Origin of the sequence: Bacillus cereus group sp. RP37 (genome assembly GCF_040459695.1) — a bacterium.
Taxonomy (GTDB): domain Bacteria; phylum Bacillota; class Bacilli; order Bacillales; family Bacillaceae_G; genus Bacillus_A.
In genome coordinates this window covers 4642501-4757843 of record NZ_JARVHP010000001.1, presented here as the reverse complement: position 1 = coordinate 4757843, position 115343 = coordinate 4642501, and the positions used below count along the sequence as shown (strand labels likewise).

Genomic DNA, 115343 nt, shown 5'->3' with positions numbered 1-115343 from the left:
CGCTTTTTAATCCGATTACTGTATCCTCTTCTTTTCGATCATCCCAAAAGTGACTAATGACAACCTTTTTTTCAATTTCGTCGTAGTATGCTTTAAAGCCATACTCAAGGTAGGCATCGTCTTCTTTTAGAAGAGCATACATTAAGTTTTCCATTTGTAGAAACAGCGACGCATCAATTTTTTTGTCACTAAAAATTTGTCTCATGAATTATCCCTCAAAGAAATAACTTTCTGCTAATTCACGGACAGTCATTTGTTCTGTTTCATCGTTTAATTTTGCGATAATGCTACGTTCAATTGCGCGCATAACAGGAATATATACGCCTAAATCACATGCGTCGATAATACCACGAATACTTGCTGCCTCTTCACTTACACGTCCATCACGAGCTAAAGGCATAAGGTCGCTTGCAAATGCAACGAACTTTTCAATTGTCGCAGTATCTTTTAATTTTGATTCAGCTAATAATAGTTCTTTTAATGTATCACCTTGAATGTACGGAACTTCAATAATAACAAAACGGTTTTTTAACGCTTCGTTTAGTTCACTTGTACCAACGTAGCCTTCATTAATTGCAGCGATTACACGATATTCATCATCACCGTATACAACTTCTTGTGTAAACGGGTTTGTAATCATTTTACGGTAATCTAATGCGCCGTGAAGAAGTGGTAACGTTTCAGGTTTTGCCATATTGATTTCATCAATATATAGGAAATGGCCGTTCTTCATAGCTTTCATAAGAGGACCGTTAACGAATGTAACTTCAGATGCGCCTTCTTTCGTTTGTAGTGTGTTGTATCCTAAAATACCTTCTACATCTAGGTCAACAGAACAGTTAATGCTATGCATTGGCTTTTGGAATAAAGAAGAAAGAGTTTCCGCTAGTACCGTTTTACCACTACCAGTCGGTCCTTTTAATAGAATATTTTTGCCAAGAAGAAGTGCTGTAATGGCATCTTCAATAATGCTGTTATCAGATGCTTTATATATTTTCTTTCCAATTAAATGTGCATTTTCACCAGCTTCTTGCTTATTCTTTTCGTGAATTGTAGAAAGCTGCTGTTTTAAATCAGCATGTATATGAAATTGTTCTAACATGTATTTCCCACCTAACATTATTTTCATAAAGTAATATACCTTATGATAACTTGTTTTAATATGGTATGCAAAGAAAAGGAGAGAGGACAAATATAAAAGAAAAAGCAATCAATAGTACATTGATTGCTTATAGTAAAGGAGAAATGAGTCGCATAAAAGACTCCAATATTCGTTTTTTTATACTTCTTTTTTGGAAAGAGTTCCATTTAATTTCAGTGGAATGCTTAAAGTCTTCTTCAAAATCATGTTTAATATCATGAACTGTTTCAGATTCATACAATACACTAATAATTTCGTAATTCAATTCAAAGCTTCGTACATCCATATTTGCTGTTCCAATGGTTGCAATTTTATCGTCAACGAGTACAATTTTTGCGTGCATAAATCCATCTTTATAACTGTAAATAGAAGCACCAGCTTTTAAAAGTGGAGTGAAATAGGATTGAGATGCTTGATCGCTAATAATACTGTCACTCTTACCAGGATATAAAATGCGTACATCTATGCCAGATATTGCACTTAAACGTAATAATGTTAAAGTTTCTTGATCTGGAATAAAGTATGGTGTAGCGATCCAAATAGATTTTTTGGCAGATGCCATAACAGCTAGTAAGGTATTACGAATACTTTTATCATCTGAGCTTGGTCCACTTGCTACAATTTGAACAGCACCTTCTGCACTTGAAATTTCTTTACCTGGGAAGTATTGTCTATTCATAAATTGATCCCAAGAATAAGTATTCAACCCGCTAGAGGCATAGAGCCAATCTTCTAGAAAGATTGCTTGTAATTTATATAACGCTTTTCCTTCTATTTTTAAATGACTATCACGCCAAACGGGAAATTTTTTTGAACGGCCAAGATATTCATCACCGACGTTGAGTCCCCCAGTAAAACCAATTTCTCCATCTACAATGACGATTTTACGGTGGTTCCGATAATTAACTGTTTCAAGTAACCAAGCTGAAAAAATAGGGTCAAATTCAACAATTTCAATCCCAGCTTCTTTCATAGGTTTTAAAAAGCGTCTTCTTAGCGTATTACTTCCTAATCCATCATAAAGGAAGCGGACAATAACACCAGCTTTTGCTTTTTTTATTAACACATCCCGAACTTTTGTACCAATCTCATCAGATTTATAAATATAGTATTGAATATGTATGTGATGTTTTGCTTGCTCGATAGCTTGCAAAATTTCTGAGAATGTTTGATCTCCGTTTGTTAAAAGCTTTGTAGTTGTTCTATCTGCAGCAGGCCCGCCTCCAAATTTTTGTACGACTTCTGTTAAATGGGCAGAGCGTTCACTTAATGGGACCTTGAGTGATAACTCTAGTCGCCTTCCTTCTAATATTTCACGGAATAATTTTCTTTGTTCTTCTGAACGATGAAGATGCTTTTTTCTTCTCCAACGGCTACGCCCGAAAATAGAGTATAAAAGCACACCTATAACGGGAAGAAGTGCTAATACTAAAAACCACGCTAAGGTACTTTGAGGAGACCTATTTTCGATAAAAATAACAAATGAAATTCCTACAATTGTGATGGACCAGAGAACGCCGACAAATGTATATAACGAAATATACGATGTATTTAATAGGAAAAGAACGATAGATACAATTGTAAATATTAATAGTAATTGGACGATAGGTTTCTTCATTTCTATATAATTCCTCTAATCTTTCTTCAATATAGACTTCCTAAATAGCAGATGTACTGTGACATTTTTATTATAAAGTGTTTTCTATTTTTTACAAAATGTAGGTATATCCCCATACTTTCCGCATTTGTCCTACATACAGTGTATTGTTACGTTTTTAAAGAGAAAAGGAGGATGGATAAAATGTATGGTCGTCCAATTGGTGGTTTCGGTCACGGAGGTTTTCATGGTGGTTTTGGACATACACCATTTTTTGGTGGAGGTTTCTTCCCAGGTTTTGTAGCAGGTGCATTACTCAGCCCTGGGTTTGGTTATGGCGGATATGGTTATCCGTATTACTCGGATTATTCTTATTATACAGGTTACCAACAAGATCCGTATTATTCATACAATACCTATTAAGATGAGAAGATGGAAAAGGAGAGGGAAAATATGAATTATATAGAAAATAACGGATTGTATTATCGTAATCATCATCCTCATGGGGGGCACAACCATAACGGTGGACATCACCACCATGGAGGGCATAATCACTATGATCATCACCACCATCACGGAGGCGGATGGGGCTGGGGTGGCGGCTCATGGGGCGGTGGATTCTTTCCTGGAAGTTTTGCTGGAGGTGTGTTAGGTGGGCTTACGGCTGGCGCATTAACGGGTGCAGCAAGTGGAGGCTACTATCCAGCACCGTACCCAGTAACATATCCGGCACCATACCCAGCACCATACCCAACGCCATATCCGGGTTATCAGCAAATATCATATCCGTATTAAACTAAAAAAGAGGCTTTCCTCTTTTTTTAGTTTAATAAAGTAATTATTTATAAAATATTTCCAAAATAAAGGTGTAAATATGTTAATATTTTATTATTGTAATTCAGAAACGTATATACTAATTTTAATTTTTATATTATTATCCGTGAATAGTTGTATAGTGTGCTCGAACTTCTATTTCGCTAGTAAAGTAAAGAGGGTTAGATGTGAGCGGGATTAATAGGAAACAGTGGTTGTATAGAGCTAGTTATAAAGGAATGTAAGAGAATGAATAAGGTATAATAAAGTAAGATCAATATAGCGATAAGAAACTACTATTTATAATTGAAACGGTATTATATTGCTTTTTATTACAAATAATATTATGTTATTTTAATCGGCATATTTCAAAATATGATGAATGCAAATAGCTATTATTAAGAAATGAAATATCTCTATTTCTATGAAGAGAAACAAGTTGTGTTTTAGTCAGATAGGAAGCAAGGAGAGATGCGCATGCTAGAACAAAGAGGTCATGCATTATATGACTCTTCATTGCGAGATTTAAAGTTAGCATTAGATGAGTCTTCAATTGTTGCGATTACAGACCGAAAGGGTCTTATTACATATGTAAATGATAAGTTTTGTGAAATCTCCAAATATACACGAGAAGAGTTAATAGGGAAAGATCACCGTATTTTAAATTCAGGATATCACCCGAAAACATTTTTTCAAATTCTATGGAAGCGCATTTTGAGCGGAAAAGTATGGAGAGGTGAGATTCGAAATCAAGCAAAAGATGGTACATATTATTGGGTTAAAACAACAATTGTTCCATTTTTAAATGAAAAAGGAGAGCCATATCAATTTATTGCGATCCGAAATGATATTAGTAGTAGGAAAGAAGCAGAACGGAGGTTGCGGGTAAGCGAAAGTCGTTATAGGGAGCTTGCGTATCATGATGCTTTAACGAGTTTACCGAACCGATTGCAGTTAATAACGACTGTAAACGAGATGATTGCAGACAAAAAAGAATTTGGTATGATTTACTTTGATTTGGATCGTTTTAAATTAGTAAACGATACGCTAGGTCATATGATAGGAGATCTACTTTTAAGCGAAGTTGCTTCACGGTTGCATTATGTGCTAGGAGAGAAAGATGTTCTGGCTAGGCTGGGTGGCGACGAATTTGTGCTGTTAACAAAAAATCATACACAAGATGAGATGAGGCAGTTAGCGACATCTGTGTTGTCATGCTTTCAGGCACCATTCATGCTTGAAGGTCATGAAGTATACATTTCAGCTAGTCTAGGACTGTGCTCATATCCGCAAGACGGACAAGATGTAGAAACACTATTGAAAAATTCGGATTTAGCCATGTACAGTGCGAAAGAACAAGGTAGAAATGCCGCGTGTTTCTTTACAGATGAGTTACGTGCGAAAATAAATCGTAGAATGAAAATTGAATTCGCTTTGCAAAAGGCAATTCGTGATGAAGAATTAGATGTGGTACTGCAGCCTATTATTGATTTGAAAACGAAGAAATATACTGGTATTGAAGCTTTAGCACGTTGTTCGACAGAAGAAGGGCCTATTTCGCCAGGCGAATTTATTCCAGTAGCTGAAGAATCTGGACTTATTATAAAATTAGGAGACTGGGTATTAGAAAAGTCATGTCGCTTGTTTAAAACATTGCCAGATTACGAAGAAGGACTAAGGTTATCTGTTAATTTATCCATACAACAATTAATGCAAAAGCGTTTTATTTTATCTGTACGTAGCATTTTAAGGAGAACTGGCTTTCCACCGAATCGTTTAATTTTGGAAGTAACGGAAAGTATCGCTGTTCGCCATTTTGATTATATTATTGCTACATTACAAGAATTAAGAAATATGGGTATTTTAATTGCTTTAGATGACTTTGGAACGGGTTATTCTTCCTTATACTATTTAAAGCAACTGCCACTGGATATAGTGAAAATTGATCGTAACTTTATTCGTGAATTTCATTATGATCACGCACAGCCAGAGCGAACGATTGTAAAATCTGTTATTGAAATTGCCCATAGCTTAAATTTAGCAGTAGTTGCTGAAGGGGTAGAAACAGTAGAGCAAGAAAGTTTATTACAATCTATGGGCTGTGATTACGTACAAGGATTTTATTATGCGAGACCTTTATCTATAGGAGAGTTAAAAGAAAAGTTAATTACAAATTTTTAATAAAAAAGAGAAGCCAGTAGCTTCTCTTTTTTTAATTCATTTTTTTTGAGTCTTTCATTAATACTGGATAAAGAATAAGACCTAATACAAACAATCCGATTCCTAAGAAGAACGTTTTTAAATCAGCAGTTCCTGTTTTGATAACCCAAATAGAGTAGACAAATGCTAGTGTAGTAATGATTCCATCCTTTATTCGAGAGCCAGGCATTATATCATACGTTTCTCCTGTAATAACCAATTTGAATTGGTACAGCGTGGAAACAAGGTATGGGATTAAATAAGCTAATGTTGCTACAACGATAGCGAAATTATAGGCTTCTGACACAGTGCCAGAAATCGTTGAGAATAAGAAAATTTGCGTCATCACATTTGTAATAAATAATGATTTTGAAGGACTACCTTTTTTATTTGTTTTCGCGAAAAACTTAGGGAAAAGTCCATTCTTGGCTGCCTGGTAAGGTACTTCTGAACTAACAACGATCCAGCCAACGGTAGATCCAAATAAAGATACAAGTGCAAGTAAAGCCATGATATAGGCACCTTTATTGCCAATTGCTAAATTTAATGCGTCTACTAATGGTTTTTGAGACTCTTTTAAAGCATCTTGTGGAAGAGCTCCCATTGTAAGTAAAGTAATTGACATGTAAATAAGAAGAGCGATAATTAATCCAAAAATGGTAGCTTTTTTTACATCGCGCTGAGATTTAGCACGGTTAGAAAGCATTACAGCAGATTCAATACCGATAAATGCCCAAAGTGTTGCGATAGCAGCTGAATTGATTTGTCCACCTAACGAAATTGATTGTCCTGCCTCATTCATAAATGTTTGACCGTCTCCAAAATTAGAGGCATTGAAAATGAATAATGTGATTACAATAAACATTGTAAATCCGATAATTTTTGCAATGGTAGCAAGAAGATTCATATTTCCAGCTCGATCAATATTTTGAGAAAGAATATATTGAATTCCCCATAGCATAAGGCTACATACGAGGAAAGTTAGTCCTTTTCCGAGTTCTAGTGAAAATCCGTTGAGTGAAAAGAGAATTTGCTTACTTTGTAAAACTGGAAAGAATGTTGATAAATATCCAGCAAAGGAAATAATAACAGATGCCGTTGCAGCCCAGTTCGCAGCCCAATATCCCCATGCCATACTATATCCTGCAACTTTCCCTGCTTTTTTTGAAGGAAACATCGCTTGAGCGTAACTTTGTGGTCCTGCTTTTAATTCTGGTTTCCGAATTGCTAAATTTCCAAATACGAGTGCAATCATAAATACGCCAAGACCTGTAATACTCCATGCGAGTGTAGAACCCATTGGACCTGATACTTGTGCTAAATTTGATGGGAGCATAAATACGCCACCGCCAACCATATTTCCGATCACAAAAGCTGTTAAAATCCATAATCCCCATTTTTTCGTTTCCATTTTTGTTAACTCCTTTGTAGTAAGTTTTGCTTAAACATCATTTTTTACTAGCTTTTTGGCAATAAAAAAAGAGCCATGTAGATAAAAAATACCTACATGGCTCTTTGCCTCACGTAGGTACAACGGGAATAACCCTTGTACCTACGCGTAATTTTTCCGCTAGGTTTCAAGGGTTACGTATGATGATGATGTTTTTGTGCAAATGTAACTACAGTTGTATAAGTAAGCATAGTTCTTTGCTCCCTTTCTCCTCTGATTTTGAAGTTAGTATACTACATGTTTTTTTGAATGAAAAGAAAAATATAAAAATTTTTATAAAAATACGTTTTAGAGATTAAATATTTACCTGTATTTTTCCTATACTGGAAAATAAGTGAGAGATTGGCAGAAGAGTGTAGCATGGTATAATACATATAGAATTAGAAGGTGACAAGGGGCTATTGTAGATGATGAGTAAGTATGAACAAATTTATACAGAAATCAGTAAGTCTATTGATAATAAACAATTAAAAGAGGGGTGCAAAATCCCATCAGAAACAGAATTAATGAAGCAATATGAAGCAAGTCGAGGTACGGTCAGAAAAGCAGTAGATTTATTGCAAGAGCGTGGATATGTTCAAAAAATACATGGAAAAGGTGTTTTTGTTTTAAAGCGAAAAAACATTGAATTCAACTTTGGTGGTATTGTAAGTTTCCAAGAAGAAAATGAACGTTTAGGACGCCATTGTATTACAAAAGTCGTGGAAATAGAGAAAGTAAAAGCGACAAAAGAGGTTGCAAAGCTATTAAATGTGAAAGAGAAAACAGAAATAGATCATATTAAGCGCGTACGAAATATTGATGGAGAAAAAGTAATTTTGGATATCAATCATTTTGTATCGGAATATATTCCTGGATTAACGAGTGAAATTGCAGCGGAGTCCATTTATAAATACATTGAGAAAGAACTAGGGCTTCATATTAGTTACTCACAAAGGGTAATTGAAGTGCAGCCATGTACAGAGGACGATAGAAAGTATTTAGATTTAAATGGAACAGACTATGTTGTTGTTGTGAAAAACTTTACGCATTTCTATGATGGAAGTCAGTTCGAATATACAGAATCACGCCACCGCTTAGATATTTTTCATTTTTCGGATGTGGCGCGGAGAAAATAAGGAGATGGAACGAAATAACGTTTCATCTCTTTTTTTATAAAAAAATCACAAACTCGTATATACGAGTGTTGACTAACTTATATATACGAGTTAATATGTAATTGTAAACGGTATCAAATAAAGAAAAGAGGGACGGGAATATGGGGAAAGACTATCGTAAAACAGCAGAGGAAGTGTTGCAGTATATTGGTGGGAAAGACAATATTGAACAAGCTGCGCACTGTGTAACGAGGCTCCGTATCGCTTTAAAAGATGAAAGTAAAATAGATAATGATAAATTACAGTCTGTTTCATTAGTGAAAGGAGCGTTTCATAACGCTGGGATATTTCAAGTTGTAATTGGCCCTGGGGACGTAGATCGTGTATACGCTGAATTGATAACGCTTGCAGGTATGAAGGAAGCGACAGTAGCTGACGTGAAAGACTCTGGAAACCAAAAGTTAAATCCAGCTCAAAAGTTTGTAAAAGTATTTTCAGATGTATTTATGCCGATATTACCAGCGATCGTAACAGCTGGTTTACTAATGGGGATTAATAATCTATTAGGGGCAAAGGACTTATTTTTTGAAGGTAAAAATTTATTAGATGTGTATCCAAACTTAGGTGGGCTTTGGGATTTAATTAATATGATGGCGAATACAGCATTCGTATTCTTACCAGCACTTGTCGGTTGGTCAGCAACGAAGCGTTTTGGTGGTAGTCCGATATTAGGGATCGTTATGGGATTAATGCTTGTTCATCCGGCCTTATTAAACGCGTGGGATTATGGAAAAGCCGCGACTGGTTTAGAGGGACAAAAGATTGAGTACTTCGATATTTTAGGATTATTTCAAATTGAAAAGGTAGGGTATCAAGGTCAAATCTTACCGGTTTTAGTAGCAGCATTTGTATTAAGTAAAGTGGAAATTTTCTTAAAGAAACATGTGCCAAATGCAATTCAATTATTAGTTGTACCAATTACAACGATTGTCGTAACAGGTGTGTTAGCATTAGGGATTATTGGTCCGGTTACACGTCATATTGGAGATTTATTAACAGTTGGATTAGTAGGTATATATGAAACAGTACCAGTAGTTGGAGCGGTATTGTTTGGAGCATTATATGCACCGCTCGTAATTACAGGTATGCATCATATGTTTATTGCAATTGACTTACAATTAATTGCACAGCACGGTGGTACATTCATTTGGCCAATGATTGCTCTTTCTAACGTTGCGCAAGGTAGTGCGGCACTTGCGATGTTCTGGATTTCTAAAAATCAAAATGATAAAAGTATGGCATCGACATCAGCAATTTCAGCATATTTCGGTATTACAGAGCCAGCTATGTTTGGTGTAAACTTACGAAATAAATTCCCGTTCTATGCAGCGATTATAGGATCGGCTGTGGCAGCGATATTCATTACGTTAAATGGTGTATTAGCACCTGCTATCGGAATTGGTGGATTACCAGCATTTATTTCTATCATTCCGAAATCGATTCCAATATTTATTGTAGGAATGATTATCGCAGTTGTAATCCCATTTACGTTAACATGGTTATTTGCAAAACGAGTAAAACAGAAGTAGGAGGAAGTTAAACATGAAGGATTGGCATAAAAGTGTAGTTTATCAAATTTATCCGAAGAGCTTTAATAGCTATTACAATAAAGAAACCGGTGATATAAAAGGGGTTACAGAGAAACTAGATTACTTAAAAGAACTCGGAGTAGATTATATTTGGTTAACACCGATATACCAATCACCACAAAATGATAATGGATACGATGTAAGTGATTACTACAGCATTGATCCATCTTACGGAACGATGGAAGAGTTTGAAGAGCTTTTAGAAGAAGCAAAGGCACGTAATATTGAAATTATGCTTGATATCGTTGTCAATCATAGTTCGACGGAGCATAAGTGGTTTAAAGAAGCGAAGGAAGATAAAAATAGTCCATATCGTAATTACTATATTTGGCGTGATGAAAAAAATAATTGGCAATCTAAGTTTGGCGGGTCTGCTTGGAAATATGATGAGAAGACAGAGCAATATTATTTACATTTATTTGATGAAACACAAGCTGATTTAAATTGGGAAAATGAAAAACTTCGTGAAGAAGTATATGATATGATGCGTTTTTGGCTTGATAAAGGGGTAACTGGATTCCGATTAGATGTTATTAATTTAATTTCAAAAGATCAACAGTTCTTAAATGATGACGGAAGTACGGCGACAAGTGATGGGCGTAAATATTATACAGATGGCCCGCGCGTTCATGAATATTTACAAGAGATGAACCGAAATGTTTTTGAAGGGAAAGATGTAATTACAGTTGGAGAAATGTCATCTACGACAATTGATAATTGTATCAAATATTCAAACCCTGAGCGTAATGAATTAAGTATGACGTTTAGTTTCCATCATTTAAAAGTAGATTATCCGAATGGAGATAAGTGGACGCAAGCTAATTTTGATTTCATTAAATTAAAAGAGATTATGTCTAATTGGCAAATTGAAATGCAAAAGGGTCGAGGATGGAATGCGTTATTCTGGTGTAATCATGACCAACCTCGCATAGTGTCACGCTTTGGTGATGATAGAAAGTACCGAAATGAATCTGCGAAAATGTTAGCGACTGCTATGCATATGTTGCAAGGAACTCCTTACATTTATCAAGGCGAAGAAATCGGTATGACGAATCCTAAATTCGAGTCCATTGAGCAATATCGCGATGTGGAATCGTTAAATATATACGATATAAAGCGAGAAGAAGGATTATCAAAAGAAGAGATTATAGGGATTTTAAAACAAAAATCTCGTGACAACTCTCGTACTCCGATGCAGTGGAATGAAAAGGTGAACAGTGGTTTTACAACAAGTACACCTTGGATTTCAGTGGCTGAAAACTTTACAGAAATAAACGTAGAGAAGGCATTAGAAGATAAAGAGTCTGTATTTTATCATTATAAAAAGTTAATAGAACTTAGAAAAACGTATGATGTAATTACAGAAGGGGAATATGCTATTTTAGATGGAAATCATCCTAAGATTTGGGCATATACACGTACTGTAGAGAATGAAGTACTACTTGTTATCAATAACTTCTACGGAGAAGAAATAACGTATGCTGTACCAGCTCATGTTCCATTAGGTGGAATGAAACAAGAAATACTACTGTCGAATTATAAAGATTTCAGCAAGGATATTACAAAACTGAACTTAAGACCATATGAATCAATTGTCTATCGATATACGAAATAAAAAGGTTGTATGCCCGCGTGGCATACAACCTTTTATTTTAAGACACCACTATACAAAATGTTTACTTCTACTTCAGGTTTGAATTTTACTTTTGCATAATCTTTATTCCAATTTTTTTTCTTCCATAACTCAGGATGATATGCGATAAGGTGTCTGCCGATACCGAAAGCATCACAATTTGCTTTTTGTAACCTGTTCGTTATTTGTTTTGCTTCTTTTGTAAGTTGTTTAGATAATTTTTCGTTTAATTTTTTCCTTTCTTCCATTTTGTAAATATTATCTCTTGGAGCCTCAAGGGCTATAACTTTTAGTTGAAGCTTAATGTGAGCATATACATTTCCTTTTTTATCTGTCGTTATTTGTAAGTCTCGTTTTAACTTTCGATTACTAACTTCCATTGTTAAATAATCAGATGTCTTCTCTGATTCATCGCTAGTAAGTTTTTGGGTTATACGGGCACTTGTTCCCATTTTTCCGGTTAATAACACGAATAAAACAGCTTGTTTCAGGGGGAGATGTCCAGTTAATTTGTCTTTATTAAATAAAGCTAATCCATTTGTAATAACCTCTGTTCCTTTTATTTTTATAGAAGGAAGGGTGAAATCTTTACCCGGATCTAACATTTTTGTAGCAGCTGTTTCTAAAGTTTCTTTTGGAAACACACTCATATCTTCTAAGCTTCTCACTTTCTTCTTTAGGAAATCTCCAATCAGTAAATTCCCTATTTTCTTTTTTTTGAGTATCTCGGATGTGTCACCATCTACTGAAATAAGTTTTACTAAAGCAGTTGGATTTGTTGGGTCCCGAAAGCTGACATCTAAATAGGGAAGTATACCTTTTTTTTGAATTTTTGTTCCTAATAATTGAACGCCATATTTAAAATATCGAATGTTTCCAGTTACATTTTTTTTTAGGGCATCGCTTGAATCCCTTATGTTAAGTCCGATTGCAGAATGTACTTCATTCGCAAACGAAGACTGCTCGCTACTGGAACTTTTTACGATTTCAAGTGTTTGCTGAAGTTTATTCTCTTCTGTAATATCATATCCAATACTATAAGCTAATCTTGCTTCTCTTAATGGTTCTTGATCCCAACAGCCAGAAAGGAGGGAACTAGTACATAATATAAAAAGTAATTTAACTCTTTTTTTGAACATACTGTTCTCCTTTCTTCTTTCTTATTACTGAATAAAGTAGAAATAAAAGAGGGAGGACAACGATGAAAATATAGGTGAACTTATCAGTGAAAGTTGCAATTACTTTTAATTCTTCAGGTGTATCTATAAATAGGGCTACGCTAAAGGCAATAATACCAACGATTGGAACAGCTTTTTTATAATTAGCGAGGTTGAATATATGTCCAATTCCGATTGAAGCAGCATAATAATAACTAGCAATAGAAGCGACAACTGTTATCATCCATATTGGTATGAATAGTAAATCAGTTCGGTCTATAATCCCGATATGTAAGGAGCGTAATAAGTAAGCAACTGGCTCTGGAATAAGCTCAACTTGTTTTGGGCTAAATACGATAAAGCAAATCCAAACAGTAAAAGTATAAAAAAGAGTTACAAATCCATTAGCGATAGAAATTGCTTTCAGTTTTGCCACAGAACTCCCGTTTACTTTTGGGAAAGCGATAAGAATAATCTCAAAACCATACATAGCTGTAATGGTTTCTTTTGATGCTTGAATAATATTCCACCATCCGGCTTCTGTAATTGGAAAAATGTAAGAAAAATCAGCTCGTGTAAGCCCTAGGGCAATTAAAAGAGTCATTGGTAAAATGAGAATAGAAGCCATGACGTAAAACCGTACGATGACTTTGAACGTATTATAAGCTATGTAACAACAAGCTATTGTAAATAGCATGAGGGTGGCATACCAAGGAGTTGCTTGTAATATCCAAACTTTAATGACATTACAAGCATTTAACATAACCGTCATACCGATAAGGGTAAAATAAAAAACATAAGCAAAACCTAATAGTTTTCCAAACTTATTCCCAAATAGTATACAAATACTTTCATACATATCTGCATCAGGAAATCGTTTTAAGAAAAGCCACATAAGTAAAATAATAAGTTGAATTGCAAGACCAGCGATGAGAGCAGAAATCCATCCGCCACCTTTCGCTATTGGGTGAAGACGGTTTGGTAGAGAAAGTATACCAACTCCGATTTGGCATTGAATAACGAAAAAGGTAAATTGAACAAGTGAAATTTTACTTTGCGTGTTTGTCACCGTTCTCATCCTCTCTCGTTACATGTTGTCGTTGCATTTTTTTCGGTTTTGAATCATGTGGTCGTTCCCAAAACGACCAAATTGGTAGTCGTACAAAAGAGTCTTTCATATCTTTTATCCGCATCGGAGCAACAGGAGAAAGATATGGGGTATGAAATGAATGTAACTGGCATAAATGAACGAAAGTTATAATGAGACCGAATGATATTCCTACATAACCGAATATGGCAGCAAGGAGCATTAACGGAAAACGAAGAATCCGAACTGCGGAACTCATATCATTTGATGGAACAAGAAAAGATGAGATTGCAGTTAAAGCTACAACGATAATCATTGTATAAGAAACGAGACCGGCTTTTACAATTGCATCACCAATTACTAAACCACCTACAATACCGATTGTTTGTCCAACTCGGCTTGGCAAGCGAATACCAGCTTCCCGTAATAATTCAAAGATTAATTCCATTAAGAGAGCTTCAAAAATAGGAGGAAGTGGCACTTTTTCTAATGAAGCTTTAATCGTATAAACAAGTTCGAGCGGCAACACATCAGGATGAAAAGCAACTGTTGCGATATATATAGCGGGCAAGAGAAAGGCAATCAAGAAACTGACTAAGCGAATCATTCGGATGAAAGAACCGACAATCCAGCGGTTATTATAATCATCTGGTGATTGATAGAAAGCAAATAACGTAACAGGAACGATAAGTGCAGTTGGATCTCCATCAGATAAAATAGCAACTCGTCCTTCCATTAAATTTGCTGCGACTCTATCTGGACGCTCTGTATTTAATTGTTGCGGAAAGGGTGAGAAAGACGTATCCTCTATAAATTCTTGTATATATCCTGGAGGCATAAGTGCATCTGTCTTAATCGTTTCTAACCTTCTTTTTACTTCTGTAACTAGATCGTCATTAGCTATGTTTTGCATATAAGCAATGGCCACTTTCGTATGCATTTCTTCACCGAGTGTGAAATATTTAACGACGACATGTGGACTTTTTATGAGTTTACGAATAGAAGCTAAATTGGTTGCTAAATCTTCTACTAAACCAGTATGCGGTCCACGGACAATCCCTTCATTATCAGGTTCTGTTATATCTCTCTTTAAAGATAGAGCTGTTTCGAAAATACAAAAACTGTCGACGTGTTCATGAAAATATAAAGATTTACCTTGTAATAAAAGCTGCACACCATAATTTAAATTTGTTTCTTTTTTCATATTTAATGTGGCAAAAGCTTTATCTAAAGACAAATCTGACCGAGTTAATAAAGGCTCAAGAGCTAATTGATGAATTAAATTTGGGTCGGCTAAAGATTCGATATATAAGATTGTTCCTTTTCCATTTTGAAAAGGGAGATCTAATTTTTTTATATCATCAGAATGAGAAAGTTTATTTTCAATGTAATTAATGTTCTCCGGAAGTGATGGGAACATATGCTTTTTGTTATTATCTTGTTGTGAGCTCTTCTGTTCGGCCATACTTTCCATCTCCTTTACATTGAAATTATTTCTGTTAATTTTTGTTTTTTTTGAGGAAATTATGCTTGGATTATTTAGAAAAGTAGGGGGGATGGAAAGAACGTATATATTTGCGATATTAATATATATCTTTTGTACTATAAGGGGGTAAACCTAGCGGTATGCATAATTACATCATTCGATGAATAGGAAATTTAAGAAAAGCGATTTATAATACTAGTATTGTGTCTTGCCTTTTTAGGTACAGTACACAGCCGGTGATTGGCTAGTGGAGGTTCTTCCATTTTGCCAGTGCCGGTTTTTTATTGGATAATAGAGAAAATGAAGTTTTATAAAGAAAGAAGGGGTTGTTTTGAAGGAGGTAAATTCTATCTTTATGAGAGAAAAGATTGCTAGTACTTATCTTTATTTTATTTCTTTACTTGGTTTGGTTACTATAACTATATCTTTACTTGAAATTAAAATCCCTTCTCATCCAACAATACTAATATTGTTGTTACTATTTATGGGGATTGCAGAGTATTTTCCTGTAAGATTTTGGAGAGGGACTAGCTCGCTTACCTTTCCGATCATTTATGCTATGAGTTGGCAGTTTGGAATTCATATAACTATTGTTGCTATTGTACTCATAACGCTAATTATTCACCTGCATCGTCGTTCACCGATACAAAGAATGTTATTTAATAGTACTCAGCATGCACTTAGTTTGATCTTGGCCGAATGGTTTTCAAACAAATGTATGTCCTTATTAATTAACGAGATAGATATATCAGTTCTGTATGGAAATTTAATATCTTTGTTATTATTTTGCGTGTTTTTTGGTTTTTTCAACAATCGTTTTTACGATTTGTTAATGATACTCCTTCCGCAGCCATATTCAATCTATCAGTGGTATAAAAAAACTGTAACGGTATTTCTTTGCGAAACTTTTGGTTTCTCTTATGCGGCACTGATGCACGTATTAATTGGTACATATAGTGTGGAGGTAAACGAGATTACAGTACTGTTTTTCTTTTTTCCACTTGTAGCAACTTCCGTTATTAGTTCTTTTTCTGTACGGATAAGGATGGAGAAAGAACGATTATATGAGTTATTTCTTATTACGACCGAAATTAGTCGAGGATTAACCGGAGGAAACTTGAAACATATTAAACAAGCACTTAAAGGTTTTTTTGGCATACAAGCATATGTAATATGGACAAAAGATGATGGGAACTGGAATATTCTATTAAAAGATGGGAAAGTGCGCTCTGATATATCTGATGATTCAGAAAAGTTCAGGGCTTTTGAGGAACTTTCTAAAAATCTTGTATTTAATGATTGGAAAATTGGTACAGCTCCTGGAGATGAAATATTTGATAGTGTTATACGCTCACTTGTATATTTTCCTCTTATAGTAAATGGTGAATTAGTCGGAATGTTTGTTGCAGGGAAAAGTAGAAATGCGGGTTTCTTTCCGGAAGATGTACAGTCGTTAGCTACATTTTCTAACCAATTAGCTAACGTTGTTAAAACAAGGATATTGATTTCTGAGCAGGAAAAAAGAATGATCTTAGAAGAAAGAAATAGAATCGCACGAGAAATTCACGATGGTATTGCACAAACATTAGCTGGGGTGATATTCCAGCTAGAATCCGCGCAGAAAAAATACCGTGATAAACCAATAGATATGCAGCAAGTAGTAGAGAAAAGTATAAAAGATTTAAGAGGGAGCCTAGGAGAAGTTCGCTATTCTATTTATGCTTTAAAACCATATCCGACACAACAATTAGGGCTTAAGCAGGCGATAGCAAGTAAAATAAAATCTTTAAAACAAGAATATGAACTAGATATTACATATCATGAAAGAGGTCATGCACGTGCGCTTAGTTTTTCAAAAGAAAGAGTTATTTTTGATACATTACAAGAGAGTTTGCAAAACATCGTAAAACATGCACAAGCAGAAAAGACTGATGTTTTACTCAGCTATCAAAGTGAACACGTGCTTTTAAGGGTTAAGGATAATGGAGTTGGCTTTTCACTATTTGAGTCTATGGTTAAAACGAAGAATGAGCCACATTATGGTATATTACATATGAATGAACAAGCTGACCAACTAGGGGCTACTTTACAGATTGATAGTTCTGTAGGAAAAGGGACAGAAATTACACTGTTAATTCCAGATTCACAAACAAGGGGTGCGTAAAATGATTAAAATATTAGTAGTAGATGATCATGCTTTTTTACGGGACGCAATTCGGAGCATACTAGAGGATGAATCTGATATGAAAGTGGTTGGAGAAGCTAGCTCTGGGGATGAAGTATTGGGGAAATTCGAAGAATGCGGACCAGATTGTATTTTGATGGATATTAATCTTCCAGGGAAAAATGGAATTGAAGCTACAGAGTTAGTGAAAAAAAAATATCCGAATTGCCGAGTACTTGTGTTTACAATGTATGAGCATGATGAGTATTTAATGGATGCACTTCAGGCCGGTGCTGATGGTTATTTATTGAAGGATTCATCATCGGAGCAGGTAGTAGCAGCAATTCGAATGTTATATCGAGGCGATTCAGTTATTCATCCACGTATGACTAAAAAATTGATTACATATCATCAGCAAAAAATGAAAGTAGAATCAAATGAAAATGAACTGACGGAACGTGAAAAGGAAATTCTTTTTGAATTAGTAAAAGGGCTTAGTAATAAAGAAATTGCTGAAGTTCTATATATTAGTGATAAAACAGTTAAAATTCACATCAATAAAATTTTTAAAAAACTAAATGTGAAAAGTCGATCGCAAGCAGTGATTTATGCAGTTCGAAATCAATTGGTTCCGCTAGATTAAATAAGAAATCTATCAAAGAACTATCGTGTTGCTTTATTCTGTATCACAAAGAATAAAGGACAAGATAGTTCTTTTGTACTATGTAGGCATAGAATCCTTAGAGAAAAGATACTCCTTTTGGTTAATTTTCGGAATAATCAAAATGTGTAACAATAAAAATAGAATTACATTTTAATCCTATTAATAATTCATTTCATGAAAATCTTTTGTTGAAAATAAATGATGGGGGGCTCCTATAGAAAGAGTAAAGTGAGTGAGTAGCTATATGAGGCATGGGGATGGTAGTAGTGTTGGAAAGCTTTCATGATACAAAAGATTAAGATTGATAGAGTTTCCAATGCTAAGTAGGAATGTAAGAATCAATTTGTTTCAAAAAATAATATTAATAATGGGGAGATGCAATATGAAACGAGGGAAATTTGGAAAGATTCTTATTGGAACGTTAACAGTTGGAATGTTATTGTCTCAAGGAATTCCATATAACGTATTAGCGGAAGAGGTAAATACGTCTACTTTAACTGGAATTGATGATGCAAATGCTATCTTAAAAGGCCTTACAAAGGAACAACGTAATGCCTTAAAAACGTTAGATACTAAACCAGGTTTTGTTATTTCGCCAGGTATCAATACAGCAAGTCCTAATAATGTGAATGTGATTATAGAATTTAAGCAAGCACCTAGCAAAATTGAGGTATTAAAACAAGCGGCTAAAGGGAAAAAGGTAGCTCTTTCAAATGCGGAACAAAAGGTAGAGGCATCACATAAAGGATTTAAAGCAGAGCTTGAACAGCTTCAAAAGAATAAAGAGAAAGGGACAAATTTAAAATCTGCAAAAATAACAAGAGAATATAAGAATGCTTTTAATGGTGTAGCGATTTCTTTACCAGCGAATATGATTGAAGACTTAGTTCGTACTGGTATCGTTAAGCGCGTATGGGAAGATCATGAGGTTAAAATTGATTTACCGAAAGACACAGCTAAGACTGCTGTCGAACCAAAAATGGCAGATAGTGTACCACAAATTGGTGTGGACAAGCTGCACGATGAAAAAATAACAGGTAAAGGAATTAAGGTAGGTGTACTGGACACCGGTATTGATTACAACCACCCGGATTTGAAAGATGCATATAAAGGATATCGTGCAAAACAAGGTGAGGATCCAAGCAAAATAGATCCAAACTCAATAAAAGGATGGGACTTTGTTAATAATGATGCTGATCCAATGGAGACAACGTATAAGGATTGGCAAAATTCTGGGGGATATCCTGAGATTTATGATGGAAGTGCATATTATACATCCCATGGTACGCATGTAGCTGGGACAATTGCTGCAGACAAACAGAATAGTGTGGATTATGCAGTGAAGGGCGTTGCTCCAGATGTAGATTTATATTCATATCGCGTATTAGGTCCATATGGAAGTGGACAAACAAGCGGTATTCTTGCTGCAATTGATAAAGCAGTGAAAGACGATATGGATGTTATCAATTTATCACTAGGAGCATCTATTAATGATCCTTTATATCCTACCTCTGTCGCAGTGAACAATGCGATGTTAGCTGGTGTTGTTACAGTAGTAGCAGCAGGTAATAGTGGTCCGGGAGAAGGTACCATTGGATCACCTAGTGCAGCAGCACTTCCAATTACAGTTGGAGCAAGTGACGCTGCAATGACTATCCCAACGTTTTCCGCCGATGCAGGTGATGTACATGTAGATAAAATGATGCTACTTGGAAAAAGCTTTACTGATAAGATTGAAGATTTGAAAGGGCAATCCTTATCGGTTGTATATGCAGGGCTTGGGAAAACAGATGATTTTACAGGGAAAGATGTAAAAGGAAAGTTAGCTCTTATTCAACGCGGTGAGCTTACATTTGATGAAAAAATTAAAAATGCTAAGGAAGCAGGCGCAAAGGCGGTAATTGTATACAACAATGTAGATGGAGAAATTACAAGTTATCTTGGGGAAAGTACTTCATCTATTCCATCGTTCCGCTTAACAAAAGTAGATGGTGAGAAATTGCAAGCAAAAGCTGTACATGGAGATGTGTCGTTAGCATTTGGAGAACTTAGTAATATAAAAACAGAGGGAGATCACTTAGCTGATTTCAGCTCCCGTGGTCCTGCAACTAAGACAGATGATATTAAGCCGGATATTGTAGCACCAGGTGTGTCTATTTTCTCAACTGTTCCTGAATATATTAATGATCCAAAAGATGGAGAAAATTATCCGGTAGCGTATGGACGTATGTCAGGTACATCTATGGCAACTCCTCATACTGCAGGAGTAGCGGCACTTATTTTACAAGAACATCCAAACTATAGTCCATTTGAAGTAAAAGAAGCACTTATGAATACCGCAGTTGACCTAAAAGAAGAGCGTTCTGTATTTGAGGTGGGCTCAGGACGAATTGATGCATATCGTGCAGTTCATGCAGATACATCTATCGAGGTTATCGATAAAACATCAAATGTTGTAGATGATGAAGAAGTAGAAATTGAAGAAAAAACAGGCTCTATTGCGTTTGGGTATAAAAATCAAATTGAAAATGGGCCTATTAAAGATAGTCGAAAAGTCTCAATTAAGAACAGCAGTAAAACAGATGGGAAAGAATTTAAATTAGAGGTAGAATATTCACCTACAAGTGTAGGGGTACAAGATGCAGCAAAGAATGGTGTGAAGCTAAACGTACCAGATTCTATTAAAGTAGCTCCTGGTACATCAGAGGAAATTAGCCCTGAAATTATCATTCCAGAAAACGCTGAATTTGGTAGATATGAGGGATATATTCATATTTCAAATAAAAACAATGAAAAAGAAGTATATCAAGTACCATTTGCAGTTAAATTCACAGAAAAAGGGATTGCGTCTGTAGATTTACTGAGAGATGCAATGGCAACAGATACATCTAAATTCCATCCATTTATGGAAAGACCAAGTTCGCCGTTGGCATTTAAATTAAATAGCCCTCTTGAAACTATTGATGCAGTTGTGAAGGACCGAAAGACAGGGAAGGCATTAGGAGTCGTTGGTACACTTAATGCAAGTAGTCTAACACCGAATGTTGAATATATGATGTTTTCTGGTATGGGAGGGTATGTATTTCCATTCACAGGGGATCCAGCTCACCCAATTGGGGATAAACCTGTTATGTTGCCTGATGGAGATTACGAATTGGACTTCGTTGGATATGATAAAGAAGGAAAATCGTATACAAAAGGCGATAGCATAATCATTGATAATGTAATACCTGAAATGAGATTTAAGGATGTACAACCTGGTATTCACGAAGTCAATGATTCCATGTTTAAAGAAGAAGACGGCCAACGTGCATTATGGGTGCATGGTAATATTTATGATTCTACAGTAGATGCATTAAAGGCAAAAGGCTTGCAGTATGATCAAAAAGCGAATCAAATCGTATATTATCAAAACTCAGCCTTCCCATCAGGTTGGTTAAATACAATTCAAGCAAATGGTGATTTTAAATTTGGAGTACTTCCAGAGGAAATAAATGAGCCGTTAAATTTAAAATTATTTGGATATGACCTTGCCACTGCAGGGAATATGGCAACTGGATATAAAGATTATGTCTTTGTAAAAGAAGGGACAGAATACGCTGTTCCAAGTTATGACAAAGATAAAATCAAATTAGGAGAGAAAATTACTTTAACTTTGAATCTCAATAATGTAAAACAGCTTATGTCAGGTACATTTGAAATTCCTTATTACAAGCAGTTCTTTAAATTTACAGATGTGAAACCAAATCCAGCACTTACGGAATATGTAAAACAACATGGACTGAACCTTAAATTAGAAGATCCGAAGGTAAGTGAAGAAGGAGCTTGGGAAAACAAGGTGAAAGTTGGCGCGTCATTGGAAGGAAAAGAATTTAAAGGATTAGATGGAGACACACCATTTTTAGATGTTACATTCGAGATGACGAGCGATGAATACTTTAATGATTTAACTGCATTTGCAGCAGATAAGTTCTCTTATACAAAAGCTGGTGCATCAGAAGGCACTGAGATTCCTGTGTTTAAAGATAAATCTTTTGCTATTGTTTCGAAACATTCAACGGTTACAGGTTATATTGGTCCGGAAGCTTTCTTAAATGAAGAGGGGTATTTAGGTAAGAAAGACTATACAAAACTAGGAGCAAAAGTGTACGCAGTTGGCAAGGATGGAAAGAAATATACAGGAACGATTAATGAAAATGGGCAATTTGAGATTCATAGTGTTCCAGTAAGCGATAAAGAATATGATATCTTCGTAGAAATGCCAGGTCATTTAAATAGTAAATTAACAACAAAAATAGGGAAAATGCAGGATGGAGAATTAGTGGGACAAAACTTTAGAGCTGACATGGATGATAACCTTGCAGGTGATGTAAACGGCGATAAAATGGTGGATATTCAAGATGCTAGAATAGCAGCTCTGTCATATGGAAAAGGAAAAGTATCTGTAAAAGATGGAGATATAAATCAAGATGGTGTTGTAGATGAAACGGATATTCGTTTTATTGAGAAAAACTTCTTGAAAAAGGGTCCAGATGCCAAAGAAAATCAGAAACCAAAAGAAAATGTAGGGCCAGTGACGTTAGATAAAATCTTACGATCTATCGGTTTAGAACCCAAAAAATAAGTGGACAAACTTCTAGAGTAAATAAAGTAATCAGGCAATGAATAGTAAATGAAATGAGATTGGCTAACGAATGACCGGTAATGATTCATGGTAATATTACCGGTCATTTTAAAAGTAATAGGCGTTTGGGCACAAGAAGTAACTAGTTTAAAGTTAGTTTTCTTTCGTTATGGGACAAGGTAGTTGCTTAATGATTATTGTTTGTGGGATGGAAATAAGGTTTGTAGTTTGAACTTTAAAAATAGGGGGACTTGTGAAATGGGTATGAAGAAAAAACTTGGTATGGGTGTCATAACTGCAGCGCTGGGCTTATCTTTAATTGGTGGGGGAACATATGCGTATTTTAGTGATAAGGAAGTATCACAAAACACGTTTGCAGCGGGTACTTTAGATTTGAGTGTGAATCCTGAAGTTGTTATTAATGTCGACAATCTGAAACCAGGTGATGAAATGGAGCGCGGTTTTCAATTAATTAACAAAGGAACCTTAGCAATAGGAGATGTGAAACTCCTGACAGATTACAGTGTAATCGATGCAAAAGGAGATAATGGAAATGCTGATTTTGGTGATCATATCCGAGTTGATTTCTTGTGGAATTTGGATAAAAATCAAGTTCCAATTTGGTCTACTACATTATCTGAATTAAAGGTAGCTACGCAAAACGGAAGTATTCCTAATCTTGTACAAAAAGGTGTTGTAGATCGAGAAGGAAATGGACTTGCTCCTGGTGATGATGATACTTTTTATGTAATGTTCACATTTGTAGATAACGATGAAGAGCAAAATGTATTTCAAGGAGATTCATTAAAATTAAATTGGACTTTCAATTCAATGCAGACAAAAGGTGAAGAGAAATAAAAATAAATGTTATATACGAGAATCAATTGATGAAGAATTAATGAATAGAACTTTTAATAGTGTAAAGGTTGATTTAGTGAATCAACCTTTTTCTTTTTGTGAGAAAATTATGCTTGGGCTGTTTAGAAAAATAAGCTTGAAAGTTACGTTACGTCATCTTTTATACTATAGAAAATAGGATATAGGGGATGGTATAGATGACTTTGAGGTATATGTGGGGATGGAAAGAAATCTTATATTTATTTATGTTTGTATTTATTATTGTTCCAGTAACTGTTGAATCTCTTTTTTATGACTATGCTTTAAAAATAATAGGTAACTCATTATATGCTGGGGTATTAATGGGATTTATAATGGCAGTGATCTTTACTACTGTAGTTTATCTTTTTTGTATAAAAAGGTATAAACTCTCGTGGAAAGATATTGGAATTCGGAAGCTTTCATGGAAAAATCTTTTATGGACAGTTGGAGCGGTTATTTTCTTACTTGTAGCTAGTGTTGCTGTATTAGTGATAATGGAGAAAATGGGTATTTCCTTTGAAAACAGTAAGACGGAGGCGGTCCAAAATGATAAATCAATATATTCATTCTGTATCGCGGTAATTGGAGCGGCCATTATATCACCGATCTATGAAGAGATTTTATATCGAGGTGTTTTTTATACATTTTTTCGTGATAGGTATGGCATGTGGGGCGGTATGTTTATAAGTTCTGTCATATTTACCGTTGTCCATATTCCCACATATAACACATTACCGGTGAACTTTTTGAGTGGGGTAGTATTTGCATGGTTATATGAGAAAACAAATTCTATTTTATCAGCTATGATTGCCCACGCACTATTCAATTTCATAGCAGTACTTTTAACATTTATGTCGAATTAAGAAGATATATAGGAGGGATATATATGGAAATAGCTGTAGAACGAGTTTTTACAAAAGAGATTTTAGCAAGAGCAGCAAAGGCATTTTATGTAACAGTGGAAGAGAAGCCGCTTGGAGATTTTGAAAATTATATTTTTAAGGCGAAGGGTGATCGTGGTGAAGATTACGTATTGCGTTTAACCCATTCTTCTCATCGTTCAAAAAAAGAAGTCGAAGCTGAATTAGATTTTTTACGATATGTTGCGGAGAATGGGGCAAAGGTAGCAGGGCCTCTTTATTCAGCGTCTCAAAATCTTGTAGAAGAAATTAGAGCAGAGGATGAAACTTTCTTTTTCGCTTCTTTATTTACATATGCAAAAGGTGAGCAAGTAAAAGGGGAAGGATCGCCTTATTGGGGAGATGCTTACTTTGAAGCATGGGGAAAGGCGATTGGCCAACTGCATCGCCTAACAATGAACTATCCTACAACAGACTATCGTGATACGTGGGAAGAAGATGAAAGTGGAATTGTTAATGAATTAGAAGATGATCAAGTGAAAAAGATTGCAGCAGTATTAATGGATGAAATAAAGGCTCTTCCCATTGAAAGAGAAACGTTCGGCCTTATGCACGGTGATATCCATCCAGGTAATTTTCATTATGATGGTAAAGAGCTAACAATCTTTGATTTTGATGATGCGGCTTATAATTACTTTATACATGATTTAGCGATGGTTCTCTATTACTCTGTTCTATTTACACCGTGGACAGCGGAAGAGAAGACAAATTTTGCTCGTAAACAGCTACAAGTGTTACGAAAAGGCTATGAGTATGAGCACAGACTAGCGGATAGTTGGTATGAATCGTTACCATTGTTCTTACGTCTACGTGATGTTGGTTTATACGGTACACTTCAAAAGAAGTTTAAGGGGAAAGATATGCCAGATAACTTCCGGAAATTATCAGAAGAATTATATGAAAGAATTATAAGCAAAGAAGCAATTGTGAATATATAATACATTTTGTTCAAAACAAAGTATATAAAATAAATATATACTTTGTTTTTTTATACAAAAATATGTTTGTTTTATTAAAATAATATTGTTATAGATTCGGTATACACTTATAATTTTATATATATTCAGAATATTCTTTATAAAGAAGGAGGGGGAATATTGGAAGCTATCGTAAATTGGATAAATAATATTGTTTGGAGTCCAGCACTTGTTTATTTATGTTTAGGAGTAGGGTTATATTTTTCCATTCGAACGAGGTTTTTACAAGTAAGGCATGTAGGAGAAATGGTGAAGCTGACATTTCAAGGAGAAAAATCAGAGGCTGGTGTTTCTTCATTCCAAGCGTTAGCACTTTCATTATCAGGACGCGTTGGGACAGGGAATATAGCTGGGGTAGCAACAGCGGTTGCATTCGGTGGACCAGGAGCTGTATTTTGGATGTGGGCAGTAGCCTTTTTAGGAGCAGGATCAGCTTATGTGGAATCAACACTCGCGCAAATATATAAAACGAAACATCAAGGACAGTTTCGTGGTGGACCTGCTTATTACATTGAAAAAGGTTTAGGTGTGAAATGGTATGCATTAGTATTCGTTGCAGCGACAATTATTGCAACGGGGCTTTTATTGCCAGGTGTGCAAGCAAATAGTATTGCCGTAAGTTTAGAAACAGCTTTTGGAATTAACACTACCGTATCAGGGGCTTTATTAGTTGTTGTATTAGCTATTATCATCTTCGGTGGCGTAAAGCGAATCGTTAACGTTGCACAAGTTGTCGTACCGTTTATGGCAGTTGGTTATATTTTAGTAGCTTGCGTTATTGTTGCTATGAATATTGAAAAGTTGCCAGAAGCATTTATGCTAATTATAAGGAGTGCTTTTGCATTAGAAGCGGCTTTCGGTGGTATTATCGGTTTAGCAATTTCTTGGGGAGTAAAACGTGGTATTTATTCCAATGAAGCAGGGCAAGGAACTGGACCACATGCAGCAGCTGCTGCGGAAGTATCACATCCAGCTAAACAAGGTTTAGTACAAGCATTTTCCGTTTACATTGATACATTATTTGTTTGTTCAGCAACAGCATTTATGATGATTATTACAGGCATGTATAACGTATTTGATGCAAGCGGAAAAAGCTTTATCGTAAATAAATTAAATGGTGCTCAGCCAGGACCGGGATATACACAGGCAGCGGTAGAATCTGTTTTCCCTGGATTTGGAAACGGTTTCGTTGCAATCTCGTTACTATTCTTTGCATTTACAACAATTATGGCGTATTACTACATTGCAGAAACGAATATCGCGTACTTAAATCGTGATAAAGACCGTCCTTGGCTGTCTATGGTACTAAAATTTGTATTTTTAGGAGCTGTATTCTACGGCTGTATAAAAACAGCAGCAACAGCTTGGGCTTTAGGTGATATCGGTGTAGGAATTATGGCATGGGTAAATATCATTGCGATTTTATTATTACAAAAACCTGCATTAGTTGCATTAAAGGATTATGAAAAGCAGAAAAAAGAAGGAAAAGATCCAGTATTCGATCCAGGGCCATTAGGAATTAAAAATGCTGATTTCTGGGAGCATGAATACGGAAAAGATAAGAAAGAAGAAGTATCTTAATGGAATAGAAATGAAAAAGCAAAGGGGAAATCCCCTTGCTTTTTTTTATGGGCAAAATGAGGCAGGTAGTTATTTTTTTGCCTATTTTTGAATATAAAAAGAATGTACATGCTTTGTTAGAGGGAGGGGGGAGTATGTTGATAGAATTTCGTAATGTAAATAAATATTATGGCAACTTTCAAGTTTTAAAAGATATTAATGTGCAAGTGAAAAAAGGTGAAGTGGTAGTAGTTGTTGGGCCTTCCGGATCAGGAAAAAGCACGTTGCTTCGGTGTATAAATCAATTAGAGACAATTACAGATGGAGAGTTAATTGTACAAAATACGGATGTACACAATGCCAAAACGGATATGAATGAATTACGCCGAAATATCGGGATGGTTTTTCAGCATTTTTATTTATATCCACATAAAACGGTTCTTCAAAATATTACACTAGCGCCTATTAAAGTAAATAAAGTTTCAAAAGAAGAAGCGGAGAAAACCGCAATGTTTTATTTAGAGAAAGTAGGGATTCCAGAGAAGGCTAGTGTATATCCGCATCAATTATCCGGCGGACAACAGCAAAGGGTAGCGATTGCTAGAGGACTCGCGATGCAGCCGGAAATTATGCTATTCGATGAGCCTACGTCTGCTCTTGACCCGGAGATGATCGGGGAAGTACTGGATGTTATGAAAACGCTAGCTAAAGAAGGGATGACGATGGTTGTTGTCACACATGAGATGGGATTTGCGCGAGAAGTAGCAGATCGGATTTTATTTATGGATGATGGCAAGATTATTGAGGATACAACACCGGCGCAATTTTTTGCGAATCCTGAACAAGAAAGAGCACGTTTATTTTTAAGCCGAGTGTTAAATCATTAGAGGAGGAATTTCATGCTTAAAATGAAAAAGTTATTTACCTTAATCGTATTTTCATGTTTATTCGTACTTATCGTTGCTGGATGTGGCAGTAAAAAAGATGAAGCGAAAGAAACGAATACGAAGCAAGGCGGGGCCATAGAGCAAATTAAAAAGCGCGGGAAATTAGTAGTTGGCGTGAAGAATGATACGAATTTATTCGGATTGAAAAACCCTTCAACAGGGCAGGTAGAAGGATTCGATGTTGATATCGCGAAGGCACTTGCGAAAAAAATTCTCGGAGATGAAAAGAAACTAGAATTAAAAGAAGTAACGTCTAAAACGCGTATACCACTACTAAAAAATGGTGACATTGATGCAATTATCGCGACGATGACAATTACGGAAGAACGTAAAAAAGAGGTTGATTTCTCAGATGTATATTTTAAAGCAGGGCAATCGTTACTTGTGAAAAAAGGAAGCAATATTAAGAGTATTGATGATATAAAACAAGGTGTGAAAGTATTAGCTGTAAAAGGCTCAACATCTACAAATAACATTCGTCAAAAGTCACCAGAAGCGACTGTATTAGAATTTGAAAATTATAGTGAGGCATTTACAGCGTTAAAAGCGGGTAAAGGTGATGTTTTAACGACAGATAACGCAATTCTTTACGGAATGGCAAAGCAAGATTCAAATTATGAAGTTGTAGGGAAAATTTTCACGGATGAACCGTACGGAATTGCGGTGCAAAAAGGTGCGGATGATTTGACGAAAGAGATTAATAGCTTACTAAAAGATATGAAAGCGAATGGGGAATACGATAAATTGTATGAAAAATGGATTGGTCAAAAACAGGAGAAGTAAAGTGAAACTTTAATTAGTGGGTTTTTATTCCTAGTGAATAGTAAGAGTGAGAGGATGAGGGATGCTCATCCTCTTCTTGTAAAGAAAGAGGGGAGAATATGTGCCTGATTTTTCTATATTAACGAATAACATTGATATGTATTTAGAAGGCTTTAAATATACAGTTATGTCTAGTGTAATTGCATTAATAGGAAGCTTTATTTTAGGCTTAATTTTGGCTGTAATGCGTATTGCACCTATTCGTATTTTAAATTGGATAGGATCAGCTTTTGTGGAGTTTGTAAGAAATATTCCACTCGTATTAATTGCATTTATATTCTATTTCGCTTTACCTGTAATAGGAATCACTTTAAATGGTTTTGTAGCAGGAACAGTTACGCTTACTGTGTATACTGCAGCTTTTATTGCGGAAGTCATTCGGGCAGGGATTTTATCAGTCGCGAAAGGACAAATGGAAGCAGCACGGTCTTCAGGGTTAACGTATGTACAGGCGATGTATTATGTTGTCTTACCTCAAGCGATGAAAATCGTAATTCCTCCTCTAGGAAATCAATTTCTCAATTTAGTAAAAAACTCTTCCATACTCGGAATTATCGCTGGTACCGATTTGATGTATCAAGGAGATTTAATTTCAACGAAGACATTTGTTACGTTCGACGTGTATATATTTGTCGGGATGTTTTATTTAATAGTAACAATTCCGCTCAGTATGCTAGTGCGTTATTTAGAAAAACGCTTGGCAAAGGAGGCGGTGTAAATGGATTTTAAGGGAGCCATAACAGGTGATCATATTCTATTTTTATTAAAAGGATTGCTTATAACGTTAGAGGTAGCGCTCGTCGCGATTGTACTTAGTTTTATTATTGGTAGTGTAATAGGGATATTGCGCTACATGAAAATACCTGTCGTCTCACAAATATTAGGGATTATCGTTGAAGTGATTCGAAACTTACCACTACTTTTAATTATATTTTTCACGTATTTTGCACTTCCAGAAGCAGGCTTGAAATTAGAAATTATAACGGCCGTAATTGTTGCTTTAACAATATTTGAAGCAGCGATGATATCTGAAATTGTTCGAAGTGGTTTATTATCTATTGAAAAAGGACAGATTGAGGCCGCAAGATCTTCAGGATTAACGTATGTTCAAGCGTTGTGGCATATTATTTTACCACAAGCATTAAGAAGAATGGTCCCGCCGCTTGTCAGTCAGTTTATTTCATTGCTGAAAGATACATCATTAGCAGTTGTTATATCACTGCCAGAGCTTATGCATAATGCCCAAATTATTAGCGGACAGAATGTAAATTATACGATTCCAACGTTTATAGTAGTAGCTTGTATGTACTTTATCGTAAATTATAGTTTATCAATTTTATCGAGAAGATTAGAACTTCGTTGACCCTTACAATATATGTAAGGGTTTTTCCTTGTTTCTCCTTATTTTCCTCTAAATAGAATCTAAATCTTGCAATAATTAGATTTTTTATATTATTTTATCAGAAAAGTTTTAATTTTATATAGAAATTGTAATCGCTTTCGTGTATATTTTTATTATCAGAAAATTTTAACAAGATATAGGGGTATCGGTAGGGGGAGGATTTAGATGCAGCAACCAACGAATGAGAAATTACATCGTACGATGAAGAGTAGACATTTATTTATGATCGCACTAGGTGGTGTAATCGGGACTGGTTTTTTCTTAGGTTCAGGTTACACCATTAATCAGGCTGGACCAGGGGGAGCCATCCTTTCATATTTAGTGGGCGGATTTATTATGTATTTAACAATGCTTTGTCTTGGAGAGTTAACGGTAGCAATGCCAGTTTCAGGATCTTTCCAAAAGTATGCGACGAAGTTTATTGGACCAGGAACGGGCTTTATGATCGGCTGGCTATATTGGCTTGGCTGGGCAGTGACAGTAGGTTTAGAGTTAACGTCAATCGGTTTAATGATGAAAAGATGGTTTCCAAATGTTGATGTTTGGGTATGGTGTCTCGTATTCGGCGTTATTTTATATGCTTCAAACGCTATCTCAGCGAAGAGTTATGCTGAATTAGAGTTTTGGTTCTCTAGTATTAAAGTAGTTACAATTCTTGCGTTTGTTGTTCTTGGTGGTAGTGCATTATTAGGGTTTTTACCATACGATGGAAAAGAAGCAGCACCTCTTTTCTCTAACTTTGTAAGCGATGGCGGGTTATTCCCGAATGGACTAGCTGCCGTATTACTTACAATGATTACAGTTAACTTCTCGTTCCAAGGAACAGAGTTAATCGGGATTGCAGCGGGAGAAAGTGAAAATCCAGAAAAAACAATTCCACGTGCGATCCGTAATACAGTATGGCGCATTATGTTATTCTTCATTTTAACAATGACGATTTTAGTAGGATTAATTTCTTGGAAAGAAGCAGGGGTAATTGAAAGTCCATTTGTAGTTGTATTTGATAAAATCGGTATTCCATACGCAGCTGATATTATGAACTTCGTTATTATTACAGCGTTACTATCTGTAGCGAATTCAGGCTTATATGCGGCAACTCGTATATTATGGTCACTTGCAAATGAAGGAATGGCACCAACATCTTTCCAGAAAGTAAATAAGCGTGGTATTCCAATTACAGCGTTAGTCGTAACGATTGCGGTAGCTGGATTATCTCTATTCACAAGTTTCCTTGCAGAAGATACAGTATACATGTACTTATTATCGATAGCTGGTTTATCGGCTGTTTCAAGTTGGATCATTATTGCTTTATCGCAACTTCGCTTTAGAAGTCAGTATATAAAAGGCGGAGGAAAGTTAGAGGACTTAAAGTATAGAACACCACTATACCCGATTGTTCCAATTTTAGCTTTAATTACAAATAGCATCGTTGTTATTAGTTTAGCGTTTATTCCTGAACAAAGAATGGCGTTATACTGTGGTATTCCATTTATCATTTTCTGCTATATATATTATTATATGAGTAAGAAACGGAAGAAACCGATGAAAGTGGAGATGGAAAAAACAAATGAAACTAACAATCAAACACGATGATATAGAAGCAGATTTATCGTATGGTCAATTAGCGATTGGAAAAGAAAACGGGTATTCACCGTTACAATTACTCATTTCTTCTATCGCAGGATGTAGTGCAATTGTCTTCCGAACAATTTTAGAAAAGAAACGTATTACATACGATACGTTTACAATTGAGACTGAAATTGGTAGAAGTGAAGCTGTATCAAAACCAGTTGAAAGTGTTCATTTGCACTATAAAATCAAAGCACAAAACATTACAGAAGAGCAGTTGGACAAGGCGCTGCAACTTGCAGTGAAAAATTGTACGATTGTTCAATCTGTAAAAGATAGTATAAAGGTTACGGAAACAATTGAACTAATAAAATGAAACATAAAAACGTGAGAATACGGCTCTCACGTTTTTATGTTTTTAATAAAGGGGGAAATATGATGGAATGTTTAGGGTGTAAATTAGCCAACGAAGAAGAAATTATATATAAAATATATGAAGATGACTATGTAACATGTTTTTTAGATCATGAACCTTTCTATCCAGGACATACTTTAATTGTGCCAAAGCAACATGTTGTAGAAGTAGACGAATTAGATGATGTTGTAGCAAAATCCATTATGGATGCTTCTAAGCTGATTGCAAAATCGATTAAGGCATTATATAAGCCTGACGGAATTACAATTTGCCAAAATGGTGGAATCTTTAACGAGTTAACACATTACCATATGCATGTCGTACCAAGATATAAAGAGCGCTCGTTTGCTGAGTTTTATACGGTACAGCTAGGAGAAAAGAAGAATTATAACTTGGAAGAGACAAAGAATTTGTTAAAAGAAGCGATAGAGCAAATGCTGCTTACTGAAAAGGCGTAAGAGAGTTGTTTTTAACGGGGCAGTCAGGAAAATTACAATAAACAAAAAGCTCAATTTCTCAGTTACAATAGAGAAATTGGGCTTTTATTTATTCTATTATTAAATTTTATCTATAAAAAGATTTTGCAGTGTCACAAAGTATAGCGCTCATTCGTTATATAGAGTGAGAGGAGGAATTATATGAAAGTTACAAACAACGATTATAAAAAGATGGAAGAGCTATATGAGTTGTACGAACAAAAAATTTATTATGTGGCTTATTCTATTTTAAATAATATTCAGCAGGCTGAAGATGCGGTTCAAGAGACGTTTATTACTCTTTATAAGAACTTGGAAAAGCTCCATAGCTTGAGCACTGAAGAGCTTAAACGCTACATTTTGAGGGTCGCGAAAAACAAGGCGATTGATAGTTATCGGAAAAATAAACGACATGAAACATTCTTAGAAGAATATGAAAGAGAATCAACAGAAGCAGTAGATGAAAATATTGAAGATTGGGAAAAACGTAAAATGTCTGAGGTTCAAATTGATACATTGCTAAAAGAGTTAAATGAATCGAACAGACAGGTGTTTAAGTACAAAGTCTTCTATAACTTAACGTATCAAGAAATTTCAGGTGTCATGGGGATAACGGAGGCCAATGTCCGTAAGCAGTTTGAACGCGCTCGAAAACGAGTTCAAAATATGATAGGAGGTATACAACATGACGAATTCAAAGAACTCCAAAGAAATATATGAACTTGCTGAAAAAATTGCTTTAGATGATTTTGATAAACTCGAAGAACAGCATGAATTTTCACATACATATATGCACAAAAAGAAATTGTTTATGGAGGAAATGAAGCTGAAAGATGGACAACCGCAGAAAAAGCGTAAAAAACATCGTATGTTAATCGCTGCTGCTTGCTTATTGATTGGCATGCCGACAACCGTTTTTGGGGCAGTGAAAGTCTATAATATGATTGTCCAAAAACAAAATTACGAAGTAAATGTTTCAGTAACAAACAATGACTCGAAAAAGAGTGACAAGTGGTATAAGTTGAAGATTGGTAAATTGCCAGAAAATATGGAAGCAATTGATGACAGTGCTATGAAATATTCATTTAAAGATAACGACGCAAATGGAGGCTTTTCATTTAGTCTTTGGAGAGTAGGGGAAAATGCGGACTTTCAAACTTTATATTCAAAAAGCTACAAAGAAAAAGAGATAGGTGGCAAGAAAGCAGTAATTGTTCATAAAGAAACTGGAAACAACAATGTAATGTTTGATAGGAAGGTTTTTCTCTTTTTTGAGAAAGAAGGGATTATGTTAGAAAGCTTTATTGGATCAGATATAAATGAAGAACAAATGATAGATGTCTTAGGGAATATTTCACTTGAGCCCACGTCAAAAGAAAAGGCATCACATATATCAAATTATGATAAAAAGTATTTTAGCCAAGCAGATGAACCTAAAAAACCTAAAGTGATTCCTTTGAAAAAAGATAGCAAACGACTATTTCATATAGGGCAAAAGGTTCCAGTAACGATATCTATGGATAACAGCCAAATTGAATATGTGATAGAAAAAGTTGAAGTTTTTGATTCGATTAAAGATTTTAAACAAGAGAACTTTAATGAACTTGGCCTAGGGATATTAAGCAAGAAGAAGGCTTTAGATCAGACGGGAAAACTGCTATCGTACAGACGGGATGTATATAAATTAGGGAATGGTAAAGATTCAATTGATACATTAGTAGATTCGCAATTAGTTAATGTTAAATTTGTCTACTTGACAACTACAGTGAGAAATATTGGTAAACAGGCGACAGAAGAAATCTATATGCATCCATCCATAAAGCAGCTTAAATTTGAAGGGAATGCATGGAAATACGCTAAAGAAGAGGGAATGGAAGCAACGCGTATTATGACGGGAGAAGTTGATTATTTAGAGCCTCACGGAGATGGGAAAAGCTTCTACAATATTGGCAGTATCCGACCAGGAGAAACGGTAAAAGTTAACTTAGGTTATTTTGTAGATGAAGATAAACTAGATTCAATCTTTTTGGATGCTTTCCATTACAGAGGGAATGGAAGTACTGAAAATATGAATGCGTCATATCGTTGGTGGATTGATATTCGTCAACAGTCAAAACAATAGGAACAAATAAACAAAAAGCTGCTTATATCTAGCAGCTTTTTTCGTCTTCATACATATGTAAAACTTCTTTCGCACGTATACGTAAACTATCTATCAATTCTTTTGGCTCTAAAACTCGTGCATCTTTTCCAAGTCTATAAAATAAAGGGGTAATAAAATTGATTTCACCTTTATCAATTGTTGAATGTATATATCCTGTCCCGTCTTCGTTTCCTACCACTAATTCTTCAAGGTAAGGAACGCTTTTACATTGGCGCACACCTTCTGTCGTTAATAAGACATGTAACTGGGTAGGAATGTTTATGACGTTAGAGCTAGAGTCAAACCATTCTTCTAAATTCATGAACGTACTTTCATTTTCTTCTGTTGATAATATAGAAAGAATACGATCAACGCGATACAGTAATACTTTTTTTCTACTGAAGTCATAGGATGGTAAGTACCATAGCCCGTCATGAGCATATACACCGATAGGGTGAACGTGTTTTGTATTTATTCCTGTTTTAGATTCGTATTGAAAGTGTAAATTTTTATTTTCAATAGCGGCTGTTAATACTTCGTTTAAAAGAGGTGTATCAATTGTTCTCTTTGGATTCCAAAAAGCGATATAAGAACGTATTTTATCAACTTTCGTCTTCGCATCATGTTGTAGAGAGCTATACAGTTTATGTGTAACAGAATTGATCTCTGTATTAAAAGGCAGGTCTCGGTAGTAGCTTAAAGATTGAAAGGCAAAAAAGATGGAGACCGCTTCTTCTTCCGTAAATAAGATAGGTGGAATGACCCTATTTGTTAATACTTTATATCCTCCATTACGACCTTGTTCAGCATAAATGGGTAATCCCATATCACTTAAATCTAAAATGTATCTATGAACCGTACGAACGGAAATATTAAATTCATCAGCTATTTCTTGAGCTGTAAATGTCTTTTTGGCAGAAGCAAATATAAGAATATCTAATAAGCGTTTAGCTTTTGACAAATGTATCACCTTTTTCTTTTTAACATGACATAAAGTGTCATGTTTTATTGTTAGTATATTGTTTACATCATATGTTATCAAGATGAGATATAAGGAGGAAAAAATATGTCACGTGAAATAGTTTTATTTATTGCGGCGAGCTTAGATGGATATATTGCGAAAGAAAATGATGATTTAGAGTGGTTAATGGAAACGGAAGGAGAGGGAGATAACGGTTATACAGAAATGTACGAAACGATTGATACAATAATTATGGGAAAGAAAACGTACGATTATGTAGTAGAGCATACGGAAACATTCCCGTACTTAGATAAAACATGTTATGTTTTTTCTCGTTCAGAAAAAGGTTCAGACAGAAACGTAGAGTTTGTAAATGAAGATGTAGTGGAGTTTACAAAAAGGTTAAAAGCACAAGAAGGATCTAAAATATGGATGGTTGGTGGAGGAGAGCTACTGAGAGAATTCTTTAAGAATAATCTAATTGATGAATATGTTGTTACGATTACACCGCATATATTAGGCTCTGGTGTTCCATTATTTAAAGAAAAGAATCCAGAAATTAATTTAACTTTGACGGATACGAAACGTTTTGGGCAATTTGTAAATTTATATTATGAGGTAAAATGAATAACCTACCAATGAATAGACCAAATCACATCTGATTTGGTCTATTCTTCTTCCTAGTTATATCAATATTTATATGTCTTTAACATATCAATTAACATAAGGGATAACAGATAACATATTAATTTCGATAATTCAAAAGGGAAATTGTAATTTTATGTTGAAATGAATATGGAAATTATGAAGAAATGTAATTAGATTACTGAGGTGGTTGTCTTGAATAAAGGGAGTGAGGAATTGGATGAAAAGAAACTATTAAAATTAGTTTTAGAAATTCAAGAGCTACAAGATTTTGGAGAAGATTTTGAACATAAACTGACTGTATTTGAAAAGAGTGTTCCTTATCCACGTGCAAAAGAATTATTTTTTGCTGACTACGGTGCAGAATACATTGTAAAAAGAGCTATTAATCATAAAAATATAAAGTTAGGAGAGTTAAATAGAGAAGAGTTAGTTACCTTGGTTCAAAAACTTATGGATACAGAAGGAGAAGAATGGGAGCTGGCAATTTGGTTGGACATGGTTAAATCGTCTGTTATTGACCCTAAAATAAGTGATTATATTTTCTGGAGTGATGAAGAATTAACTGCCAGAGAAATTATAGATAAAGCATTGGCTTATAAACCATTACAAATATAAAGTGTGTTACTTTAAGTAGAATTAAAGATTCTTTTTAGAATAAAGAGTGTGAAATGAATATGTTTAGAAATTTATTTAAGTTTTGTCTTTAATTTTATTTAAGTTAAAGGAGAATTTAATTTAATAAGACAATAAAAGACGCTCAGAGTTTTTTCTGCTCTGGGCGTTTTCATATGTCAATTATGATGTAATTTTATAGGTTAATTAATGATAGTTGTATTTCTATATAGATGATAATGAAATGATAAAACAAGACCCATGATCGACTTCGCTCGTTACAGTAATATTCCCGCCGTGTAGTTCTACAATTTCTTTCACGATAGATAGTCCTAAACCAGATCCCCCTGTAGCGCGTGATCTAGCTTTATCAACTCGATAAAAGCGGTCGAAAATGTGAGGGAGGTCTTCAGGCGGAATACCTTCACCTTCATCTTCAATTGTAATGGAAATACGTTTATTTTCTTCTGTAACAGAAATGTTTATATGAGAATGTTCGTTTGAATGTCTATAAGCGTTATTTAAAATGTTCACTATAACTTGTTCAAATCGCTGCTCATCTAAGCTTACTACCAGTGTAGGAGGACAAAAGAAGGAAACTTTAATATGTCTTTCTTTATACATGGCGTTTACTTTTTTGGCTATGCGAGTAAGGAAGGTGTGTAAATGTACTTCTTTTACTTGAATAGAGAAGTTATGTTGTTCTATTTGTGCAAGTGAAAATAAATCTTGAACTAAGTTTGTAATGTAATCAGACTCATCTTTTATAATAGATAAATATCGCAAACGTTGCTCAGGAGATGTGGTTTCTTTTAAAGCAATGTCAGCATAACCTCTTACGTATGTTAACGGTGTTCGTAATTCGTGAGCAACACTTGCTAGAAATTCACTTCGCTCTGTTTTCATATAATGTAAATCATTTGCGAGCGTTTGAATTGATGATGCTAGTTCACCGATTTCATCATTTCGAGTAGTTGTTAATGAAACAGATAAGTCGCCTTTACTCATTTTTTCAGTGGCATGTTTCATGTGTAACAATGGTTTTGTTAACAACCGTGATAATAGAAAGATGGTGATGGCTGTTAATAGAAAAGTAATGACTCCAGCAATAATGAATTGTCTTGTTAGCCCGTTAACCATTTCCTCGATTGATTCCGTTCCGAGAAACATATATACGTAGCCTTCTGTTTTTCCTGCCACTATAATTGGGCTAATTGTACATATATAATTAGATGTTTTCCAATGATTCTCTATAATTGCTCCCTCATGATCTGTCCGTGTTTGCATCTTTTCAATATGCTTTTTTATAGTAGTATTTATTTCATTGGATTTAGCTAGTACATCCTTATTTGCATTTGTAATAACAACAGTGGTTTCAGCTTCGGATTCCATTAGGGCAACATGGGAGATTGTTTGCTTATCAAAATACTTTTCAAGGACATCTCGGTGACTATTTCCGCGCTTTAATAAAGCTGTCATTTCTTCATTTACTCTATTGTTGACAAGGCTATAATAAAGCAAGACAAATAGAACACTTTCGATTAAAAGTGTAACAATTAAAAAATAAAATCCGAGTTGAATAGATATTCGCTTCATCGTTTTGCTCCTTAATCTAGAGTATCAATCCATCGATACCCGACTCCGTAAACAGTTTTTAAATGATGATCAATAGGAAAATTTACTTTTCGTAATTTATCACGCAAATTACGAATATGTGAATCGACTGTTCTATCTTCTGTATTTGTATTTAATCCCCAAATTCGTTCAATGAGCTGATCGCGGCTTAATACGTAGTTCACATGACGTAAAAATAATCCGAGTAAAGAGAATTCGATTGGAGTGAGAAGAAGTTCTTCATTATGGACAGAAGCGAAATGCTTTGCCTCATCCCATAAAATGCCGTGATATTGGATTTGTGCGTGTTGATTCGTTCGCCTTAAAACAGCTTCAATTCTTGCGAAAAGCTCCTCTTCATGGAACGGTTTCGTCACGTAATCATCTGCGCCAAGTTTTAATCCTTGGATGACATCTACCGTTTGATCACGAGCAGTTACCATAATGATAGGAACGTTACTAAATGATCGAATTCTTTTGCACGTTTCCCATCCGTCCATCTTTGGCATCATAATATCAAGTAAAACAAACTTGAAGTTTCGATTTTCTATATGTGAAATAGCTTCTTCACCGGATACTGCACATACGCAGTTGTATCCGATTGGAGTAAGATAAAGTGTTAATAATTCAAGCATTCTCGGCTCATCATCTACGAGTAGTATATCGACCATAGAGTACCTCCGCATTTGTAGTTATTATTTAAATTGTAAGTCAAAATCATGAAGAAATGGTGCAGATTATAATGCATCTGCATAATTTCTTCAGAATTGCTTGTTATTGTAAAGGTGAAATTCTAATTTAGGTAATCATATTGGCTCGAAAACGATTCATACGGAGGCGGTATAGTGAAAAAGATGACCCGAATTTTAGGGATAACAATAATTGCGGCGGCTGGTCTTGCGGCGTGTGGGCAAACGAACACAGATCATAAAAATCATGAATCTAAAGAAGAGAAGAAAACAGAGCAAAAGGAAATGAAAATGAAAATGAAGCAGGAGGTAAGTGCACCGAAAGAAATGAATAAGGGGGCATCGAATGATGTATTAACGACGAGTTTAAAAAATGTAACGAGATTAAATACAAATGACCCTATGCAAATGGCAGTATTAACTTCGCAAACGATATGGCCAGCAACGCATAAAGAGAATCAGCCAGGCGCTGTTATTTTAGTACCAGTAAACGAGTGGCAATTAGGTATTGCAAGTGCGGATCTTATTCACCATCCGAATAACGGGCCGATTTTATTTATAGAAAAAGAAAAGGTACCCGAAATGACGTTAAAAGAAATAAAACGATTAAATCCGCTCGGAACGAAAGATGGAACACAAATTATGGTGATGGGGGATGTAGGTGCATCAATCCTTGAGCAATTAAAAGATTATCAAGTAAAGCAAATAAAAGAAACGGATCCAGCTACATTTGCTAAAGATGTGGATAAAGAATATGCCGATATAACAGGAAGTTATCCAAATAGTGTTATTATCGGTTCATCGGAAGAAGAAGGGCGTTTATATACAACACCGGCTGTAAACTGGATTTCTCATATGCCAGAACCATTACTCTATACAGAAAAAAATAAAGTGCCAGAAGCGACGATAGTGGCATTAAAGATGAGAAAAGATAAAGCAAATATATATTTACTAGGACCAGAAAAAATCGTTTCAAAAGAAGTAGAAAAAGAGTTAAGTAAATACGGGAAAGTAACGCGTATTAGTGGAGAGACTCCAGTAGAGAATTCTATTGCATTTGCGAAATTTAAAGATGAAAAAACAAAATTTGGATGGGGGTTTACAAAACCAGGTCACGGTTTATCATTTGTTTCAAGCAAAACACCAGACTTAGCAGTTGCAGGGGCACCATTTTCACATATGGGTAAACACGCACCTGTTGTATTGTTAGAAGAAGGGAAAGCTTCACAACCAGTGTATGAATTCCTTGCTAGTATTCAGCCGAAGTTTAAAGATGACCCAACGCTGGGACCATATAACCACGGCTTCTTATTAGGAAGTAAGAGTGATATTTCATTTGAAACACAAGGTATATTGGATGAGAGGTTAGAGATTGTTCAGGAAAGTGGCCAAGGGCACGGTGGACATTAATGAAATGAGAAAAGACGCTATGAAGGTAGCGTCTTTTTTTAGGAAACTTTTACATAGCGCAAAATCCTCTACTCGTTATATAATAGCCTTCGTGCAGTCGGCTTAGATTTTCTTATGGAGAAAATTAAATGATAAAGTGAAACTTTAATCAGTGGGGGGTTTTGTTCATCCCCCACTGATTATTAGTTGAACCAATCGGGCTTTTATGGGCAGTTGATCCCCACCTAACTTCTTTGCTTCCGCTGAATTTTGAGGTGGGGGTCTTACTGCCCGGCAAATAGCGGGATAAAAGAGTAGAGGAGTGGTATTTTGTTTCAAACGATAAAAAATGATTGGTTCTCCAATGTGAGAGGGGACGTACTATCAGGAATTGTTGTTGCTTTAGCGTTAATCCCTGAAGCGATTGCTTTCTCTGTTATTGCAGGTGTGGATCCGACCGTTGGGTTATACGCAGCCTTCTGTATTGCAGTTACCATTTCATTTGTTGGCGGAAGAACTGGGATGATTTCAGCTGCAACAGGTGCGATGGCATTACTAATGGTAACGCTTGTTAAAGATCACGGTTTGCAATATTTATTTGCTACAACAATATTAACAGGTATTGTCCAAATTATTTTTGGTGTGTTCAAACTGAGCTCATTTATGAAGTTTGTTCCGAAATCTGTTATGAGTGGTTTTTTAAATTCACTTGGAATTTTAGTTTTTACAGCGCAATTGCCACATTTTAAAAATGCAACTTGGCAAATGTATGCACTTGTCGCATTAGGACTTGTAATTATATATGTATTTCCACGTATTACGACGGCTGTCCCGTCTACACTTATTTCCATTATTATTGTGACAAGTATTGCACTTATGAGCGGATTACAGTTGAAAACAGTAGGAGATATGGGAAGCCTGCCGAAAGAATTACCGTTCTTTAGCATTCCTGACGTGCCTTTTACACTTGAGACATTAGGAATTATTTTACCGTATGCAGTTATGCTTGCAATTATCGGTTTATTAGAGTCATTATTAACAGCTTCAGTTTTAGATGATATGACGCATACGGAAAGTAATAAACATAAAGAAGCACGCGGTCAAGGTATTGCAAACATTGTCGCTGGATTCTTCGGAGGAATGGCAGGATGTGCAATGATTGGTCAATCTGTTATTAATATTAAATCAGGTGGACGCGGACGATTATCAACATTTGTAGCGGGCGGGTTTTTAATCGTATTACTATTCGTTTTAGGTGATTATGTTGTTCATATTCCGATGGCAGCTTTAGTTGCAGTTATGATTATGGTTTCAATCGGAACATTTGATTGGAACTCTGTAACAACGATTCATAAAGTACCGAAAGGAAACGCATTTGTTATGATCGTAACAGTTGTGATTGTCTTAATTACACATAATTTAGCATTAGGTGTAATTATCGGAACAGTAAGTAGTGCGGTTTTATTTGCATTCAATATGGCAAAGATTCACGTGAAACATTTATATATTGAAAATAAGAAAATATACGAAATTCATGGTCAACTTTTCTTTGCATCTATGGCGGATTTTATAAATAATTTTTCATTTGAGGAAGATGTAAAAGAAATTGAGTTGAATTTTACCCACGCACACGTATGGGATGATTCAGCAGTAGCCGCAATTGATAAAGTTATCATGAAGTATGAACAAAGTGGCGCGAAAGTAAGTATAACGGGATTAAATGAACGAAGCTCGAAAATTATTTCAAATTTAGCTACTTATAATAAAAGAATTGCAAGTTAGAAGCCTCCTTTTTAGGGGGCTTTATTATATAATACGAGTAGGATAACGAAAAGGGGATTCAGCATATGTACAAACAAATTATATTAGCATGTGACGGTTCTGAACATGCACTTCGAGCAGCGGAACATGCAACATATATTGCGAAATGTAGCGAAGAAACAAATGTTGAAGTTGTGTACGTAGTAGATAATAGAACGGCAAAATCAGATATTATACAAGGCCAAACAGATTTAGAAACAATATCGGCTAGTCGAAAAGATAAATTAAAAGAGATTGAAGGTTTATTAAAGAAAGAGAACATTTCTTATAAAATTACGATATTACATGGAGATCCTGGAGATACGATTGTTCAGTATGTGAATACAGGAGATATAGATCTTGTTATTGCTGGAAGCAGAGGATTAAATACATTACAAGAAATGGTGCTTGGTAGTGTCAGTCATAAAATAGCAAAGCGTGTGAAATGTCCGGTGATGATAATAAAGTAAAACGAAATAGAACGTAACTAAGACCTTGATATAATTCGGGGTCTTTTTTGCCGTATAAAGGGAGAGTGGGTGGGCATACTAGATATATAAGTTTTAAAAAATATTAACTTACAAATTTGTAAGTTTGTTGTCAGAAAAATCGATGTTATGAAATTTTTCCCATTGGTAAAATAAGAGTATCAAAGGGGAGATAGGGAGGATGGAAGCAATGAAATCATTTCAAAATTTATCATATAGTCAAGGGGTAAGCTTAATTTGTTTAGGGGGATTTGCGGCATCTGTTACGTTAGCTGTTGTAATAAAGATGATTCATCAAATCTTTTAATCTTAGAGTAGGGAAGGAATTGGTTGTTATAAATAGCAAGAGAAGGATTATAAATAAAAAATAGCTCCCGGCATATATCTCAGTGCCAGGAGCTATTTTCTTATTTCTCTGTTTCTGCTTTATCGCTTGTTACGCTAACTTTGCCCCACTTGTATTGATCTTCTGGTGTATATTTATAATCTTTTACGCGATTATTTACACCTTTTAAGTCAAATTTATAATGAAGTGGAATTAATGGTACTTCATCATGAACTAATTTTTGCCATTTGTCGTAGACATCTTTACGGTACTTCTCATCAGCAGCTTCTGGAGAAATACCTTGTTTTAATAATTCTGTGTTTTTGTCAGTAGCCCAACGTGGGTAATTGAATGCTGCATCTTTAGCCCAAATACCAGAAGGGTCTGGGTCAGATCCAGTTCCCCAAGCTGCCGCGAAAAGATCAACTTTTGGATCATCTTTTTTAATCATATCGTAGAATGAGTTAAATTCATGTAAGCGACCATCAAGAAGCTCTACTTTTAGGCCGATGTCTTTCCAAGATTGAATAAAGAATTTTGCAAGTGGTTCACTTACATCGCTACCACTCATTGATAAGAAATTAGCTTTAAATTCTTTACCATTCGGATCTTCACGGAATCCATCTCCGTTCGTATCTTTATAGCCAGCTTCATCTAATAATTTTTTAGCTTTCTCTACATCTTTATCATAGGCACCAGCTTTATTGTTATGATATTTTGGTAGAGATGGTGGGATTGGTGAGTTAGCCGGATAACGTAGGCCGTGATATAATTTTTCACCAATTTCTTTTCGATCAATAGCATACGCCATTGCTTGACGTACACGAACATCTTTAAATTTCTCCTTATCCATCACTACTTCTTCTTTTTCTTTATCCATATGGCCTAATTTAAAACCGATATAGCTATAGTATAAATCGGTTTTACCGACTAATTGTGCATTTTTTAATTTACTTACATTTGGATACTGATCTGCACTTACTTCAGCAATGTCAATATCACCATTTTTTAAGGACGCGTTAACAACGGAAGGGTTAACAACTTTTAAAACCATACTTTTCAGTTTTGGTTTTCCACCATAATAATCATCAAAACGTTCAAATTCAACAGATTCTCCTGGCGTAATTTTCTTCACTTTAAAAGGTCCGAAACCAATTGGATTTTTACGGATTTTGTCAGATTCCGCTAATTTTTCAATTGGTACATCTCCTAAATATTTCTTATGAAGAGGGTATGTCCAAAGCCCAGTTTTCACTGAAGGGTTCGGTGTTTTAAATGTAATCGAGATTGTTTTCGGATCCGTTACCTTAATACCTGAAATTTTTTCGGCTTTTCCATTGTGGTAATCTTCCATACCTTCAATCATTTGCATTTGAGTGTCATAGCGAGAACCGGCATATTTTTTACTACCAATCACTAGATAAGAGTATTCTAAATCTTCAGCAGTAACAGGGTTTCCATCATGCCATTTTACATTATCTTTGATTTTTAGTGTAATTGTCTTTTTATCTTTAGAAATTTCATATGTAGCAGCACCATCATTCGTGTATTCCCAGTTTTCGTCATTTGATAATAAAGATTCATCGAAAATTGTAATGACTTGGTTATCAGGATCCCCTTCATATACAGCGAAGTTCAAAAGACCTTCAAATGGTGTGTTAGAAACAAGACCATATGTTAATGAACCATCTTTAATTTCCTTTTTATCATTTTTAACAGATGCACTAAATTTATTTGTATCTACTTTTTTTGTACTGCTCGTTTTTTCACTACCACCACTGCCCCCACATGCTGAAAGTAGTAATGTTGAAACCGCAAGTGTACTTAATACTTTGAAAAACTTTGGCTTATTTGTCATTTCTTCCACCCCTTATCCTTTTCTTTGTCTTGCGTCGGCCGAACGACGTAGCGCTTGACCAATAAAATTTATACACAGCATCAATGTTAAAATCATGATTGATGCGGGTAACCAAATCCACCATTTCTCTTGTAATACATCTGGATTTCTAGCATAACTAACAAGTGTACCAAGGCTTGGTGTACTTTCTGGTAGACCAAATCCTAAGAAAGTTAGACCAGATTCAATACCGATGTTTCCAGCAAGATTTAATGTAACGCTAACAATGATAATTGAACTTAAGTTAGGTAGTACTTGGAAAAGAATGATTCTCCAGTTTGGTGTTCCTAAAGTTTTAGATGCAGAGACATAATCGAGTTCTTTTTCAGTTAATACTTTTGAGCGAATTAATCTAGCTTTTCCTGTCCATAAGAACACGCTCATAATTAAAATGAAAGTGAAAATATTGAACGTAGGAACAAGTGTAATAAATACAATTACAAGCATTAAAAATGGTAAAACCATAACAAAGTCGATAACGCGCATAATGATATTATCAATAGTTCCTCCGAAATAACCGGCAATTAATCCAATTGAAAGACCAATTAAACAAGAAAGAATAGTAATTGCTAATCCAATTGTAAATGAGTTACGTGTACCAATAATAAGTTGACCGAAAATATCGCGTCCTCCGTAATCTGTTCCTAACCAATGTTCAGCAGAGGGAGGAGCATAAATAGCGAATAAATCAACTCGTACAATATCTTCTTGTTTCATAATAAAAGATGTTGCGTAGACTGCTAGTAATAAGATTGCTAGGAAAAAAAGTGAAAACATTGCTAATTTATCTTTACGAAGTTCTCGCCACATAATAGAGAAACCGGAAGGGCTTTTTTCGTAATGAATAACTTCAGTTTGTTTTTCGGGTTTTGCTAACATAATGTTTCTTCACCTCCATTAATCAATACGAATACGTGGATCGACGATGCTTAGAATAATATCTGAAAGAAGAGTTCCAAGTAACGTTGCAAATCCAGTAAACATAACGAGTGCAGTTATTACACTAAAATCACGTTGAGAGATAGATTGTATAAATAGTTGTCCAATTCCTGGATAGCTAAAAATACTTTCTAAAAAGATGGCACCGCCAACTAATCCTGTAATTTCATAGCCTAAGAAGGCTGCAATTGGTAAGAATGAATTTCGTAAAATATGTCTAGAATAGATTTTTGATTCTGGAACACCTTTTGCTCTTACTGTACGCACAAAATCTTTATGTTTCGTATCAATAATTTCGCTTCGTAAATATTGAACAGTACCAACTGTTGCAATTAATGCTCCGGATAAAGCTGGTAGTAGCATGTGATTCAATTTGCTTAAATAGTAAGCAAATGTACCTGTTGCAACTTGAGGATCTACGCTACCGCCGGTTGGGAATATTGCAAACTTAAATCCGAATAGGAAGAGCATAACGAGTGCAAATATAAATAGTGGCGTAGCAAAACCTAGATAGTTGTAAATGGTAATGAGTCGATCAGCCCATGTATCATTCCACCGCCCACTTATAACTCCCAGTGGTATGGCAATTAAATAAGTAAGAATAAGAATGACAAGTGCTAAAGATACTGTATTTCCAAGTCGTTCTCCAATTAACTCGGTTACTTTCATTTTGTGTGCATAGGAAATACCGAAGTCACCTTGAACTGCATTTTTAATCCAGCGAACATATTGTGTTGTAACTGGGTCATTTAATCCAAGCTTTTCACGTTGTTCTTCAATCACTTTTGGATCCGCTTTTGGATTCATTGCTTTGCCAGTTAAGGCATCGCCTGGCATTGCTTTAGCTAGTAGAAAGACAAGTACACTTAACACGAATAATTGCGGGATCATTACTAAAAATCTCCGTAATATAAACTTCCACATGTTTTATCACTCCCTTATGGTAATGCCACCCGGTGCGTTGGCGAGATTGCTTTTAAGTCATAAGCCCGACCGTTTTCATTGAAATAATTTTCGTATGATTTCTCATACTCAGAGCTTACTTGTTGACGGAGCTTACGTTGTTGTTCTCTGTTTTCAGGACGAATATCAGGAATGGCTGATATTAGGCGTTTCGTATAAATATGTTGCGGATTATTATAAATTTCTGTACTAGTTGCTTCTTCGACAATTCGTCCGCGGTACATAACACCGATGCGGTCACACATATGACGAATGACACCTAAATCATGACTAATGAATAAGTATGTTAGTCCGAGCTCAGCTTGTAAATCTTGCAAGAAGTTTAATACTTGTGCCTGTACAGACACGTCAAGCGCAGATACTGGCTCATCAGCAATAATAAGCTTCGGTTTTAATGTAAGAGCGCGTGCAATACCAATCCGCTGCCTTTGCCCACCGGAAAATTCATGTGGATATTTATAAATTGACTCTGGATTTAGACCAACTTTATCAAGATATTCTTGAACTGCTCTACGTTCTTCATCAGGTGAGAGTTTCTCAAAATTTCGAAGTGGCTCAGCAATAATGTCGAGAACACGTTTCTTCGGATTTAATGATGAATACGGATCTTGGAAAATCATTTGAATATCTTTTCTTTGTTCACGTAGCTCAGAGCGACTTAACTTTGTTAAATCTCTATTATTAAAATGAATGCTACCCTCTGTTGCTTTCGTTAAATGCATAATTGCTTTACCCGTTGTTGATTTGCCACTTCCTGACTCACCAACGATTCCGTATGTTTCACCCGGTTGTAATTCAAAACTTACACCATCGACAGCACGCACGTAATCTAATGTGCGGCCGAAGAAACCACCTTTAATTGGGAAATGTACTTTTAAATCTTCTACTTTAAGCAGTGCCATGAGTTACGTCATCTCCTTTCTTATCTTGGAAGTTGAAATGCTTGTAGCAAGTGCAACGTACCCAATGGTCTGGTTTTACTTCATGTAAAATTGGATTTTCCTCGTGTTGATCAGGTCTAATCCATGGAATTCTAGCTTGGAAGCGGCAGCCTGTACGAGGAAGCTTCGCTAATGAAGGAACCACGCCTTGAATTACATGTAATTTTTCTTTTTCAGCATATGCAGATGGAATTGAGTTTAATAGAGAACGAGTATATGGATGAAGAGGGTTGTTAAAAATCTCTTCAACTTTTCCTGTCTCTACAACTTGTCCAGCGTACATAACGACGATACGATTAGCTGTTTCTGCAACAACACTTAAATCATGTGTAATTAAAATGATGCCCATTTTTGTTTGTTCTTGAATAGACTTTAGTAAGTCTAAAATTTGTGCTTGGATGGTTACGTCAAGTGCCGTTGTTGGCTCATCCGCAATAATGAGTGCTGGGTTACAAGCAATTGCAATTGCGATAACAATTCTTTGTCTCATTCCGCCAGATAATTCATGTGGGTATTGTTTATATGTAAGTTCTGGTTTTGGAATACCAACTTGATGGAGTAGTTCTAAGGTGCGTTCTTTCTTTTCTGCTTTTGAAAGGCTTGTGTGGTAGTCTAAGTTTTCTTCGATTTGTTTTCCAACTGTCATAAGAGGATCGAGTGCTGTAAGAGGTTCTTGGAAAATCATACCGATGTTTGATCCGCGTACTTTATTCATTTCTGCGGTCGACATAGTTAGTAAATCCTTATCTCTATAGTTAAGCTGCCCTTGTAATTTTGTATTTGCTTCATTATGCAGTCGCATAATAGAAAGGGCAAGTGCACTTTTTCCGCAACCCGATTCACCAACTATCGCGACAATTTCATTTTCATGGACAGTTAACGAAACATTATCAACTGCTGCATGATAGTGATCTTGTATGCGAAAGGAAGTCTGTAAGTTTTCAATGCGAAGAAGTGGATTCTTCATGGCTATCCCTCCATCTTTTCTGAAAAGACTAAATATTTTGTATGTTGTTGTTATTTTAATATAAATTGACAATGTTTGACAAGCATAAGTTGAGAAAATATTCAAAAATCTTTTTATACAGAGATTGAATGCTGTTATATAGGGGATTGAAGTTAGTTGAAAACGCTAACATATAAAAAGAGGAGAATAAATCTTTTGTAAGAAAAAAGATTTATATGTAGAAAAAAGAGAGGTGTTCTGGAAAGAACAGTCTCTCTTTTTTTGATAAGAATAATATTAGTACTTAAGCTTGTTTTTGTTTTGCAGATCCTGTGTTTAAAGTAAGGGCAAGGAAGAACATTGCGAGCACACAAGAAGCAAGGAGTAAAATGAATCCGCCATCCCATCCAAATGCGTCTACAATAAAGCCCATAGCTGCGCTAGCAAAAGTAGCGCCACCTAGGTAACCAAAGAACCCAGTTAAACCAGCTGCAGTTCCAGCAGCTTTTTTCGGTGCTAAGTCTAGTGCGTGTAGGCCGATTAACATAACAGGCCCATAAATTAAAAATCCAATGGAAACAAGTGCGATACTATCAATGATTGGGTGACCGGCAGGATTTAGCCAATAAACGAGAACGGCAATGAATACACCGACCATAAATAAAATACCAGCAGGTGCGCGGCGCCCTTTAAACAGTTTATCACTCATCCATCCGCAAAGAAGTGTACCTGGAATACCAGCCCATTCATATAAAGCGTAAGCTGTGCGAGAGCTACTATGAGTAAAACTTTTTTCCTCTACTAAATAAGTAGGAGCCCAGTCTACAACGCCGTAACGTACGAAATAAACGAAAACGTTCGCAATAGCGATGTACCATAAAAATTTATTGTTTAGTACGTATGTAAATAAAATTTCTTTTACTGAAAGTTCACGTTCTCGATCTTTTACTTTTTCATCTGATGGATATTCCCCAGTATGTTCCTCTATAGAAGGTAATCCGCAAGATTGAGGTGTATCTCTCATCGTAATTAACACATAAATACCAACTAAAATTGAAAGAATACCTGGGAAGTAAAAAATACTCTTCCAGTCATTTGCAAAGAAATATAGGCCTAATGTAACGAGTGAAGGCATAAGTGCGCCGCCGACGTTATGAGCGACGTTCCAAATAGACATTTTTGTACCACGTTCACTAATAGAGAACCAGTGAACCATCGTACGGCCACAAGGAGGCCAGCCCATACCTTGTACCCATCCATTTAAAAACTGAAGGACAAACATAAGTATGATGCTCGTTGTAATGAAAGAAAATGAGCCGAAAATAATATTAATGATACCTGATAAAAATAGCCCAGCTGCTAAAAAGTAGCGAGGATTACAACGGTCGGATACGATACCCATAAGAAATTTACTTAATCCGTAAGCGATAGATACTGCTGAAAGGATAACCCCAAGTTCTCCTTTACTAAAGCCTTGTTCGATTAAGTATGGCATTGCTAGTGAAAAGTTTTTTCGAACAAAGTAGTAACCTGCATACCCGATGAAGATACCTAAGAATACTTGTAAACGTAATTTACGGTATTCGCTATCAACGCGATCAGCTGGTAAGCGTTCCGCGTGGGGCGCAGGTTTAAATAATTGTGTGAAAAACATAAAATGAAAATCCTCCCCTAATTAATTCGAAGTGTTGTGGTTCAGAAGAATATAAAAAGGCCATGAAATATAAAAAAGTTCCCTTTTTTATGATTCATAGCCTTGTACTCCGATTCTCCGTGACTGTCAATATTAACTTCGACGAAAATTATACAACTTTGTGACAAAAATGTAAACGTTTTTATAAATAAAAAGTGTTGACGGATTTTGTTCGCGGGATTAATATTTAAATACGTTAAATATTTTATTGTTTAAATAAGAGGTGGATAACATGCCAAATGATATGACGCATATCGATAAAATTCAAGCTCTTGCCTTTTCGATTGGAAAGAAAATGCAGACAGAGTTATTAGAACAAATGCAAGCAACAGGACTTACACCACCACAGTTTTATATTTTAAAGATTTTAGATCATTATGGAGCTTCAAGAGCGACAAAATTAGCAAAAAAGATGTATGTAAAGCCTAGTGCAATTACAGTGATGATCGATCGTCTAATTGATCAAGAGCTTGTAGAACGCTATCACGACAAAGATGACCGTCGTGTTGTCGTCATTGAGTTAACAAAAAAGGGGAAAGCTAGAGTAGAAGAGGCAATGACTGCTCGTAATGAGCATATTGCAAAATATTTTTCACACTTAGAGTTACAAGAAAGAGAAGATTTATTACGTCTTTTTGAGAAGTTAGAAACAATTATTTGCGGGACACAAGAGAAAAAAGAGAATAACTAAGAGGAATTGAGGAGATTACATGGAGCAACAAGAAAATATAAATAGAAAGTTGCTGTTAATCGGTTTAATAATCGCGATGCTATTTGCTGCATTAGATGGAACAATTGTTGGTACAGCAATGCCGCGTATCGTCGGTGAACTAGGCGGATTAAGCTTAATGACGTGGTTAACAACAGCTTATATGTTAACATCAACGACAGTTGTACCAATTGCAGGTAAATTAGCGGATTTACTTGGTCGTCGTAACGTATATATAACAGGGCTAGTTATCTTTATGGTTGGTTCGGCGTTATGTGGTATGGCAAATGGTATGACAGAATTAATCATTTTCCGTGGTATTCAAGGTCTTGGTGGCGGTATTATGATGCCAATGGCTATGATTATTATTGGAGACATGTTCACGGGAAAAGAACGTGCGAAATGGCAAGGTATTTTTGGTGCGTTATACGGTCTTGCTTCTGTAATTGGACCACAAGTTGGTGGTTGGATTGTAGACGCAGTGAACTGGAGATGGGTATTTTACATTAACTTACCAGTTGGTATTTTAGCAACAATCTTTATCGCAATGGGATTAAAATCACATAAACAAACGGGACCAATTAAAATTGATATCGCTGGAATCTTTACGATGATTCTCGGTGTTGTAAGTTTATTACTTGCATTAACGTTTGGTGGAAAAGATTACCCATGGGATTCTTGGCAAATTATCGGGTTATTTGCATTAGCTGTAATTGGTATCGTTAGCTTTATTATCGTTGAGACGAAAGCAGAAGAACCAATTTTACCGATGCATTTCTTTAAAAATCGCACATTTACATTACTAAATGCGATTGGATTCTTTATGAGTATTGGAATGTTCGGTGCTATTATGTTCGTACCATTCTTCATGCAAGGAATTGTAGGAGTAAGTGCTGCTGAATCAGGTACAATTATGACGCCAATGATGATTACAATGATTGTGATGAGTATTATCGGCGGGCAACTTGTATTAAAAGTTGGTGTAAAACCACAAATTATTACAGGAATGCTTATTATGGCTGGAGGATTCTGGTTATTAACAACGATGGATATGCACACAACTAAACTAACTGCTACTTCTTATATGATGGTTATCGGTTTAGGAATGGGTCTTGTAATGCCAACATTAACATTAGCGTTACAAGAAAGCTTCCCGAAAAAAGATCTTGGTGTCGTAACATCATCAAGTCAGTTCTTCCGTCAAATCGGGGGAACATTTGGTATTACAATTTTAGGATCAATCATGAATAATACTTCAGGTACAACATTAACAAAGAATTTAGTACCTGTATTAGATACATTCCCGAAAGAAGCGGGACAAATGGTAACAAAATTTAAAGATATGATTCATACAGATCCACAAGGTGTATATTCGATGTTATTTAGTCCAGAGGCATTAAAACAAATGCCAGAAGCATTCGCTAACAGCATTGTACCAATTTTGAAAAACTCTTTAGTAGACTCGCTTCATACTGTATTCTTAACAGGATTAGTATTCATAGTAGTGGGTGCCATCTTTACGATTTTCTTACAGAAGATTAAACTATCAGATCGTAAAAAAGGCGCTGAAGAGCCTGCTGCACAGGAAAAAGAACAAACGGTATCATATTCGTAATGAAAAAGCATCGCCTTATGGCGGTGCTTTTTTTTGAGTATAACCTTAAAAGCTTTTTTGTGAGAAATGATTGACGTATTTCTAGAAATACGTTATATTATTTTCTGTAAACGGTTACATGGAATGGAGAGGGAAGAGAATGAGTACGATTAAAGACGTTGCAAAATTAGCGGGAGTATCTGTTGCGACCGTTTCCAGAGTGTTAAATAAAAATGGATATGTTCATGAAGATACATTAAAGAAAGTAGAACGAGCGATTGAGATGCTAGATTATAAACCTAGTACAGTAGCGCGTTCACTGTATAATAAAAAATCTCGTTTAATTGGCTTAGTTGTTCCAAATATCGTGAATCCATTCTTTCCAGAAGTTGCACGTGCCGTAGAAGATGTTGCGCATAAGCAAGGATACACAGTTGTACTTTGTAACTCTGATGAGAGTTTAGAGAAAGAAAAGCAATATATTGATGTACTTAGGCAAAATAATGTGGATGGATTTATTGTAGCCACAAATCCACAAAATAGTGTTAATTACATGAATTTGTCAGTACCAGTCGTTGCGATTGACCGTATGTTTAATGAGCGTATTCCTACTGTATATGCAGATAACTATGCGGGAAGTCAGGCTGCTACAAAGTTATTATTAGACAAAGGTTGCAAACATATTGCACATATTCGTGGACCACGTGATGTGAGTACAGCGAATGAACGTTTTGAAGGTTTTGTAGACGTTATTACGAAAAATAATCTTTCTTATATGATTGCAGAGAGTACATTTGATCCAGCTAATAGTGAGCGTGTAGCGGTGGAATTATTAGAAGAATACCCACATATTGATGGAATTGTTGCAGGGAATGATTTAATTGCAATAGGTATTGTAAAGGCTGCACTTCAAAAGGGGATTTCTATTCCAGATGATTTACAAATTATCGGATTCGATGGAATTTCTTTAACAGAAATGATGTATCCATCTATTACAACTGTTGCACAGCCAATTTATGAAATGGGGAAAATTGCAACAGAGCTGTTATTAGAGCAGATGGAAGGGAACGCATTAGAAGAGAAACACTATCGTTTACCGATTGAAATTATAGAACGAAATACAACGAAGTAAGGAGATGAAACAGATGCCAAATATTGCAGTAGTAGGTAGCATTTCAATGGACTTAGTGGCTGTTTCAAAAAAACGTCCGAAAGCAGGAGAAACAGTAATTGGTGAAGCATTTCATACAATTCCAGGAGGGAAAGGAGCCAACCAAGCGGTTGCGGCAGCTAGATTAGGTGCAAATGTAGCGATGGTTGGAGCAGTTGGAAACGATAATTATGGAACTGTAGTTAGGAACAATTTAGAGAACGAACGCGTTTTTATCGACTATGTGGTACCGGTTACAGATACGGCGACAGGAATTGCTCATATCGTTTTAGCAGAAGAGGATAACAGTATTGTTGTCGTGCAAGGGGCGAATGCTCTTGTAAATGAGTCGGTTGTAGATCGTTCAAAAGATCTTCTTATAAAAGCAGATATGGTTGTTCTTCAACTAGAGATTCCACTTGAAACAGTAAAATATGTATTGGCTATTTGTGAGGAGCATAATATTCCAGTTATGTTAAATCCAGCGCCAGCACAAGTGTTATCAGAAGATATTTTAGAAAAGGCAACTTATATTACACCAAATGAACATGAGTGCCGCATCGTATTAGATGATTTCATATCACCAATTGAAGATTTATTGGCTAAATATCCAAATAAACTATTGATGACAGAAGGTTCTAAAGGTGTTCGTTTCCATAATGGTACGGAGATTGTACATGTTCCTAGCATCGCTGTTGATGTAGTAGATACGACTGGAGCTGGTGATACATTCAATGGTGCATTAGCAGTTGCGCTTTCTGAAGGAGAAACACTTCAAAAAGCAATTCGTTTTGCGAATGTTGCTGGTGGTCTTTCTGTAACGAAACTTGGAGCACAGGGCGGTATGCCAACGAGAGATAGAGTACGTGAAGTGCAGGTGATTGTCGGATGAAAAAGCACGGTGTATTAAACAGTGAGATTGCATCAGTCCTTGCTTCACTTGGGCATACAGATACGATTGTAATCGCAGACTGCGGGTTACCAATTCCTGACGGAGTAAAACGAATTGATTTAGCTGTTGAGATTGGAAAACCTAGCTTTTTAGACGTATTGCAAGTGGTAGCTGATGATATGGCAATTGAAAAAGTAACGTTAGCAGAAGAAGTCATTAATAATAATGCGGAAGTAAATCAAGAGATCGAGCTGAAATTAATAGAACCAGCATTTGAATATGTATCGCATGAACAATTTAAAGAGCACACGAAGAAAGCGAAGGCGATTATTCGTACAGGAGAGGCTACGCCTTATGCCAATGTAATTTTACATGCAGGCGTGATTTTTTAATAAAGGGAAGTGATGGGAATGCGTATTGAAATGAAAAATATTTCAAAGGCGTTCAATGGCAATCCTGTTTTGAAGAATGCACAGTTTATGATTGAAACAGGGGAAGTCCATGCATTGATGGGGGAAAATGGAGCGGGTAAATCAACGCTCATGAAGATTTTAACAGGTGTATACAAAAAAGATGGTGGAACAATCACGATTGATGGACAAGAACGAACTTTTAAAAATGCGAAAGAAGCTGAAGAGTACGGTATTGCATTTATACATCAAGAATTGAACATATTATCGAACTTAACAGTAGCTGAAAATATGTTTCTCGGTAAAGAGTTAATGTATGGGAAGACAGGTATTTTACGTACGCGTCAAATGAACGCGATTGCGCAGCAGCAACTAGCGGAGTTAGGTTTACATGTAAAAGGCGCGATGTTGGCAGGAGAGTTATCGGTTGGACAACAGCAAATTATCGAAATTGCGAAAGCGCTAATGACAAACGCGAGCGTTATTATTATGGATGAACCTACAGCTGCATTAACAGATCGTGAAATTGAAACTTTGTTTACTGTTATTAATAAATTACGTAAAGAAGGCGTTTCGTTCGTTTATATTTCACACCGAATGGAAGAAATTTTTTCAATATGTGATGCTATTACGATTTTACGTGATGGGGAATACGTAGGAAAGAGGTTAATTCCAGAAACATCGTTTGATGAAGTAGTGAGTATGATGGTGGGGCGCAGCATTGGTGAACGTTACCCAGAACGAAATAGTCAAATTGGCGATGTTATTTTTGAAATGCGTAACGGAACGAAAAAAGGGAAGTTTGAAAATGTTTCGTTTCAAGTTAGAAAAGGTGAAATCCTTGGTGTTGCTGGTTTGATGGGAGCTGGCCGTACAGATATTATGAAAGCAATATTTGGATACGAACCTTTAGATTCTGGCCAAATTCTTATAAATGGACAAGAAGTAAAGATTGATAGTCCGATAGATGCGATTAGACAAAGAATAGCATTCATTACAGAGGATAGAAAATCTGAAGGGTTAGTGTTAGATTTCTCAATTCGAGAAAATTTAGCCTTACCGAATTTAGAAAATATTTCAAAGGGAAGTGTCTTAAGTAACGAACTAGAACAACAGTTTACAGCGGACATGATGAAACTTCTTAATGTGAAAGCAGCTAGTGGAGAGCAAGCGGTGAAATCTCTTTCTGGTGGAAATCAGCAAAAGATAGTTATTGCAAAATGGTTAGGTATCCACCCGCAGCTACTCATTTTAGATGAGCCAACAAGGGGTGTTGATGTTGGAGCGAAAAAAGAAATTTACTCTATTATGAATAAGCTTACTGAGCAAGGAGATGCCGTTATTATGGTATCATCTGAGCTTCCAGAAGTTTTAGGGATGAGTGATCGCGTTCTTGTTATTCATGAAGGAAAAGTCGGCGGCATTTTAGAGAAAGATGAGGCATCACAAGAGTCTATTATGGCACTAGCTACAGGGGGAGAGTAAGGATGGCTAAGAAGGGGAATGTATTACAACAACTTGGGTCTTTAATTGGACTAGTATTAATTATTGTAGTAATTACAGCTTTAAATCCAGCATTTATTGAAATTCCAAATTTATTTAATATACTGCGTCAAGTATCGATTAATGCGCTTATTGCATTCGGAATGACCTTTGTAATTTTAACAGGGGGTATTGACTTATCGGTAGGTTCTATTTTAGCATTATCAAGTGCACTTGTTGCTGGAATGATGGCAAGTGGCATGGACCCGTTCCTTGCGATGGCAGTTGGATTATTAGCTGGTCTTGTAATGGGAATTGTAAACGGTATCATCATAGCGAAGGGAAAAGTAGCTCCATTTATTGCAACTTTAGCAACAATGACTATTTTTCGTGGGTTGACGCTTGTTTATATGGACGGACGTCCGATCACTGGTCTTGGGGATCATTTAATGTTCCAAATGTTTGGTCGCGGTTATTTTCTCGGTATTCCGGTACCAGCTGTTACAATGATGATCGCTTTCGCAGTACTGTACTTTATTTTGAAGAAAACGACATTTGGTCGCCGTACATTTGCAATTGGTGGAAATGAAGAAGCAGCAGCACTATCAGGTATTAATGTTACGAGAATTAAAGTAATGATTTACGGTCTTTCCGGAATTTTGGCAGCGCTTGCAGGTATTGTCTTAACATCACGACTAGATTCTGCACAGCCGACTGCAGGTACTTCTTACGAATTAGATGCAATTGCAGCAGTTGTATTAGGCGGAACAAGTCTTTCTGGGGGAAGAGGATGGATTGTTGGTACATTCATCGGTGTACTTATTATCGGTGTACTAAATAATGGTTTAAATTTATTAGGCGTATCTTCTTTCTTCCAACAAGTTGTAAAAGGACTTGTAATCTTACTAGCTGTATTAATTGATCGTCGAAAAGAAGCATAATGGAGGGACAATGCATGAAGAAATGGTTACTTATACTCGTTGCATGTATTATGGTCATTACTGCTGGTTGTTCAATGGAACCACCAGAATGGGCAAAGGATTCTAGCGATAAAGGTCGAAATAAAACTATTAAAGTTGGATTCTCTGTTTCAACTTTAAACAATCCATTTTTTGTGACTTTGAAAAAAGGAGCAGAAAAGCAAGCGAAAGAAAGCGGCATTGAATTGATTGCTGTTGATGCACAAAATGATGCAGCAAAGCAAACGAACGATGTTGAGGATTTAATTCAAAAAGGTGTCGATGTAGTTGTTATTAATCCGACCGATTCAGATGCTGTTGCTTCAGCAGTAAGTGCGGCAAATGCAGCAAATGTTCCCGTTATTACAGTAGACCGCGTTGCGAATTCAGGTAAGGTTGTTTCTCACATTGCATCTAATAATATCGAAGGTGGTCAAATGGCTAGTGATTACATTCGTGAATTAGTTGGCGGGGGAGCAAATGTTGCTGAGTTAGAAGGAATCCCTGGATCTTCTGCTGCTCGTGAACGTGGGAAAGGATTCCATAACGTAGCTGATAAGTCTTTAAAAGTAGTTGCCAAACAAGCGGCTGATTTTGACAGAGCTAAAGGATTATCTGTTATGGAAAACATTTTACAAGCAAATGGTGATATTAAAGCCGTGTTTGCGCATAACGACGAGATGGCATTAGGTGCACTTGAAGCATTGAAGTCTGCTGGAAAAACGGATGTAGTCGTTGTTGGGTTTGATGCAACAGAAGATGCTGTAAAAGCGGTTAAAGATGGGCGTATGGCTGCAACAGTTGCTCAAAAACCGGAATTAATCGGGGAGAAGGCGATGCAAACAGCAAAAGAAATCACGCAAGGTAAAAAAGTGGACAAATCTATTCCGATTGAATTAGAGCTTATTAAGAAAAACAAATAAATATAAATTGAAAATTAGGAAGGAAGAATAACAAATGAAATTCTTTATTGATACAGCAAACATTAATGAAATTAAAGAGGCAAATGCATTAGGCGTAGTAGCTGGAGTAACGACAAACCCATCACTTGTAGCAAAAGAAGGCGTAGATTTCCATGAGCGTATTCGTGAAATTTGCAGCTTTATAGAAGGACCTGTAAGCGCAGAAGTAATTAGCTTAGAAGCTGATAAAATGATTGAAGAAGGAAAAGAATTAGCGAAGATTGCTCCAAACGTTGTTGTAAAAGTACCAATGACAACGGAAGGTTTAAAAGCAGTAAAAGCATTCTCTGATTTAGGAATTCGTACAAACGTTACATTAGTATTCTCAGCAGTTCAAGCATTACTTGCAGCTCGTGCTGGTGCAACATACGTTTCACCATTCTTAGGTCGCTTAGACGATATCGGTCATAACGGTATGGACCTAATCCGCCAAATCGCAGAAATCTTTGCAATTCACGGTATTGAAACAGAAATCATTGCAGCATCTGTACGTCACAGTGTTCACGTAACAGAAGCAGCATTAAACGGTTCACATATTGCAACAATTCCAGCAAACGTAATTGCTTCATTAGTGAAGCACCCATTAACAGATCAAGGAATTGAGAAGTTCTTAGCTGATTGGGAAAAAACACAAGAGAAATAATAGAAAATCGAGAATCCTAGTTTAATTGACTAGGGTTCTTTTTCTATTTAAAAGAATTTTCATGCAATTTTGCATATTGTCTTTTAAATTTGTTATATAAGCTATTTAATATATATCAAATCACTTTTTATTTTTCATATTTCGACATAAAAAGGTAGAAGTTCTGACCAGAAAACTGGAGGGGCATGATTCTATAACAGAAAGCTTAACGTTTATAGAATTATGCCTTTTTATATAGGGAGGGCAGAAAATAGGGATTTCGATTTAAATGCACTTATTTATCTGAATTTTAAGTTTTATAAAAGGAGAGAAATAGAATGAGAAGAAAAGCGCCATTTAAAGTGTTATCGTCATTAGCAATTGCGGCAATTATTGGATGTACATCTGTAATGAGTGCTCCATTAGCATACGCAGAAACGCCAGCAAAAGAGAAAGACAATGCATCTACAACACCAATTGATTACAATTTAATTCAAGAAGACCGTTTAGCGGAAGCGTTGAAAGAAAGAGGAACAATTAATCCAGCATCTTCTAAAGAAGAAACGAAAAAAGCTGTAGAAAAGTATATTGAAAAGAAACAAGGCGATCAGGCAAATAAAGAAATTCTTCCAGCGGATACTGCTAAAGAGGCATCTGATTTCGTGAAAAAAGTAAAAGAGAAAAAGATGGAAGAAAAGGAAAAGGTAAAAAAACCTGAAAAAAATGTTAGCCCTGAGCAAAAGCCAGAACCAAATAAAAAGCAAGTGAATGGACAAGTCCCAACTTCTAAAGCGAAGCAAGCGCCATATAAGGGATCTGTTCGAAATGATAAAGTATTAGTATTACTCGTTGAATTTAGTGATTATAAACATAATAATATTGATCAAACGCCAGGGTATATGTATTCGAATGACTTTAGTAGAGAGCATTATCAAAAGATGTTATTTGGTAATGAACCATACACGTTATTTGATGGTTCGAAAGTAAAAACGTTTAAACAATATTACGAAGAGCAGTCTGGCGGTAGTTATACGACTGATGGATATGTAACGGAATGGCTAACTGTCCCAGGGAAAGCGTCTGACTACGGTGCTGATGGTAGTAGTGGTCACGATAATAAAGGACCAAAAGGCGCACGTGATTTAGTGAAAGAAGCTTTACATGCAGCTGCTGAGAAAGGGCTAGATTTATCTCAATTTGATCAATTTGATAGATATGATACAAATGGGGATGGAAATCAAAATGAATCTGACGGTGTAATTGATCATTTAATGGTAATCCATGCTGGTGTTGGTCAAGAAGCTGGTGGCGGTAAATTAGGTGATGATGCAATTTGGTCACATCGTTCAAAACTAGCGATAGATCCAGTAGCGATTGAAGGTACAAAATCAAATGTAGATTACTTTGGTGGAAAAGTAGCAGCGCATGATTACACAATTGAACCAGAGGATGGAGCAGTAGGTGTATTTGCGCATGAATTTGGACATGACCTTGGCTTACCGGATGAATATGACACGAAATATACTGGAACTGGTTCACCAGTCGAAGCTTGGTCATTAATGAGCGGAGGTAGTTGGACAGGGAAAATTGCAGGAACAGAGCCAACTAGTTTCTCACCACAAAATAAAGATTTCTTACAAAAGAATATGGGTGGCAACTGGGCAAATATTTTAGAAGTAGATTACGATAAAATTAAGCGTGGTGTAGGAGTTCCTACATATATTGATCAAAGTGTTACGAAATCCAATCGTCCAGGCGTTGTACGTGTTAACTTACCAGGTAAAAGTGTTGAAACGATTAAACCAGAGTTTGGAAAGCATGCATATTATAGTACAAGAGGCGATGATATGCATACAACATTAGAAACACCGTTCTTGGATTTAACAAAAGGAACAAATGCAAAATTCGATTATAAAGCAAATTATGAGTTAGAAGCAGAGTGCGATTTTGTCGAAGTGCATGCAGTAACAGAAGATGGAACGAAAACATTAATTGATAGACTTGGAGAAAAAGTAGTCCAAGGAGATAAAGATACAACAGACGGAAAATGGATTGATAAATCATACGATTTAAGTCAATTTAAAGGGAAAAAAGTGAAACTGCAATTCGATTATATTACAGATCCAGCTGTAACATATAAAGGTTTCGCGATGGATAATGTAAATGTAACTGTTGATGGACAAGTAGTATTTTCTGATGATGCAGAAGGAACATCTAAAATGCAGTTAAATGGATTCGTTGTTTCTGATGGGACAGAGAAAAAAGCTCATTATTACTACTTAGAGTGGAGAAACTATGCGGGATCAGATAATGGATTAAAAGCAGGAAAAGGTCCAGTGTATAATACGGGTCTTGTCGTTTGGTATGCAGATGATAGCTTTAAAGATAACTGGGTTGGGGTGCATCCAGGTGAAGGCTTCCTTGGGGTTGTAGACTCTCATCCAGAAGCGTTTGTTGGTAATTTAAATGGGAAACCAGCGTACGGTAATACAGGTATGCAAATTGCGGACGCTGCATTTTCGTTTGATCAAACACCAGCATGGAGTGTAAATTCATTAACACGTGGACAGTTTAACTATTCTGGATTACAAGGTGTTACAACTTTTGATGATTCAAAAGTATATAGTAACAAACAAATTGCAGACGCGGGAAGAAAAGTTCCAAACCTTGGACTTAAATTCCAAGTTGTTGGACAGGCAGAGGATAAATCAGCAGGCGCTGTTTGGATTAGACGTTAATAAACGAAAGGCACATTCTTCATATGAAGAATGTGCCTTTTATTTTGTACATTAGGTTATTATTTTAGCTTATGTAATACAAGTGTCTGTTCATATGTAGTGTAGCAAATTATGTGGGGAAAAGAAATATTTCCGAGGAAATTGTCGAAGTATCGTTGGTATTTATACACTTTCATTGTAAAAGAAGCAATATAGTATTGCCTTTACAGTTTAATTTATTTACATTGTTACTTGGCTATACATAAAAGTAATATATTCGGCAATAAAAGAGCTCTATTCGATAGGGCTCTTTTTATGGATAGAAAGGAGTGAACTAAATGAACGAAATAATCGAATGTCCACAGTGTGAAGGGAATATTACTGCGCAACATATTATGGATCTCCCGCATCCTTTTTCATTCAAGTGTCCACACTGTAAAGCGAGGCTAAAAGAAATGAGGATCACACCGTGCTTAATATTAGCAGCAATTTGTATAATCCCACTGTTTATTATAATTGGAGAGAGTATTAAGGAATTACTAGTAAATTATTTTTCTATTATAGACGATGTACCAACTGTACTTATTTTCTTCTTATTTTGTTATCCATTGTATTATCTCTATGAAAAACATAATGCCATATTGTTTATTAAATACGGCTTATTGAAAGTTAAAAGTTGAATAGGAGTTTATCATTATGTTGTGGAAAGTTTATTTAGTCATTGTAGCGATATTAACTATTACTTCGTTAGTAAGGGGTATGTTTCAAACACCAATTCAAAAGTTTGATTTTGTAGTGACTATAATTACGTGGATTGGGCTATTTGGTTTTGTCTTTGATGTAGAGATATTAACCTCACTCGTTTGGAAATGCATTTTCGTGTTTAGCGTTATTTGGACTTTAAGTGCTGTTTTTGTTTTACGTTTATATGAAGAGAAGGATGACCCGCTACCTTTTATATTTAAATTAATTGGTATTATCCCAACTCTGCCATTATATTACGGGTTATATCAGTATGCATTTTAAAAAAGACAATGATGGAGTTATCCCATCATTGTCTTTTTTACTTTGCTTTTTATTTTACGTTTTATTTTGCTTCTTACATAAATCATTCCAGCAAATGTTAATAAGAATGCAGTTCCAATAACGAAGCTGACGCTAGGGGATGCCCCTATTGCTCCAACTGTAAAGGATCCAGCAACAACTCCTAATGAGAAGAAAGCATAAAACAATCCGAATGCTTTTCCGCGCTTATCATCTGTCGTATTTTCAACAAGTAATGCATTTATCGATGGGAAGAGGATAGCGAATCCAATGCCATAAATCATCATAACAATAAAGAGCATACCTTTTGTTGCGAATAATCCAAGTAAAGATAACGCGAATGCCATTACTGCAATCCCAATTAGCATGAGTTTTGAACGATTAAATCGATCGTAAATACGGTTTGTTGGCAGTAAGAAGAAGAGGATAGCGGTAATTCCGAATACACTTAACATCATGCCTGTTGTAGATGCTTTAAGTGCTAATGCCTCAACTTTCACTGGTAACATATAAGTGACAATCCCTTGTGAAAACATTAGTGTGAAAGCACCAATATATGCTTGTAATAACGGTTCTGATTTCAATAGTTCAATCATATCTTCTTTGTTCATCATTTGTGTTCTTGAAGTATCTTTTCTTGATACGTTATTTGGTAAGAAGAATAGAGATACGATTGTACCAAGGACCATTAAAATAGAAATGGTAATGAACACCCACTCTATACCAGCAGTTGCTTTCATAATCCCACTGAAAGCAGGTCCTACAATTGCCGCTGTTCCAACAGCAGCACCAGATAGAGCCATTGCCTTACCTTGTCTTGCTGAATTTGTTTGTTTTGATAAAAACGTAAAGGCAGCAGGAATTAAAAATCCGTCACTAAAGCCGTGCATAAAGCGCACAACTAATAGTTGTTCACCACTTTGAACAACGGTGTATAACAAGACTATGAAACTCGTAAGTCCCATGCTTATATAAAGTATTTTTTTTGCACCAAATTTATCGACGGCAGCGCCAGCAATAATATTACCGATCATATTAGCGAATGAGTACATACCGACAACTAGCCCAACAATAAGAGGAGATCCTCCAAGACTTTGAGCGAACGTACTCATAATAGGTAATTGTGAAAATGTATCTAGAAACGCTACGATAACAATAAAGTAAATAAAATATTTCAAGCGATATTCACCTCTCCTATGCTATTATGGCATAATGCTAATTTCAACCGCAATGAAATTGAATTAACAGATGTGGAAAAAAGTACAAAGTGACAAAATATTGAACGTTATTTGTTAAAATTTAGTGGAAATGAGATTGTTTTTTTGAAATATATGGATGAAAGTATTATAATAGATTTGTAAACTTCACCAGGTTAAGTATATACGTAGAGAGGGATGTATAAAATGAAAGCATTACTTTGGCATAATCAACGTGATGTACGAGTAGAAGAAGTACCAGAACCAACTGTAAGACCAGGAGCAGTTAAGATTAAAGTTAAATGGTGTGGTATCTGCGGGACAGACTTGCATGAATATTTAGCAGGACCTATTTTTATTCCAACAGAAGAGCACCCATTAACACATGTAAAAGCACCGGTTATTTTAGGTCATGAGTTTAGTGGTGAGGTAGTTGAAATCGGTGAAGGCGTTACATCTCATAAAGTGGGAGACCGCGTCGTTGTAGAACCAATTTATTCTTGTGGTAAATGCGAAGCTTGTAAACATGGACATTACAATGTTTGTGAACAACTTGTTTTCCACGGTCTTGGTGGAGAAGGCGGCGGTTTCTCTGAATATACAGTAGTACCAGAAGATATGGTTCACCATATTCCAGATGAAATGACGTATGAACAAGGTGCACTTGTAGAACCAGCAGCTGTAGCAGTTCATGCAGTACGTCAAAGTAAATTAAAAGAAGGGGAAGCTGTAGCAGTATTTGGTTGTGGTCCAATTGGACTTCTTGTCATTCAAGCGGCTAAAGCAGCAGGAGCAACTCCTGTTATTGCAGTTGAACTTTCTAAAGAACGTCAAGAGTTAGCGAAATTAGCAGGTGCGGATTACGTATTAAATCCAGCTACTCAAGATGTATTAGCAGAAATTCGTAACTTAACAAATGGTTTAGGTGTAAATGTGAGCTTCGAAGTAACAGGTGTTGAAGTAGTACTTCGTCAAGCAATTGAAAGTACAAGCTTTGAAGGACAAACTGTAATTGTTAGTGTGTGGGAAAAAGATGCGACAATTACGCCAAACAACCTTGTACTAAAAGAAAAAGAAGTTATCGGTATTCTTGGATACCGTCATATCTTCCCAGCTGTTATTAAATTAATTAGCTCTGGCCAAATTCAAGCAGAGAAATTAATTACGAAAAAAATCACAGTGGATCAAGTTGTTGAAGAAGGATTTGAAGCACTTGTAAAAGATAAAACACAAGTGAAAATCCTTGTTTCACCTAAATAATAGAGAATAGTAAAAAGTAGCTCTTTTCTAGAAATAGAAGAGGGCTACTTTTTTTCTATATAGAAAGGTGATAGACTTTCCTTTAAATAAAGGTATTTTGTTTGGAAGGGGAAGTCTAATGCTTTCATTTATGTTGACATTGAAACGGATGCTAAAAGCTTGTTTACGAGCGTGGAAAGATAAAGAATTTCAAGTATTATTCGTATTAACATTTTTAACATTAACATCCGGTACGATTTTTTATAGTACAGTTGAAGGATTACGTCCTCTTGATGCTTTATATTTTAGTGTGGTCACGTTGACGACTGTCGGTGATGGGAATTTTAGTCCGCAAACTGATTTTGGAAAGGTATTTACAATCTTATACATATTTATTGGGATTGGACTAGTGTTTGGGTTTATTCATAAGTTGGCAGTTAATGTACAGCTGCCAAGTATATTATCGAATAGAAAAAAAGAGTAAAGCATGTGGATGCTTTACTCTTTTTTACATTACATTAGACAAGCATTTGCAGTAGCTTAACAATACTTTATTACAATATAAGTGCATTCATTATATTCACTATGTATAAAGTTATAATGATATGAACATTTGCATATTTTAATTTAGTGATAGAAATTTCATGAAAGGTGGGATATTCTAGTCATAGGTTAACCGGACGGCATCATAGGATCCTAACAAAAAGTTTACAATAATTCAATTATAAAATGGAGGATTTCAGATGAAAAAGAAAGTACTTGCTTTAGCAGCAGCTATTACATTAGTAGCTCCGTTACAAAGTGTTGCATTTGCTCATGAAAATGATGGGGGAAGTAAAATAAAAATAGTTCACCGCTGGTCTGCTGAAGATAAACATAAAGAAGGCGTAAACTCTCATTTATGGATTGTAAACCGTGCGATTGATATTATGTCTCGCAATACAACACTTGTAAAACAAGATCGAGTTGCACAATTAAATGAATGGCGTACGGAATTAGAAAATGGTATTTATGCTGCTGACTATGAAAATCCTTATTATGATAATAGCACATTTGCTTCACACTTCTATGACCCTGATAATGGGAAAACGTATATTCCATATGCAAAGCAGGCGAAGGAAACTGGAGCTAAATATTTTAAATTAGCTGGTGAATCATACAAAAATAAAGATATGAAACAAGCATTCTTCTATTTAGGATTATCTCTTCATTATTTAGGAGATGTAAACCAACCGATGCATGCGGCAAACTTTACAAATCTTTCGTATCCACAAGGATTCCATTCTAAATATGAAAACTTTGTAGATACGATAAAAGATAATTATAAAGTAACAGATGGAAATGGATATTGGAACTGGAAAGGTACAAATCCAGAAGATTGGATTCATGGAGCGGCAGTAGTTGCGAAACAAGATTATGCTGGCATTGTAAATGATAATACGAAAGATTGGTTCGTAAGAGCAGCTGTGTCACAAGAATATGCAGATAAATGGCGCGCTGAAGTTACACCAATGACAGGTAAGCGTTTAATGGATGCACAACGTGTTACTGCCGGATACATTCAGCTTTGGTTTGATACGTACGGAGATCGTTAAGTATTTAAAAAAGGTCAAATCTCATAATAGAGTATTTGGCCTTTTTATCACTATACACATGGAGGTATGAAAAGTGAAAGGAAAATTGCTAAAAGGTGTACTTAGCTTTGGGATTGGTTTAGGAGTTTTATACGGAGGACCTTCAGCTCAAGCAGAAACGTCTACAAATCAAAATAATACTTTAAAAGTGATGACACATAACGTGTACATGCTATCAACAAACTTATATCCGAACTGGGGACAAAGTGAGCGTGCGGATTTAATCGGAGCAGCGGATTATATTAAGAATCAAGATGTTGTTATATTAAATGAGGTGTTTGATAATAGCGCTTCAGATCGTTTGTTAGGGAATTTGAAGAAAGAATATCCAAATCAAACAGCGGTATTAGGTCGTAGTAACGGAAATGAATGGGATAAAACGTTAGGTAGCTATTCATCTTCAACTCCTGAAGATGGGGGCGTTGCAATCGTAAGTAAATGGCCGATCGTTGAAAAGATTCAATATGTATTTGCAAACGGATGCGGGCCAGATAATTTATCAAATAAAGGATTTGTATACACGAAAATCAAAAAAAATGATCGTTTCATTCATGTGATTGGGACGCATTTGCAGGCTGAAGATAGTATGTGCGGAAAAACTTCACCTGCATCTGTACGTACAAACCAGTTAAAAGAAATTCAAGACTTTATTAAAAATAAGAATATACCAAGTGATGAGTACGTCCTATTTGGTGGTGATATGAACGTGAATAAAATAAATGCAGAGAACAATAGAGACTCAGAGTACGCATCCATGTTCAAAACATTGCACGCTTCTATTCCATCTTATACAGGACATACAGCGACTTGGGATGCGACGACAAATAGTATTGCGAAATATAATTTCCCTGATAGCCCTGCTGAGTATTTAGATTATATTATTGCAAGTAAAGACCATGCGAATCCATCGTTTATAGAGAATAAAGTATTACAACCGAAATCTCCGCAGTGGACTGTTACATCATGGCTCAAAAAATATACATATAATGATTACTCTGATCATTATCCAGTAGAGGCGACTATTTCTATGAAGTAGTCCTAAAAAAGTTTCTTCCTATTAAGAAGAAACTTTTTTATTTTGTAAGAGGAAATTTAAACTTTCTTTCCAATATGTATAAGACATATAGAAAAGAGGAGAGAAAAAATGTGGATCGAGGAATTTTTAAAGAGGTTCCATTACCGTGTGCATTTTTGGATGAAGTAGCTTTAGATAGAAATATTCAATCGATTATAGAATTAAGTGGAAATAAGAAGATTCGTATAGCGAGTAAATCGTTACGTTCTGTTCCGGTTATGCAAAAGATTTTAGCTGCAAATGATCGATTTCAAGGTATTATGTGTTTTTCACCTAGGGAGGCTTTGTTTTTAATTGAACAAGGATTCAATGATTTATTGCTCGGATATCCTGCTTATGATGAAAGAGCGTTACATGAAATAAGTTTGTTAACAAAGCAAGGGCTCATTATAACGTGTATGGTGGATTGTGAAGATCATATTGTTTATTTAGAAAAAATTGCTGAGAAGTCTAAAGGGTATTTTCGTGTTTGTTTGGATATTGATATGAGTAGTCGTTTTGTAAAGTTTCATTTTGGGGTCAAAAGATCACCGGTAAAAGATGTACAAGGTGCTTTGAAAATAGTAAAAAGGGTGAAAGAATCATCGTTTTTAATACTAGATGGTGTAATGGGATATGAAGCCCAAATTGCTGGGGTAGGAGATCGCATACCGAATCAACGAGTGAAAAGTAAAGTGATTTCATATTTAAAGAAGAAATCAGTGTTAGAAGTTAAAGAAAGAAGAGGCCATATCGTAAAAGAAATACAAAATCTAGGTATTGAACTAAGGTTTGTAAATGGGGGCGGCACAGGAAGTATAAAAACAACTGAGCAAGATCATTCAGTTTCAGAGATTACGATAGGCTCTGCTTTTTATGCACCGAAGCTGTTTGATTATTATAAAGCAGTGCAATTTCATCCAGCTGTCGGATTTGCTTTACCAGTTGTGCGTAAACCAGCCCCAACTATTTACACTTGTCTAGGTGGTGGATATATTGCCTCAGGCGCAACTGGGAAAGATAAAGAACCTGAGGTTTGGATGCCAAATGGTGCCAAACTATTAGCTTTAGAAGGTGCTGGCGAGGTACAAACACCGATTTTTTATAACGGCGAGGAACGAGTAGAGATAGGAGATTCTATCTTGTTTCGCCATAGTAAAGCTGGAGAATTATGTGAGCGGTTTCCTTTTTTATATCGTGTGAAAGAAGGAGAGATTGTTGGGGAGTATTCAACATATCGGGGGGATGGCCAATGCTTTCTATAAAGGGACAAAAATGGAGAAATTGGACAGGGAATGTAGAAGGAACGCCGCATTATACGATGTATCCAGAAAGTATACAAGATGTAGTAGAAGTTGTAGGACTTGCGCGAAAAAAGGGGAAGAAAATTCGTGTTGTCGGTTCAGGGCACTCGTTTACACCTCTTGTGCAAACGGAAGAAATTTTAGTTTCTTTAGATGAATTGAAGGGCATTGTGAATATTGATGCGGAGAAGATGACCGTTGAAGTGTGGGCAGGAACAAAGCTATATGACCTAGGGAAGTTACTTGAAGAAAAAGGTTATGCACAAGAAAATTTAGGGGATATTGATTCGCAATCTATTGCAGGAGCGATTAGTACGGGAACTCATGGGACGGGTGTTACCTTTGGGAGTTTATCAACACAAGTTATAGAGATTACCGCAGTTTTATCTACAGGTGAGAGTATAGTTTGTTCGGAAACTGTGAATGTGGAATATTGGAGAGCCTTTCAGTTGTCGCTTGGGATGCTTGGTATCATTGTAAAGATAAAATTGAAAGTTATCGGGGCGTATTCACTTGTGTATGAAAGTGAAAAACAGTCACTATCTACTGTAATGAACAAATTAGAAGAATATAAGAAGAATCGCCATTTTGAGTTTTTTGTTTTTCCTTATTCAGATGAAGTACAAGTGAAATTTACAAACGAAACAACGGGTAAAAAAAGTGATTTGAAATGGCATAAACTAAAGGTAGAGTTGCTTGAAAATAAGATGTTTTCTTTGTTATCTAAAGGGTGTAAATGGTTTCCTTCTATAAGTAAAGGAGTAAGTCGATTATCGGCTAAAGCTGTACCGAATACAAAAATAATCGGCCCGAGTTATGAAGTATTTGCTACATCGCGTGCGGTTCCATTTTATGAAATGGAGTATAGCGTTCCTTCAAAGTATATGCGGACCGTTGTAGAAGAAATTTCAAACCTTATTGAAAAGAAAAAGTATAAAGTGCACTTCCCAATTGAATGCCGTTATGTGAAAAGGGATGATATATGGCTCAGTCCAGCGTATGGAAGGGATTCAGCGTATATTGCTGTTCATATGTATAAAGGTATGAAGTATGCTGCTTATTTTGGTGAGGTGGAGAAAATTTTTCTAAAGTATGAGGGACGCCCGCATTGGGGGAAAATGCATACGTTAACGTACGAAAAATTACAAAATATATATCCAGAATTGCATTCGTTTCTAAAGGTGAGGAAGTTATTAGATGAAGCAGAAATGTTTTCAAACCCTTACACAGAAAATTTATTTACGATTATGAAAAAAAGCTGACAAAGTATTACTTGTCAGCTTTTTTTAGTATGATCGCATTTCTTGTTTGACTAATTCGCTCGTAAAATAGTAACTTATCACGACTAAATACATGTAATAAAACATGAATAGTAAATAGACCGTTAATTACGAGTTGGAATAATAATATAACTACTAATACTAAAGGCTCTTTAAGATTTAAGATAGAGCTACTAGAAAGAATATAATTGATTCCACCTAAAACGAAATAGAATATACCATAACGGATGAATAGTTCCTTCAACGTAATACGATCTGATTTTCCTTTCACGTAAATACGAAGCAATGCTTTACCAATTGTCTTTCCGTTCGTAAAGTATGGAATGATAATAAAGTAAATAAAGATTGAACACGTTATGAAAATGAGTTCGTATATGTTCGTGTAAGATTGAATATTAGAAACAAAGAAGGAATTTCCTTTGTTTTTAATGACAGGTACAACGATAGATAAGAAAATCCAATCAATTTGCATCGCGATAAAGCGACGAACGAATCCGACTGGTTTCGTTTCCAAATCAATATGACTATCTAATTCGTTTGCTTTCGGAAGGAAGTACGTAAATATTGGTGCAATGATAAAGCCAATTACGCCGCCTAATGTATTTAAAAACAGATCGTCTATATCAAATAAGCGGTAGGCACAATTATATATACCGTATAGTCCAGTCACTTGTGTTAGCTCGAAAAAGAGTGAAAGACAAAAAGAAATACAAATTGTTTGTAAGAAACTACGTCGGAAATAATAACGTAAGTAAATACCAAATGGAACGGTTAATAGAACGTTAAATGCTACTTGTAAAAACGCAGATTCTTTTAATAGGTAGAAATAAGTAGCTGGTTTCGTTAAAATTGCCGAGGTGTGATTACTAATTTCTTGTATGAAATAAAATGGTGATAGTTGCATGTGCTGCGTATTAGCCGGTTGTAGGCTACAAGTATCATATGTTTGTGGTAACGGCAAAATCACAAGAAAATAGGCATTTAATAAGTAAAGTAATAGTGAGTATAAAATAAATGAACGCCATTTATTTAAATAACCATACTTTCGGTAGTTAAATATTAAAAAAGGTATTAAGAGAAACATTGCTAAAATAGGAAATAAAATAAATGCAGTTTTTACTGGAAATAAATATGCAGTCAAAATGAAGCTCCTTTCAATGAAAATTCGTTTATCATTATAACGTTAAAAGAGCCTGAAAACAAAATTAAAATATTTCGAAATAGAAAAAATTACAAATCTCAATGGAATTAAGTTATACTAAATTTAATATAAGGATATTATGATTATTATAAGTTGAGAGAGGGTACAAGATATGCGATATGAGCTTTTTTCTGTAAGTGGGGATCATATTACAACTTTTGAAAGTGCGTGGCGTTTTCTAGAGGGAGAACAGATTTTTGTTCATGATGATCAAACAAAACGAAATTTTATTATTATCCGCCTAACGCATGATGTATTTCAACAAGATAAACATGTTATTCGTTTGTATTGTCAAGAAAAGAAAGTATACGCATAAAAGGGCCCCTCTTACTGTATAGAAAGGTAAGAGGGGCAAAGATATAAAAAAGCGAGTCATCCTAGTTTAATAGAATGACTCGCTTTTCGCTTTGTAAGTTTCACTTTATAAGAAAATAAGAGTAAGTACACCTACGATAATGCAATAGAAAGAGAAATATTTTAAATTTCCCTTTGCCATAATGTTCATAAACCATTTTAACGAAATATACGTCATAATAAATGTTGCGATAAATGCAACGACATATGGTACGAATAATGTGTCTAGATTTGGATCTTTTGCAATGTCTGTAATACTTAGTAATAAACCACCTAAGCTAACAGGGATATATAGTAAGAATGAGAAACGAAGGGCTGTTTCTTGCTTCATACCAAGTAACATCGCTGCTACGATTGTTGCACCTGATCGGCTAATTCCAGGGATTAGTGCGCAAGCTTGTGCTAATCCGACGATGATTGCATCTTTCATAGAAAGGTCGCCATCATTTTTACGCCCACGCAAGTTTCTAATAATCCAAAGGCCAACAGCAGTAATAAGGAGGGAAATCCCAACCATCTTCACACCTTTTAAGTACTGATCGATGTAATCTTTAAATAAAACACCAATAACACCTGCTGGAATGGTCGCAATAACAAGATAAATAATAAAGAAGAAATCTGATTTTGCGTCTTCTGCTCTTGTGAATATATAAGATAGACCATTCTTCGTTAGACGAATTAAATCATTTCTATAAATAAGTAATACAGCTAATAATGAAGCTGAATTAACAAGTAGTTCGAAGCTAAACCCTTCTATTTCTAGTCCTAGCAAATGTTGTGCTAAAACGAGGTGACCGCTTGAAGAAATTGGAATTGGTTCTGTTAGTCCTTGGAACAGACCAAGAATTAAATATTTTAAAATGAAGTGAAATTGTTCCATAACATCCTCCTTGTTTATTAGTCGAAAGAAACAACTTTTCCATTATAACAAAGATATGGATGAATATTGAGAAGAAATAAAAATTCGAAATATAATAAAAACCCCTTATGGCGTTATAAGGGGTTTTTATTATTAATGAGAAACCGCTGTTTCTTGAAGACCTTTAGTCAATTGAACATCGACTTTTTCAGCATCATGAATATGGTTCATAATAGTAGTATTTAATTTTTGGAACATTTGTTGTGTATTAGCGAATTCTCGTAATATATCATCATTACAAGATTTTTGGTTTTCGATAGCTTTAATAACATTGGTAGCACCATTTTGTAACGTTTGAATCATAATTAAAATATTTTCAATTCTAGCGTTTGTATCGGCACTCATTTCTACACCTTCATCGACTAAATGCAAATTATCTTTTGTGTTATCATATGCTTTTTCAATTTCTTCTTGAATTTTTTTCGTTAAGTTGCCAATGTTTTTTGTACTTTCTGCTGTGCTTTCTGCTAGTTTTCTTACTTCATTGGCAACGACAGCGAATCCTTTACCGTGTTCTCCAGCACGTGCTGCTTCAATACTTGCATTTAAAGCTAGTAAATTTGTTTGTGCTGCAATGTTTTGAATGACTTCTACAATTTGCTCGATTTCTTTTGAGCGTTCGCTTAAATGATTCATACTGTTAGACGTACGCTGAGATTGTTCACCTAATTTGTTAATTACAATAAGTAGACGGTGAACAGATTCTTTTCCTTCATTAGAACAGTCAATAATTTCTTCAATAGATTGAATTAAGCTTTGTTCTTTTTGTAACATTTCGTTATTCAATTCATTGGAATGTGTAGTACGCGTTGAAACATTTTCGAAACATGAGTTTAATTGTTGAACTAAATTTTGAAGTGTATGGTGTTGATTATTTACAAGTTGATGCTCTTGAATGACGCTTTGCACACGGTCGTGAATAGAAGAAATAATCTCTTGTTTTTCAATATCTTTTTGTTTTAATTCTGCTTCTAGTTCCTGTATACGATTTTCTAATTGATCAATTTTATGTTGGAGTGATTTCTTTTGAGTAAACATATATTTATTTCAACCGCCTTTAGAAGTTATATTTTCTCTATATTTGGATTTTAGCATCTTTTATAATTTTTAAATATAGGAATTGTTAAATATTTAAGAATCTATTACATTTTATGCATAATTCCCTTTTTTTCGTCATGAAAAATAAACTGTATTTAATGGTATTGTAAACAAACTGTAAAATAAATCATGTATAACTGTATAAGAAGGGAGTCGGATTATGAACTATTTTAAGCGAATCAGTAGTCTAGTATTAGCAGGAATTATCAGTCTTTCTAGTACAGTCGCTGTAAAAGCAGAGTCAAACGACGAGAAACTTAACAACATGCAACAGCAATTGCAGCAAAACGATGCAGATATGCAGAAGAAAGAGCAAGAGAAGCAAGCTGTTAGTAAAGAAATTCAAGGTATCGAAAACGAACTACATAATTTAAATAATACAATTGCAAAAAATAAAGAGGATCAAGCTGCTATTCAACGTAAAATTGATGAAACACATAAGCAGATTGAGCAAAAAAAGAATGAAATTGTCGTTTTAGAGGATAAAGTCCTTGCTCGTAAGGATATTATGAGAAAACGTATGGTTTCTGTTCAAAACAGTTCAAATACAAGTTTAGTAGTGGAAGTTGTAGTAGAGTCAAAAAACTTTGCAGATTTCTTACAACGTATGAACGCAGTTTCTACTATTCTAGAAGCTGATAAAGAAATTTTACGTCTACAAGAACAAGATCTTCGTCAAATTGAAGAGGATAAGAAAACAATTGATGAAAAAGAAGCATCTTTAGTAGTAGACAAACAAAAATTAGCAAAAGCACAAGCTGAGTTGCAAGATAACTTGAAAAAGCGTCAAGATAACTTACAAACAGTTCAAGCTAAATATAATCAGATTGCAAGCCAACTTAATTTAGCAGCAGAAGAAAAAGCTAAAATTGAGTCAAATATGAAGGCAGTACAAGAAACGATTGCTCGTGAGCAAGAAGCAGCAAGAATTGCAGCAGAAGAGCGTGCGAAAGCAGAAGCGGCTGCAAAGGCTGAGCGAGAAGCTTTAGTGAAAGCACAAGCAGAAATTGCTGAAAAACAAAAGCAAGAGAAAGCTAATAAACCAGCTGAACCTGCTGCTAATAATAATTCGAAGGTAGAACCTGCACAACCTTCGAAGCCAACTGCTGGTGGAAGAGAAATCTATGTACATGCAACAGCTTATACAGCAGATCCAGCTGAAAATGGCTATGCGTCAGGACAACAAGTTTATTCTGCATGGGGAGGCTATAATCTAACTGCAAACCCAGGAATGAAATTAATTGCTGTAGATCCAAGTGTTATCCCATTAGGTTCTACTGTATATGTTGAAGGTTATGGACAAGCAATTGCAGCCGACACTGGTGGCGCAATTAAAGGTCACAAAATCGATGTTTTAATGCCTGATAAAGCTTCATCTAGTAATTGGGGCAGAAAAAATGTTAAAGTTACAATTTTAAACTAAAACGTAATCCAACTTTACAATATGTAAAGTTGGATTTTTTTGTAAAAATAATGTTAAGTTGAGTTTACATTTTGTTAAGGATAACATACAATAAAATTGAGAGGTGGTAAAATTGACCATTTTAAATAGAGTGAAAGAATTAAGGGCTCGCTTCAATTTTTCGCAAAGTGTATTAGCAGAAAAGGTTGGAGTGACGAGACAAACAATTGCAGCAATTGAAAAAGGGGATTACGTTCCTTCGTTGTTATTAGCACTTACGATTTGTGATGTGTTTCAGTTAAAGATGGAAGATGTGTTTGTTTTAAATAAGGAGGGGGAAGAGGATGAATAGAATTATTGCTTCATATATCATAAATTTATTTTACAGTGTATTGGCATGCTGGGCATTTGTAGAGTTTTATGATTTTTATATACAGTTTGCTGATATTATTGAAAATGAGAATTTGTCATCTAAAATAACAATGAGTTTGACACCTGTTGTATTACTATTTATTGTAGCTATCATATTAGCGTTTTTTAAAAGATTGCATAAGAAGAAATATAAAAAATCATCATTGCGATTGTATCCTTTATTATTTCCCCAAGAGGATGAACGTGAGAAGGATATTACAGATAGAGCATGTCGAACAACATTTGTATCATTGTGGTTTGTATTACCTTGTGCACTAGGATTATTAATATTTACACCTGTAGCAAATTTGTATATTCCAGCGTATCCTTTATATGTTGTATATTTGATTTATTTGACTCAAGTGACAGTATTCCACGTATCACTATACAGAAATAAATTAGCTTAAAAAGAAACCTTCTTGCCCCGGCAAGAAGGTTTCTTTTCAGCTAATACTTGTACATATAGCAATATTATCTTATCATTTTATATAGAGTAAGATTTTGTAGGGGAAAGGAATTGTATATGAATAAGCAAAGAATTTATAGTATAGTAGCAATTCTGCTATTTGTTGTAGGTGGCGTGTTAATCGGAAAGCCATTTTATGATGGATATCAGGCTGAAAAGAAACAGACTGAAAATGTACAGGCTGTTCAAAAGATGGATTATGAAAAACATGAGACGGAATTTGTAGATGCTTCGAAAATTAATCAGCCAGACTTGGCAGAAGTAGCGAATGCATCATTAGATAAGAAACAAGTAATTGGTCGTATTTCGATCCCGAGTGTTTCATTAGAAATTCCTGTTTTAAAATCTTCTACTGAGAAAAACTTATTATCAGGTGCAGCAACAGTAAAAGAAAATCAAGTAATGGGAAAAGGGAACTATGCATTAGCAGGACATAACATGTCTAAAAAAGGTGTTTTATTTAGTGACATAGCGTCTCTAAAAAAAGGCGATAAAATTTATTTGTATGACAATGAAAATGAATATGAGTATGCGGTTACTGGTGTATCTGAAGTAACTCCTGATAAATGGGAAGTTGTAGAGGATCATGGGAAAGATGAGATAACGCTTATTACATGTGTATCAGTGAAAGATAATTCTAAACGTTATGTTGTTGCTGGTGATTTAGTAGGAACAAAGGCGAAGAAGTAAAAAAGAAGGTCAACTCTTTAAAGAGTTGACCTTCTTTTTTACTAATGTTGAGAAATAATAGAATATTTTAGTTGGTATTCAAGTATTTTTCTATTTATGTATAATGAAGTTATAATTCAAGATTTTAGGAGGAACAAGAGTGAGACAACAGGTGAAGAAACTTCTTTTAACAACGAGTATAGCGTTATTGGTAGCTCCAATTTCAGCTTATGCGCATCCAGGGCGTACAGATGCTAATGGCGGACATACGTGTCGTACAAATTGTGAGAAATGGGGATTACAGTACGGGGAATATCATTATCACAATAAACCAGCTTCTAGTAGTGGTGCAACGAGCCCAGCTCCTAGCCAGAATAATAATAGTACTGTAGAAGCTGAGAGACAAGCAGAAGCCCAGCGCAATACTGAGGCTGAAAAACAACGTGCTGCAGAAGCCCAGCGCAACGCTGAGGCTGAAAAACAACGTACTGTAGAAGCACAGCGTAAAGCTGAAGAAGAGAGACAACGTGTAGCCGAGGAACAGAGAAAAGCTGAAGAGGCACGTAAGCAAGAGGAAGCGCAGCGCCAAGCTGATATGGAAAAAGGTCAACTTGAAGGTCAAAAGAATGGAGAAACTGATTTTAAAGCAGGAAAAAATGATGCAGAAGTGCATGTAGCTGGAAAATCTGATGCATATAAACAAGCGTTTAAAGCGACTTATGCAGCCGCATGGTCTTTAGAAGAGCAGAAAAAAACGTATTTTGAAAAAGGAAAAGAACAAGGTTTAGCACAAGAGACGATGGACGATAGTCAAGTTGCTCCAGAGTTTAAGGTAAACTTTGCAGACGGGTTCAAAGTAGGGAATAAAGAAAGAACAGAAAAAATTGAAAAAGAGCAAGCTGAATTAGGGGAAAAGACCGGGAAAGAACTAGCTGAAAAGAATCCTGGAAATAGAGAGAAAGAAGTATACGTGAAGGCATATGAAACAGCCTATGAAAAAGGGTATAAATCTACAAAAAAGGCAGTAGAAAAGGTTGGCTATAAGTATGCGTTTGAAAACTATGATTTAAAGGTACCTGCTAAATATGAAAAGAATGAATCGTTAAAAAAATGGTTTGTTGAAGGATTCAAATCGAATAAAAAAGCGGCTGACATTCGAGAAGAAGGATATAAAAAAGGAGACAGTTGGCTTGCATTCTTCTATAAGAATTTTGTTCCAAGTGAATATAAAGAACATAAAGAGCTGTACGAACAAGCGATAGAAAAAGGTAAGAATGCATAAAAAAAGATGAGGGGAAATCCCTCATCTTTTTTTAATCCATCCACTTCACTAACTTTTTGGAAATTAGTAATAAAACACAACCTAAAACGATTGCTACAGCGCCAATAACTGTAAATACTTCAGCATATCCAAGTGAAGTTGTGAAGCTTGCAAGTTGTCCACCTAAAATGTTGGCGATACCTGAACTTGCTAACCATACGCCCATTAGTAAAGATGCTAGTTTTACTGGAGCGAGCGAACTAACCATTGATAGTCCAACAGGTGATAAGAATAGCTCACCTAACGTATGGAAAAGATACGTAAAGACGATAAATAGTAAGTTTGCTTTTTCTGTAATGTTATGTTCATCACTACCTGTTTTTAATGTAGCGATAACAAGAATGATATAACCGATACCGAGTAGGATCATACCAAGTCCCATTTTAGTTGGGATTTTTAAATCCCCGCGCTTACGAGTTGCAAGTTTTGCCCATAATGCTGAAATGACTGGGGCAAGTAAAATAATAAATAATGGATTGACCGATTGGAACCAAGATGTTGGAACTTCCCATCCGAACACAGAGCGGTCTACAAATTTGTTTGTATATAATGTTAATGAGCTACCAGCTTGTTCAAAGCCAGCCCAGAAGAAGACAACGAAGCATGTTAAAATGACGATAACTGCGGTACGTTGTTTTTCTTTTTTTGTTAACGGTGTATCTCCTACTGATGGTTGTCCAGCAGCTGTTTGCAAATCGCGAGTTGGTTTTTTACCAATATCACCAAGGAAGCGATTTGATAGTGTTGTAAATAAAATTTGTCCAATGATCATTCCGATTGAAGCGGCTAAGAAACCGTAACGGAATCCGTAATGTACAACGCCATCAACTGTTGTTTTGAATAAATTTTCTGATAAAAATCCGCAAACGAGTGGAGCTAAAAATGACCCGACGTTAATACCCATATAGAAAATGGTAAATGCACTATCACGTTTTGGATCATTCTCTTCGTATAATTCTCCAACCAGTGTAGAGATGTTCGGTTTGAAGAATCCATTACCAATAATAATAAGCGCTAATCCGAGGTATAGGCCTAATTGGTTTTGCAAGGCAAATAGTGTAAGGTTACCGATTGCCATTGTTATACCACCAATTGTGATTGCTTTTCGTCTACCTAGAAAACGGTCTGTTAAGTATCCACCAATCATTGGTGTGAAATAACAGGCTCCAGTATAAAATCCGTAAATAGAGAGTGCCCATGCGGGACTAAACCCAAGACCACCGCTTACTAAAGCTGTCGTTAAATATAATGTTAATAATCCTCGTAATCCATAGTAACTAAATCTTTCCCACATTTCTGTAAAGAAGAGTAAGTATAAACCTGGAGGATGTTTCTTTTTTCTTTGTTGTTCTCTTTCTAGTTGTATCGTTGATTCCATGTTATTTTCCTCCTGACACAAACAAAAACAAAGTTAATAATTTTGTACATTTAATATTTTACCTTATTAACTATTATAAGTCAATAAAGGTTGATTTTTCAGAAGAAATTGGAAAAGAGAGATAGCTATAGAATGGGTGTTTCTTTTGTGATAGACTATGGACTATGTTTTCTTTGTTAGGAAGCGGATTATTGCACTTTTTTTATATGTGAAATTGATTTCATAAAAGATGAAATTAAAGAAGGAGAAACAAATGAAATTGTTACAGAAAAAAGAAATTTTACTGATTAGCCTTATGTTATTCTCGATGTTCTTTGGAGCGGGGAATCTTATATTCCCACCTTTCCTTGGGTATGAAGCGGGAGAACATGTGTGGATTTCATTAGTAGGGTTTATTATATCAGCAACAGGTCTTCCTATATTGGGAGTTATTGCTATTGCGAAAGCAGGAAGTTTTCAAACGCTAGCGGGTCGGGTTCATTCTTCATTCGCCATTATTTTTCCGTGTATCGTGTATTTATTTATTGGACCAGGTCTTGGTATACCACGTGCAGGAAGTTTAGCTTTTGAAATGGGGCCAGGTCAGTTGTTCCCAGAAGCGGGAAGTGTAGTTGTATTATGTTACACGGTTATTTTCTTTAGTATTGTGTACTGGTTAAGCTTATCACCGTCTAAATTAATGGGGTTGTTCGGAAAGGTTTTAACACCGTTATTATTAGGGATGATTGCCCTTATTTTTATAAAGAGCATGTTTACATCAGTAGGTAGTGTAAAAGAGGCTACTGGAAGCTATGGACAAGCTCCTATGTTCCAAGGGTTTTTAGATGGGTATTTAACGATGGATGCATTAGCAGCTTTAATTTTTGGGATTGTTATTGCAAATGCTTTACGTGCAAAAGGTATTGAAGATGATAAAGGTTTAGCGAAATATATGAGTATTGCTGGAATTGGGGCAGGACTATTACTATCTATTATTTATGTCATACTTGGATATGTTGGTTCAATGAGTGGCTCATTAGGGACATTTGATAATGGGGCGAACGTGTTAGCACAAGTGATGACTACATTATTTGGACAAGGCGGAGTCGTTTTATTAGGTCTTATTTTTACGATCGCATGTTTATGTGTTTCAATCGGACTTGTTACATCTTGTAGCCAATTTTTCGCAAGTGCATTTCCGAAAGTAGCGTATAAAGTTTGGGCATTTATATTAAGTTTTGTTAGTATGATTTTAGCTAATTTAGGATTAACGCAAATTTTAAAAGTATCAGTACCGATTCTTGGATTTATTTATCCAGTTGCATTAACACTAATTATTTTAGGGTTATTCCATAAATATATTGGAAAGTATGCATACGTATATGCAGTAACTGTTGGGATTGTAGCGTTGTTTAGTGCAGTTGATATTTTCAATAAAAATGTAATCTTGAATCAGTGGACGCCAGTATTGAAATATATTCCGTTTTATACAGAAGGTGTTGGGTGGATTGTTCCAGCTATTATAGGTGCTTGTATTGGCGTTATCATTAGTGTAGTTTTAAATAAGAATAAATAAGTAAAAGGTGTTTTCCTATTTCGGAAAACACCTTTCTTTTTTTTGGAAAATAGTATTGAAAATGAATAGACTAAGAGTATGATAAAGATAATTGGTAATATATAGGTTTTGAATAGGTGATGAGGGGGGAGCGTATGAAGGAGGATTTAAATAAGAAAATAGAAGCGCTTGAAACGGCAATTGAAACGATTCAAGAAGCGCTTTTTGAATTGAAAGCAAAACAAAGAGAAATAGAAGTAGAAAATGCTCAGCAACATGTTAGTAAGGAAAAGACAGAATATATTGAAACGGTAATGGAGGAAAAACAAAAAGAAGAAGTAGTTACAATAAAAGAGCCTGTGCAAGAACGTGAGGTAAAACAAGTGGATATATCTGCTTTTAAACCAGAACCATTTAATATTATTAAGTTTTGCCAAACTTGGTTACCGCGCATATTTGTCGGCATTATGTTACTTGGAGTAATCTGGTTATTTAAAGCAGGGGTAGATGCTGGATTATTAACACCAGCAATACGAATTGTGTTTGGTATTGTCCTATCAATCGGTTTTTATTATATAGGGGATATTCAAATTAAACGAGAGCGGCAAGCGTTAGGGTTAGTATTAGCGGGAGGCAGTATTACAGGTATAGTTTTAACGACATTTGCGGCACATTATTTATATGGATTTATTCCAGCAAGTGTCGCGTTTGTATGTAATATTGCATGGGTCATTTTAGGTATTTATGTAGCAAAGAGGTATCAATCGGAATATCTTACTATCTTCGTAGCGGTAGGAGCTTTCTTCGTACCCTTCTTATTAAATAGTACGACTCCTAATCCGTATATTTTCTTTGGATATGAGACGATACTGACACTTAGCTTATTATGGTATGCGTTGAAAAATCGTTATCAGTATTTATATATGATTTCTTATGCTGTTGCTGCTATTGTCCTTTTTGTCTTCTTTGCTATTATGTCAATGTTAGTAGAGGATTTGCAAATACAGTTAACAGTTGCTTATGGTTTAATTCACTTACTATTATTTTGGCATATGTTTACGGAGAGAAGTTTTATAGTAGAGCCACGCTTGGCGATATTTAGTGCGAATGCAGTTCTCTTTATATTAGCCATTTCAAAAATACCTGAATTCACAACATGGGGATTAATGATTAGTGCACTCGTGCACGCTACTATGTTCGTGCTTGAATATAGGAAGAATAGACATTCTACATTTACAAATCTTTTATTTGGTTTCGCAATGGGTGCATTTAGTTTAGCGATTTTATATGAGTATAGTCTAGTGAATGCAGCGATTGTATTATTATTACAAGGTTTCCTCGGTATGGTGACTGCTATTAAAGTAAAACAACAGATAAAATTGTATGTTAGTGTGACGGTTTACGCGATTGGAATGATACAAACTATTTTTAGTCCGTTTGATCATTTCATTTCAGCTGGGTTCGTTGCTCATATTATTTTAATAGGTACATTTTATTACTGCATGAAGCAAGCGAAAGATGTGTTAATGAGTTTTGGAAAATATGTTTATTCTATAACGCTCTATTGGTTTATGGTTATTGTATTTATTGTAATTACTAGAGTCGGTGAAGTGCTTTCTACAGATGGAAGTATAATAAGCGTATCGGTATCATTATTATGGATGGTATATGCATTATTTTCCGTTTGGCTTGGACGGAATAAAAATATGAATGAAATATTGTATGCCGGCTTAGTCGTGTTAGTCGTAACGATAGGAAAGCTATTCCTTCTAGACTTACCAGAAGTTTCAATGATGATCAGGGCAGTGTTATTCTTAATAGTAGGTAGTATAGGTATCGTTATTTCAAGAATGTTTTTCTCAAAAGAAGAGAAGTAAAAAGAAGGCAATCCATATCCGGATTGCCTTTTTCATTATTTCTTATTAATTATTACAGCTTCATTGTATTTCGCTGTCGTATTTTGGCGTAGACGAAGCGTTGCTTGTCCAGCTGTATTTGAATCGATTTGTACGTTCACAATTTTCTCAGCAGTACCTAAGCTGTTTGTTGTGAAAGAGAATGCACTACTATATCCAAAAGTAGATGGCCAAGTACCATTTGTATTTTGAACCTTTGCTACTTGTGTACCGCCAGTAGTAAATATACCTAAAGAGTAATTATTGTATGTTGTGTTTGGTAATAAGTTATTTACTTGAATTTTTATTTGGAACACTTCATTGTTTGGTAGAGTGCTAGGGTGTGTAACTACGTAGTCGCTTGCTGTTACCGCACCGTTATAACCATATGAACCTGGTTTGAAAGTATTTGTATTAAACCATTGATAACCTGCATTTGGCGCGCTCCAAGGTTCAGGTTGTGGTTCTGTTGATAAGCTTGGTTGTTCGAATGTTTGTAAAGCAGTAGGTAGATCAAGTTGTAAACCATTAACTTGATCTAAACTTGTAAATGTCTCTTTTTTCGATAACCAATTTACGATATTCTCTAGTAAGATAGCATCGTTTTCTTCCTTGTAGCCATCGTAAGTTTTCTTTGTTTGACCAGAGTCTTCACGGACGTATTTTGGCGTAGCATCTTCAACAGGAGAAGAGTCCCCAATAAAAGCAGCTTTTCCAAGACCTACTTTTGAGATAGCGGCATAAGGACCCTCTGCAACACCACCGCTGTTATAAACACCGCTATCAACAGCGTTATTCCATTTTGATGGGTTTTCTGGAAGATACACAAGGCCTTTTGCTAGTTTTGGGTTTGTAATTGCTAGAGTAGAACCAGCATGCATTGCTACAGATGAAACCCCTTCTGTAATTCCGAATGATTGTGCCGGTGATACAATGTTTTTAGCTGAAACATCACCAATAGCATTATAGCGGAAGCGAATACCGAAGTTGTCAGATAGCCAATCAGAGCTTTCTACTCCTTGCATAGCTTGTGAATTTGTTTCCTCGTTAGACATTCCTTTTGCTGGATTATCCCAAGCACCACGTCTATATCCATTAAATACTTCAGAAGAGTCCCAACGATTTTTATTACGATCTGCATTATAATGGTCGGCAATAAAGAAAATACTTCCGCCACTTTTCACATATTGTAACATTGCATCTTGTTCAGATTTCTTGTAAGGAATATTAGCTTCTGGAACGATAAAAACATTGTAGTCTTTTAAATCTTCGTACGTAATAGGTGTTGATTTACGAAGTTCTTTTACATGATATCCGTTTTGGGCAATACCGTTTCCGAAGTCAGAAAAGCCGCCATCGATAACCCAGTCAGCTGTCCCGGCAGTTTGACCGTGTGTATTATCGAATAATACTTTCTTCCCGTTATTTTGATTTACAACTTTTGCAGCAATTTCAGGAGCTGGGTCTACTGAGCTTTCGGCATAAGTAGACGGAATGAACGAGGCTCCTATACTTAGTGTAATTGCTGTTGCTAAAGAAAATGTAATCCATTTTTTATTCTTCATAGAAGAATCCCCCTAATAAAAATATTTGCTTTAATAATGTAATCTATTTTTGGGTGGAAAGAAAGATAGAAAATATTAAATAGTGTAAAGATAGCGTTAATTTAATTGAAAAATATTTGTTAGAATAATGAAAAAATCTCTTCCTAGTAAATAGGAAGAGATTTTGGACTTAACTAATTTTTGAATTAGGTGTTTCATCAATTTTATGAAATCCCTTCATGTAATACACGATAGCTAAACCAATAAGCCAAATTGGGCCGACAATCAATGCGATTCTTGTATCTTCTGAATACGCCATTATACCTAATACTAGTGCAAGGAAAGCGAGTGAGAAATATGAACTTAATGGATGTAAAGGCATTTTATATGTTAGCTTGTCCTTTTTATCAGTTTGCAATCCTTTACGGAATTTAATTTGAGCGACTAATATGATGCCCCAAGTCCAAATTGCCCCGAAAGTTGAAATACTAGTAAGCCATGTAAATACCTTTGCAGGTACGAGATAGTTTAATATAACGCCAATGAGTAAAACGATAGCAGTTGCTACAATTCCTTGACTCGGAATACCGTTTTTATTTAAACGACCGAATCTTTCAGGTGCTTTCTTTTGCTGTGCCAATGTAAATAGCATACGGCCTGTACTAAATAGACCGCCATTACAAGAAGAAAGAGCTGCTGTTAATACGACAAAGTTAATAATACCTGCTGCTTTTGCGATACCGATTTGCTGGAATGTTAATACAAATGGACTTCCTTTCTCACCAAGTTCGTTCCATGGATAAATTGCCATCATAACGAATAGAGCCCCAACGTAGAACAGTAATATTCTCCAAAATACGTTATCGATTGCTTTTGCGAGTGTTTTTTTCGGATTTTGAGCTTCACCCGCTGTAACACCGATTAATTCAACGCCTAAATAAGCGAATAACACCATTTGTAAAGAGAGCAGTAACCCAGAAAAACCATTTGGGAACCAGCCACCATGTGACCAAAGGTTTGAAATGCCGGTAGCGATACCGCCGTTTCCGAATCCGAATAAAATAATACCAGCTCCAACAATTATCATACAGATAATTGTGACAATTTTGATGAGAGCGAACCAAAATTCAAGTTCCCCAAATACTTTTACGGATAAGAAGTTAAAAGCACTCATTAATAATAGAGCGAGTAAAGCCCAAGTCCAGCGTGGGATATCTGGGAACCAGTACTGCATGTAAATGCCAGCTGCCGTAATTTCAGCCATGCAAGTAACAACCCATAGGAACCAGTAGTTCCAACCGGTAATATAGCCAGCTAGTGGTCCAAGGTAATCATAAGCATATTTACTAAAAGAACCGGCAACAGGTTGTTCAATTGCCATTTCTCCGAGTGCTCGCATAATGAAAAAAATAACGAGTCCAGCGATCATATAACCTAGTAGAATAGAAGGGCCAGCTAGCTTAATAGCAGAAGCAGATCCTAAAAAGAGTCCAACGCCAATAGCTGAACCGAGTGACATTAAAGTAATGTGTCGTTCTTTTAAACCACGGTTTAAAGTTCCAGATTTGTTTGTGTGCTGCATAAGAAGAATCCCCCTTGTAGAATGAGCTACCTAAATATTTAACTATTTCAAATTATAAAACATTTTTATCTGTTATGCTACAAAAATAATCGTGACGAGCTGTACTACATCTGTACTTGTCAGACTTAAACTTAAAATTCGAACTATTAGTGAATATATTGACTCCTCTTTTTATTGATTGTTAAGATTAAGTATTATATTTTCTCACATACTAGTAAGAAAAGAATGTGTGATAATAATTCAGATGTAGGAAGGGTACATAACCATGTTTCAATTACAAAAATATAACACTTCTGTGAAGCAAGAGCTTTTAGCTGGCATCACAACTTTTTTTACATTTGCGTATATTCTTGTCATCAATCCGAAAATATTATCTGATGCAGGTGTACCATTTGATCAAGCTTTTACGGCAACTATTATTGCGACGGTTGTAGGGACGCTATGTATGGCGTTTTTAGCTAACTATCCAATTGTTATTGCTCCAGCTATGGGAATGAATGCGTATTTTGCTTATTCTGTTGTTCAACAGGCAGAGGGAATTACATATGTCATTGCGTTTTCAGCAGTATTTGTAACAGGTATTATTTTTCTTTTATTATCTTTCACTTCATTTAGGCAAAAGCTAATTGTCGCAATTCCTGACAGTTTAAAACATGCGATTGCAGGTGGAATTGGGTTATTTATTGCTTTTATTGGATTACGTCTATCTGGAATTATCGTTGATCATCCATCTAACTTAGTTACGATTGGTGACTTCCATTCTCCAGCTGTTATTTTAACTCTAATTGGTTTAATATTAGCGGCGGTATTAATGGCATTGCGTGTGAGCGGTGCATTATTTATTAGTATGATTGTGACAGGAGTTATCGCCTTCTTTACAGGGCAACTGAAGTTCACGGATAAAATTGTTGCGATGCCTCATTTACCAGAGGGTATTATCGTTTCAAATCCAATCAACGCCTTTTCAGATGTAATTGAATACGGATTATATGGCGTTGTATTCTCATTTTTACTTGTACTGTTATTTGATACAACAGGTGCATTACTCGGTTTAATTAAACAAGCAGGTTTAATTACAGATAATACAGAGAAACGTTTTGGTAAAGCGTTTATTGCAGATGCAATCGGCGGGACTACAGGCTCTATCTTTGGAACAAGCCCAACAGCAGCGACGATTGAATCGTCAGCTGGTATTGCCGCGGGTGGTAAAACAGGATTAACAGGTATTGTAGTTGTCGGTCTAACGATTATAACGGCATTCTTCAGCCCTGTAATTGCTTCTCTATCAAGTGTAGCCGCTATTACAGCTCCTTCATTAATTATTGTAGGTAGTTTAATGGCACAAAGTCTTCGTGATATTAATTGGAATGAATTTGAAGATGCGTTACCAGCATTTTTAATTTTCGTTGGTATTCCGTTAACGTCTAGTATTGCGAATGGAATTGCGATTGGGTTTTTAGTGTATCCAGTCTTAAAAATTGTGAAAGGGAAAGGGATGGAAGTACATCCGTTACTATACTTATTTACAATTTTATTTGGATGTCATTTATTCTTATAATATAGATATAGGAGAGGGGGCTTCTTATGAGAGGCTCCTTTTTTGTGTATAATAAAGTGAAACTTAAATCAATTACGTAAATTATAAATTACTTAATGGAATATATATGTTACACTAAGAGTAGAGGAGGAACATGAATGGCTGTAAGTAAAATAAAAGTCGCGCGTGTTCAGTTAGATTTAACACAGCAACAATTAGCAGAAAAAGTAGGCGTTACAAGGCAAACGATTAGTTTAATTGAGAAGGGGAAATACAACCCGTCTTTAGATTTATGTTTGAAAATTTGTTATGCGGTAGATAAAACATTGAATGATTTGTTTTGGGAGGACAAGGAGTGAGGGGATGAAAATCGTGAAAGATGAACGTTTAATGATTGAGGGGCTAAAACATATTAGATTAGTTTTTATCTTACAAAATATTATCATACTAGGTATTGTTTTTTATCGCTACGTTTTGCAAGGTGCAGGATATGAAAGTGTTTCGGATTTATTAATGGTATTTATGGGCGGGATAATAGTTATAAACTTTTTAAATCTGAAAAATTCAGTGGAAGTGTATGAGCATACAGGGGGAGTATCGCGCAGTTATTTTATGAAGTTATTATTCATTCCAGTAGGTATTGTTATTGGGATTTTAGCTATTTGTATTATTGTAACACCAGATATTTCGATAAAGGAAATTAGTATGACAGGGCTTATTATGTTTGCTTGTTTTTTAGTTCCTAGTTTGTTTATATACATATATATGAAAAAAATAAAAAGTGAAGATTGAAATATAAGAAAAGCTTTCCCATACTGCGGAAAGCTTTTCTTATATCTTTTTATACAGTACTTTATGAAGGCCAATCGGTTCAATTTCAAATATCTCACCATGTTCCTGAAAGCCTAAGCGCTTGTAATAGTCAGCTACAGTAACTCGGCCATTACACCATAAAATATTTGCTTGACGTTCTTGCAAGATTTGTTCCGCCTTCTGAATTAATGAGCTTCCAGCACGGTTATTGCGAAACTCAGGTAATGTTGCCATTCCTCGTAGACGATAATGCATACCTGCTGGTAAGTCAGGGTATATTTCTTTTGAGAAGGAAGCGATACTAATAAGTTCATCGTTTATAAATGCGCCTAAGTGAAAGGTATCTGTTTCATAGTCGGAAGAGTATTTACAATCTGTTAACGTTTGACTCGGGCGTAAAATTTTTTGACGTAATACGTAAGTTTCAGATCCATCAATATTTTTCACAGTAATCATATTAACATCCTTTCCTATAAGGCTTTTTCTGTTAGTTGTATAAAGAAATAGGCAGGTGCGGCGAAAAGTCCGAGTATGCTAGCAGTTCCGAGAAGGAGTGAAAGTAGGAGGCAAGAGTATTTTATTCCATTTGATTTTTTCCATCCGTAACTACAAATTTCAATGCTAACACCGATGAGAATAATGGCAACGAGTACTTCCGCTAATAATAAGAGAGCTAAAGTTACAATAGACATAATGTGATCCATCCTCATAATATATGATAGTAACATTTTACCATATAAAATGGAAAAAAATGCCCCTCAATTATGTGAGGGGCATTTTTCTATTCTAATATGCTTTTAAGTGTATCGATGTGTTCTTTTGAGCCAGTTACAAGTAATGTATCGCCGTGCTGTAGGCTTGTATCACCATGTGGGATTAATGCTTTATTCCCACGATAAATTTGAATGACGAGTACATCGCCTAAAAATGGAAGGCGACGAAGTGCAACGCCGTTATATTTATTACTCCGTAGTTCCACTTCACGGACTGTTTCGTTTGCTGTTGTAATCAAGCGAACGAGACTCGGTTTATCAATTAGTGCACGTAATAGAATACGTGTAGAGTTAATTGTTGAGAATACGGCGATATGTTCTTGCGTTGCTTTTTCTTGTAGAAGTGGATCTTCTACACTTGCAATAACATGTTCAACACCTAGCTCCTTTGCATGTTCTGCTAATAATAAGTTTTGTTCATCATCGCTTGTTGCAACAACAACGCGGTCTGCATGAAACGCTGTTTGTTCAGTTAATGATGCAATTGTGATGTCATCTAATTTCACGATAGGGAAGTCATGCGATTTCGCTTCCTCATCATTTATTTTATTTTGACGCATCATATATAGTGTCACGTCATAATCTTCTCGTTTTAAATCAAGTGATAATGGAAGTGTAATTCTGCTCGCACCAATAATAGAAACTTTTGGTTTTGGTGTTTCTACTTTCGGGAACATCTTTTTAAATAATATAGGTGCGAAAATACAAGTAATAACTGCGCTTAAAATAAGGGAAGCAGATAAACTTGGACTGATGATTCCTAGTTTTTCACCAATTTGTGCAGCTGCAATAACTAAAGAGAGTGTCGATGTTAATAAGATGGCACTTCCCAGTACGATATTACGTGGATACCATTTTCGTAAGACGAGTGATGGTAACAGTTTTGAAATAAAGAGTCCCACAATTAAAATTGGGATCATGAGCATACTAGAAGGTTCTTTGAAAATAGACCAAACCTCTAAATTTACACCAACCATTACGAAGAAAATAGGGATGAAGAAACCGTAGCCGATGGAATCCAGTTTTTCAACCATATCTTCATTTGGTGATAATAACGATACAAGTACACCCGCTAAGAAGGCACCTAAAATATTTTCAGCTCCAACAGATTCAGATAACCCGACTAATATTAAGATGAGTGCAAAAACAGCTCGTGTATCAATTTGTACACTACCAGCTTTTAAGCTATCTAAGTATGGAATGTTTTTAAAGCGTTTTGCAACGAAGTAAATAACAATACCAGCACCGAATAGAAGAAGAAGGAGCCACATGCTTTGGCCGCTTTCGGAATTTAATCCGACGAATACAGCGAGTAAAATCATTGTAACTAAATCTGCAATAACAGCAACTAATAAAATGATTTGTCCGATTGCCGTTTTTCCTAAGTTATTCTCTTTTAATGTTGGTACAACAACACCTAAAGAAATAGTTGAAATAATTAAAGTCATAAACATTGCATTATCTACGAATCCTAGCCATACGAATAGTAATGATAGAGCATAAGATAAGATGAAAATAAATAAGAAGATAATGCTTGCTGCTTGGAATGTGTTTGGTTCGTTTGTCGTATTCTTTTTCCCTTTTTGTTTAAAGATCGAAAAGTCAATTTCTAGACCACTTAAGAACATTAGGAAGATAAATCCTAGTGTTGATAAGACTTGAAGCCACATATCTGGCTCAATGATGTTAAATCCACTTTTACCTACAAAGATTCCTGCGATGATTTCTGCAACAACGACAGGAAGTGCTTTTAATTTAAAGCGTTGTAACAAAAGGGGAACGAAAAACGCGATTGCAACGACAACCATAAGTGATAGAACAGAAGTGTGATGTTCCATTGCGTTCTCTCCCTTCAAATAAATATAGTAACTATTTAGCCATATAATAGGTAGAAAAGCAACGCATATGGATTCGATTTCATAAAGAAAGAGTTTTCTTAACATTTGTCATAATAAGTATATTTTTCATGATTCTGTTGTTAATTCCGTAATGTGGATGTAATAGGGGAGGGGATAAAGTGAAACTTTAATCCGTGGGGGTCTTACTGCTCGTTAATGGGGATAAAAAAAGACTGCTGAGGAATCTCAGCAGTCTTTTCATGTACATTACATTGAGAAGAAGATCCATACAGTTAAACCAACTGTTGCAGTTGCAACGAAGAAACTGTATATCATTGTAAGAATTTGAACTCTTCCTTCTCCTTCTTTTAAGTGCATGAACATGATTAATTGTAACAACGCTTGCGCAACAGCCATTACGATAATAGTTGTTAAGATCGTTGAAAGTGGCAGGCTTGTGTAAAGTGCCACGTATAGCGCTAGGAACGTTAGTGCAAGCGATAAAATAAATCCGAAAACGTGTGACCAAGGGAATCCGCTATGCGCATGCCCGTTTGCTTGGTTGTTATTTTGACCCATTTACGCCACCATCCCGTTCAAGTAAACTAGTGTGTAAATAAAGACCCAAACAAGATCAAGGAAATGCCAGTATAAGCTGATAATGAATACTTTACGAGCTGTAACTGGTGTTAAACCTCGTTTTAAAATTTGGATAATAACACAAGTTGCCCAAATGATACCGCCTGTTACGTGGGCTCCGTGCGTTCCAAGAAGAACGAAGAATGCAGATAGGAAAGCACTTGTTTGAATTGTTGCGCCTTCACCGATGTACATAATGAACTCTTCGATTTCAAAGAATAGGAAACCTGCACCTAAAAGTAATGTAAGGATGAACCATCCAAGCATTGCTTTTTGGTTGTGCTTACGCATTTCGTGAATTACGATACCACATGTGAAACTACTTGTTAAAAGTAGTAATGTTTGAATTAAAAGCGTTTTAAGTTCAAACAGTTGCGCTGGAGTTGGGCCATCTGCCGTACGACCAGCAAGGACTAGATAAGAGGCGAAAAGTGTTGCGAACAGCATAATTTCAGCCCCAAGAAAAATCCAGAATCCTAGGATATTCAATCTGCTTTGTTCGGATTGATATTCCAAAGGTAAGCTTTTATCTAAAGCCGCCATGTCATTTCACCTCTCATGCTATATGTTCTGTTTCTTTAATTTCATCAACACTTACGTAGTAACCATCGTCATAATCGAATGAACGATAGATTAAGCAAGCTAAAATACCAACGCCGCCGATTGCTGCAAGCCAGAACCAGCTAAATACTAATGCGAAACCTGCAAGACCGAAGAATAAAGACGCAATAATAGGCACACCAGAGTTACTTGGCATGTGAATTGGTTTTAAATCTTCTGCTGCTGGTGTAACTGTTTCTCCGCGTTTTTTCATGTACCAGAAAGCATCAGCTTCTTTAATTTCAGGAAGCTTCGCGAAGTTGTAATGTTGTACAGGAGATTGAGTTGCCCATTCAAGTGTACGGCCATCCCATGGATCTCCAGTTGTGTCACGTTCACCGTGACGTGCACTCCAAATTACGTTGTAGCAAAGAAGTAGGAAGCCAATACCCATCATTACCGCACCAACAGATGCGATTTGGTTTAGCCATCCCCATCCAAGACTTTCAGAGTAAGTGTACATACGACGAGTCATACCGTCTAAACCTAAGAAGTACATTGGGAAGAAACAGATGTTGAATCCGCTCATAAAGATCCAGAATGTCCATTTACCTAGGCGTTCATTTAACATATGACCAGTCATTTTTGGATACCAGAATGTGAATCCAGCAAGCATAGCGAATACTGTACCTGCAATTAATACGTAGTGGAAGTGAGCGATTAGGAAGTAGCTGTTATGGTATTGATAATCAGCTGCTGCCATTCCAAGCATAACCCCTGTAACCCCACCGACTACGAAGTTTGGAATAAATGCCAATGACCAAAGCATTGGAACTGTAAAACGAATACGTCCTTTATACAGTGTAAACAACCAGTTAAAGATCTTAACCCCGGTTGGAATCGAAATCGCCATTGTCGAAATCGAGAAGAATGAGTTAACCGCTGGACCTGCACCCATCGTGAAGAAGTGGTGAAGCCATACGACGAAACTCAGTAAAGAAATTGCAACCATTGAGTATACCATCGCACTGTAACCGAATAAACGTTTACGTGAGAATGTACTAATGATTTCAGAGAAAATACCGAATGCCGGTAAAATAACGATATATACTTCAGGGTGACCCCATACCCAGAACAGGTTGGCCCATAACATCGGCATACCGCCGCTCGCCATCGTAAAGAAGTGAGCATCGAATAGACGGTCAAATGTCATTAATGCAAGAGCAACTGTTAATACTGGGAAAGCGAAAATAATGATAACTGTTGTAATTAAGATTGACCAAGTAAACATTGGCATTCTCATTAAAGTCATACCAGGTGTACGCATTTTTAAGATAGTAACAAGGAAGTTAATACCGGTCATTAGCGTACCGAGACCTGAAATCTGTAATGCAATTGCGTAGTAGTTATTTCCTACACCAGAAGTAAACTCTGTACCTGCCATTGGGAAGTAAGAAGTCCACCCAGCGTCTGGAGAACCACCGATTACGAAAGCGATGTTGAATAACATTGCTCCGACAAAGAATAACCAGAAACTTAAAGCATTTAAGAACGGATATGCAACGTCACGAGCACCAATTTGTAATGGTACTACAAGGTTCATTAATCCCATAACGAATGGCATTGCCATGAAAAGAATCATTACTGTACCATGTGTTGTGAAGATTCCGTTATAGTGTTCAGCGTTTAAATAAGTTGTTTCTGGGAATGTTAACTGTGCACGGATCATTAAACCATCCATACCACCACGGAATAACATGATAACCGCAGAAATAATATACATGGCGCCGATTTTTTTATGGTCAACAGTTGTTAACCATTCGTCCCAAAGCCATTTCCATTTTTTATACTTTGTTAGTACGAAAATGATTGCTAATGTCACAAGAACGATAGAAGCGTCTGCACCGTAAATAATCGGGTCACCTGTGACAAAGAATTCATCAAGCTTCACTGTGTTCACTCCAATCTGTTGGAATTATAGCTATTATTTTTTTTTGTTTTTGTAGTAGTTGTAATCACAATATTCAAGTGATTTTGGATCTACATAACTTAAGTGGTGACTAGAGAATGTCATACGACCAACTACACCAGGTTTAACAATTTCGTTGTACTTATCTTCTGTTAGTTTAGGAGCAGTTTGTTGTACTTCTTTAACCCACTTGTCATATTTCTCTTTAGTTTTTGCTTCAACTTCGAACTCCATGTGAGTGAATCCTTCACCAGAGAAGTTCGCGCTACGGCCTAGGTAAGAACCTGGCTTATCAGCTTGTAAATAAAGATCCATAATCATGCCATCCATTGTGTACTTCATACCACCAAGTTCTGGTACCCAGAAAGCATTCATTGGGCCGACAGAAGTCAGTTTGAATTGAATTGGTACACCAGCTGGGATGTTTAAATAGTTAACGGTTTCAATTTTTTCCTCTGGGTAACTGAATAACCATTTCCAGTTTGCAGATGTAACATAAATTTCAACTGGTTTAATATGTTTGGACTCTTTCGGAACCTCTTCCGAAGCATAAGTTGCTTTTACTGTTGGGATCGATAATGCGATAACGATAATAACAGGAACAAGCGTCCAAATAATTTCTAATAATGTGTTACCGTGTTGTTCAGGTGGCTCGTAGTCCATATTCTCTGGTTTTTCACGATAACGAATCAAGATGACTGTAAACAAGATGAATACAATTGCGATAATTAATGACATAAGCAAGAATGACCAAACAATTAAATCATACTGTGCTTTTGCAACAGGTCCTTGCGGATTTAATACTGCGAGTTTCTTATCACAGCCGCCTAGGAACAGAAGTAATGATAACGGAAGAAGCGAAGCCAGCTTCCAAAACGTTTTCTTTAGTTGCACGATTGAAAATCTCCTTTCTCCTTGGATTGAAACTATGCCAATAAAACAATATAAACCTATTAATTTATAGATGGCAATAGTTTTTGCGATATTGTTAAAAAATAGACACAAATGCACACTTTTTAAGGTGAATATCATTTGTAACTTGATAACATTGTAAACTATTTTCCAATGAAAAACGTGATTGTGAAAATTTTAAGATAAATAAAGTTATACCAAGATATCCAATAAATAGAAAAAAGCTATCTTATTATAAGGAAGATAGCTGAATATTTTGTATATTTAGTTTATTTCTTGTTTTATATTTATTTGTTGTTCAAGTGTGACAATTTTTTTATATTTAACTTGATATAAAATGTAACAAATGATCATAAATGGAATACCGCAATAAAGAGCGATTCTCTGATCTGGAATGAAAGCTAAACTAACAAATGTAATGAAATTGAGTGAGAATGCTACGATTGGAACTATTGGATAAAGTGGTGTGCGATATTTTAAATCATTAATGTCCCCGCCGTTTTTTAAGAAGTTTCTACGGAAGAAAAACTGCGAAGCTGCGATTGACATCCAAACTACGACAGCGGCCATAGCTGCAATAGATGTTAAAACTAAAAAGACAGTATCTGCCGCAAATATACTTGTTAATAGAGACAAACTTGCAAAGATCAGACTGAAAATTAATGCGTTTAGTGGCACACCTTTTTTAGTTAACTTCGTAAAAGCTGGACTTGCCATTCCTTGTTTTGCCATCGCCCAAAGCATACGAGAATTTGCATATAGGCCAGAGTTGGCTACGGATAATACCGCTGTAATAATAACAAAGTTCATAATGTCTGCTGCATATGGAACACCAGCCACATCAAATACAAGTACAAATGGACTTTCGACTAGATTAGCTTCTTGCCACGGGAGTAAACCTACAACAACTGATATTGCTAGGACGAAGAAGAAGAGAGTTCGCCAAATGGTATTTTTGATTGCTTTAGGGATTGTTTTTTCGGGATTTTCACTTTCTCCCGAAGCAATTCCGATTAATTCTGTTCCTTGGAAGGAGTAATTTACTGTAATCATCGTAAGAAGAACAGCTAATGCACCATTTGGAAATAATCCGCCATTTTCAGTGAAATTGTGAAGCATTGGAGCTGGTTTTCCGTTAAAGTCTAGTAGACCGAACATAACTGCACCACCGAGTACGATGAAAACAACAATAGTTGCGACTTTTACACTTGCGAACCAAAATTCTGCTTCTGCATATGCTTTTGCTGATAAAGCGTTTACAAGGAAGAGTGCTGCTGCAAATGTAACACACCAAATCCACGAAGAAACGTCTGGAAACCAGCGTTTCATTAAAATACTTACAGTTGTTAACTCTACTCCAACTGTAACCGCCCAATTTAACCAATACATCCAACCGACAACAAACCCAAAACCAGGTGAAATAAATTTGCTTGCATAGCTTTGGAATGAACCTGCTTCTGGCATAGCAACAGATAATTCACCAAGACATAACATCGTTAAATACATAACAAATCCACCGACTAAAAATGCAAGAATAGCACCACCAGGACCAGCGTTATGGACGATTTGACCAGAGCCCATAAATAGGCCGGTTCCGATAACACCACCAAGTGCAATCATAAATAGGTGTCTACTTTTCATTGTTCGTTTTAAATCTGTTTGTTCTACTTGTTGATTCATATGCCCTCACCCCGTTATTTTCTTGTATGTATAGACAGCTTTTCATTCCGAGTTTTTAATCATTAGTGGGGGATGTGACACATACTCGGCTTATTTATTATGAAACGAATGGAGTATGTAAAAATACGAACTATGACTAAATACTCTAAGAATGTTTATTAACAAGGTAATATCTTCACCATGTTAATTATTTTGATTTTAGCAAAATAATTCAGAAAAGTATATTGTTTTTTCTTTTTATTAAAAATAATTAGAATTTTAAAACGATAAAAGTGTGAACAATAATTCACAGAATCTTTCTAGCAAACTAGTAAGAAGAAAGGTACAATGATAGGAGGTATGTCTGTAAAATAATAATTAATGGAGTTTTGTTTAAAATGAAAAAGTTAAAATATCTTTTTGTTTTTGGAATTATATTTGCTGCCGCGTTTTTTATAGGGAAAGATAAGATTATACAAAAGGCACAAGTGCTACGCTTAGACTTTCTATCTGAAATGAAAGAAGCGGCTATGATTGAAAATGTTCCGTTTATAAATCAGTTACCAGAATTACCTCGTGGATGTGAAGTGACAAGCTTAGCTATGTTGTTACAATATAAAGGTGTGCAAGTAGATAAGATGCAACTTGCTAGTGAAATTCATCGTGTTCCATTTGAACAAAATGGTTTGCGTGGAAATCCTTATGAGGGATTCGTTGGAAATATTTATACGAAAGCTGAACCAGGATATGGTGTATACAATAAACCAATCTTTAATTTAGCAGAAAAATATGTTCCTGAAAAAGTAATTAATTTAACAGATAGAGACGTGAAAGATCTATATAAGGTAATTAGTTCTGGTTCTCCAGTATGGGTTATTATTAATACAACGTTTAAGCCGCTAGCTGAAAGTAGTTTTGAAACATGGAATACAAGTTCTGGTGAAGTGAAAATTACATATTTTGAGCATAGTGTAGTAGTGGTTGGATACGATCAAAACTTTGTATATGTAAATGATCCTCTAAAAAATAATCCACGTTTCGCTGTTCCACGAGCAGAGTTTGAGAAGGCGTGGGAGCAAATGGGGAAACAAGCGATTACTATTTTATAATAATGAAAAAGCCATCTTTTTGATGGCTTTTTATTTTTAAGTTATTATAACGGAAAATTCAGAAGATTCTTTTAAAAGTTAACAATTCACGTTATAATAACATTTAACTTGGTGAAGAAGGGGAGAAGAGAAATGGATGTTGCGAAGGAACTGGTTTTATCGAAAAATCAATTAATTGAGTGGAGAAGGCATTTTCATAAATATCCAGAGTTATCTTTTCAAGAAGAAAAAACATCACAGTTTGTATTCGATATACTTCGGAAAATCCCATGTTTAGAAGTATCAAGACCTACTAAATATAGTGTAATGGCAAGGTTGATTGGTAAGCAACCTGGTAAAATAGTTGCGGTTCGAGCTGATATGGATGCTCTTCCTATTCATGAAGAAAATGAGTTTGATTTTATTTCTACATACCCAGGTGTGATGCATGCATGTGGTCATGATGGACATATAGCGATATTACTTGGGGTTGTACATAAGTTAGTAGAAGAAAGAGAAAAGATTAAAGGGGAGATTCGTTTTCTATTCCAACATGCTGAAGAAAACTTTCCTGGTGGTGCAGAGGAAATGGTCGCAGCAGGTGTAATGGAAGGTGTGGATTATATTATTGGTGCTCACCTTTGGGCGTCGTTAGAGGTTGGGAAAGTAGGTGTAATTTATGGTCCTGCAATGGCTGCCCCAGATGTTTTTAAAATTACGATAGAAGGAAAAGGTGGACATGCTGGAATCCCTCATGAAACGGTTGATAGTATTGCAATCGGCACACAAGTTGTTGCACAAATGCAGCAAATTGTATCTCGCCTCACGAATCCGTTGGACTCCCTTGTAGTATCTGTTACGCAATTTCATGCTGGGACAACCCATAATGTGATTCCAGAACAAGCGGAGATTGAAGGGACAGTGCGGAGTTTAAGACATGAGTTGCGAGAAGAAACAGTGAAAAGGATTGAACAGATTGTAAAGCACGTGACAGAAGCTTACGGAGCGAAATATACGTTTTCTTATGAATATGGATATCGTCCAGTAGTAAATGATTATGAAGTTACAGAGATTATTGAGCAAACAGCATTACAGCTTTATGGAAGGGAACGAGTTACTCGTTTACAGCCGACGATGGCTGGAGAAGATTTTTCAGCGTTTTTACAAAAGGCGCCAGGGACATTCTTTTTTATCGGAGCAGGAAATAAAGAGAAAGGAATTATATATCCTCACCATCACCCTCGTTTTACGATTGATGAAGATGCATTACCGATTGGCGTGGAAGTCTTTGTATCATCGATTATGAATTTCATAAGTAAAGGAGAATGAGATGAAGAAAATACACGTATTAGCGCTTATTCCAGTTTTTTGTTTAGTTGTTGGACCCGTATTTGCTAATTCAGTTACTCCTTACATATTAGGGATGCCATTTTTATTATTTTGGGTATTATTATCAGTGCTCATTACGTCTCTTTGTATGGGGATTGTGTACGTATTTGATCCTGCTAATAAGGGGGATGTAAAATGACCGCATTACTTATCATTATTTTATTTTTGTTTCTCGCACTATTTTTAGGAATTCGAGCACAACATGGAAAAGATATGAATTTAGAGCAATGGTCAGTTGGAGGAAGAGGATTTGGCACTATTTTTGTTTTTCTTCTTATGGCAGGTGAAATTTATACGACGTTTACATTTTTAGGTGGAAGTGGATGGGCGTATAGTAAAGGAGCACCTACTTTCTATATTTTAGGTTATGGTGCATTAGCTTATATTTTATCTTACTTTTTATTGCCGCCAATTTGGAAGTATGCGAAAGAGCATAATCTTGTTTCGCAGCCAGATTTTTTTGTGAAGAAATATAGGAGTCAGACACTTGGCATTATCGTTTCTATCATTGGAGTTATTTCGATTATCCCCTACCTCGTTTTACAGTTAAAAGGATTAGGGATTATTGTTTCGGAAGCGTCGTACGGAAGGGTGTCACCAGTTATCGCAGTGTGGATTGGCGCAATTGTTATAACGATATATGTAATGGTTTCAGGTATACACGGCTCTGCTTGGACGGCCGCTTTGAAGGATATGATGATACTGTTTATCGTTATGTTTTTGGGTATATATTTACCGTACCATTATTACGGAGGATTTCAGCCGATGTTTGAAGCTGTAGAAGCAGCAAAACTAGGATTTTTATCTTTACCTGATGAAGGAATGAGCATTTCTTGGTTTGTTTCTACTATTGTATTAACAGCTCTCGGTTTCTATATGTGGCCCCATACATTCGCTTCTGCTTTCTCGGCAAAAAATGAAAAAGTATTTCGTAAAAATGCGGCCATTATGCCACTGTATTCTTTAGTTTTACTTTTCGTGTTCTTTGCAGGGTTTGCAGCTATACTGCAAGTTCCTGGATTAAAGGGAGGGGATGTAGACCTTTCGTTATTCCGTCTGGCTCTTCAAACTTTTGATCCTTGGTTTATTGGTATTATTGGTAGTGCGGGAGTATTAACAGCATTAGTTCCAGGTTCCATGCTTGTTATGGCGGCATCTACGTTGTTAGCGAAAAATATTTACCGAACAATGGTCCCGTCTGCTTCAGATAGACAAGTTACTAAAGCAGCAAAATTATTTGTGCCTGTAGTAACACTTGTTGCAGTATTGTTTACATTTAAAGGAGGAGAAACAATAGGAGCTCTTCTTTTAATGGGATACAGTATAGTGACACAACTTTTCCCTGCACTTGTATGTAGTTTGTTTCCACGTCAAGTTATTACGAAGCAAGGTGCAATTGCAGGAATGGGGATCGGGTTGTTAGTGGTCGCATATATTACTTTATCTGGTTCAACTATAGCTACGATGTTTCCTGATTTCCCTCAATATATAAAAGATTTAAATGTAGGAATAGTCGCATTGTTAATGAATATGATTGTGATGTTTATCGTTAGTGGATTTACGAAAAATGTGTCTATAAAAGCAGACAATATAATAGTAGAAAAGTAATCCGTGTGCTAGAGCTATCTTTAAAAAGAGATAGCTCTTTTTTGTATATATTTTCTTCTATTAGCGAAATCTAACTAAAAACTTGTTGAAAAGGAAGTTAGGTGGGGGACTTGTTAGAGTTAAAAGGTAACTTATTTGAAGTTATGAAAGAAATTAGGGATGAGTTAGGTTCGCCTAATGATTTAACAATTAGGGAAGTTGCCCTCGCTGGTAGTTTTACACGCTGTGCTGTTATTTTTTTATGTGGGTTAACAGATAAGGATAATGTTTATAAATATGTAGTTCATACACTTCAATATGAAGAAGTACAAAAAGAAGAGGCTGTTGTTCAAACGTTATTGGATCGTTTTATTTCTATTGCAGAAGTTGGTAAGAAGACAACGTTTCCGGATATTATAAATGCGATTTTAGCAGGAGATACAGTTATATTAATTGATAATATTCAAACCGCTATTGTGATTAATAGTAGAGCTTGGGAAAAAAGAAGTTTAGAACCGCCAGTAACAGAAGACTTAATACGTGGACCGAGGATTGGATTAAATGAAGATATTAATGTGAATAAAATGTTAATCCGACGTGGTTTGCGCGATCCAAAGTTGAGGTTCCAATCTTATATTATGGGGAAGCGATCGCAGAAAGAAGTAACCTTAGTATATATAGAAGATATTATTAACCCTTATATTGTGAAAGAGCTAGATCGGCGTCTTCAATCAATAGAGACAGATGTCGTTTTTGAGACGGGTACGATTGAGCAATTAATTCAAGATAATAATTTGTCACCGTTTCCGCAGTTTTTGAATACAGAAAGGCCTGATAATATTGTGGCCTCGTTAGCGAAAGGAAAGGCAGCTATTTTTGTGGACGGATCACCGTTTGCCCTTATAGCTCCGCTAGTATTTGTTGATATTTTTCAATCTGTAGAGGATCATTACGAGCGCTGGGTGATTGGGACGTTATTGAGGATTTTGCGAATGGTCTCTGGTATTATGGCGGTTTTATTACCAGCGACGTATGTAGCGCTAGTTTCATACCACCAAGGGCTTATTCCATCTAAACTAGCTTATTCTATTGCGGGAGCGAGAGAAGGGGTACCGTTTCCGGCATATATAGAAACGTTAATGATGGCATTAACGATGGAGTTAATACGAGAAGCGGGAATTAGGTTGCCAAAACCGATGGGGCAAACAATTGGGATTGTAGGTGGTCTTGTAATTGGAGAAGCTGCGGTGAACGCAGGGATTGTAAATCCGTTTTTAGTAATTATTATTGCAGTTACTGCAATTGCTACATTTTCACTTCCTGTATATAGCATAACAATTACGTTTCGAATTTTACTTTTTGTCTTTGTATTAGCAGCGACTGCTTTTGGGTTGTACGGAATCATTTTAGCTCTTATTGCACTTGCGATTCATATTACGAATTTAAAGAGTGTTGGGGTGCCATATACAACGCCTATTGCTCCTGCATTTTATAAAGATTGGGAAGAAGAAATGATCCGCTTGCCAAAATCAATGTTGAAAGAAAGACCAGAGTACTTACAAACGAAAGATTCTACAATACGTCCAAAGGAGCGAGAGTAATTGAAACCATTTGAATATGGGGATGAAGAAATTGGATCTCGGGAACTTGGTTTTGCGGTATCGTCAACAATTATCGGTATAGGTGCATTATCTATGCCGCGAGATATTGCTACGCAAACTTTATTTTCGGACGGTTGGATTATTTTGCTTTTGGGTGGATTAGTCTGTGCGGTTTTAGGGTGGTTTGTAACGAGGGTGGCTATTTTATTCCCAAAACAAAACTTTGTTCAATATACGAGTGCACATTTGACGAAGCCTGTTGCATACACAATTAGTAGCATTTTAGTATTAACGTTTGCTGCTTTGACAGCATATGAATCGCGAATGATTGCAATTATTTCACAAACGTATTTGTTTAGTGATACACCAGTGCAACTATTGTCTTTCTTTTTCCTATTAGTTGTTATTTATGGAATAGCAGGATCGAGAGCGGCTTTAGTAAGGCTAAACGTTTTGTTTTTACCTATAGTTTTAATTGCGATAGTGCTGCTTTCTTTATTGAATATAAATTTAATGGAGATAAATAATTTACTACCAGCTTTTCAAACGGACGTCAGTCAATATGCTGTAGGAGTTAAAAACTCTATTTTCACATTTATCGGATTTGAGGTAGCTCTGTTTTATGCTGTGATGTTGAACGATAAGTCAGTGAAAAAGGCACCGATGGCAGTTGCAAAAGCGGTGATGGTAAACGTGTTGTCATACATTTTAATTTATGTAACTTGTATTAGTGTTTTTACTTATATGACAACCCGTGGATTGACGTATCCAACAATTGAATTAGGGAAAGAAATTGAAATTGGAGGAGGGTTTTTAGAAAGATTTGATGCAATTTTTTTCACTACTTGGATTATTACTATTTATAACACGACAGCAATGTATTATGACGTCGCATCTTTATTGTTTTGTGCTATGTTTCCGAAAGTGAAGAAACATATTTTTATTTTCGTAAGTGCCCCGATTATTTTTATGCTGAATATGATACCTAGTAGTTTGAAGGACTTGTCAAATTACGGAACTTATTTAGCTTGGATAGATATGGGCTTTGTCGTGTTAGCACCTTTGTTAGTTTTTATTGTATATAAAATAAAAAGAAGGAATGGTAGAAATGAAACACCTTCTTAAAATCATAATGCTTATAGTTTTAGTTGGATCTATAAGTGGGTGCTCTGAGTTAGAAGAAATAGAAGAAAGAGGATTTGTAGTAGGTGCAGCCTATGATATTGTGAAAAAAAAGAAAGCGAATCCAATTATGAAAGGGACGTATCAGATGGTACTCCCCAGTAAATTGTCGCAACAAGGTGGACAAGGTGGTGGAGATAGCGAAAATTATATTAATGTGAGTGCGAAGGCAGATAGTGTCTTTGAGCAAATACGAATTATTGCCAAAAAAATTAGTCGCTCACTATTCTTTCCGCACATACAAGTGATAATTTTCTCTAAAGATTTATTGTCGAATCCATATGTTTTACAAAATACGTTAGATGTATATATTCGTGATCATGAGATGAGAAGAAATATACGTTTGTTCGTTTCTAAGAAAAATGCAGAAGCTATTTTGAAGCAGAGCGCTAAACCTGAAAATTTACCGGCGCAGTATATTGATATGTTAGCTGAACATCCTCCGAAAAATGCTCAAATGATTGAGGCTGCAAGAATTGGTGAAGTTCAGGAAAAGATGATTTCCAACCGAAGCTTCGTATTACCTATTCTTGAATTAACAAAGCAAGGGGTACAAATGAACGGGGCAGCGTTGTTTCGCGGGAAGGATAATAAGTGTGTAGGTAGTTTGAATGGAGAAGAAACATTTGGAATAAATTATATAATAGGTAAGAAAATTGGAGGATTCTTTACCATTCGTAAAAAAGACCAGCTTATTACATATGAAATTCATAAAATGCGTCGAAAGATTAAAGTATCTACAGAAAATGCTACAAAACCGAAGTTCGATATTCACTTGTTTTTGGAAGGAACATTGGCTGAGTTGCATTTTAGTGATCATAAACAAATTATGAACGAAAAGCGATTAAAGAAAAACATCACGGAGGAAATGGAGAAGCGCATTCAAAAATCGATTAAGCTTGTTCAAAAAAAATATAAGGTAGATGTATTAGAGTTAGGGGAAGTATATAAGCGGCATAATTATAAAGAATGGAAGAAGATAGATAAGAATTGGGATCAAGGTGAAAATTACTTTAGTAATGCTGAGATTACTGTTCATGTTCATCCGACAATTGAGCATTCAGGTTCAGCTTTACCAAAAAGAGTAAAGTAAGGTGATGGAAGGTGTTTACTGGATTAGGAATTAGTTGCACAATATTAATGGCAATTCTTCCGGGGTCCATATACTACATACATAAAAAAATCACAACGTATGGAGCACAACCTTGGAATACTGATATACAAAAAAAGAAACCTGAATAAATTCAGGTTTCTTTCGTGCAAAGCAAATGAAGGGGGATACCTTCTATGTATGCTTTGCTTTTATACAAGCCCTAACCAATGTACCAATTGTGTAGAGAGGAATGTCACAACAATGGCGATAACGGTAGGGATTGCAAACGATAAGAATGTCCATTTTGCACTTTTTGTTTCTTTATATATGTTAACCAGTGTTGTTCCACATGGGAAATGAAGAAGTGAGAACAACATTGTGTTTAACGCTGTTAACCAAGTCCAACCATTTTCTAAGAATAGATTTTTAATTTGGTTAAAATCATCTATTTCAGTTAAAGCTCCGGTTGATAAGTAAGACATTAATAAAATCGGGATAACAATTTCATTCGCTGGTAGTCCAAGAATGAATGCAGCTAAAATAAATCCATCAAGTCCTAACATTTTAGCGAACGGATCTAGGAAGTTTACAAAATACATAAGTAAGCTCGTGTCACCGATGAAAATATTAGCAAGTAACCAAGTTAATGCAGCCGCAGGTGCAGCTACAACAACAGCTCGTTTTAAAACATAGACTGATTTATCGAGTGTTGCACGCACAATTGTATTCCAAACCTTTGGCTTACGGTACGGTGGTAACTCAAGAGTGTAGTGAGTTGGCACGCCTTTTAAAGCTGTTTTTGATAGTACCCAAGAAACAGTTAATGTCATAATAACACCAATTACAACCATTCCAACTACGACACCTGCAGTAACTAATGTTTGCATACTACCTGTATAACCAGCAGCCATAAATAATGAAGCCATTAAAATTAACATAGGCCAGCGACCGTTACAAGGAACGAAGTTGTTTGTTAAAATTGCAAGCATTCGTTCACGTGGTGATTCAATAATACGTGTTGACATAATAGCGGCTGCATTACAACCAAACCCCATTGCCATTGTTAAAGATTGTTTGCCGTGTGCACCGGAGCGTTTGAATAAGCGGTCCATATTAAAAGCGACACGTGGTAAGTATCCGTAGTTTTCTAATAGTGCGAACATAGGGAAAAAGATAGCCATAGGTGGTAACATAACGCTAATAACAGCACCGATACCACGGAATAAGCCGAGTATTAAAATGCCATGTAACCATTCGGGTGCATGTGCTGCCTGGAACCAAGATGTTAAATACCCTTCGGCCCATCCGAAGAACTCAGCAATCATATCAGAGGGTATGTTAGCACCTGCAATTGTAAGATAAAAAATGATAGATAAAATACCGAGCATAATTGGAAATCCCCAAATTGGAGATGTGAAAATTTTATCTAGTTTTTCAGAACGATACAATTTATCAGTATTTGTATATTGAACAGATTCTTTACATATGCTTGCAGATGTTCGATAAATATCTCCGACAATATCATCTCGTATATCGTCTTTTGATAGTGCTTGTGCATGTTGAATAATATAGTCCAATGGAAGAGCTTTACTGGCTGAGTGAGATTCCATTCATTACGACCTCCCTTACAAGTGGTTCATTATGGTGTTTTTGAAGTGTAGTTAAGAAATTTTTATCTCCATCTAATATACGTAACGCAATCCAACGTGCTGGATACGCATCACCGAACACTTTATAAATTTGCGGTTCTAATTCCTGAATCATGCTTTCGATTTTTTCGCTGTAAGAAATTTTAATTGGTGTTGGAATTAGTTTTTTATTTGCTACTTTAGCGATCACATTTAGCAAATGTCCAATGCCTACTCGGTTACGAGCAGAAATCTTAACTACAGGTACACCGAGTGATTTGGCTAATTTTTTTTCATCAATAACGATGCCTTTTTTCTCAGCTTCATCAATTAAGTTAATACAAATGACTACGTTGCTCGTCATTTCCATCACTTGGAGTGCTAAATTTAAATTTCTCTCCATAGCAGTTGCGTCTATAACAACTACAGTTACTTCTGGTTTTTCAAATATAATATAATCCCTCGCTACTTCTTCGTCCGCAGAATTTGAATATAGTGAGTAAGTTCCAGGTAAATCAATTAATGTATATTTACTTCCGTTATGTTCATATTCCCCTTCAGCTTTTAAAACAGTTTTTCCCGTCCAGTTTCCAGTATGCTGTTTTAAGCCTGTTAAAGTATTAAATAATGTACTTTTCCCGGTATTCGGGTTGCCAGCTAAAGCAATGCGATGTTTGCTCATCTGAAATCATCTCCTATTAATACCCCGAAAATAAGGGAACTTTCTTCCTTGCGTAGTGCAATAGTGGTGTTGCTTACTTGATAAGCGACAGGATCTCCAAGTGGACTGCGTTGTAATACTTTAATCGTTGCCCCAGGGATAAATCCTAAATCTAATAAACGTCGTTTCATAGTTCCTTCTAATTGTATCTTCTCAATTTGTACAAACTCTCCTGTCTTAAATTCGGAAAGTGGTTTTGTATTAGCCGATACCATAAAAGTTACCTCATCTCTATATTGTTAGTTTAAGTTTAAAAAGTTTCCTTAGGTAAACTTTTTGTTAGTAATATAGTAGACTACATTGGATGATGCTGTCAATTGGTACTTTAAAAATATTCATTTATTTTTAGAATTGTTCCAATTTATTTAGTTGTACTAAAAAATATTACTGAAATTTTATTTAATGTAAATGAAGTAAGAGTGTAAAAGTTAAAAAATACAAAGGATTTGTAAATGTATTTTTAACTAAAAGGGGAAAAGAGCGAAAAACATTTACATTGAGTTTACATTGTTAAGAATAAATTTACATTACAGCTTAATTAGTGTGGATTTTGTTGGGTTCTTTAACTATAAATCTTGGGATTCCTAGCTTTTAAGGGTTATTATCGTTATTTACTTAAAATTAAAGATTGCTTAACACTCACATAATATTGCTGTCCTACAATGAATTTGTGTTCGAAAGAAAATGAATTCGAAAAGTGATAATCCAAATGGGGGTACAAGACATGGTTATGAAAAAAGGTATTAAATTTTCTTTAGCGGCTTTAGTGGTAGCAGGAGCGTTGGTTGGATGTGGGAAAGCGGAAGATACAGCTAGTAAAGAAAGTGCTAAAGGAAGCGATAATACAAAACAAGAATTATCAGGCACGATTGCAGCAGCTGGTTCTACGGCTCTTCTACCTCTTGCGGAGGAAGCTGGAAAGAAATTCATGGAAAAAAATTCGAAAGTTTCTATTCAAGTTCAAGGTGGCGGTAGTGGAACTGGGATTAACCAAGTAGCATCGGGTGCAGTACAAATTGGTAATTCAGATGTTCCGTCTGGAGATAAAATAAAAGATGCTGAAAAAGCGAAAGAATTAGTAGATAACAAGGTAGCGGGTATTGCATTCGCACTTGTCGTAAATAAAGATGTAAAAGTTGATAACTTAACAGTAAAACAAGTACAAGATATCTTCACTGGAAAAGTAACAAACTGGAAAGAGGTAGGCGGGAAAGATGAAAAAATCAACGTAATTAACCGTCCGGCTTCATCTGGTACACGTGCTACGTTTGAAAAGACAGTTATGAAAGAAGCGAAAATTAATGATGGAACTGGTACAACACAAGATTCTAACGGTGCAGTAGAGCAAGCGATTAACTCTACTCCAGGTTCAGTAAGTTATTTAGCGATGTCTTACATGGTTGGCGATAAAAAAGGTGCGCTACAAACAGTGAAAATTGATGGTGCTGAACCAAAAGTTGAAAACATTTCGTCGGGTAAATATCCATTCTGGTCTTACGAGTACATGGTAACAAAAGGTGAGGCAAAAGAAGCAACGAAAGCTTACATTGACTATGTAAAAGGTAAGGATTTTGAAAAGCAAGTAGAAGATATGGGTTACATTCCTATGTCTAAATTAAATAAATAAGAAAGTTTTATGGGGCTGGCTGCAAGGCCAGTCCTGTTCATTTCAATCTATGAAGTGGGGTCTGACCTGTGATGAAGGGGAAAAAACAAATTAATTACGTAAAAAGTGAATATATAGGAAGATCGCTTGTTACGTTTTGTGGTATTTTTATTGTTTTAATTACATTAGCTATTATTGCGTTTATTTGCGGTAAAGGTATTCAATCTTTTACACAAAGCGGTATCTCATTTACTGAGATGTTAACATCGACAAAATGGAATCCAAATGCTGACGAAGGAACCTTTGGGGCTTTGATTTTCATTGTAGGTTCAACAGTGGTTTCGTTAGGTGCGGTTATTATTAGTGCGCCAATTGCTATAGCTCTTGCTATATTCATGAATTTAATTTCGCCGAAGTTTGGGAATAAAGTATTGAAGCCTGTTTTAGAATTATTAGTTGGTATTCCTTCGGTTGTATACGGATTATTAGGGGTTACGATTTTAGTGCCGCTATTACGTGATTCGTTTGGGGGAGTGGGCTTTAGTTTAATTGCAGGTATCGTTGTATTAAGTATTATGATTTTGCCTACTATTGCTAGTATCGCTTCTGATGCAATACGCTCTGTTCCATTTGATTATTTAGAAGCTTCTTATGGTCTAGGATCAACGAAATGGCAAGCGATTAGCCGAGTGATTGTTCCTGCTGCGAAAAAAGGGATTTTAACAGGTGTTGTTTTAGGTTTAGCACGTGCTTTTGGTGAAGCGTTAGCGGTTCAAATGGTAATTGGAAACACAATTAAATTACCAGAAGGAATATATAGTCCGACAGCAACGTTAACTGGTATTTTGACAATGGACATGACAAATACATTAAACGGAACTGCTTGGAACAATGCGCTATGGAGTTTAGCGATGATTTTACTTGTTATTTCATTCCTGTTTATTTTAGTAATTCGAGCGATTGGGCAAAGAGGTGAGCGATAATAATGAACGCAAGAACGGTAAATAAAGTTTGGACAGGTATCTTTTATGCAGTTGCAGCTTTAGTTGTAGCTCTTCTAGTATTCTTAGTGTTTGAAATTCTGCAAAAGGGATGGGGATTTTGGGATCCTAATTTCTTGTTTGGAGAACCAAGTAATACAAGAGCTGGTGGTGGGATTGGTCCGCAGTTATTCAATTCCTTCTACATGCTTGTTATAACGCTTGTTATATCTATTCCTCTTGGATTAGGTGCTGGGATATATTTAGCAGAGTATGCAAAACAAGGACGTTTCTTAAACTTTGTTCGTTTATGTATCGAGACAATGGCGTCTTTACCATCTATTGTTGTTGGTCTATTCGGTTTGCTAGTGTTCGTTACTATGACAGGTTGGGGATATACAGTAATGGGTGGTGCCCTTGCTTTAACGATTTTAAACTTACCAGGTTTAACACGTGTTTGTGAAAATGCGATTTCAGAAGTGCCTCATAATGTAAAAGAGGCGAGTCTTGGATTAGGTGCAACGAAATGGCAAACAATCGCTCGTATTATTATTCCGTCGTCATTACCGCAAATTATTACAGGTATTATTTTAGCGGCGGGTCGTATATTTGGTGAAGCGGCAGCGTTAATTTATACAGCGGGTTTAACATCCCCGATTTTAAATTCAGCAGCGGACTTCTCAAGTCCTGCGCATCCTTTAAATCCATTTAGACCAGCTGAAACGTTAGCGGTTCACATTTGGAAGTTAAATTCTGAAGGAGTTATTCCGGATGCAAAGTTGATTGCGACAAAATCTGCAGCTGTATTAATTATTATGGTATTACTATTCAACGTTATTTCACGCTTGGTAGCATCTATCTTGCACAAACGTTTTACAGGAACGAAAAGAAAAAGTAAAACGACGAAGAAAGTAAAAGCGGCATAAATTATAAAGAGGAACTCTCTACTTATAAGTAGGGAGTTCTTTTTGTATTTTAATATAGAAGGAATGGATGTAATGATTGTTGAATTTGTAATTGATTATATAGATGAATAGGTACGGATGAGAGGGGAAGTTAATTTGTTTTTTCTGCAAATGTCAGGTTTTCCTGGATCGGGAAAATCGACAGTTTCTAAGTATATAGCGAAGTTAACAGGTGCTGTAATTGTAGATCACGACGTTTTGAAATCGGCATTGTTACAATCATTAGAAATGAAAGGGGTTGAATCGACAATTGTTGGCGGAGTATCATACGATGTTGAATGGTCATTGATTGATTCTTATTTAGAACAAGAGCATAGTGTTATATTGGATAGTCCATGTCTATATGAAGGGATGGTTGAAAAAGGAATGAAACGGTCTAATAAACACGGTGTAAAATATAAATATATTGAATGTTATCTTAATGATATGGAAGAGATTAATAATAGGCTACAAACACGTAAGCGTATGGTCAGTCAGATTGGAAGAGTGGATTCGGAAGTAGCCTTTAAAAAGTGGTTAGATGGTAGTAAAAGACCTTTAAATAGTGAATATCTTATTGTGGATTCTAGTAAACCTCTAGAGCAATATGCGGAAAAAATGATGGATTATATGAGTAGGTAGAGAAAAAAGCGTTATCTTCATTCGTGAAGATAACGCTTTTTTTTAAATATCAGGTGTTTCTGTAGAAGTGCTTATTTTTCTGCGCGAGCGTCTTTTTCTCCCAATTTTATCTAATAGTTCATACATAACTGGAACGACTACTAATGTAAGAACGGTTGAGACTGCTAAACCACCGATGACAACGACTGCCAAACTTTTTGATACCATACTTCCTGCTTGGGATTGGCCAAATAGGAGTGGCAGCATAGCGACGATTGTCGTTATAGCTGTCATAATAATTGGACGTAATCTAGTGGATCCAGCTTCTAGTAAGGCTTCTCTTGTTTCCATTCCGTGTTCCCGATTTTGTTGTACTCTTTCTATTAATACGATAGCGTTTGTAACGACAATCCCGATTAACATTAATGCGCCGATCAAGGAATTTACATCAACAGGTGTTCCTGAAATGATTAATCCTAAAATACCGCCAACGGCAGCTAATGGCAAGGAGAACAAAATTGCAAAAGGAGCGCGTGCTTGCCCGAAGGTGATAACCATAATTAAATATACAATCCCGATTGCAATCCCCATAATTTTGAATAGGTCCGTGAAGTTTTCTTGCATAGATTCAGTGGCGCCTGCAATAGTTACTTTTGCGCCGCTAGGTAAATCTAAATCAGTTATCGCTTTGTTTACTTCTGTGCTTACTTTACTTAAATCTTCACTTGAGGCCTCGGCATTAATTTGAATCGTTTCTTTACCGTCTTTATGGAAGACTTCTGTTTGAAGTTGCTTTTCTGAAATGGTTGCAATGTCTTTTAAAGGAATTGGTCCATTGATAGGTGATAGTATGTTAGTGTTTAAAATGTCTTCTTGTTTAGTAATGTTTTCTTTTTTGTGTTCTATTATAATAGTTGTTTTTTCATTATTGATTGAAACTTCACCAATAGGTGATTTCTTCATAAGGAATGCTACTTGTTGTGCTGCTAATTCTGGTGTTAATCCCAGTTGTTCGGCCTTTGTCTGATCAACATGGATTTGCCATTCTTTCTTAGAGTCTTCTAAATTCGTTTTTACTTTAGAGAGAGCAGGCATATCTTTTAGTTTTGTTTCGACGATAGTAGCAGCCTTTTTTAAATTCGTTTCGTTAGTGGCTGTTACGTTAAATTGCAAATTGTTGCCGCCACCAGAGCTTGAATAACTCGTTTTTATGTAATCAAGTTCAGCGGGCTCAAAAGCTTTATGTTCTTTTTTTAAATCTTTAATATATTGATCAATATCAGAGCCTTTCTTGAAGACTACAAATATACTGGCAAGATTATTTTTTGTCGTTTGTCCCCATTGTGCATCTTCTGCGCTAGATCCCATTCGTAAAATAACATCCGTTACATCTGAATTAGAAAGTAATTTCTTTTCGAAATCGAATGCTTTTTGTTTTTGCGTTTCAGGAGCGTAATCAGCTGGGAATGTCATGTTAATAGATAACATTGTGTCGTCTTCAGATTTTATGTTCGCTTTCGGTAGTAATATATAGGCTGCAATCGATCCTGCAAATAATAAAAAAGAAGTAAGTAGAATAATGAATTTATGCGAAAGAGCCCACTTTAATGTAGCGACATATCGTGGTGAAGAATTTGGCTTTCGATGTTTTGTCTTTTTGAGTAGTAAAAAAGCCATAAGTGGAACAACTGTTAGTGCGACGATTAAGGATGATAGTATGGAATATACAACTGCTAATACCATAGGTAACATTAATTTTCCAATTACTCCTGATACGAGGCCGATAGGTAAGAAAACAGCGACTGTTGTTAAAGTAGAAGAAGTAATTGCGACGGCGACCTCTTTCGTTGCATCGAGAATAATATCTTTAGAGAAAGATTCTTTTTGTAAACGACGGAAAATATTCTCAATGACAACGATGCTATCATCGACGAGACGTCCAACTGCAACAGCTAAACCACCAAGCGTTAGGGTGTTAAGTGTGATGTTAGATTGGTGGAGTAAAAAGAGAGTTAATAAAATAGATAATGGGATACTGACAACAGCGATGAGTGTTGTTCGGAAGTTACGCAAAAAGATTAAGATAATTAGAGTTGCAGCAATTGCCCCAAGTATTACTTCTTTTCCCATACTAGTAACAGCATTTTCAACTTGCTCATGAGTTGAGGCTAAAAGTTTAATAGAAAACTGATCTTTATATTGTTTACTTATATCTTTAATTTTTTTATCGATTTCTTTTCCGATTGCAACCGCATTTTTACTTGGCTCTTTCATAATGATTAATCCGGTTCCTTCTTCTCCATTTATATGCGAGATTGTATCGTAGTGTTGTTTAAGCTCGATTTGAGCAACATCTTGCAACTTTACTTGAGGTGCAACGGTGATGTTTTTAATGTCATCTACATTTTTTATATCCCCAATGACGCGAAGGTTATATTCTTCTTTATTAACGGTAATTGCTCCAGCTGGAGTGGAAGTTTCTTTTCCTTGTAAAACTTTTAATACTTGCTCTGTTGTTACGTTTTTATCTTTTAATTGGTTTGAGTCTAGTACGATAGATAATTCAGAAGCTGATTTTCCGAAAAACATAACGTTGGCAACACCATCAATGCTTTCGAGTTGCGGTACGATTTCTTTTTCGATTTGTTTTTCATCTGCTTTTGAAAATCCGTTTTGCTTCTGGATAGCAATTTGGGCGAGTGGAATCATAGAAGTATTTAATTGGCTAACTACGGGTTTCGTTGCATCTTTAGGTAATTTAATTGTATTAATGGCCTTTTCGACTTCGCGTGCTGCGTCTTTCATATTTGCTTTGGATGTATACGCGATATCGATGCGTGATAATCCCTCGTGCGTAGAAGAGGTGATGCTATCGATATGTTCTAAATTGCGAAATTGTTTTTCGAGAGGATCAGTTACTTCTTTCGTCATCGCTTCAGCGTCGAGTCCTTGAGATAAGGTGGTGACAGTGACTGCTGGATTATCGATGCTTGGTAAAAATTCCATAGGTAATTTAGAGCCGGAATAAACGCCGAGTATGGAAACGAGAAAAACCATGATGATAACAGCGGCGCGATTTTTTAATGAAAACTTTGTTAACCTATCCATAAAGTAATTCCTCCATTGGTTTATTTATAGTTGAGTACGTCCTTTCTTAACTATATAACAAAAAATGGATATTTTTCATTAATTAAATGTAAAAAAATTCTAACAATAATCTTAAGTTAATGTTTTGTAGGAATTTCGTTATTTATCTCGCTATTCGCCGGACGATAAGACTCTCACCTCAAAATTCGGTTGGAGTCGAGTTGCCTGTAAACACCCGATTCGTTCAACTAATAATTTGTGTGGAGGAACAAAGCCAAAAATCAGCATGTTCGCTTTATTAGGAAGTGAAAATACTGATTGGAGGGGGAAGAGGTAAA

Annotated in this window: 103 protein-coding genes (1 of these 103 running past the window's edge); 68 read left to right on the top strand and 35 right to left on the bottom strand. The window is 35.7% G+C overall.

Going from position 1 to position 115343, the window contains the following annotated elements:
* The 3 genes from QCI44_RS25140 to QCI44_RS25130 all read right to left on the bottom strand — a co-directional run.
* Positions 1 to 205, bottom strand: the 5' end (the start) of a protein-coding gene (locus QCI44_RS25140) for a vWA domain-containing protein (RefSeq protein ID WP_098800039.1). The gene continues 1679 nt to the left of window position 1, outside the view; 205 of the gene's 1884 nt are visible here — the first part of the coding sequence; its start codon is at positions 203 to 205; the stop codon falls past the left edge of the window.
* Positions 206 to 208: 3 nt separating this feature from the next.
* Positions 209 to 1102 carry an ATP-binding protein gene (locus QCI44_RS25135; protein WP_016089336.1) on the bottom strand — a complete coding sequence of 298 codons (894 nt, stop codon included), beginning with the start codon at positions 1100 to 1102 and terminating at the stop codon, positions 209 to 211.
* Positions 1103 to 1229: 127 nt separating this feature from the next.
* Positions 1230 to 2759, bottom strand: a complete 1530-nt coding sequence (locus QCI44_RS25130) for a cardiolipin synthase (RefSeq protein WP_016089335.1) — start codon at positions 2757 to 2759, stop codon at positions 1230 to 1232.
* A 183-nt stretch (positions 2760 to 2942) separates the two neighbouring features.
* Between QCI44_RS25130 and QCI44_RS25125 the strand changes: the two genes are divergently transcribed.
* From QCI44_RS25125 to QCI44_RS25115, 3 genes are all read left to right on the top strand, one after another.
* Positions 2943 to 3161, top strand: coding sequence for a hypothetical protein (locus QCI44_RS25125; RefSeq protein WP_016089334.1), 219 nt, complete (start codon positions 2943 to 2945; stop codon positions 3159 to 3161).
* Between the two features lie 30 nt (positions 3162 to 3191).
* Positions 3192 to 3533: a hypothetical protein gene (locus QCI44_RS25120; protein WP_016089333.1), complete on the top strand. Its 342-nt coding sequence runs from the start codon at positions 3192 to 3194 to the stop codon at positions 3531 to 3533.
* Positions 3534 to 4028: 495 nt separating this feature from the next.
* The gene (locus QCI44_RS25115; protein ID WP_098986099.1) at positions 4029 to 5732 is read left to right on the top strand and encodes a putative bifunctional diguanylate cyclase/phosphodiesterase; all 1704 of its coding nucleotides are present in this window, start codon (positions 4029 to 4031) and stop codon (positions 5730 to 5732) included.
* A 31-nt stretch (positions 5733 to 5763) separates the two neighbouring features.
* Here the strand turns inward: QCI44_RS25115 and QCI44_RS25110 are convergent, their stop codons facing one another.
* Positions 5764 to 7161 (bottom strand): amino acid permease, encoded by a 1398-nt coding sequence (locus tag QCI44_RS25110; protein WP_016089331.1) that lies wholly within the window; start codon positions 7159 to 7161, stop codon positions 5764 to 5766.
* 446 nt (positions 7162 to 7607) lie between these two features.
* Here QCI44_RS25110 and treR point away from each other — a divergent pair, with 446 nt between their 5' ends.
* The 3 genes from treR to treC all read left to right on the top strand — a co-directional run bounded on the left by treR (position 7608) and on the right by treC (position 11561).
* Positions 7608 to 8318, top strand: a complete 711-nt coding sequence (gene treR, locus QCI44_RS25105; protein ID WP_000987247.1) for a trehalose operon repressor — start codon at positions 7608 to 7610, stop codon at positions 8316 to 8318.
* Positions 8319 to 8458: 140 nt separating this feature from the next.
* Complete coding sequence (treP, locus tag QCI44_RS25100) at positions 8459 to 9886, top strand: PTS system trehalose-specific EIIBC component (protein ID WP_098986098.1); 1428 nt, start codon at positions 8459 to 8461, stop codon at positions 9884 to 9886.
* A gap of 13 nt (positions 9887 to 9899) precedes the next feature.
* The gene (gene treC / locus QCI44_RS25095) at positions 9900 to 11561 is read left to right on the top strand and encodes an alpha,alpha-phosphotrehalase (protein WP_016089329.1); all 1662 of its coding nucleotides are present in this window, start codon (positions 9900 to 9902) and stop codon (positions 11559 to 11561) included.
* 32 nt (positions 11562 to 11593) lie between these two features.
* Here the strand turns inward: treC and QCI44_RS25090 are convergent, their stop codons facing one another.
* From QCI44_RS25090 to gerKA, 3 genes are read right to left on the bottom strand one after another with little or no spacing between them, the layout of a single operon-like run.
* Positions 11594 to 12718 (bottom strand): Ger(x)C family spore germination protein, encoded by a 1125-nt coding sequence (locus tag QCI44_RS25090; protein WP_098986097.1) that lies wholly within the window; start codon positions 12716 to 12718, stop codon positions 11594 to 11596.
* A complete protein-coding gene (locus QCI44_RS25085; RefSeq protein WP_016089327.1) occupies positions 12699 to 13805 on the bottom strand; it encodes a GerAB/ArcD/ProY family transporter in 1107 nt (368 codons plus the stop codon). The genes QCI44_RS25090 and QCI44_RS25085 overlap by 20 nt, the downstream gene beginning before the upstream one ends.
* Positions 13786 to 15288 carry a spore germination protein GerKA gene (gerKA, locus tag QCI44_RS25080; RefSeq protein WP_098485846.1) on the bottom strand — a complete coding sequence of 501 codons (1503 nt, stop codon included), beginning with the start codon at positions 15286 to 15288 and terminating at the stop codon, positions 13786 to 13788. Before gerKA ends, QCI44_RS25085 begins: the two co-directional genes overlap by 20 nt.
* A gap of 352 nt (positions 15289 to 15640) precedes the next feature.
* Here gerKA and QCI44_RS25075 point away from each other — a divergent pair, with 352 nt between their 5' ends.
* The 16 genes from QCI44_RS25075 (at position 15641) to QCI44_RS25000 (ending at position 34850) form a co-directional block, all read left to right on the top strand.
* On the top strand, positions 15641 to 17473 hold the full coding sequence (locus QCI44_RS25075) for a GAF domain-containing sensor histidine kinase (RefSeq protein WP_098485845.1): 1833 nt from the start codon (positions 15641 to 15643) through the stop codon (positions 17471 to 17473).
* Position 17474: 1 nt separating this feature from the next.
* The gene (locus tag QCI44_RS25070; RefSeq protein WP_016089324.1) at positions 17475 to 18116 is read left to right on the top strand and encodes a response regulator; all 642 of its coding nucleotides are present in this window, start codon (positions 17475 to 17477) and stop codon (positions 18114 to 18116) included.
* Positions 18117 to 18519: 403 nt separating this feature from the next.
* Complete coding sequence (locus QCI44_RS25065) at positions 18520 to 22761, top strand: S8 family serine peptidase (RefSeq protein ID WP_098986096.1); 4242 nt, start codon at positions 18520 to 18522, stop codon at positions 22759 to 22761.
* 258 nt (positions 22762 to 23019) lie between these two features.
* Positions 23020 to 23619 carry a TasA family protein gene (locus QCI44_RS25060; RefSeq protein ID WP_098986095.1) on the top strand — a complete coding sequence of 200 codons (600 nt, stop codon included), beginning with the start codon at positions 23020 to 23022 and terminating at the stop codon, positions 23617 to 23619.
* Between the two features lie 197 nt (positions 23620 to 23816).
* Positions 23817 to 24503 carry a CPBP family intramembrane glutamic endopeptidase gene (locus QCI44_RS25055; RefSeq protein ID WP_098986094.1) on the top strand — a complete coding sequence of 229 codons (687 nt, stop codon included), beginning with the start codon at positions 23817 to 23819 and terminating at the stop codon, positions 24501 to 24503.
* 23 nt (positions 24504 to 24526) lie between these two features.
* Positions 24527 to 25498, top strand: a complete 972-nt coding sequence (locus QCI44_RS25050) for a phosphotransferase enzyme family protein (RefSeq protein ID WP_098485842.1) — start codon at positions 24527 to 24529, stop codon at positions 25496 to 25498.
* Between the two features lie 159 nt (positions 25499 to 25657).
* Positions 25658 to 27118, top strand: coding sequence for an alanine/glycine:cation symporter family protein (locus QCI44_RS25045; RefSeq protein ID WP_088083224.1), 1461 nt, complete (start codon positions 25658 to 25660; stop codon positions 27116 to 27118).
* 137 nt (positions 27119 to 27255) lie between these two features.
* A complete protein-coding gene (locus QCI44_RS25040) occupies positions 27256 to 27984 on the top strand; it encodes an amino acid ABC transporter ATP-binding protein (protein ID WP_148667147.1) in 729 nt (242 codons plus the stop codon).
* Positions 27985 to 27996: 12 nt separating this feature from the next.
* Positions 27997 to 28827, top strand: coding sequence for a glutamine ABC transporter substrate-binding protein GlnH (glnH, locus tag QCI44_RS25035; RefSeq protein WP_098646234.1), 831 nt, complete (start codon positions 27997 to 27999; stop codon positions 28825 to 28827).
* Between the two features lie 100 nt (positions 28828 to 28927).
* A complete protein-coding gene (locus tag QCI44_RS25030; protein WP_016133608.1) occupies positions 28928 to 29584 on the top strand; it encodes an amino acid ABC transporter permease in 657 nt (218 codons plus the stop codon).
* Complete coding sequence (locus tag QCI44_RS25025) at positions 29585 to 30229, top strand: amino acid ABC transporter permease (protein WP_000345969.1); 645 nt, start codon at positions 29585 to 29587, stop codon at positions 30227 to 30229. It abuts the gene before it with no gap.
* A 204-nt stretch (positions 30230 to 30433) separates the two neighbouring features.
* Positions 30434 to 31861: an amino acid permease gene (locus tag QCI44_RS25020; RefSeq protein ID WP_001187117.1), complete on the top strand. Its 1428-nt coding sequence runs from the start codon at positions 30434 to 30436 to the stop codon at positions 31859 to 31861.
* On the top strand, positions 31836 to 32213 hold the full coding sequence (locus QCI44_RS25015) for an OsmC family protein (protein WP_000778833.1): 378 nt from the start codon (positions 31836 to 31838) through the stop codon (positions 32211 to 32213). Before QCI44_RS25020 ends, QCI44_RS25015 begins: the two co-directional genes overlap by 26 nt.
* A 62-nt stretch (positions 32214 to 32275) precedes the next feature.
* Entirely contained in the window at positions 32276 to 32710 is a 435-nt protein-coding gene (locus QCI44_RS25010) for an HIT family protein (protein ID WP_000388965.1), read from the top strand.
* A 180-nt stretch (positions 32711 to 32890) separates the two neighbouring features.
* Entirely contained in the window at positions 32891 to 33448 is a 558-nt protein-coding gene (locus tag QCI44_RS25005; protein ID WP_016133611.1) for an RNA polymerase sigma factor, read from the top strand.
* A complete protein-coding gene (locus QCI44_RS25000) occupies positions 33414 to 34850 on the top strand; it encodes a DUF4367 domain-containing protein (RefSeq protein WP_098986093.1) in 1437 nt (478 codons plus the stop codon). Before QCI44_RS25005 ends, QCI44_RS25000 begins: the two co-directional genes overlap by 35 nt.
* A gap of 28 nt (positions 34851 to 34878) precedes the next feature.
* Here the strand turns inward: QCI44_RS25000 and QCI44_RS24995 are convergent, their stop codons facing one another.
* Positions 34879 to 35832, bottom strand: coding sequence for a helix-turn-helix transcriptional regulator (locus QCI44_RS24995; RefSeq protein ID WP_098986092.1), 954 nt, complete (start codon positions 35830 to 35832; stop codon positions 34879 to 34881).
* A gap of 105 nt (positions 35833 to 35937) precedes the next feature.
* On the opposite strand from QCI44_RS24995, the gene QCI44_RS24990 reads away from it, so the two are divergent.
* Together QCI44_RS24990 and QCI44_RS24985 are read left to right on the top strand one after the other, a co-directional pair.
* Complete coding sequence (locus QCI44_RS24990; RefSeq protein ID WP_016133614.1) at positions 35938 to 36459, top strand: dihydrofolate reductase family protein; 522 nt, start codon at positions 35938 to 35940, stop codon at positions 36457 to 36459.
* A gap of 213 nt (positions 36460 to 36672) precedes the next feature.
* The gene (locus tag QCI44_RS24985; RefSeq protein ID WP_001032608.1) at positions 36673 to 37095 is read left to right on the top strand and encodes a hypothetical protein; all 423 of its coding nucleotides are present in this window, start codon (positions 36673 to 36675) and stop codon (positions 37093 to 37095) included.
* 222 nt (positions 37096 to 37317) lie between these two features.
* Here QCI44_RS24985 and QCI44_RS24980 read toward each other — a convergent pair whose 3' ends face one another.
* Together QCI44_RS24980 and QCI44_RS24975 are read right to left on the bottom strand one after the other, a co-directional pair.
* Entirely contained in the window at positions 37318 to 38688 is a 1371-nt protein-coding gene (locus tag QCI44_RS24980; protein ID WP_098986091.1) for a sensor histidine kinase, read from the bottom strand.
* 11 nt (positions 38689 to 38699) lie between these two features.
* On the bottom strand, positions 38700 to 39377 hold the full coding sequence (locus QCI44_RS24975) for a response regulator transcription factor (RefSeq protein ID WP_016133616.1): 678 nt from the start codon (positions 39375 to 39377) through the stop codon (positions 38700 to 38702).
* A 174-nt stretch (positions 39378 to 39551) separates the two neighbouring features.
* Between QCI44_RS24975 and QCI44_RS24970 the strand changes: the two genes are divergently transcribed.
* The 4 genes from QCI44_RS24970 (at position 39552) to QCI44_RS24955 (ending at position 43379) form a co-directional block, all read left to right on the top strand.
* Positions 39552 to 40805, top strand: a complete 1254-nt coding sequence (locus tag QCI44_RS24970; RefSeq protein ID WP_098986090.1) for a cell wall-binding repeat-containing protein — start codon at positions 39552 to 39554, stop codon at positions 40803 to 40805.
* A gap of 309 nt (positions 40806 to 41114) precedes the next feature.
* Positions 41115 to 42566, top strand: coding sequence for a SulP family inorganic anion transporter (locus tag QCI44_RS24965; RefSeq protein ID WP_088083228.1), 1452 nt, complete (start codon positions 41115 to 41117; stop codon positions 42564 to 42566).
* A 65-nt stretch (positions 42567 to 42631) separates the two neighbouring features.
* Complete coding sequence (locus QCI44_RS24960; RefSeq protein WP_000277996.1) at positions 42632 to 43054, top strand: universal stress protein; 423 nt, start codon at positions 42632 to 42634, stop codon at positions 43052 to 43054.
* Between the two features lie 199 nt (positions 43055 to 43253).
* Positions 43254 to 43379, top strand: coding sequence for a DUF4027 family protein (locus QCI44_RS24955; protein WP_082181333.1), 126 nt, complete (start codon positions 43254 to 43256; stop codon positions 43377 to 43379).
* Positions 43380 to 43479: 100 nt separating this feature from the next.
* Here QCI44_RS24955 and opp4A read toward each other — a convergent pair whose 3' ends face one another.
* From opp4A to glpT, 6 genes are all read right to left on the bottom strand, one after another.
* Positions 43480 to 45255 carry an oligopeptide ABC transporter substrate-binding protein gene (gene opp4A, locus QCI44_RS24950; protein WP_016089302.1) on the bottom strand — a complete coding sequence of 592 codons (1776 nt, stop codon included), beginning with the start codon at positions 45253 to 45255 and terminating at the stop codon, positions 43480 to 43482.
* Positions 45256 to 45267: 12 nt separating this feature from the next.
* On the bottom strand, positions 45268 to 46173 hold the full coding sequence (locus QCI44_RS24945) for an ABC transporter permease (RefSeq protein ID WP_016133620.1): 906 nt from the start codon (positions 46171 to 46173) through the stop codon (positions 45268 to 45270).
* A gap of 18 nt (positions 46174 to 46191) precedes the next feature.
* Positions 46192 to 47157, bottom strand: a complete 966-nt coding sequence (gene opp4B, locus QCI44_RS24940; RefSeq protein ID WP_033659623.1) for an oligopeptide ABC transporter permease — start codon at positions 47155 to 47157, stop codon at positions 46192 to 46194.
* Between the two features lie 14 nt (positions 47158 to 47171).
* A complete protein-coding gene (locus QCI44_RS24935) occupies positions 47172 to 48098 on the bottom strand; it encodes an ABC transporter ATP-binding protein (protein WP_098986089.1) in 927 nt (308 codons plus the stop codon).
* Positions 48085 to 49104, bottom strand: coding sequence for an ABC transporter ATP-binding protein (locus QCI44_RS24930; protein ID WP_098986088.1), 1020 nt, complete (start codon positions 49102 to 49104; stop codon positions 48085 to 48087). The genes QCI44_RS24935 and QCI44_RS24930 overlap by 14 nt, the downstream gene beginning before the upstream one ends.
* A 283-nt stretch (positions 49105 to 49387) precedes the next feature.
* Positions 49388 to 50737, bottom strand: coding sequence for a glycerol-3-phosphate transporter (glpT, locus tag QCI44_RS24925; protein WP_016089297.1), 1350 nt, complete (start codon positions 50735 to 50737; stop codon positions 49388 to 49390).
* 271 nt (positions 50738 to 51008) lie between these two features.
* Here glpT and QCI44_RS24920 point away from each other — a divergent pair, with 271 nt between their 5' ends.
* From QCI44_RS24920 to QCI44_RS24865, 12 genes are all read left to right on the top strand, one after another.
* Positions 51009 to 51467, top strand: coding sequence for a MarR family winged helix-turn-helix transcriptional regulator (locus QCI44_RS24920; protein WP_016089296.1), 459 nt, complete (start codon positions 51009 to 51011; stop codon positions 51465 to 51467).
* 19 nt (positions 51468 to 51486) lie between these two features.
* Entirely contained in the window at positions 51487 to 53100 is a 1614-nt protein-coding gene (locus QCI44_RS24915; protein WP_353811492.1) for an MDR family MFS transporter, read from the top strand.
* Positions 53101 to 53239: 139 nt separating this feature from the next.
* The gene (rbsR, locus tag QCI44_RS24910; RefSeq protein WP_016133621.1) at positions 53240 to 54211 is read left to right on the top strand and encodes a ribose operon transcriptional repressor RbsR; all 972 of its coding nucleotides are present in this window, start codon (positions 53240 to 53242) and stop codon (positions 54209 to 54211) included.
* A gap of 13 nt (positions 54212 to 54224) precedes the next feature.
* Positions 54225 to 55121, top strand: a complete 897-nt coding sequence (gene rbsK, locus QCI44_RS24905) for a ribokinase (protein WP_016133622.1) — start codon at positions 54225 to 54227, stop codon at positions 55119 to 55121.
* Complete coding sequence (rbsD, locus tag QCI44_RS24900; RefSeq protein WP_016089292.1) at positions 55118 to 55513, top strand: D-ribose pyranase; 396 nt, start codon at positions 55118 to 55120, stop codon at positions 55511 to 55513. The genes rbsK and rbsD overlap by 4 nt, the downstream gene beginning before the upstream one ends.
* 18 nt (positions 55514 to 55531) lie before the next feature.
* A complete protein-coding gene (gene rbsA, locus QCI44_RS24895; RefSeq protein WP_098986087.1) occupies positions 55532 to 57016 on the top strand; it encodes a ribose ABC transporter ATP-binding protein RbsA in 1485 nt (494 codons plus the stop codon).
* 2 nt (positions 57017 to 57018) lie between these two features.
* Entirely contained in the window at positions 57019 to 57954 is a 936-nt protein-coding gene (locus QCI44_RS24890) for an ABC transporter permease subunit (RefSeq protein ID WP_001074641.1), read from the top strand.
* Positions 57955 to 57968: 14 nt separating this feature from the next.
* Entirely contained in the window at positions 57969 to 58895 is a 927-nt protein-coding gene (rbsB, locus tag QCI44_RS24885; RefSeq protein ID WP_016089289.1) for a ribose ABC transporter substrate-binding protein RbsB, read from the top strand.
* Between the two features lie 34 nt (positions 58896 to 58929).
* Complete coding sequence (gene fsa, locus QCI44_RS24880) at positions 58930 to 59577, top strand: fructose-6-phosphate aldolase (protein WP_000667669.1); 648 nt, start codon at positions 58930 to 58932, stop codon at positions 59575 to 59577.
* A 317-nt stretch (positions 59578 to 59894) separates the two neighbouring features.
* Positions 59895 to 62294 carry a M6 family metalloprotease immune inhibitor InhA2 gene (gene inhA2, locus QCI44_RS24875; RefSeq protein ID WP_353811491.1) on the top strand — a complete coding sequence of 800 codons (2400 nt, stop codon included), beginning with the start codon at positions 59895 to 59897 and terminating at the stop codon, positions 62292 to 62294.
* 317 nt (positions 62295 to 62611) lie between these two features.
* On the top strand, positions 62612 to 62953 hold the full coding sequence (locus QCI44_RS24870; RefSeq protein WP_016089287.1) for a hypothetical protein: 342 nt from the start codon (positions 62612 to 62614) through the stop codon (positions 62951 to 62953).
* 16 nt (positions 62954 to 62969) lie between these two features.
* A complete protein-coding gene (locus tag QCI44_RS24865; protein WP_016089286.1) occupies positions 62970 to 63299 on the top strand; it encodes a hypothetical protein in 330 nt (109 codons plus the stop codon).
* Positions 63300 to 63316: 17 nt separating this feature from the next.
* On the opposite strand, the gene QCI44_RS24860 is transcribed toward QCI44_RS24865, so the two are convergent.
* Positions 63317 to 64495, bottom strand: a complete 1179-nt coding sequence (locus QCI44_RS24860; protein ID WP_098986085.1) for an MFS transporter — start codon at positions 64493 to 64495, stop codon at positions 63317 to 63319.
* 225 nt (positions 64496 to 64720) lie between these two features.
* Between QCI44_RS24860 and bdhA the strand changes: the two genes are divergently transcribed.
* The 6 genes from bdhA (at position 64721) to QCI44_RS24830 (ending at position 71006) form a co-directional block, all read left to right on the top strand.
* Positions 64721 to 65773 (top strand): (R,R)-butanediol dehydrogenase, encoded by a 1053-nt coding sequence (gene bdhA, locus QCI44_RS24855; RefSeq protein ID WP_000645834.1) that lies wholly within the window; start codon positions 64721 to 64723, stop codon positions 65771 to 65773.
* Between the two features lie 118 nt (positions 65774 to 65891).
* Positions 65892 to 66236, top strand: a complete 345-nt coding sequence (locus QCI44_RS24850) for a potassium channel family protein (protein WP_000948239.1) — start codon at positions 65892 to 65894, stop codon at positions 66234 to 66236.
* A gap of 259 nt (positions 66237 to 66495) precedes the next feature.
* The gene (gene cerA / locus QCI44_RS24845; protein WP_016133628.1) at positions 66496 to 67347 is read left to right on the top strand and encodes a phospholipase CerA; all 852 of its coding nucleotides are present in this window, start codon (positions 66496 to 66498) and stop codon (positions 67345 to 67347) included.
* Positions 67348 to 67420: 73 nt separating this feature from the next.
* A complete protein-coding gene (gene sph / locus QCI44_RS24840; protein ID WP_098986084.1) occupies positions 67421 to 68422 on the top strand; it encodes a sphingomyelinase C in 1002 nt (333 codons plus the stop codon).
* 110 nt (positions 68423 to 68532) lie between these two features.
* Positions 68533 to 69705, top strand: coding sequence for an amino acid deaminase/aldolase (locus QCI44_RS24835; protein WP_098986083.1), 1173 nt, complete (start codon positions 68533 to 68535; stop codon positions 69703 to 69705).
* Positions 69693 to 71006, top strand: a complete 1314-nt coding sequence (locus tag QCI44_RS24830) for a D-arabinono-1,4-lactone oxidase (protein WP_016133630.1) — start codon at positions 69693 to 69695, stop codon at positions 71004 to 71006. The genes QCI44_RS24835 and QCI44_RS24830 overlap by 13 nt, the downstream gene beginning before the upstream one ends.
* Before the next feature lie 7 nt (positions 71007 to 71013).
* On the opposite strand, the gene QCI44_RS24825 is transcribed toward QCI44_RS24830, so the two are convergent.
* Positions 71014 to 72165, bottom strand: coding sequence for a VanZ family protein (locus tag QCI44_RS24825; RefSeq protein WP_098986082.1), 1152 nt, complete (start codon positions 72163 to 72165; stop codon positions 71014 to 71016).
* Between the two features lie 172 nt (positions 72166 to 72337).
* On the opposite strand from QCI44_RS24825, the gene QCI44_RS24820 reads away from it, so the two are divergent.
* The gene (locus tag QCI44_RS24820; RefSeq protein ID WP_016089280.1) at positions 72338 to 72541 is read left to right on the top strand and encodes a hypothetical protein; all 204 of its coding nucleotides are present in this window, start codon (positions 72338 to 72340) and stop codon (positions 72539 to 72541) included.
* Positions 72542 to 72646: 105 nt separating this feature from the next.
* Here QCI44_RS24820 and QCI44_RS24815 read toward each other — a convergent pair whose 3' ends face one another.
* Both QCI44_RS24815 and QCI44_RS24810 read right to left on the bottom strand, forming a co-directional pair.
* Positions 72647 to 73459, bottom strand: coding sequence for an undecaprenyl-diphosphate phosphatase (locus QCI44_RS24815; protein WP_088083233.1), 813 nt, complete (start codon positions 73457 to 73459; stop codon positions 72647 to 72649).
* Between the two features lie 132 nt (positions 73460 to 73591).
* Positions 73592 to 74272 carry a methyl-accepting chemotaxis protein gene (locus QCI44_RS24810; protein WP_437435395.1) on the bottom strand — a complete coding sequence of 227 codons (681 nt, stop codon included), beginning with the start codon at positions 74270 to 74272 and terminating at the stop codon, positions 73592 to 73594.
* A gap of 484 nt (positions 74273 to 74756) precedes the next feature.
* Here QCI44_RS24810 and QCI44_RS24805 point away from each other — a divergent pair, with 484 nt between their 5' ends.
* From QCI44_RS24805 to QCI44_RS24785, 5 genes are all read left to right on the top strand, one after another.
* Entirely contained in the window at positions 74757 to 76019 is a 1263-nt protein-coding gene (locus QCI44_RS24805; protein ID WP_016133631.1) for a 3D domain-containing protein, read from the top strand.
* Positions 76020 to 76131: 112 nt separating this feature from the next.
* A complete protein-coding gene (locus QCI44_RS24800; protein ID WP_000154011.1) occupies positions 76132 to 76350 on the top strand; it encodes a helix-turn-helix transcriptional regulator in 219 nt (72 codons plus the stop codon).
* Positions 76343 to 76816 (top strand): hypothetical protein, encoded by a 474-nt coding sequence (locus QCI44_RS24795; RefSeq protein WP_001079775.1) that lies wholly within the window; start codon positions 76343 to 76345, stop codon positions 76814 to 76816. The genes QCI44_RS24800 and QCI44_RS24795 overlap by 8 nt, the downstream gene beginning before the upstream one ends.
* Positions 76817 to 76932: 116 nt before the next feature.
* Positions 76933 to 77565: a class A sortase gene (locus tag QCI44_RS24790; RefSeq protein WP_002108795.1), complete on the top strand. Its 633-nt coding sequence runs from the start codon at positions 76933 to 76935 to the stop codon at positions 77563 to 77565.
* Between the two features lie 139 nt (positions 77566 to 77704).
* Positions 77705 to 78826 (top strand): YHYH domain-containing protein, encoded by a 1122-nt coding sequence (locus QCI44_RS24785; protein ID WP_098986081.1) that lies wholly within the window; start codon positions 77705 to 77707, stop codon positions 78824 to 78826.
* 31 nt (positions 78827 to 78857) lie between these two features.
* On the opposite strand, the gene QCI44_RS24780 is transcribed toward QCI44_RS24785, so the two are convergent.
* Positions 78858 to 80243, bottom strand: a complete 1386-nt coding sequence (locus QCI44_RS24780; protein ID WP_000446271.1) for a peptide MFS transporter — start codon at positions 80241 to 80243, stop codon at positions 78858 to 78860.
* Positions 80244 to 80496: 253 nt separating this feature from the next.
* Here QCI44_RS24780 and brnQ1 point away from each other — a divergent pair, with 253 nt between their 5' ends.
* Both brnQ1 and QCI44_RS24770 read left to right on the top strand, forming a co-directional pair.
* Positions 80497 to 81798 (top strand): branched-chain amino acid transport system II carrier protein BrnQ1, encoded by a 1302-nt coding sequence (gene brnQ1 / locus QCI44_RS24775; RefSeq protein WP_016089275.1) that lies wholly within the window; start codon positions 80497 to 80499, stop codon positions 81796 to 81798.
* 134 nt (positions 81799 to 81932) lie between these two features.
* Positions 81933 to 83654 (top strand): DUF2339 domain-containing protein, encoded by a 1722-nt coding sequence (locus tag QCI44_RS24770; protein WP_098986080.1) that lies wholly within the window; start codon positions 81933 to 81935, stop codon positions 83652 to 83654.
* A gap of 35 nt (positions 83655 to 83689) precedes the next feature.
* Here QCI44_RS24770 and QCI44_RS24765 read toward each other — a convergent pair whose 3' ends face one another.
* Together QCI44_RS24765 and QCI44_RS24760 are read right to left on the bottom strand one after the other, a co-directional pair.
* Positions 83690 to 85237: a hypothetical protein gene (locus QCI44_RS24765; protein WP_016089273.1), complete on the bottom strand. Its 1548-nt coding sequence runs from the start codon at positions 85235 to 85237 to the stop codon at positions 83690 to 83692.
* Positions 85238 to 85406: 169 nt separating this feature from the next.
* Positions 85407 to 86798, bottom strand: coding sequence for an amino acid permease (locus QCI44_RS24760; protein ID WP_016089272.1), 1392 nt, complete (start codon positions 86796 to 86798; stop codon positions 85407 to 85409).
* A 265-nt stretch (positions 86799 to 87063) separates the two neighbouring features.
* Here QCI44_RS24760 and QCI44_RS24755 point away from each other — a divergent pair, with 265 nt between their 5' ends.
* The 3 genes from QCI44_RS24755 to QCI44_RS24745 all read left to right on the top strand — a co-directional run bounded on the left by QCI44_RS24755 (position 87064) and on the right by QCI44_RS24745 (position 89127).
* Positions 87064 to 88356, top strand: a complete 1293-nt coding sequence (locus QCI44_RS24755; RefSeq protein WP_000487208.1) for an NCS2 family permease — start codon at positions 87064 to 87066, stop codon at positions 88354 to 88356.
* A 137-nt stretch (positions 88357 to 88493) separates the two neighbouring features.
* Entirely contained in the window at positions 88494 to 88694 is a 201-nt protein-coding gene (locus QCI44_RS24750; RefSeq protein WP_000301180.1) for a helix-turn-helix transcriptional regulator, read from the top strand.
* Between the two features lie 4 nt (positions 88695 to 88698).
* Positions 88699 to 89127: a hypothetical protein gene (locus tag QCI44_RS24745; protein ID WP_000706642.1), complete on the top strand. Its 429-nt coding sequence runs from the start codon at positions 88699 to 88701 to the stop codon at positions 89125 to 89127.
* 39 nt (positions 89128 to 89166) lie between these two features.
* Here QCI44_RS24745 and QCI44_RS24740 read toward each other — a convergent pair whose 3' ends face one another.
* The 8 genes from QCI44_RS24740 to QCI44_RS24705 all read right to left on the bottom strand — a co-directional run bounded on the left by QCI44_RS24740 (position 89167) and on the right by QCI44_RS24705 (position 97499).
* Entirely contained in the window at positions 89167 to 89604 is a 438-nt protein-coding gene (locus tag QCI44_RS24740; RefSeq protein ID WP_000633763.1) for a GNAT family N-acetyltransferase, read from the bottom strand.
* 14 nt (positions 89605 to 89618) lie between these two features.
* Positions 89619 to 89876 carry a DUF4022 family protein gene (locus QCI44_RS24735; RefSeq protein ID WP_071743379.1) on the bottom strand — a complete coding sequence of 86 codons (258 nt, stop codon included), beginning with the start codon at positions 89874 to 89876 and terminating at the stop codon, positions 89619 to 89621.
* A 53-nt stretch (positions 89877 to 89929) separates the two neighbouring features.
* Positions 89930 to 91759 carry a monovalent cation:proton antiporter family protein gene (locus tag QCI44_RS24730; protein WP_000399985.1) on the bottom strand — a complete coding sequence of 610 codons (1830 nt, stop codon included), beginning with the start codon at positions 91757 to 91759 and terminating at the stop codon, positions 89930 to 89932.
* Between the two features lie 267 nt (positions 91760 to 92026).
* Positions 92027 to 92338, bottom strand: a complete 312-nt coding sequence (qoxD, locus tag QCI44_RS24725; RefSeq protein ID WP_000531383.1) for a cytochrome aa3 quinol oxidase subunit IV — start codon at positions 92336 to 92338, stop codon at positions 92027 to 92029.
* Positions 92339 to 92941: a cytochrome aa3 quinol oxidase subunit III gene (gene qoxC / locus QCI44_RS24720; protein WP_000729314.1), complete on the bottom strand. Its 603-nt coding sequence runs from the start codon at positions 92939 to 92941 to the stop codon at positions 92339 to 92341.
* A gap of 13 nt (positions 92942 to 92954) precedes the next feature.
* Complete coding sequence (qoxB, locus tag QCI44_RS24715) at positions 92955 to 94889, bottom strand: cytochrome aa3 quinol oxidase subunit I (protein WP_016089270.1); 1935 nt, start codon at positions 94887 to 94889, stop codon at positions 92955 to 92957.
* A 33-nt stretch (positions 94890 to 94922) separates the two neighbouring features.
* A complete protein-coding gene (locus QCI44_RS24710) occupies positions 94923 to 95801 on the bottom strand; it encodes a cytochrome aa3 quinol oxidase subunit II (protein ID WP_001176182.1) in 879 nt (292 codons plus the stop codon).
* A gap of 282 nt (positions 95802 to 96083) precedes the next feature.
* Positions 96084 to 97499 carry an amino acid permease gene (locus tag QCI44_RS24705; RefSeq protein ID WP_001076075.1) on the bottom strand — a complete coding sequence of 472 codons (1416 nt, stop codon included), beginning with the start codon at positions 97497 to 97499 and terminating at the stop codon, positions 96084 to 96086.
* Between the two features lie 377 nt (positions 97500 to 97876).
* Between QCI44_RS24705 and QCI44_RS24700 the strand changes: the two genes are divergently transcribed.
* The 7 genes from QCI44_RS24700 to QCI44_RS24670 all read left to right on the top strand — a co-directional run bounded on the left by QCI44_RS24700 (position 97877) and on the right by QCI44_RS24670 (position 105418).
* Complete coding sequence (locus tag QCI44_RS24700) at positions 97877 to 98587, top strand: C39 family peptidase (RefSeq protein ID WP_002108792.1); 711 nt, start codon at positions 97877 to 97879, stop codon at positions 98585 to 98587.
* 132 nt (positions 98588 to 98719) lie between these two features.
* Positions 98720 to 99895, top strand: coding sequence for an amidohydrolase (locus tag QCI44_RS24695; protein ID WP_000382107.1), 1176 nt, complete (start codon positions 98720 to 98722; stop codon positions 99893 to 99895).
* Position 99896: 1 nt separating this feature from the next.
* A complete protein-coding gene (locus QCI44_RS24690) occupies positions 99897 to 100094 on the top strand; it encodes a DUF3311 domain-containing protein (RefSeq protein WP_000719859.1) in 198 nt (65 codons plus the stop codon).
* Positions 100091 to 101563 (top strand): sodium:solute symporter family protein, encoded by a 1473-nt coding sequence (locus tag QCI44_RS24685; protein ID WP_353811490.1) that lies wholly within the window; start codon positions 100091 to 100093, stop codon positions 101561 to 101563. The genes QCI44_RS24690 and QCI44_RS24685 overlap by 4 nt, the downstream gene beginning before the upstream one ends.
* Before the next feature lie 101 nt (positions 101564 to 101664).
* A complete protein-coding gene (gerLA, locus tag QCI44_RS24680; protein WP_353811489.1) occupies positions 101665 to 103143 on the top strand; it encodes a spore germination protein GerLA in 1479 nt (492 codons plus the stop codon).
* Complete coding sequence (gene gerLB, locus QCI44_RS24675; RefSeq protein ID WP_000802033.1) at positions 103144 to 104268, top strand: spore germination protein GerLB; 1125 nt, start codon at positions 103144 to 103146, stop codon at positions 104266 to 104268. It abuts the gene before it with no gap.
* Positions 104252 to 105418 (top strand): Ger(x)C family spore germination protein, encoded by a 1167-nt coding sequence (locus QCI44_RS24670; protein ID WP_000681621.1) that lies wholly within the window; start codon positions 104252 to 104254, stop codon positions 105416 to 105418. The genes gerLB and QCI44_RS24670 overlap by 17 nt, the downstream gene beginning before the upstream one ends.
* 209 nt (positions 105419 to 105627) lie before the next feature.
* Here the strand turns inward: QCI44_RS24670 and QCI44_RS24665 are convergent, their stop codons facing one another.
* Genes QCI44_RS24665 through QCI44_RS24655 form a run of 3 tightly spaced genes read right to left on the bottom strand, consistent with a single transcriptional unit; the run spans position 105628 to position 107982 of the window.
* Positions 105628 to 107028 (bottom strand): nucleoside recognition domain-containing protein, encoded by a 1401-nt coding sequence (locus QCI44_RS24665; protein ID WP_353811488.1) that lies wholly within the window; start codon positions 107026 to 107028, stop codon positions 105628 to 105630.
* On the bottom strand, positions 107006 to 107728 hold the full coding sequence (locus QCI44_RS24660) for a FeoB small GTPase domain-containing protein (RefSeq protein WP_016133640.1): 723 nt from the start codon (positions 107726 to 107728) through the stop codon (positions 107006 to 107008). Before QCI44_RS24660 ends, QCI44_RS24665 begins: the two co-directional genes overlap by 23 nt.
* Complete coding sequence (locus tag QCI44_RS24655; protein ID WP_000252989.1) at positions 107725 to 107982, bottom strand: FeoA family protein; 258 nt, start codon at positions 107980 to 107982, stop codon at positions 107725 to 107727. The genes QCI44_RS24660 and QCI44_RS24655 overlap by 4 nt, the downstream gene beginning before the upstream one ends.
* A 509-nt stretch (positions 107983 to 108491) precedes the next feature.
* Between QCI44_RS24655 and QCI44_RS24650 the strand changes: the two genes are divergently transcribed.
* The 4 genes from QCI44_RS24650 to QCI44_RS24635 all read left to right on the top strand — a co-directional run bounded on the left by QCI44_RS24650 (position 108492) and on the right by QCI44_RS24635 (position 111939).
* Entirely contained in the window at positions 108492 to 109394 is a 903-nt protein-coding gene (locus tag QCI44_RS24650; protein ID WP_000245104.1) for a phosphate ABC transporter substrate-binding protein PstS family protein, read from the top strand.
* A gap of 71 nt (positions 109395 to 109465) precedes the next feature.
* The gene (gene pstC, locus QCI44_RS24645) at positions 109466 to 110356 is read left to right on the top strand and encodes a phosphate ABC transporter permease subunit PstC (RefSeq protein ID WP_000676673.1); all 891 of its coding nucleotides are present in this window, start codon (positions 109466 to 109468) and stop codon (positions 110354 to 110356) included.
* A gap of 2 nt (positions 110357 to 110358) precedes the next feature.
* Positions 110359 to 111279 carry a phosphate ABC transporter permease PstA gene (pstA, locus tag QCI44_RS24640; RefSeq protein WP_000994145.1) on the top strand — a complete coding sequence of 307 codons (921 nt, stop codon included), beginning with the start codon at positions 110359 to 110361 and terminating at the stop codon, positions 111277 to 111279.
* Between the two features lie 135 nt (positions 111280 to 111414).
* Positions 111415 to 111939: a P-loop nucleotide/nucleoside kinase family protein gene (locus QCI44_RS24635; protein ID WP_353811487.1), complete on the top strand. Its 525-nt coding sequence runs from the start codon at positions 111415 to 111417 to the stop codon at positions 111937 to 111939.
* Between the two features lie 42 nt (positions 111940 to 111981).
* Here QCI44_RS24635 and QCI44_RS24630 read toward each other — a convergent pair whose 3' ends face one another.
* Positions 111982 to 115026 (bottom strand): efflux RND transporter permease subunit, encoded by a 3045-nt coding sequence (locus QCI44_RS24630; RefSeq protein ID WP_353811486.1) that lies wholly within the window; start codon positions 115024 to 115026, stop codon positions 111982 to 111984.
* Between the last annotated feature and the right edge of the window lie 317 nt (positions 115027 to 115343).

What these genes read in the sequence shown, in the direction of transcription:
- QCI44_RS25135 (WP_016089336.1), bottom strand. Translation starts at nt 1,102, where the DNA reads ATGTTAGAACAATTTCATATACATGCTGATTTAAAACAGCAGCTTTCT.
- QCI44_RS25130 (WP_016089335.1), bottom strand. Translation starts at nt 2,759, where the DNA reads ATGAAGAAACCTATCGTCCAATTACTATTAATATTTACAATTGTATCT.
- QCI44_RS25125 (WP_016089334.1), top strand. Translation starts at nt 2,943, where the DNA reads ATGTATGGTCGTCCAATTGGTGGTTTCGGTCACGGAGGTTTTCATGGT.
- QCI44_RS25120 (WP_016089333.1), top strand. Translation starts at nt 3,192, where the DNA reads ATGAATTATATAGAAAATAACGGATTGTATTATCGTAATCATCATCCT.
- QCI44_RS25115 (WP_098986099.1), top strand. Translation starts at nt 4,029, where the DNA reads ATGCTAGAACAAAGAGGTCATGCATTATATGACTCTTCATTGCGAGAT.
- QCI44_RS25110 (WP_016089331.1), bottom strand. Translation starts at nt 7,161, where the DNA reads ATGGAAACGAAAAAATGGGGATTATGGATTTTAACAGCTTTTGTGATC.
- treR (WP_000987247.1), top strand. Translation starts at nt 7,608, where the DNA reads ATGATGAGTAAGTATGAACAAATTTATACAGAAATCAGTAAGTCTATT.
- treP (WP_098986098.1), top strand. Translation starts at nt 8,459, where the DNA reads ATGGGGAAAGACTATCGTAAAACAGCAGAGGAAGTGTTGCAGTATATT.
- treC (WP_016089329.1), top strand. Translation starts at nt 9,900, where the DNA reads ATGAAGGATTGGCATAAAAGTGTAGTTTATCAAATTTATCCGAAGAGC.
- QCI44_RS25090 (WP_098986097.1), bottom strand. Translation starts at nt 12,718, where the DNA reads ATGTTCAAAAAAAGAGTTAAATTACTTTTTATATTATGTACTAGTTCC.
- gerKA (WP_098485846.1), bottom strand. Translation starts at nt 15,288, where the DNA reads ATGGCCGAACAGAAGAGCTCACAACAAGATAATAACAAAAAGCATATG.
- QCI44_RS25070 (WP_016089324.1), top strand. Translation starts at nt 17,475, where the DNA reads ATGATTAAAATATTAGTAGTAGATGATCATGCTTTTTTACGGGACGCA.
- QCI44_RS25065 (WP_098986096.1), top strand. Translation starts at nt 18,520, where the DNA reads ATGAAACGAGGGAAATTTGGAAAGATTCTTATTGGAACGTTAACAGTT.
- QCI44_RS25060 (WP_098986095.1), top strand. Translation starts at nt 23,020, where the DNA reads ATGGGTATGAAGAAAAAACTTGGTATGGGTGTCATAACTGCAGCGCTG.
- QCI44_RS25055 (WP_098986094.1), top strand. Translation starts at nt 23,817, where the DNA reads ATGACTTTGAGGTATATGTGGGGATGGAAAGAAATCTTATATTTATTT.
- QCI44_RS25050 (WP_098485842.1), top strand. Translation starts at nt 24,527, where the DNA reads ATGGAAATAGCTGTAGAACGAGTTTTTACAAAAGAGATTTTAGCAAGA.
- glnH (WP_098646234.1), top strand. Translation starts at nt 27,997, where the DNA reads ATGCTTAAAATGAAAAAGTTATTTACCTTAATCGTATTTTCATGTTTA.
- QCI44_RS25025 (WP_000345969.1), top strand. Translation starts at nt 29,585, where the DNA reads ATGGATTTTAAGGGAGCCATAACAGGTGATCATATTCTATTTTTATTA.
- QCI44_RS25020 (WP_001187117.1), top strand. Translation starts at nt 30,434, where the DNA reads ATGCAGCAACCAACGAATGAGAAATTACATCGTACGATGAAGAGTAGA.
- QCI44_RS25015 (WP_000778833.1), top strand. Translation starts at nt 31,836, where the DNA reads ATGAAACTAACAATCAAACACGATGATATAGAAGCAGATTTATCGTAT.
- QCI44_RS25010 (WP_000388965.1), top strand. Translation starts at nt 32,276, where the DNA reads ATGGAATGTTTAGGGTGTAAATTAGCCAACGAAGAAGAAATTATATAT.
- QCI44_RS25005 (WP_016133611.1), top strand. Translation starts at nt 32,891, where the DNA reads ATGAAAGTTACAAACAACGATTATAAAAAGATGGAAGAGCTATATGAG.
- QCI44_RS25000 (WP_098986093.1), top strand. Translation starts at nt 33,414, where the DNA reads ATGACGAATTCAAAGAACTCCAAAGAAATATATGAACTTGCTGAAAAA.
- QCI44_RS24990 (WP_016133614.1), top strand. Translation starts at nt 35,938, where the DNA reads ATGTCACGTGAAATAGTTTTATTTATTGCGGCGAGCTTAGATGGATAT.
- QCI44_RS24980 (WP_098986091.1), bottom strand. Translation starts at nt 38,688, where the DNA reads ATGAAGCGAATATCTATTCAACTCGGATTTTATTTTTTAATTGTTACA.
- QCI44_RS24975 (WP_016133616.1), bottom strand. Translation starts at nt 39,377, where the DNA reads ATGGTCGATATACTACTCGTAGATGATGAGCCGAGAATGCTTGAATTA.
- QCI44_RS24960 (WP_000277996.1), top strand. Translation starts at nt 42,632, where the DNA reads ATGTACAAACAAATTATATTAGCATGTGACGGTTCTGAACATGCACTT.
- QCI44_RS24955 (WP_082181333.1), top strand. Translation starts at nt 43,254, where the DNA reads ATGGAAGCAATGAAATCATTTCAAAATTTATCATATAGTCAAGGGGTA.
- opp4A (WP_016089302.1), bottom strand. Translation starts at nt 45,255, where the DNA reads ATGACAAATAAGCCAAAGTTTTTCAAAGTATTAAGTACACTTGCGGTT.
- QCI44_RS24945 (WP_016133620.1), bottom strand. Translation starts at nt 46,173, where the DNA reads ATGTTAGCAAAACCCGAAAAACAAACTGAAGTTATTCATTACGAAAAA.
- opp4B (WP_033659623.1), bottom strand. Translation starts at nt 47,157, where the DNA reads ATGTGGAAGTTTATATTACGGAGATTTTTAGTAATGATCCCGCAATTA.
- QCI44_RS24935 (WP_098986089.1), bottom strand. Translation starts at nt 48,098, where the DNA reads ATGGCACTGCTTAAAGTAGAAGATTTAAAAGTACATTTCCCAATTAAA.
- QCI44_RS24930 (WP_098986088.1), bottom strand. Translation starts at nt 49,104, where the DNA reads ATGAAGAATCCACTTCTTCGCATTGAAAACTTACAGACTTCCTTTCGC.
- glpT (WP_016089297.1), bottom strand. Translation starts at nt 50,737, where the DNA reads ATGTTTTTCACACAATTATTTAAACCTGCGCCCCACGCGGAACGCTTA.
- QCI44_RS24920 (WP_016089296.1), top strand. Translation starts at nt 51,009, where the DNA reads ATGCCAAATGATATGACGCATATCGATAAAATTCAAGCTCTTGCCTTT.
- QCI44_RS24915 (WP_353811492.1), top strand. Translation starts at nt 51,487, where the DNA reads ATGGAGCAACAAGAAAATATAAATAGAAAGTTGCTGTTAATCGGTTTA.
- rbsR (WP_016133621.1), top strand. Translation starts at nt 53,240, where the DNA reads ATGAGTACGATTAAAGACGTTGCAAAATTAGCGGGAGTATCTGTTGCG.
- rbsK (WP_016133622.1), top strand. Translation starts at nt 54,225, where the DNA reads ATGCCAAATATTGCAGTAGTAGGTAGCATTTCAATGGACTTAGTGGCT.
- rbsD (WP_016089292.1), top strand. Translation starts at nt 55,118, where the DNA reads ATGAAAAAGCACGGTGTATTAAACAGTGAGATTGCATCAGTCCTTGCT.
- rbsA (WP_098986087.1), top strand. Translation starts at nt 55,532, where the DNA reads ATGCGTATTGAAATGAAAAATATTTCAAAGGCGTTCAATGGCAATCCT.
- QCI44_RS24890 (WP_001074641.1), top strand. Translation starts at nt 57,019, where the DNA reads ATGGCTAAGAAGGGGAATGTATTACAACAACTTGGGTCTTTAATTGGA.
- rbsB (WP_016089289.1), top strand. Translation starts at nt 57,969, where the DNA reads ATGAAGAAATGGTTACTTATACTCGTTGCATGTATTATGGTCATTACT.
- fsa (WP_000667669.1), top strand. Translation starts at nt 58,930, where the DNA reads ATGAAATTCTTTATTGATACAGCAAACATTAATGAAATTAAAGAGGCA.
- inhA2 (WP_353811491.1), top strand. Translation starts at nt 59,895, where the DNA reads ATGAGAAGAAAAGCGCCATTTAAAGTGTTATCGTCATTAGCAATTGCG.
- QCI44_RS24870 (WP_016089287.1), top strand. Translation starts at nt 62,612, where the DNA reads ATGAACGAAATAATCGAATGTCCACAGTGTGAAGGGAATATTACTGCG.
- QCI44_RS24865 (WP_016089286.1), top strand. Translation starts at nt 62,970, where the DNA reads ATGTTGTGGAAAGTTTATTTAGTCATTGTAGCGATATTAACTATTACT.
- bdhA (WP_000645834.1), top strand. Translation starts at nt 64,721, where the DNA reads ATGAAAGCATTACTTTGGCATAATCAACGTGATGTACGAGTAGAAGAA.
- QCI44_RS24850 (WP_000948239.1), top strand. Translation starts at nt 65,892, where the DNA reads ATGCTTTCATTTATGTTGACATTGAAACGGATGCTAAAAGCTTGTTTA.
- cerA (WP_016133628.1), top strand. Translation starts at nt 66,496, where the DNA reads ATGAAAAAGAAAGTACTTGCTTTAGCAGCAGCTATTACATTAGTAGCT.
- QCI44_RS24830 (WP_016133630.1), top strand. Translation starts at nt 69,693, where the DNA reads ATGCTTTCTATAAAGGGACAAAAATGGAGAAATTGGACAGGGAATGTA.
- QCI44_RS24820 (WP_016089280.1), top strand. Translation starts at nt 72,338, where the DNA reads ATGCGATATGAGCTTTTTTCTGTAAGTGGGGATCATATTACAACTTTT.
- QCI44_RS24815 (WP_088083233.1), bottom strand. Translation starts at nt 73,459, where the DNA reads ATGGAACAATTTCACTTCATTTTAAAATATTTAATTCTTGGTCTGTTC.
- QCI44_RS24810 (WP_437435395.1), bottom strand. Translation starts at nt 74,272, where the DNA reads ATGTTACAAAAAGAACAAAGCTTAATTCAATCTATTGAAGAAATTATT.
- QCI44_RS24805 (WP_016133631.1), top strand. Translation starts at nt 74,757, where the DNA reads ATGAACTATTTTAAGCGAATCAGTAGTCTAGTATTAGCAGGAATTATC.
- QCI44_RS24795 (WP_001079775.1), top strand. Translation starts at nt 76,343, where the DNA reads ATGAATAGAATTATTGCTTCATATATCATAAATTTATTTTACAGTGTA.
- QCI44_RS24790 (WP_002108795.1), top strand. Translation starts at nt 76,933, where the DNA reads ATGAATAAGCAAAGAATTTATAGTATAGTAGCAATTCTGCTATTTGTT.
- QCI44_RS24780 (WP_000446271.1), bottom strand. Translation starts at nt 80,243, where the DNA reads ATGGAATCAACGATACAACTAGAAAGAGAACAACAAAGAAAAAAGAAA.
- brnQ1 (WP_016089275.1), top strand. Translation starts at nt 80,497, where the DNA reads ATGAAATTGTTACAGAAAAAAGAAATTTTACTGATTAGCCTTATGTTA.
- QCI44_RS24770 (WP_098986080.1), top strand. Translation starts at nt 81,933, where the DNA reads ATGAAGGAGGATTTAAATAAGAAAATAGAAGCGCTTGAAACGGCAATT.
- QCI44_RS24765 (WP_016089273.1), bottom strand. Translation starts at nt 85,237, where the DNA reads ATGAAGAATAAAAAATGGATTACATTTTCTTTAGCAACAGCAATTACA.
- QCI44_RS24760 (WP_016089272.1), bottom strand. Translation starts at nt 86,798, where the DNA reads ATGCAGCACACAAACAAATCTGGAACTTTAAACCGTGGTTTAAAAGAA.
- QCI44_RS24755 (WP_000487208.1), top strand. Translation starts at nt 87,064, where the DNA reads ATGTTTCAATTACAAAAATATAACACTTCTGTGAAGCAAGAGCTTTTA.
- QCI44_RS24750 (WP_000301180.1), top strand. Translation starts at nt 88,494, where the DNA reads ATGGCTGTAAGTAAAATAAAAGTCGCGCGTGTTCAGTTAGATTTAACA.
- QCI44_RS24745 (WP_000706642.1), top strand. Translation starts at nt 88,699, where the DNA reads ATGAAAATCGTGAAAGATGAACGTTTAATGATTGAGGGGCTAAAACAT.
- QCI44_RS24740 (WP_000633763.1), bottom strand. Translation starts at nt 89,604, where the DNA reads ATGATTACTGTGAAAAATATTGATGGATCTGAAACTTACGTATTACGT.
- QCI44_RS24735 (WP_071743379.1), bottom strand. Translation starts at nt 89,876, where the DNA reads ATGTTACTATCATATATTATGAGGATGGATCACATTATGTCTATTGTA.
- QCI44_RS24730 (WP_000399985.1), bottom strand. Translation starts at nt 91,759, where the DNA reads ATGGAACATCACACTTCTGTTCTATCACTTATGGTTGTCGTTGCAATC.
- qoxD (WP_000531383.1), bottom strand. Translation starts at nt 92,338, where the DNA reads ATGGGTCAAAATAACAACCAAGCAAACGGGCATGCGCATAGCGGATTC.
- qoxC (WP_000729314.1), bottom strand. Translation starts at nt 92,941, where the DNA reads ATGGCGGCTTTAGATAAAAGCTTACCTTTGGAATATCAATCCGAACAA.
- QCI44_RS24705 (WP_001076075.1), bottom strand. Translation starts at nt 97,499, where the DNA reads ATGAATCAACAAGTAGAACAAACAGATTTAAAACGAACAATGAAAAGT.
- QCI44_RS24700 (WP_002108792.1), top strand. Translation starts at nt 97,877, where the DNA reads ATGAAAAAGTTAAAATATCTTTTTGTTTTTGGAATTATATTTGCTGCC.
- QCI44_RS24695 (WP_000382107.1), top strand. Translation starts at nt 98,720, where the DNA reads ATGGATGTTGCGAAGGAACTGGTTTTATCGAAAAATCAATTAATTGAG.
- QCI44_RS24690 (WP_000719859.1), top strand. Translation starts at nt 99,897, where the DNA reads ATGAAGAAAATACACGTATTAGCGCTTATTCCAGTTTTTTGTTTAGTT.
- QCI44_RS24685 (WP_353811490.1), top strand. Translation starts at nt 100,091, where the DNA reads ATGACCGCATTACTTATCATTATTTTATTTTTGTTTCTCGCACTATTT.
- QCI44_RS24670 (WP_000681621.1), top strand. Translation starts at nt 104,252, where the DNA reads ATGAAACACCTTCTTAAAATCATAATGCTTATAGTTTTAGTTGGATCT.
- QCI44_RS24665 (WP_353811488.1), bottom strand. Translation starts at nt 107,028, where the DNA reads ATGGAATCTCACTCAGCCAGTAAAGCTCTTCCATTGGACTATATTATT.
- QCI44_RS24660 (WP_016133640.1), bottom strand. Translation starts at nt 107,728, where the DNA reads ATGAGCAAACATCGCATTGCTTTAGCTGGCAACCCGAATACCGGGAAA.
- QCI44_RS24655 (WP_000252989.1), bottom strand. Translation starts at nt 107,982, where the DNA reads ATGGTATCGGCTAATACAAAACCACTTTCCGAATTTAAGACAGGAGAG.
- QCI44_RS24650 (WP_000245104.1), top strand. Translation starts at nt 108,492, where the DNA reads ATGGTTATGAAAAAAGGTATTAAATTTTCTTTAGCGGCTTTAGTGGTA.
- pstC (WP_000676673.1), top strand. Translation starts at nt 109,466, where the DNA reads ATGAAGGGGAAAAAACAAATTAATTACGTAAAAAGTGAATATATAGGA.
- pstA (WP_000994145.1), top strand. Translation starts at nt 110,359, where the DNA reads ATGAACGCAAGAACGGTAAATAAAGTTTGGACAGGTATCTTTTATGCA.
- QCI44_RS24630 (WP_353811486.1), bottom strand. Translation starts at nt 115,026, where the DNA reads ATGGATAGGTTAACAAAGTTTTCATTAAAAAATCGCGCCGCTGTTATC.